Source organism: Mesorhizobium sp. Pch-S (assembly GCF_004136315.1).
Taxonomy (GTDB): Bacteria; Pseudomonadota; Alphaproteobacteria; order Rhizobiales; family Rhizobiaceae; genus Mesorhizobium.
The window spans coordinates 2547501-2657285 of record NZ_CP029562.1; the positions used below are offsets into that span (position 1 = coordinate 2547501).

110 protein-coding genes, 1 tRNA gene, 2 rRNA genes and 4 pseudogenes (2 of these 117 running past the window's edge) are annotated in these 109785 nt (G+C 62.3%); 61 read left to right on the forward strand and 56 right to left on the reverse strand.

The window, feature by feature from the left end:
* The 4 genes from C1M53_RS11685 to C1M53_RS11700 all read left to right on the forward strand — a co-directional run.
* Positions 1–1616, forward strand: a 23S ribosomal RNA gene (locus tag C1M53_RS11685) (it extends 1182 nt beyond the left edge of the window).
* Between the two features lie 180 nt (positions 1617–1796).
* A 5S ribosomal RNA gene (gene rrf, locus C1M53_RS11690) occupies positions 1797–1911 on the forward strand.
* A gap of 488 nt (positions 1912–2399) precedes the next feature.
* Positions 2400–4847, forward strand: a complete 2448-nt coding sequence (locus C1M53_RS11695; RefSeq protein ID WP_129416130.1) for a DNA translocase FtsK — start codon at positions 2400–2402, stop codon at positions 4845–4847.
* 183 nt (positions 4848–5030) lie between these two features.
* Positions 5031–6524, forward strand: a complete 1494-nt coding sequence (locus tag C1M53_RS11700; RefSeq protein ID WP_129412404.1) for a M81 family metallopeptidase — start codon at positions 5031–5033, stop codon at positions 6522–6524.
* 24 nt (positions 6525–6548) lie between these two features.
* Here C1M53_RS11700 and C1M53_RS11705 read toward each other — a convergent pair whose 3' ends face one another.
* The 3 genes and pseudogenes from C1M53_RS11705 to C1M53_RS11715 all read right to left on the reverse strand — a co-directional run bounded on the left by C1M53_RS11705 (position 6549) and on the right by C1M53_RS11715 (position 10818).
* The gene (locus tag C1M53_RS11705; protein ID WP_245488589.1) at positions 6549–7415 is read right to left on the reverse strand and encodes an endonuclease/exonuclease/phosphatase family protein; all 867 of its coding nucleotides are present in this window, start codon (positions 7413–7415) and stop codon (positions 6549–6551) included.
* A gap of 178 nt (positions 7416–7593) precedes the next feature.
* A pseudogene (locus C1M53_RS11710) lies at positions 7594–9053 on the reverse strand (phosphatidylserine/phosphatidylglycerophosphate/cardiolipin synthase family protein).
* Positions 9054–9327: 274 nt separating this feature from the next.
* Entirely contained in the window at positions 9328–10818 is a 1491-nt protein-coding gene (locus C1M53_RS11715; RefSeq protein ID WP_129412405.1) for a hypothetical protein, read from the reverse strand.
* A 301-nt stretch (positions 10819–11119) separates the two neighbouring features.
* Here C1M53_RS11715 and C1M53_RS11720 point away from each other — a divergent pair, with 301 nt between their 5' ends.
* The 3 genes from C1M53_RS11720 to C1M53_RS11730 all read left to right on the forward strand — a co-directional run bounded on the left by C1M53_RS11720 (position 11120) and on the right by C1M53_RS11730 (position 13614).
* Positions 11120–11539, forward strand: coding sequence for a hypothetical protein (locus C1M53_RS11720; protein ID WP_129412406.1), 420 nt, complete (start codon positions 11120–11122; stop codon positions 11537–11539).
* Between the two features lie 3 nt (positions 11540–11542).
* Positions 11543–12205: a response regulator transcription factor gene (locus tag C1M53_RS11725; RefSeq protein WP_129412407.1), complete on the forward strand. Its 663-nt coding sequence runs from the start codon at positions 11543–11545 to the stop codon at positions 12203–12205.
* A gap of 143 nt (positions 12206–12348) precedes the next feature.
* A complete protein-coding gene (locus C1M53_RS11730; RefSeq protein ID WP_245488527.1) occupies positions 12349–13614 on the forward strand; it encodes a HAMP domain-containing sensor histidine kinase in 1266 nt (421 codons plus the stop codon).
* A gap of 125 nt (positions 13615–13739) precedes the next feature.
* Here C1M53_RS11730 and C1M53_RS11735 read toward each other — a convergent pair.
* Positions 13740–13814 (reverse strand) — tRNA-Gly (locus C1M53_RS11735).
* Between the two features lie 209 nt (positions 13815–14023).
* On the opposite strand from C1M53_RS11735, the gene C1M53_RS11740 reads away from it, so the two are divergent.
* From C1M53_RS11740 to C1M53_RS11755, 4 genes are all read left to right on the forward strand, one after another.
* Positions 14024–14521, forward strand: coding sequence for a prolyl-tRNA synthetase associated domain-containing protein (locus tag C1M53_RS11740; protein WP_129412409.1), 498 nt, complete (start codon positions 14024–14026; stop codon positions 14519–14521).
* A 76-nt stretch (positions 14522–14597) separates the two neighbouring features.
* Positions 14598–15572, forward strand: a complete 975-nt coding sequence (gene trxA / locus C1M53_RS11745; RefSeq protein ID WP_129416132.1) for a thioredoxin — start codon at positions 14598–14600, stop codon at positions 15570–15572.
* Positions 15573–15772: 200 nt separating this feature from the next.
* Positions 15773–16444, forward strand: coding sequence for an LON peptidase substrate-binding domain-containing protein (locus tag C1M53_RS11750; RefSeq protein ID WP_129412410.1), 672 nt, complete (start codon positions 15773–15775; stop codon positions 16442–16444).
* Between the two features lie 31 nt (positions 16445–16475).
* Entirely contained in the window at positions 16476–16682 is a 207-nt protein-coding gene (locus C1M53_RS11755) for a Trm112 family protein (protein ID WP_129412411.1), read from the forward strand.
* 39 nt (positions 16683–16721) lie between these two features.
* On the opposite strand, the gene C1M53_RS11760 is transcribed toward C1M53_RS11755, so the two are convergent.
* The 3 genes from C1M53_RS11760 to C1M53_RS32090 are packed head-to-tail and all read right to left on the reverse strand — an operon-like array spanning position 16722 to position 22514.
* Complete coding sequence (locus C1M53_RS11760; protein WP_129416133.1) at positions 16722–20078, reverse strand: error-prone DNA polymerase; 3357 nt, start codon at positions 20076–20078, stop codon at positions 16722–16724.
* A 2-nt stretch (positions 20079–20080) separates the two neighbouring features.
* On the reverse strand, positions 20081–21550 hold the full coding sequence (locus C1M53_RS11765) for a DUF6504 family protein (protein WP_129412412.1): 1470 nt from the start codon (positions 21548–21550) through the stop codon (positions 20081–20083).
* Entirely contained in the window at positions 21504–22514 is a 1011-nt protein-coding gene (locus C1M53_RS32090; RefSeq protein WP_129412413.1) for a hypothetical protein, read from the reverse strand. Before C1M53_RS32090 ends, C1M53_RS11765 begins: the two co-directional genes overlap by 47 nt.
* A 247-nt stretch (positions 22515–22761) precedes the next feature.
* On the opposite strand from C1M53_RS32090, the gene C1M53_RS11775 reads away from it, so the two are divergent.
* Both C1M53_RS11775 and C1M53_RS11780 read left to right on the forward strand, forming a co-directional pair.
* Positions 22762–23184, forward strand: coding sequence for a metallopeptidase family protein (locus C1M53_RS11775; protein WP_129412414.1), 423 nt, complete (start codon positions 22762–22764; stop codon positions 23182–23184).
* Entirely contained in the window at positions 23181–23525 is a 345-nt protein-coding gene (locus tag C1M53_RS11780; protein ID WP_207213097.1) for a hypothetical protein, read from the forward strand. Before C1M53_RS11775 ends, C1M53_RS11780 begins: the two co-directional genes overlap by 4 nt.
* Before the next feature lie 256 nt (positions 23526–23781).
* On the opposite strand, the gene C1M53_RS11785 is transcribed toward C1M53_RS11780, so the two are convergent.
* Complete coding sequence (locus C1M53_RS11785) at positions 23782–23991, reverse strand: DUF1737 domain-containing protein (RefSeq protein ID WP_129412415.1); 210 nt, start codon at positions 23989–23991, stop codon at positions 23782–23784.
* Between the two features lie 116 nt (positions 23992–24107).
* Positions 24108–24998 carry a CoA ester lyase gene (locus tag C1M53_RS11790; protein WP_129412416.1) on the reverse strand — a complete coding sequence of 297 codons (891 nt, stop codon included), beginning with the start codon at positions 24996–24998 and terminating at the stop codon, positions 24108–24110.
* Between the two features lie 132 nt (positions 24999–25130).
* Here C1M53_RS11790 and C1M53_RS11795 point away from each other — a divergent pair, with 132 nt between their 5' ends.
* From C1M53_RS11795 to C1M53_RS11800, 3 genes are all read left to right on the forward strand, one after another.
* Entirely contained in the window at positions 25131–26300 is a 1170-nt protein-coding gene (locus tag C1M53_RS11795) for an FAD-binding oxidoreductase (protein WP_129412417.1), read from the forward strand.
* Positions 26301–26407: 107 nt separating this feature from the next.
* The gene (locus C1M53_RS32350; protein WP_260855432.1) at positions 26408–26542 is read left to right on the forward strand and encodes a hypothetical protein; all 135 of its coding nucleotides are present in this window, start codon (positions 26408–26410) and stop codon (positions 26540–26542) included.
* Between the two features lie 114 nt (positions 26543–26656).
* On the forward strand, positions 26657–27691 hold the full coding sequence (locus C1M53_RS11800) for an aspartate-semialdehyde dehydrogenase (protein WP_129412418.1): 1035 nt from the start codon (positions 26657–26659) through the stop codon (positions 27689–27691).
* A gap of 372 nt (positions 27692–28063) precedes the next feature.
* On the opposite strand, the gene leuC is transcribed toward C1M53_RS11800, so the two are convergent.
* Complete coding sequence (gene leuC, locus C1M53_RS11805) at positions 28064–29473, reverse strand: 3-isopropylmalate dehydratase large subunit (RefSeq protein ID WP_129412419.1); 1410 nt, start codon at positions 29471–29473, stop codon at positions 28064–28066.
* A 93-nt stretch (positions 29474–29566) separates the two neighbouring features.
* Complete coding sequence (locus C1M53_RS32355) at positions 29567–29695, reverse strand: hypothetical protein (RefSeq protein WP_275448604.1); 129 nt, start codon at positions 29693–29695, stop codon at positions 29567–29569.
* A gap of 91 nt (positions 29696–29786) precedes the next feature.
* On the opposite strand from C1M53_RS32355, the gene C1M53_RS11815 reads away from it, so the two are divergent.
* A complete protein-coding gene (locus tag C1M53_RS11815) occupies positions 29787–30407 on the forward strand; it encodes a DUF1287 domain-containing protein (RefSeq protein ID WP_129412420.1) in 621 nt (206 codons plus the stop codon).
* A gap of 35 nt (positions 30408–30442) precedes the next feature.
* Here C1M53_RS11815 and C1M53_RS11820 read toward each other — a convergent pair whose 3' ends face one another.
* Genes C1M53_RS11820 through C1M53_RS11830 form a run of 3 tightly spaced genes read right to left on the reverse strand, consistent with a single transcriptional unit; the run spans position 30443 to position 32308 of the window.
* Positions 30443–31078, reverse strand: coding sequence for a class I SAM-dependent methyltransferase (locus C1M53_RS11820; protein ID WP_129412421.1), 636 nt, complete (start codon positions 31076–31078; stop codon positions 30443–30445).
* A gap of 52 nt (positions 31079–31130) precedes the next feature.
* Complete coding sequence (locus tag C1M53_RS11825; protein ID WP_129412422.1) at positions 31131–31949, reverse strand: amino acid ABC transporter permease; 819 nt, start codon at positions 31947–31949, stop codon at positions 31131–31133.
* Entirely contained in the window at positions 31946–32308 is a 363-nt protein-coding gene (locus tag C1M53_RS11830; RefSeq protein ID WP_129412423.1) for a helix-turn-helix domain-containing protein, read from the reverse strand. The genes C1M53_RS11825 and C1M53_RS11830 overlap by 4 nt, the downstream gene beginning before the upstream one ends.
* 64 nt (positions 32309–32372) lie before the next feature.
* On the opposite strand from C1M53_RS11830, the gene C1M53_RS11835 reads away from it, so the two are divergent.
* On the forward strand, positions 32373–32759 hold the full coding sequence (locus tag C1M53_RS11835) for a nuclear transport factor 2 family protein (RefSeq protein WP_245488528.1): 387 nt from the start codon (positions 32373–32375) through the stop codon (positions 32757–32759).
* A 19-nt stretch (positions 32760–32778) separates the two neighbouring features.
* Here the strand turns inward: C1M53_RS11835 and C1M53_RS11840 are convergent, their stop codons facing one another.
* The 5 genes from C1M53_RS11840 to rplS all read right to left on the reverse strand — a co-directional run bounded on the left by C1M53_RS11840 (position 32779) and on the right by rplS (position 36170).
* Complete coding sequence (locus C1M53_RS11840) at positions 32779–33576, reverse strand: transporter substrate-binding domain-containing protein (RefSeq protein WP_129412424.1); 798 nt, start codon at positions 33574–33576, stop codon at positions 32779–32781.
* A 163-nt stretch (positions 33577–33739) separates the two neighbouring features.
* Positions 33740–34258, reverse strand: coding sequence for a MarR family transcriptional regulator (locus C1M53_RS11845; RefSeq protein ID WP_129412425.1), 519 nt, complete (start codon positions 34256–34258; stop codon positions 33740–33742).
* Positions 34255–34680, reverse strand: a complete 426-nt coding sequence (locus C1M53_RS11850; protein WP_207213098.1) for an organic hydroperoxide resistance protein — start codon at positions 34678–34680, stop codon at positions 34255–34257. The genes C1M53_RS11845 and C1M53_RS11850 overlap by 4 nt, the downstream gene beginning before the upstream one ends.
* A 111-nt stretch (positions 34681–34791) precedes the next feature.
* Positions 34792–35424, reverse strand: coding sequence for a tetratricopeptide repeat protein (locus tag C1M53_RS11855; protein ID WP_165358124.1), 633 nt, complete (start codon positions 35422–35424; stop codon positions 34792–34794).
* Between the two features lie 209 nt (positions 35425–35633).
* Positions 35634–36170: a 50S ribosomal protein L19 gene (gene rplS, locus C1M53_RS11860; protein ID WP_129412428.1), complete on the reverse strand. Its 537-nt coding sequence runs from the start codon at positions 36168–36170 to the stop codon at positions 35634–35636.
* A 276-nt stretch (positions 36171–36446) separates the two neighbouring features.
* Here rplS and C1M53_RS11865 point away from each other — a divergent pair, with 276 nt between their 5' ends.
* Positions 36447–37346: an alpha/beta hydrolase gene (locus C1M53_RS11865; protein ID WP_129412429.1), complete on the forward strand. Its 900-nt coding sequence runs from the start codon at positions 36447–36449 to the stop codon at positions 37344–37346.
* A gap of 163 nt (positions 37347–37509) precedes the next feature.
* On the forward strand, positions 37510–38262 hold the full coding sequence (locus C1M53_RS11870) for a sulfite exporter TauE/SafE family protein (protein WP_129412430.1): 753 nt from the start codon (positions 37510–37512) through the stop codon (positions 38260–38262).
* An 11-nt stretch (positions 38263–38273) separates the two neighbouring features.
* Here C1M53_RS11870 and trmD read toward each other — a convergent pair whose 3' ends face one another.
* Positions 38274–38963, reverse strand: a complete 690-nt coding sequence (trmD, locus tag C1M53_RS11875; RefSeq protein ID WP_129412431.1) for a tRNA (guanosine(37)-N1)-methyltransferase TrmD — start codon at positions 38961–38963, stop codon at positions 38274–38276.
* The gene (gene rimM / locus C1M53_RS11880; protein WP_129412432.1) at positions 38960–39580 is read right to left on the reverse strand and encodes a ribosome maturation factor RimM; all 621 of its coding nucleotides are present in this window, start codon (positions 39578–39580) and stop codon (positions 38960–38962) included. The genes trmD and rimM overlap by 4 nt, the downstream gene beginning before the upstream one ends.
* 107 nt (positions 39581–39687) lie before the next feature.
* Between rimM and C1M53_RS11885 the strand changes: the two are divergent.
* Both C1M53_RS11885 and C1M53_RS11890 read left to right on the forward strand, forming a co-directional pair.
* A pseudogene (locus C1M53_RS11885) lies at positions 39688–40625 on the forward strand (tyrosine recombinase XerC).
* 75 nt (positions 40626–40700) lie between these two features.
* On the forward strand, positions 40701–41768 hold the full coding sequence (locus C1M53_RS11890; protein ID WP_129412433.1) for a TraB/GumN family protein: 1068 nt from the start codon (positions 40701–40703) through the stop codon (positions 41766–41768).
* Positions 41769–41776: 8 nt separating this feature from the next.
* Here C1M53_RS11890 and C1M53_RS11895 read toward each other — a convergent pair whose 3' ends face one another.
* Positions 41777–42244, reverse strand: a complete 468-nt coding sequence (locus tag C1M53_RS11895) for a DUF2867 domain-containing protein (RefSeq protein WP_129412434.1) — start codon at positions 42242–42244, stop codon at positions 41777–41779.
* Between the two features lie 318 nt (positions 42245–42562).
* On the opposite strand from C1M53_RS11895, the gene C1M53_RS11900 reads away from it, so the two are divergent.
* The gene (locus C1M53_RS11900) at positions 42563–42847 is read left to right on the forward strand and encodes a hypothetical protein (RefSeq protein WP_129412435.1); all 285 of its coding nucleotides are present in this window, start codon (positions 42563–42565) and stop codon (positions 42845–42847) included.
* Positions 42848–43100: 253 nt separating this feature from the next.
* Here the strand turns inward: C1M53_RS11900 and lpdA are convergent, their stop codons facing one another.
* The 14 genes from lpdA to C1M53_RS11970 form a co-directional block, all read right to left on the reverse strand.
* Positions 43101–44507 (reverse strand): dihydrolipoyl dehydrogenase, encoded by a 1407-nt coding sequence (gene lpdA / locus C1M53_RS11905; protein ID WP_129412436.1) that lies wholly within the window; start codon positions 44505–44507, stop codon positions 43101–43103.
* Between the two features lie 24 nt (positions 44508–44531).
* Complete coding sequence (locus C1M53_RS11910) at positions 44532–45287, reverse strand: SDR family oxidoreductase (protein WP_129412437.1); 756 nt, start codon at positions 45285–45287, stop codon at positions 44532–44534.
* Complete coding sequence (locus tag C1M53_RS11915) at positions 45284–45766, reverse strand: hypothetical protein (RefSeq protein WP_129412438.1); 483 nt, start codon at positions 45764–45766, stop codon at positions 45284–45286. Before C1M53_RS11915 ends, C1M53_RS11910 begins: the two co-directional genes overlap by 4 nt.
* A 7-nt stretch (positions 45767–45773) precedes the next feature.
* The gene (locus C1M53_RS11920; RefSeq protein WP_129412439.1) at positions 45774–46415 is read right to left on the reverse strand and encodes a LysE family transporter; all 642 of its coding nucleotides are present in this window, start codon (positions 46413–46415) and stop codon (positions 45774–45776) included.
* Positions 46416–46441: 26 nt separating this feature from the next.
* Positions 46442–46858: an MAPEG family protein gene (locus C1M53_RS11925; RefSeq protein ID WP_348630044.1), complete on the reverse strand. Its 417-nt coding sequence runs from the start codon at positions 46856–46858 to the stop codon at positions 46442–46444.
* 24 nt (positions 46859–46882) lie between these two features.
* Positions 46883–47287, reverse strand: a complete 405-nt coding sequence (locus tag C1M53_RS11930) for an MAPEG family protein (RefSeq protein WP_129412440.1) — start codon at positions 47285–47287, stop codon at positions 46883–46885.
* A gap of 129 nt (positions 47288–47416) precedes the next feature.
* Positions 47417–48679, reverse strand: coding sequence for a 2-oxoglutarate dehydrogenase complex dihydrolipoyllysine-residue succinyltransferase (odhB, locus tag C1M53_RS11935; RefSeq protein WP_129412441.1), 1263 nt, complete (start codon positions 48677–48679; stop codon positions 47417–47419).
* A gap of 140 nt (positions 48680–48819) precedes the next feature.
* On the reverse strand, positions 48820–51807 hold the full coding sequence (locus C1M53_RS11940; protein ID WP_129412442.1) for a 2-oxoglutarate dehydrogenase E1 component: 2988 nt from the start codon (positions 51805–51807) through the stop codon (positions 48820–48822).
* A gap of 109 nt (positions 51808–51916) precedes the next feature.
* Positions 51917–52819, reverse strand: a complete 903-nt coding sequence (gene sucD, locus C1M53_RS11945) for a succinate--CoA ligase subunit alpha (RefSeq protein WP_129412443.1) — start codon at positions 52817–52819, stop codon at positions 51917–51919.
* 11 nt (positions 52820–52830) lie between these two features.
* Positions 52831–53328 (reverse strand): DUF1579 family protein, encoded by a 498-nt coding sequence (locus tag C1M53_RS11950; RefSeq protein ID WP_129412444.1) that lies wholly within the window; start codon positions 53326–53328, stop codon positions 52831–52833.
* Between the two features lie 28 nt (positions 53329–53356).
* Positions 53357–54550 (reverse strand): ADP-forming succinate--CoA ligase subunit beta, encoded by a 1194-nt coding sequence (gene sucC, locus C1M53_RS11955; protein WP_129412445.1) that lies wholly within the window; start codon positions 54548–54550, stop codon positions 53357–53359.
* A 16-nt stretch (positions 54551–54566) separates the two neighbouring features.
* Positions 54567–55535, reverse strand: coding sequence for a malate dehydrogenase (gene mdh / locus C1M53_RS11960; protein ID WP_129412446.1), 969 nt, complete (start codon positions 55533–55535; stop codon positions 54567–54569).
* Positions 55536–55862: 327 nt separating this feature from the next.
* Positions 55863–57047: a cell division protein ZapE gene (gene zapE, locus C1M53_RS11965; protein ID WP_129412447.1), complete on the reverse strand. Its 1185-nt coding sequence runs from the start codon at positions 57045–57047 to the stop codon at positions 55863–55865.
* Between the two features lie 48 nt (positions 57048–57095).
* The gene (locus tag C1M53_RS11970; RefSeq protein ID WP_129412448.1) at positions 57096–57638 is read right to left on the reverse strand and encodes an AprI/Inh family metalloprotease inhibitor; all 543 of its coding nucleotides are present in this window, start codon (positions 57636–57638) and stop codon (positions 57096–57098) included.
* Between the two features lie 253 nt (positions 57639–57891).
* Here C1M53_RS11970 and C1M53_RS11975 point away from each other — a divergent pair, with 253 nt between their 5' ends.
* From C1M53_RS11975 to C1M53_RS12000, 6 genes are all read left to right on the forward strand, one after another.
* Positions 57892–58053: a DUF1328 family protein gene (locus C1M53_RS11975; protein ID WP_129412449.1), complete on the forward strand. Its 162-nt coding sequence runs from the start codon at positions 57892–57894 to the stop codon at positions 58051–58053.
* A gap of 84 nt (positions 58054–58137) precedes the next feature.
* Positions 58138–59019 carry a diaminopimelate epimerase gene (gene dapF, locus C1M53_RS11980; protein WP_129412450.1) on the forward strand — a complete coding sequence of 294 codons (882 nt, stop codon included), beginning with the start codon at positions 58138–58140 and terminating at the stop codon, positions 59017–59019.
* Positions 59019–60320, forward strand: a complete 1302-nt coding sequence (gene mtaB / locus C1M53_RS11985; RefSeq protein WP_129412451.1) for a tRNA (N(6)-L-threonylcarbamoyladenosine(37)-C(2))-methylthiotransferase MtaB — start codon at positions 59019–59021, stop codon at positions 60318–60320. The genes dapF and mtaB overlap by 1 nt, the downstream gene beginning before the upstream one ends.
* 14 nt (positions 60321–60334) lie before the next feature.
* Positions 60335–62182 carry a signal recognition particle-docking protein FtsY gene (gene ftsY, locus C1M53_RS11990; protein WP_207213099.1) on the forward strand — a complete coding sequence of 616 codons (1848 nt, stop codon included), beginning with the start codon at positions 60335–60337 and terminating at the stop codon, positions 62180–62182.
* Positions 62183–62185: 3 nt separating this feature from the next.
* Positions 62186–62833, forward strand: coding sequence for a septation protein A (locus C1M53_RS11995; RefSeq protein ID WP_129416139.1), 648 nt, complete (start codon positions 62186–62188; stop codon positions 62831–62833).
* Positions 62834–62992: 159 nt separating this feature from the next.
* A complete protein-coding gene (locus tag C1M53_RS12000; protein WP_129412452.1) occupies positions 62993–63157 on the forward strand; it encodes a DUF1127 domain-containing protein in 165 nt (54 codons plus the stop codon).
* Between the two features lie 96 nt (positions 63158–63253).
* Here C1M53_RS12000 and C1M53_RS12005 read toward each other — a convergent pair whose 3' ends face one another.
* The 5 genes from C1M53_RS12005 to ccmA all read right to left on the reverse strand — a co-directional run bounded on the left by C1M53_RS12005 (position 63254) and on the right by ccmA (position 66490).
* Positions 63254–64144: a bile acid:sodium symporter family protein gene (locus C1M53_RS12005; RefSeq protein ID WP_129412453.1), complete on the reverse strand. Its 891-nt coding sequence runs from the start codon at positions 64142–64144 to the stop codon at positions 63254–63256.
* A 192-nt stretch (positions 64145–64336) separates the two neighbouring features.
* Positions 64337–64915, reverse strand: a complete 579-nt coding sequence (locus C1M53_RS12010) for a DsbE family thiol:disulfide interchange protein (RefSeq protein ID WP_129412454.1) — start codon at positions 64913–64915, stop codon at positions 64337–64339.
* Between the two features lie 14 nt (positions 64916–64929).
* Entirely contained in the window at positions 64930–65097 is a 168-nt protein-coding gene (gene ccmD / locus C1M53_RS12015) for a heme exporter protein CcmD (protein WP_129412455.1), read from the reverse strand.
* Positions 65098–65216: 119 nt separating this feature from the next.
* On the reverse strand, positions 65217–65882 hold the full coding sequence (ccmB, locus tag C1M53_RS12020) for a heme exporter protein CcmB (RefSeq protein WP_129412456.1): 666 nt from the start codon (positions 65880–65882) through the stop codon (positions 65217–65219).
* Complete coding sequence (ccmA, locus tag C1M53_RS12025; protein WP_129416140.1) at positions 65882–66490, reverse strand: heme ABC exporter ATP-binding protein CcmA; 609 nt, start codon at positions 66488–66490, stop codon at positions 65882–65884. Before ccmA ends, ccmB begins: the two co-directional genes overlap by 1 nt.
* Positions 66491–66779: 289 nt before the next feature.
* Here ccmA and acnA point away from each other — a divergent pair, with 289 nt between their 5' ends.
* On the forward strand, positions 66780–69470 hold the full coding sequence (gene acnA, locus C1M53_RS12030) for an aconitate hydratase AcnA (RefSeq protein ID WP_129412457.1): 2691 nt from the start codon (positions 66780–66782) through the stop codon (positions 69468–69470).
* Positions 69471–69648: 178 nt separating this feature from the next.
* Positions 69649–70416 (forward strand): thioredoxin family protein, encoded by a 768-nt coding sequence (locus C1M53_RS12035; protein ID WP_129412458.1) that lies wholly within the window; start codon positions 69649–69651, stop codon positions 70414–70416.
* Positions 70417–70465: 49 nt separating this feature from the next.
* On the opposite strand, the gene C1M53_RS12040 is transcribed toward C1M53_RS12035, so the two are convergent.
* Complete coding sequence (locus C1M53_RS12040; protein WP_207213100.1) at positions 70466–71332, reverse strand: PhzF family phenazine biosynthesis protein; 867 nt, start codon at positions 71330–71332, stop codon at positions 70466–70468.
* A 105-nt stretch (positions 71333–71437) separates the two neighbouring features.
* Positions 71438–71803, reverse strand: a complete 366-nt coding sequence (locus tag C1M53_RS12045; protein WP_245488529.1) for a helix-turn-helix transcriptional regulator — start codon at positions 71801–71803, stop codon at positions 71438–71440.
* Positions 71804–72261: 458 nt separating this feature from the next.
* Here C1M53_RS12045 and C1M53_RS12050 point away from each other — a divergent pair, with 458 nt between their 5' ends.
* On the forward strand, positions 72262–72648 hold the full coding sequence (locus tag C1M53_RS12050) for a DUF2794 domain-containing protein (RefSeq protein WP_129412459.1): 387 nt from the start codon (positions 72262–72264) through the stop codon (positions 72646–72648).
* A gap of 30 nt (positions 72649–72678) precedes the next feature.
* Here C1M53_RS12050 and C1M53_RS12055 read toward each other — a convergent pair.
* The 4 genes and pseudogenes from C1M53_RS12055 to C1M53_RS12070 form a co-directional block, all read right to left on the reverse strand.
* Positions 72679–73247 (reverse strand): annotated as a pseudogene (locus C1M53_RS12055) (N-acetyltransferase family protein).
* A gap of 107 nt (positions 73248–73354) precedes the next feature.
* A complete protein-coding gene (locus C1M53_RS12060) occupies positions 73355–74134 on the reverse strand; it encodes a Bax inhibitor-1/YccA family protein (protein ID WP_129412460.1) in 780 nt (259 codons plus the stop codon).
* A 230-nt stretch (positions 74135–74364) separates the two neighbouring features.
* Entirely contained in the window at positions 74365–76941 is a 2577-nt protein-coding gene (locus tag C1M53_RS12065; protein ID WP_129412461.1) for an ABC transporter permease, read from the reverse strand.
* Positions 76942–76951: 10 nt separating this feature from the next.
* Positions 76952–77650: an ABC transporter ATP-binding protein gene (locus C1M53_RS12070; protein WP_129412462.1), complete on the reverse strand. Its 699-nt coding sequence runs from the start codon at positions 77648–77650 to the stop codon at positions 76952–76954.
* A 64-nt stretch (positions 77651–77714) separates the two neighbouring features.
* Between C1M53_RS12070 and C1M53_RS12075 the strand changes: the two genes are divergently transcribed.
* Together C1M53_RS12075 and thpR are read left to right on the forward strand one after the other, a co-directional pair.
* Entirely contained in the window at positions 77715–78353 is a 639-nt protein-coding gene (locus tag C1M53_RS12075) for an arylesterase (protein ID WP_129412463.1), read from the forward strand.
* A 117-nt stretch (positions 78354–78470) separates the two neighbouring features.
* A complete protein-coding gene (gene thpR, locus C1M53_RS12080; RefSeq protein WP_129412464.1) occupies positions 78471–79067 on the forward strand; it encodes an RNA 2',3'-cyclic phosphodiesterase in 597 nt (198 codons plus the stop codon).
* On the opposite strand, the gene C1M53_RS12085 is transcribed toward thpR, so the two are convergent.
* Positions 78971–79489, reverse strand: a complete 519-nt coding sequence (locus C1M53_RS12085; protein WP_129412465.1) for a low molecular weight protein-tyrosine-phosphatase — start codon at positions 79487–79489, stop codon at positions 78971–78973. The two genes, thpR and C1M53_RS12085, sit on opposite strands and share 97 nt — an antisense overlap.
* Before the next feature lie 54 nt (positions 79490–79543).
* Here C1M53_RS12085 and C1M53_RS12090 point away from each other — a divergent pair, with 54 nt between their 5' ends.
* From C1M53_RS12090 to C1M53_RS12120, 7 genes are all read left to right on the forward strand, one after another.
* Entirely contained in the window at positions 79544–79840 is a 297-nt protein-coding gene (locus C1M53_RS12090) for a 4a-hydroxytetrahydrobiopterin dehydratase (RefSeq protein WP_129412466.1), read from the forward strand.
* A 133-nt stretch (positions 79841–79973) separates the two neighbouring features.
* Positions 79974–80336 carry a YkvA family protein gene (locus tag C1M53_RS12095; protein ID WP_129412467.1) on the forward strand — a complete coding sequence of 121 codons (363 nt, stop codon included), beginning with the start codon at positions 79974–79976 and terminating at the stop codon, positions 80334–80336.
* Between the two features lie 270 nt (positions 80337–80606).
* Positions 80607–81110, forward strand: coding sequence for an invasion associated locus B family protein (locus C1M53_RS12100; RefSeq protein ID WP_129412468.1), 504 nt, complete (start codon positions 80607–80609; stop codon positions 81108–81110).
* A gap of 79 nt (positions 81111–81189) precedes the next feature.
* Positions 81190–81693, forward strand: a complete 504-nt coding sequence (locus tag C1M53_RS12105) for a GNAT family N-acetyltransferase (RefSeq protein WP_165358126.1) — start codon at positions 81190–81192, stop codon at positions 81691–81693.
* Positions 81694–81783: 90 nt separating this feature from the next.
* Positions 81784–83019, forward strand: a complete 1236-nt coding sequence (gene rlmN / locus C1M53_RS12110) for a 23S rRNA (adenine(2503)-C(2))-methyltransferase RlmN (RefSeq protein WP_129412470.1) — start codon at positions 81784–81786, stop codon at positions 83017–83019.
* A complete protein-coding gene (locus C1M53_RS12115; protein WP_129412471.1) occupies positions 83016–83489 on the forward strand; it encodes a hypothetical protein in 474 nt (157 codons plus the stop codon). Before rlmN ends, C1M53_RS12115 begins: the two co-directional genes overlap by 4 nt.
* Complete coding sequence (locus tag C1M53_RS12120) at positions 83486–83953, forward strand: hypothetical protein (RefSeq protein ID WP_129412472.1); 468 nt, start codon at positions 83486–83488, stop codon at positions 83951–83953. The genes C1M53_RS12115 and C1M53_RS12120 overlap by 4 nt, the downstream gene beginning before the upstream one ends.
* A gap of 117 nt (positions 83954–84070) precedes the next feature.
* Here C1M53_RS12120 and C1M53_RS12125 read toward each other — a convergent pair whose 3' ends face one another.
* Together C1M53_RS12125 and C1M53_RS12130 are read right to left on the reverse strand one after the other, a co-directional pair.
* Complete coding sequence (locus C1M53_RS12125) at positions 84071–84712, reverse strand: LysE family translocator (protein WP_129412473.1); 642 nt, start codon at positions 84710–84712, stop codon at positions 84071–84073.
* Positions 84713–84788: 76 nt separating this feature from the next.
* The gene (locus tag C1M53_RS12130; RefSeq protein ID WP_129412474.1) at positions 84789–86873 is read right to left on the reverse strand and encodes a bifunctional diguanylate cyclase/phosphodiesterase; all 2085 of its coding nucleotides are present in this window, start codon (positions 86871–86873) and stop codon (positions 84789–84791) included.
* A 397-nt stretch (positions 86874–87270) separates the two neighbouring features.
* Here C1M53_RS12130 and C1M53_RS12140 point away from each other — a divergent pair, with 397 nt between their 5' ends.
* The 3 genes from C1M53_RS12140 (at position 87271) to C1M53_RS12150 (ending at position 89466) form a co-directional block, all read left to right on the forward strand.
* Complete coding sequence (locus tag C1M53_RS12140; RefSeq protein WP_129412476.1) at positions 87271–88494, forward strand: argininosuccinate synthase; 1224 nt, start codon at positions 87271–87273, stop codon at positions 88492–88494.
* Between the two features lie 2 nt (positions 88495–88496).
* The gene (locus C1M53_RS12145; protein WP_129412477.1) at positions 88497–89024 is read left to right on the forward strand and encodes a hypothetical protein; all 528 of its coding nucleotides are present in this window, start codon (positions 88497–88499) and stop codon (positions 89022–89024) included.
* 133 nt (positions 89025–89157) lie between these two features.
* Positions 89158–89466, forward strand: a complete 309-nt coding sequence (locus C1M53_RS12150) for a hypothetical protein (protein WP_129412478.1) — start codon at positions 89158–89160, stop codon at positions 89464–89466.
* A 65-nt stretch (positions 89467–89531) separates the two neighbouring features.
* Here C1M53_RS12150 and C1M53_RS12155 read toward each other — a convergent pair whose 3' ends face one another.
* Positions 89532–90323 (reverse strand): lytic murein transglycosylase, encoded by a 792-nt coding sequence (locus C1M53_RS12155; protein ID WP_129412479.1) that lies wholly within the window; start codon positions 90321–90323, stop codon positions 89532–89534.
* 292 nt (positions 90324–90615) lie between these two features.
* Between C1M53_RS12155 and C1M53_RS12160 the strand changes: the two genes are divergently transcribed.
* The 5 genes from C1M53_RS12160 to rpsP all read left to right on the forward strand — a co-directional run bounded on the left by C1M53_RS12160 (position 90616) and on the right by rpsP (position 95008).
* On the forward strand, positions 90616–91212 hold the full coding sequence (locus C1M53_RS12160) for a DUF1236 domain-containing protein (RefSeq protein WP_129412480.1): 597 nt from the start codon (positions 90616–90618) through the stop codon (positions 91210–91212).
* A 178-nt stretch (positions 91213–91390) separates the two neighbouring features.
* Complete coding sequence (locus tag C1M53_RS12165; protein ID WP_245488530.1) at positions 91391–92377, forward strand: type II CAAX endopeptidase family protein; 987 nt, start codon at positions 91391–91393, stop codon at positions 92375–92377.
* Positions 92378–92643: 266 nt separating this feature from the next.
* Positions 92644–94239 carry a signal recognition particle protein gene (gene ffh, locus C1M53_RS12170; protein ID WP_129412481.1) on the forward strand — a complete coding sequence of 532 codons (1596 nt, stop codon included), beginning with the start codon at positions 92644–92646 and terminating at the stop codon, positions 94237–94239.
* Between the two features lie 7 nt (positions 94240–94246).
* Positions 94247–94564 (forward strand): chorismate mutase, encoded by a 318-nt coding sequence (locus C1M53_RS12175; RefSeq protein ID WP_129412482.1) that lies wholly within the window; start codon positions 94247–94249, stop codon positions 94562–94564.
* Between the two features lie 57 nt (positions 94565–94621).
* Positions 94622–95008 carry a 30S ribosomal protein S16 gene (gene rpsP / locus C1M53_RS12180; protein ID WP_129412483.1) on the forward strand — a complete coding sequence of 129 codons (387 nt, stop codon included), beginning with the start codon at positions 94622–94624 and terminating at the stop codon, positions 95006–95008.
* 55 nt (positions 95009–95063) lie between these two features.
* Here rpsP and C1M53_RS12185 read toward each other — a convergent pair whose 3' ends face one another.
* Complete coding sequence (locus C1M53_RS12185; RefSeq protein WP_165358127.1) at positions 95064–95474, reverse strand: cupin domain-containing protein; 411 nt, start codon at positions 95472–95474, stop codon at positions 95064–95066.
* 98 nt (positions 95475–95572) lie between these two features.
* Here C1M53_RS12185 and C1M53_RS12190 point away from each other — a divergent pair, with 98 nt between their 5' ends.
* Together C1M53_RS12190 and C1M53_RS12195 are read left to right on the forward strand one after the other, a co-directional pair.
* The gene (locus tag C1M53_RS12190; RefSeq protein ID WP_165358128.1) at positions 95573–96466 is read left to right on the forward strand and encodes a LysR family transcriptional regulator; all 894 of its coding nucleotides are present in this window, start codon (positions 95573–95575) and stop codon (positions 96464–96466) included.
* Positions 96467–96728: 262 nt separating this feature from the next.
* Positions 96729–99254, forward strand: a complete 2526-nt coding sequence (locus C1M53_RS12195; RefSeq protein ID WP_129412486.1) for an EAL domain-containing protein — start codon at positions 96729–96731, stop codon at positions 99252–99254.
* Between the two features lie 94 nt (positions 99255–99348).
* On the opposite strand, the gene C1M53_RS12200 is transcribed toward C1M53_RS12195, so the two are convergent.
* The 3 genes from C1M53_RS12200 to C1M53_RS12210 all read right to left on the reverse strand — a co-directional run bounded on the left by C1M53_RS12200 (position 99349) and on the right by C1M53_RS12210 (position 101211).
* The gene (locus C1M53_RS12200; protein ID WP_129412487.1) at positions 99349–100254 is read right to left on the reverse strand and encodes a bestrophin family ion channel; all 906 of its coding nucleotides are present in this window, start codon (positions 100252–100254) and stop codon (positions 99349–99351) included.
* Between the two features lie 146 nt (positions 100255–100400).
* Positions 100401–100712: a YMGG-like glycine zipper-containing protein gene (locus C1M53_RS12205; RefSeq protein ID WP_129412488.1), complete on the reverse strand. Its 312-nt coding sequence runs from the start codon at positions 100710–100712 to the stop codon at positions 100401–100403.
* A gap of 79 nt (positions 100713–100791) precedes the next feature.
* Entirely contained in the window at positions 100792–101211 is a 420-nt protein-coding gene (locus C1M53_RS12210; protein ID WP_129412489.1) for a DoxX family protein, read from the reverse strand.
* A gap of 135 nt (positions 101212–101346) precedes the next feature.
* On the opposite strand from C1M53_RS12210, the gene C1M53_RS12215 reads away from it, so the two are divergent.
* From C1M53_RS12215 to C1M53_RS12225, 3 genes are all read left to right on the forward strand, one after another.
* The gene (locus tag C1M53_RS12215; RefSeq protein WP_129412490.1) at positions 101347–101754 is read left to right on the forward strand and encodes an ACT domain-containing protein; all 408 of its coding nucleotides are present in this window, start codon (positions 101347–101349) and stop codon (positions 101752–101754) included.
* Positions 101755–101820: 66 nt separating this feature from the next.
* Positions 101821–103020 carry a GGDEF domain-containing protein gene (locus C1M53_RS12220; RefSeq protein ID WP_129412491.1) on the forward strand — a complete coding sequence of 400 codons (1200 nt, stop codon included), beginning with the start codon at positions 101821–101823 and terminating at the stop codon, positions 103018–103020.
* Between the two features lie 112 nt (positions 103021–103132).
* A complete protein-coding gene (locus tag C1M53_RS12225) occupies positions 103133–104356 on the forward strand; it encodes a GGDEF domain-containing protein (RefSeq protein WP_129412492.1) in 1224 nt (407 codons plus the stop codon).
* Here the strand turns inward: C1M53_RS12225 and C1M53_RS12230 are convergent.
* On the reverse strand, positions 104340–104696 hold the full coding sequence (locus tag C1M53_RS12230) for a hypothetical protein (protein WP_129412493.1): 357 nt from the start codon (positions 104694–104696) through the stop codon (positions 104340–104342). The genes C1M53_RS12225 and C1M53_RS12230 overlap by 17 nt on opposite strands.
* A 175-nt stretch (positions 104697–104871) precedes the next feature.
* Between C1M53_RS12230 and C1M53_RS31905 the strand changes: the two genes are divergently transcribed.
* The 7 genes and pseudogenes from C1M53_RS31905 to C1M53_RS12265 form a co-directional block, all read left to right on the forward strand.
* Positions 104872–105384, forward strand: a complete 513-nt coding sequence (locus tag C1M53_RS31905) for a hypothetical protein (RefSeq protein WP_207213101.1) — start codon at positions 104872–104874, stop codon at positions 105382–105384.
* A 236-nt stretch (positions 105385–105620) separates the two neighbouring features.
* Positions 105621–106024, forward strand: a pseudogene (gene sdhC / locus C1M53_RS12240) (succinate dehydrogenase, cytochrome b556 subunit).
* 3 nt (positions 106025–106027) lie between these two features.
* Complete coding sequence (gene sdhD, locus C1M53_RS12245; RefSeq protein WP_129412494.1) at positions 106028–106423, forward strand: succinate dehydrogenase, hydrophobic membrane anchor protein; 396 nt, start codon at positions 106028–106030, stop codon at positions 106421–106423.
* Between the two features lie 4 nt (positions 106424–106427).
* Positions 106428–108266 (forward strand): succinate dehydrogenase flavoprotein subunit, encoded by a 1839-nt coding sequence (gene sdhA, locus C1M53_RS12250; RefSeq protein WP_129412495.1) that lies wholly within the window; start codon positions 106428–106430, stop codon positions 108264–108266.
* A gap of 2 nt (positions 108267–108268) precedes the next feature.
* Entirely contained in the window at positions 108269–108709 is a 441-nt protein-coding gene (locus tag C1M53_RS12255) for a DUF3052 family protein (RefSeq protein WP_129412496.1), read from the forward strand.
* Positions 108709–109488, forward strand: a complete 780-nt coding sequence (locus C1M53_RS12260; RefSeq protein ID WP_129412497.1) for a succinate dehydrogenase iron-sulfur subunit — start codon at positions 108709–108711, stop codon at positions 109486–109488. The genes C1M53_RS12255 and C1M53_RS12260 overlap by 1 nt, the downstream gene beginning before the upstream one ends.
* Positions 109489–109501: 13 nt before the next feature.
* Positions 109502–109785, forward strand: the 5' portion of a protein-coding gene (locus C1M53_RS12265; RefSeq protein WP_129412498.1) for a DUF480 domain-containing protein. Its footprint extends 358 nt past the window's final position; only the first 284 of its 642 coding nucleotides appear in the window; it begins with the start codon at positions 109502–109504; its stop codon lies off the right edge, out of view.

The following is a 109785-nucleotide window of genomic DNA, read 5'->3' on the forward strand; positions in this document are numbered from 1 at the left end:
GCTAAAGCCATACACCGAAGCTTAGGGTTCGCAGCAATGCGAGCGGTAGCGGAGCGTTCTGTAAGCCAGTGAAGCCGTACCCGTGAGGGGCGGTGGAGGTATCAGAAGTGCGAATGCTGACATGAGTAACGTAAGGGGAGTGAGAGACTCCCCCGCCGAAAGACCAAGGGTTCCTGCTTAAAGTTAATCTGAGCAGGGTTAGCCGGCCCCTAAGACGAGGCGGAAACGCGTAGTCGATGGGAACCACGTTAATATTCGTGGGCCTGTGGGTAGTGACGGATTGCACAAGTTGTCCAACCTTATCGGATTGGAAGGGCAGCGGAGCGGTTCCAGGAAATAGCTCCCACTTATAGACCGTACCCGAAACCGACACTGGTGGTCAGGTAGAGTATACCAAGGCGCTTGAGAGAACTATGCTGAAGGAACTCGGCAAATTGCACGCGTAACTTCGGAAGAAGCGTGACCCTTCATTACGCAAGTATTGGAGGGTGGCACAGACCAGGGGGTAGCGACTGTTTATCAAAAACACAGGGCTCTGCGAAGCCGCAAGGCGACGTATAGGGTCTGACGCCTGCCCGGTGCTGGAAGGTTAAGAGGAGGGGTGCAAGCTCTGAATCGAAGCCCCAGTAAACGGCGGCCGTAACTATAACGGTCCTAAGGTAGCGAAATTCCTTGTCGGGTAAGTTCCGACCTGCACGAATGGCGTAACGACTTCCCCGCTGTCTCCAGCATAGACTCAGTGAAATTGAATTCCCCGTGAAGATGCGGGGTTCCTGCGGTTAGACGGAAAGACCCCGTGCACCTTTACTATAGCTTTACATTGGCATTCGTAGTGGCATGTGTAGGATAGGTGGTAGGCTTTGAAGCCAGGGCGCCAGCCTTGGTGGAGCCACCCTTGAAATACCACCCTTATTACTATGGATGTCTAACCGCGGCCCGTTATCCGGGTCCGGGACAATGTATGGTGGGTAGTTTGACTGGGGCGGTCGCCTCCTAAAGAGTAACGGAGGCGCGCGATGGTGGGCTCAGAACGGTCGGAAATCGTTCGCTGAGTGCAATGGCATAAGCCTGCCTGACTGCGAGACTGACAAGTCGAGCAGAGACGAAAGTCGGTCATAGTGATCCGGTGGTCCCGTGTGGAAGGGCCATCGCTCAACGGATAAAAGGTACGCCGGGGATAACAGGCTGATGACCCCCAAGAGTCCATATCGACGGGGTTGTTTGGCACCTCGATGTCGACTCATCGCATCCTGGGGCTGGAGCAGGTCCCAAGGGTATGGCTGTTCGCCATTTAAAGCGGTACGTGAGTTGGGTTCAGAACGTCGTGAGACAGTTCGGTCCCTATCTGCCGTGGGTGTAGGAATATTGAAAGGATCTGTCCCTAGTACGAGAGGACCGGGATGGACGTATCTCTGGTGGACCTGTTGTGGCGCCAGCCGCATAGCAGGGTAGCTATATACGGACGGGATAACCGCTGAAGGCATCTAAGCGGGAAACCCACCTTGAAACGAGTATTCCCTGAGAACCGTGGAAGACGACCACGTTGATAGGCCGGGTGTGGAAGAGCGGCAACGCTTGAAGCTTACCGGTACTAATAGTTCGATCGGCTTGATCGTTCTCATTCCTTATGTCCATCTGACGAAGTCAGATGATCTTTTGCCCTCGCGGCAGTCGGCTTCGCCGACGCCTCCGGGCAGGGCCTCGCAAAGGCTCGGACGCGCAGTCGCGCTTGCGGACTGTCGCCCGACGCGAGGTTGGCACAAAACACAGCTTCTCGATTACGTGCGTTTTGCCGACCTGGTGGTTATGGCGGAGCGGCTGCACCCGATCCCATTCCGAACTCGGCCGTGAAACGCTCCAGCGCCAATGGTACTTCGTCTCAAGACGCGGGAGAGTAGGTCGCTGCCAGGTCTGCTAAACGCACGTAGAACTTCTCTTTTGATCAAAACAGCTGCACCATGTGTAGCCTGTTTGCTGCAGAATACCTTTTCCAAGCTGAGATCAGTTATCTTGCGGGCTGTCGCGTTGCGGCGGCCGTTAATTTGTTCCGAACGGACAGCCGTTGCGGGGCGACCTGACGCTTCTGAAATCCTGCCGTCCTCCCCGTTTCTGTCAGCCGTGCGGCTCACCTTCGAAAACCGCCGAGCCGGCACGATTTTCGACGTTCCTTCGTCACGGATCACGATCGCGGACCTGCGGCAATTCGCAAAAAATTCTTTGGCAGTTCAGAGCCGGGTGATTTGCCCGCAGAAGACGGTTTCCGCGCCGCCAAGGCCGTCGTGCGGCTGTGCCAAAACGGCGCTGTTCCGTCTGGCCAGACCGTTTTCGGAAGGGACTGTTAACCATCGGTTCCTATGTCTCAGGGGACATTCAATTGGCGAGTCTCCGGTATGGCATCCATGCGTTTTTCTCGGGCAAATCTGACTGCAATAGCGCTCGGGGAGGATGAGCAGCACCGCCACGAGCCGGCGCAGTCGCACGCCATCGATTTTGCCGGTCGGATCACCAGCCGGGACAGCAATGCGCACAGTTATGTGAAACCTCAGAACGACGGCGCAGTGTTCCCCAATTTCGGCGGAGAGGGTGAGTTTGCGCGCCCGGAATGGCAGGACTACTTCTTCCTGGCACCGAATGTCCGCTTCACGCGCACACCCGATCGCGAGATCAAGAAAATCTCCGCTGAGGAAGAGGAGCAGGAGCCGCAGGCCGAGCAGCATGCTGGCGCCGTTGCGCAGGTTGCCGCTCCGGCGCCTGCCACGATCGCGAGACCGGCTTCGCCGCAACCCCAGGCGGCAATCCCTTCCGTACCGCAGGCGTCGCCCGTACGTGTCGCAATACAGGCTCCGGTGATCGCCGCACCTGTTGTCGCTCCGACGGCCGCTGCTCCGCAGCAGCCGGCGGCCCTGGCGCCGCGGCGCAACACGCGCTGGTCCTATATTTCGGATCATGCCTTCTTCGAGTTTGCTTCCGAATTCCAGCCGCAGCACGCGGCAGCCCCTGCCCCGGTGGCACCGGCCAAGGCGCCTGCCATCACGCCGCGCCAGGCCGAGCCGCTGCCGTTGGTGTCTCCGGATGTGACTTCCCTCTACAAGGTCATTGAGGTGTCGACCTCCATGCAGCTGACGCCGGTCGAAGCAACCAAGGCGGCGGTCGTGGCGGACGTTGCCGAAGTGGCTGTGCCGGTCGTTGAAACACCGGCAGCCGTGGCCGCCTCGGCGAACAGGCCCGTTGCAGCCAACGACGCCACGCCGGCTGCCTCCTCGCGCACCGTCGAGATCACCATGCCGGCGCCGCGCCAGTCGCTGCCCATGGTCGGCAAGGTGGTGCAGGTCGAGCCGGGCGAATACGAACTGCCGTCGGAAGACCTGCTGCAACTGCCGCCGGAAGGCCAGGGTTTCTACATGTCGCAGGAGCGGCTGGAGCAGAACGCCGACCTTCTTGAAAGCGTGCTGGAGGACTTCGGCGTCAAGGGCGAGATCATCCATGTCCGCCCCGGCCCTGTCGTCACCCTTTATGAATTCGAGCCGGCGCCCGGCGTTAAGTCCTCGCGCGTCATCGGCCTTGCCGACGATATCGCCCGCTCGATGTCGGCCATTTCGGCGCGCGTCGCTGTCATCCCGGGCCGCAACGTCATAGGCATCGAACTGCCGAACGAGACCCGCGAGACCGTGTATTTCCGCGAGCTGATCGAGTCGGACGGCTTCCAGAACACGGCCTGCAAGCTGGCGCTTTGCCTGGGCAAGACCATCGGTGGCGAACCTGTCATCGCCGAGCTTGCCAAGATGCCGCATCTGCTCGTCGCTGGCACCACCGGCTCGGGCAAATCGGTGGCGATCAACACCATGATCCTGTCGCTGCTCTATCGGCTGAAGCCGGAGGAATGCCGCCTCATCATGGTCGATCCAAAGATGCTGGAACTTTCGATCTATGACGGCATCCCGCACCTTCTGACGCCGGTCGTCACCGACCCCAAGAAGGCGGTCACTGCGCTCAAGTGGGCGGTGCGCGAGATGGAGGACCGCTATCGCAAGATGGCGCGGCTCGGCGTGCGCAACATTGACGGCTACAACCAGCGCGCGGCGATTGCCCGCGACAAGGGCGAGATCGTGGTGATGCAGGTTCAGACCGGCTTCGAAAAAGGCACCGGCGCACCGCTGTTCGAGGAACAGGAAATCGACCTCGCGCCGATGCCTTACATCGTCGTCATCGTCGACGAGATGGCGGACCTGATGATGGTCGCCGGCAAGGAGATCGAAGGCGCGATCCAGCGCCTCGCCCAGATGGCCCGCGCCGCCGGTATCCACCTGATCATGGCGACGCAACGTCCTTCGGTCGACGTCATTACCGGTACCATCAAGGCCAACTTCCCGACCCGTATCTCGTTCCAGGTCACCTCGAAGATCGACTCACGCACCATCCTTGGCGAACAGGGTGCCGAACAGCTTCTCGGCCAGGGCGACATGCTGCACATGGCCGGTGGCGGCCGCATTGCCCGCGTGCACGGTCCCTTCGTCTCCGACGCCGAGGTCGAGCATGTCGTCAATCACCTCAAATCCCAAGGGCGGCCCGAATATCTCGAGACGGTCACCGCCGACGAAGAGGAAGAACTGCCCGAGGTCGACGAGAGTCCGGTGTTCGACAAGAGCGGCATGGGCGCCGAGGACGGCGACAACCTCTATGACGAGGCGGTCAAGGTGGTGCTGCGCGACAAGAAGTGCTCGACCTCCTACATCCAGCGTCGGCTCGGCATCGGCTACAACCGTGCCGCCTCGATCGTCGAGCGCATGGAGAAGGAAGGCATCGTCGGCGAGCCCAACCATGTCGGCAAGCGCGAGATCATCCGCTAGCCACGCATCGGCGTTCCCATCGCAGCAAAAAATGCCGCCCCTCGCCGGGCGGCATTTTTTTTGAAAAGTGCTATCTGGCCCGCGCAAGACTGCGGTCTGGCGCTATCGGAAATGCCCGGCCGGCCGAACATCGCCGGCGGGCGCAGACTCGCCCCTGAAAACGGCGGATCGGAGATGTGACGGATGCGGATTGTCGTCGCCCGGCTGAACCATGAAACCAACACCTTCTCGCCGGTCGTGACGACGCTGGCCTCCTTCGATCCGCAATGGGATGAAGCGGCCCGCATTTTCGGCAAGGATTCCAACACCGCGCTCGGTGCGTTCCATGCCTATGCGGAGCGGATCGGTGCCGAACTGGCGACGCCGTTGGCAGCGACGGCCAATCCCAGCGGGCCGGTCGACAACGAGGCCTTCGAGACGATGGCGAGCGCCATCCTTCGGGCGGTGGAAGCGGGTTGCGATGCGATCTTGCTCGACCTGCATGGAGCGATGGTGACCGACCGCTTCGACGATGCCGAAGGGGAGTTGCTTGTACGCATAAGACGAATTGCGCCGCGGGTTCCGCTTGGCGTCGCGCTCGACCTGCATGGCAACGTCACGCAACGCATGGTCGACAACTGCGATTGCATCGTCGGCTTCAAGACCTATCCGCATGTCGACATGTACGCGACCGGCGAGCATGTCACGCGCATCATCGACGCGCTTTTGAATGGGGCCGCCAGCCCAAGGCAGCACCGGGTCCACCCACCCATGCTTGCGGCGACATTGCGCATGAACACCAGTGTCGCCGGCGCGATGACCGACATCGTCGATCTGGCGATCGAAGCGGAAAAGCGCGACGGCGTCCATGCCGTCACTTTGTTCGGCGGTTTTCCGATTGCAGACATGCCGCAGACCGGTGTCTGCGTGGTGGTCGTCGCAGATGACGCAGACACGGCGAAGGCGATGGCCGGTGAGATCGCAGAACAGGCCTGGCGGCGACGCGCCGAATTCCTCTATGACGAGCTGCCGCTGGAGGTATCCCTGACGGCCGCGGCAGAGGCCTCGCAGAGACCGGGAAAGGGCCCGGTACTGCTGCTCGACCACGGCGACAACTGCATGTCGGGCGGTACCTGCGATACGATGGATGTGCTGGAGGCCATGCTTGGAATGGGCCTCGACGGCATCGTCGCCGGCCCGATCTGTGACCCGGCGGCGGTCGAAGCCCTGATTTCCGCCGGCGCCGGTGCGACGACTACCATCGACCTTGGCAACAAGATGAAGGCGGAAGGCTTCGTTGCGCCACGCGCACCGTTGAAGCTCCAGGGGCATGTCGCCGCAATCAGCGACGGCAACTACATCGTTTCGGGTCCGATCTATACGGGCCAGCTTTGCAGGATGGGACGCGCGGTCAAATTCGAGACCGCAAACGCGTCGATCCTGATCACCGAGCTGCCGCACGAGCCGTGGGATCTCGGTGTCTTTCACTGTGCGGGGCTCGATCCGCTGGCGGCGCGTTTCCTCCTGCTCAAGTCACGCATGTATTGCCGGCCGGTGTTCGAGCCGCGTTCCAAGGCCGTCGTCGAATGCGCCAGTTCCGGCGTCACCAGCTCAAACTACGAGCTGTTCACATTCCGCAGGCTCGCGAGACCGATCTATCCGCTGGATGCCGACGTCCGATGGGCGCCGGCTGCCTAGCGCATGGCCCAGAGGCGCGGCGCTCTAAGCGGCCTGAAGCTTGTTCCCGACCGGCGTCGACTGCGCCGGGGCAAGATTGACCCAGGCCTTGATCGGAAGATGGTCGGAAGCCAGGCGCGCCAGAGGTGTGTCGTGGGCGATGACAGGCGACAGGATTTCCTTGCGGTTTGAAATCAGCCGGTCGAGCGCCAGCAAGGGCAATCGCGACGGAAAACTCGGGACGGCAGGCGGCAATTCCCCGAACGCGGTCTCGAACATGGCGAGCGCGGAGCGGTCGTTGAGCCGCCATTCGTTGAGGTCGCCCATCAGCAGGGTCGGGGTCTCGCGCCTGTCGTTCATGATATCCAGGATCGCGCGAACCTGCCGGGTCCGCGAGCGGCGAAGAAGACCGAAATGCGCTGCGACGATCCGGATGATGCCGCCGGCTTCCAGTTCGATCTCGGCAACCACTGCACCGCGCGGCTCCAGCCCGGGCAGCTTGATCTGGTGGACGTCGCGCACGCTGCCGCGCCTGAAGAGAACGACATTTCCATGCCAACCGTGTGCCTTGAGCTGACCCGGGATCGGTACGGCGGTGAGCCCGGCCTCGCGCTCCAGCCGTACCAGATCCAGCAAACCGGTACGATCACCGAAGCGCTTGTCCGCTTCCTGGAGGGCGATGACATCGGCATCGATCTCATGGATGACGCGGCCGGTCCGTTCCGGATCGAACTTTCCGTCGGTGCCCACGCATTTGTGGACATTGTAGGAGGCGACGAGCACACCGGCCTGTTCGACGCTCGCGGTCACCGGTTCCGCCTGGTCCCGGCGCATGCGGATGCGCTCGAGGATGTTTGCTGGGAGGCCACCGCCCAGCCGGTGCATGCTGCTTCTCGTTTCCTTGCCGATCATCAGTCCCAAGCCTGTGTCGTCTTTTCCAACTAGAGCAATTCCAGGAAAAGTGTGTAGCGGTTTTCCGTCCGGAGTTGCGTAAAACAAAGAGTTGGAGCGTTCCTCGGTTCCGTGAAAAACGGAAACGCTCCAGGTAAAGCCGTGTCGCCCTGCTCCGGCAGGACGCCAAAGAACTCGGTCAAAGATAAGGCGAACCGAGCCAGAGAATCCGGTCGATCAAGCGTACAAGAAATGGACGCTGACGCAATTCCGGCAGCGTCACCTCCTTTGCCGAACCGACCGCGGTTCGATGCGTGCCTCTATTTTTTCGGCGAAAGCGGGATCCAGCACTTCCAGGTCGATCTCGAAATTCAGTCTGAGCGACCGCGGATCGAGATTCGACGAGCCGATGAAGGCCCAGGTTGAATCGACGACAAGCAGTTTGGAATGATTGAAGGGGCCCTGCGCGCGCCAGACCTTGCAATAGCTCCTGAGGACCTGGTCGAACTGGGCAGTCATGGCACGGTCGACGAGAACGAGATTGTTGACGGACGGCACGACGATGTCGATGTCGACGCCGCGTCGCGCCGCGGTGGTCAGGGCGCTGATCAATTCCCGGTCCGGCAGGAAATAGGGCGACATGATGCGGATGGATCGGCGGGCGACCGAAAAGGCCGCCATCAGCATCTTGTGATTGGCTTCCAGGCTGGCATCGGGTCCGGAAGGCAGCGCTCGCATCAGCATCGGCGAGCCCGGATCTCCGGCCGCGTCGAACGCGATATGCCAGGCGTCGCCCTGCAGCCGTTCTCCACTGGCGAAAAACCAGTCCTCGGCGGCAACCGAGAAGATGTCGGAGACCACCGGACCGTCGATGCGGAAATGGGTGTCGCGCGCCATGTCGGCGCCGGCAAATTCGGCGGTGAAGGCCTGTCTTATGTTCATTCCACCCATGAAGGCCACAGCGCCATCAGCGACCAGGATCTTGCGGTGGGTCCGCAGATTGGCATAGGGCAGACGCAGCCCCACGATGATGCTGCCGTTGAACACGTCGGTCGGGACGCCGCCCTTCTGCAGATAGCCGACAATGCTGGGAACCGAGTAGCGGGCGCCGACCGCGTCGATCAGCACACGCACGGCAACACCACGTCGCACGGCTTTTATCAGGGTATCGGCAATGCGCAGTCCGATCGGATCGCGGTCGAAGATGTAGGTCTCGAGGATGACGCTGCGTTGCGCGCCGTCGATCGCCGCGATCATGGCGGCATAGGCTTCGTCGCCGCTTTCGATCATGGTGACGGCATTCGCCGTGGTCAGGACGTGGTGGGTTATCCTGTCGCCGGCGGTCTTGAGCGCCACGAAACGCGGGCCGAAGCGGGCTTCGATGGAGCTGTCCGTCGCGTCGAATCGTGTGTGTTCCAGCACGGCACGCCCGGCCGCCGCCCGCTCCGCTGCGAGCGAGACACCCCTGATCCGGTTTATCCCGGCAATGGCATAAAGCGCTGCGCCGATGAAAGGCGACAGGATGATGATACCGACCCAGCCGATGGCTGCCCGCACTTCGTCCTTGGTCATCGCCGCATGTGCAGCAGCGACCGCGGTGATCACCATCGAGACGACAGCGAGGAATTGGGGCCAATGGGTCGTGATCGATGTCCACATGGCAGATATCTATGCAGTTATCTTCAACGCCGTCGATCGATATCCTTGAAGGCGCTGATCGGCGCGAACTCACGGCAGCTTGCCAGCGCTGACCTTGAAAAACAGGGCTCGGAAAACAAAAAGCACTCTGAATGCGCCGTTCCACACGCCTGGTTTTCCGGAGGAAAACTGCAGGGATGGCGTAACCCCGTACACCTGACCCCATCCCTGCAAAGTCAAAGATTGGCTATCCCGCCGCAGTCGCGGTGCAGCCAAACCTTTCCATCCGCCGATCTTATCGTCGGGGCAGAGCCTCATTTTGGGGTGGAACGTCTTCGTCCGTCGGCAGAGCCTCATCCTCCGAAGGTGAGGTTTCATCCGGTGGGGGTAGAACCTCATCATGCGGCCGGGTTCCACCAACATCGGCGGGCATTTCGTCGTCTGCGGACGGCTCGGCTCTGGGGGCCAGCCTCCCTCTGTCGATCGCTTCGCCATCGTCCTGTCCGGGTTGCTGGGGCTGCTCACGGTCGATGCTGGCATCGTTGATGTGGATGTCGCTGCTATCCGGCAGCGCGCCGGTCTCATTCGTCACGGCCTTTTCAACGGTGAAGTCGACATCTGCCGGCAGGGGCTCGACAGCCGCCCGCGACAGGTCCTCTTCGGGCAGCGCCACATAGATGTTGGTCGTCTCGTTGGTCACATTGTAGATCGTCTCATAGGTGACATCCTGATAGATCTCCGGCTGGCTGACCTCCAGGATGGGATCAACGACGATGATCGGGTCGTCGTACCAGCTCGAGGCCAGGCCGTCATAATATCCGTCATAGTAACCGTCCCAATAATCGTCGAAGCGCGGCGATATGTAATAGGGGTTGTCGAAGTATACGTAGTAAGCGGGATAGTAGTTTCGTGTCGTCACAACGAAAGCATCGAAATATCCTGCGAACACCACCAGCATGAACGCGGCGCGCTGATAGACCACCGGATCTTCAAAGCGCCCGTCGAGATAAGCGATCTCACGATGCATGCGCCGAACTTCGGCCCGCAGTGCGGCGTTGTCCGCGACCTGGTTCTCCAGAGTGCGAACCCTTGCGGTGAGATTGGAGACTTTCCTTTTAAGGGCGTGCACTTCTGCCCTTGAGGCCTTTGGGATCGATTTTGCCGGCCTGGAAAGCACATAACGCGACGAGTATGCAGACCAGGCCAAATTGAACCGTTGCAGCGCCTTCGTGGCGGCGGCGCTCTTCGCCGCTGACAGTGCGTATCGGGTCTGGAGATCGCCGACGGCTCTCGACACAGCCTTGGTGCCTTTGGCAATCGATGGCGCGTTGTTCGATGCCAGCGCTCCTTCGAGTTCCTGCATGGCCCTGGACGTTTGGGTCACGGCCGCAACAACGTTTGCGCCGCTCCGACGCCTGCTGTCGGCGGAGGTCTCCTTGAAGCTGAAGGCTATCGCCGCCAGGGACCCCCGCATGTCCCTGAGCAGAGCTGCGGCATTCATCTCAACCGGGGCGGAGGCATGTGCCTGGGTGGCCATTGAGAGACGGGGGCCGAAAACGGGCGCGATGAGTGGGGTTGCGGTGTTCATTGCAGCTGCGGCAAACACTATGCCGAGCGTGAAAGGCCGCTTTTTTATCGGGATCAAAGGACATGTCTCCGGGGAAAACGTTGGGGTTTGGCATCGCTGGGAAGGATCGGTGTCCAGGACATGTCCGGACCGAGGTCCAGCCGATGCGGGGAGGTCTTGCTCAACGGTTGAGGAAGCAACCCATGTGTTTCCACTCATGGCATTGCAGTACCCGATACAGGTTCGATGAAGGTCTGTGCTGCACCACGGGGATTGCCAGCGCTATCGCGCACAAGATGGTGACGAATGCGAAACCGGGGATGAGGCGAAACACCATTCTTCCCCCTTGCCGGCTGTGGCGCGCTTGCGGGTTGCTCTGTTTCATGGACGCGTTTCTAAACCGGTCAAGCTGACAGGCGCCTGAAGCGAATGTCAGCGAATTTTCAGCTACGTTCCTGTAAAGTGACGAGCGGATCCGGAGATTGCTGTGAGACGACTGGCTGACTTGAGGTGTCTCGTGATGAGCGGGGCGCTGCTGTTGCTGCTATCGGCGGGCGTGCACGCTCAGGATTCGGGCGAGGGCTCGGACGATGGTGGAAGCGGCGGCGTCAGCAGTTCGGATTCGGAGTCCGACGACACGGGCGGCGGGCATGATGGCGGCATCTGGGGAGATTATTCGGTTTCGCGGCCGTCCCCTGACCTCGACGAAGGCGATGGAGGCAAGGACGCGGCCCTGGATGCAGTGCAGAACCAGCATGCCCTTCCCCTCGACGCGATCACCGCGGCGACCCGGAAGTTGACCAACGGCCAGATCCTGGATGCGCAGCTGAAATCGGTCGGCGGATCACTTCGCTACGAAATGAAGGTTCTTGAATCGGGGGATCAGCTCCGTCGCTATTCGTTCGATGCCCGAAGCGGCCGCCTGGTTGGAGTGAAATGACGGATGCGCGTTCTGGTTGCCGAAGATGATCGCCGCATTGCCCAGGCGCTTGGTCAGGCGCTCGGCGCGGCAGGTTTTGCGATCGAGTTCACCTCGAAGGGGGAAGACGTCTGGTTCCGCGGCGATACCGAGACATTCGATGCTGTCATTCTCGACCTGGGACTTCCGGACCTGGACGGATTGACGATCCTCAAGCGCTGGCGTCGCGCTGGGCGGAACATGCCCGTGCTGATCCTGACCGCCCGTGGCCAATGGAACGAGAGGGTGGAAGGCATAGAGGCCGGTGCCGACGATTACGTGGTCAAGCCCTTCCGTATGGAAGAGGTGGTTGCCCGGATACGTGCTCTCGTGCGTCGCGCTGGCGGGTTTTCGTCCTCCCAGATCGAGGTCGGACAATACATGCTCGACACACGCATGAAACAGGTGACCCGCGACGGGCTTCCGATATCGCTGACCCCTCAGGAGTACCGTCTCTTTGCTTTCATGGTGCATCAGCGGGAAAGAGTTGTCTCGCAGATGGAGATAACAGAGCATCTCTATTCGCAGGATTTCGCAAGGGACTCCAATTCAGTCGAGGTCCTGGTTGCCCGTCTGCGCAAACGCCTGGGTGCTGACGTCATCGTAACGCGTCGAGGACACGGATACACGCTCGGCGGCAATTTCTGATGAAACTTGGCTCGCTCAAGGTTCGGATGATTGTCGGGACTGCCGTCTCGATCGCTTTTGCGCTCGTTCTGGCCGGCATCGCGCTTGGCTACCTTTTCGTTGAAAGCGTCGAGCGGGGTGCGCGGTCCGATCTTTCGGCAACCATGGCGCGCCTTGTGGCGCTGGTCGATCTGGACGTGACCGGCGATGTACCGCGTCTTTCGGGCCGATTGCCCGACCCCCGCTATGACACGCCGCACAGCGGCCTTTATTGGCAGGTCCGCGATATGGACTCGCAGCGGACCATACGTTCCCGCTCACTTTGGGACCGAATTCTGGATACGGATCCCAAGCTGGAAGGACAGCGGTTCTCGACGATGACAGGACCTGCGGGGCAGTCACTGATCGCCTTGTCGCTGAACGCGAACTTCAAGACCAACCAGCAGGACAAGCGCTACCAGATCATCGTTGCCCAGGACCGCTCGATACTCGACGACTCCATCAAGGACTTCGCCTGGTCAATGGTGATAGCCCTGCTTGTGCTGGGTGGCGCTCTCGTCGTCATTGCTGTCCTGCAGGTGCATTTCGGTCTCCTGCCATTCAAGAAACTGCGTCAGGACGTCGAGAGCATTCGCAAGGGGACAGCCAGTTCCGTCGAAAGAAGCTATCCCGCCGAGGTTGTCCCCTTGGTCGTCGAGGTCAACGAACTGTTGGCCTTGCAGCAAAAATCCATCGAGTTCGCGCGTTCGCGCGCCGCGGATCTGGCACACGGGCTCAAGACCCCGTTGTCGGTAATCGGCACCATCGCGCATGAACTGGAGGTGCGCGGCGATCATCACCATGCGGCCGCCATCGCCAACCTGGCGGACGAAATGCACGAGCGCATCGACTATCAGCTGCGCCTGTCGCGGCTGCGCCATCGCGCGCGGCTGCACATGCTGAGAGCCCCGCTTAATCCTGTCGTCACACGCGCGATGCTCGTCCTGCAGAAGACAAAAGAAGGCGAACGGCTCGAGTGGCTGGCCGATCTGAATGATGAGCTCGATGTCGATATCGACGCAAACGACCTCATCGAACTTGTTGGGATCGTTTTGGAGAACGCCGCCAAATGGGCGAAGTCCACGGTGAGCATCCAGATTCGCAAAGACGGCGATGTCGCTGAATTGAGAATAAGCGACGACGGACCGGGAATTGACCAATCGAACTTGAAGCTGGTTGGCGTAAGAGGGCGGCGCTTTGATGAGAGCGCACCTGGAAGCGGTCTGGGACTGGCAATCGCGCGAGAGATCGTAGCGCTGAACAACGGATCGATGTCGTTCCAGAACGCCTCGAGCGGTGGCGCGCTCGTCGTTTTGAGGCTGCCTCTCGCCTTGGCCCGGAATGACGCAGAGAGCGAAGGATCTAGCCGGCCGGTTGTCTCTGCATCGTGAGATGTGGCAGTCGACGGTTCCCGTCAAACCGGTCTAGCCGTGACGGGATTGCGACCAACCGCAAAAACAGAAAAGGCCGCCACGCGGCGACCTTTTTCTAACAGCTTGGTTTTCCGGAGGAAAACTGGAGCGGGTGAGGCGATTCGAACGCCCGACCCCAACCTTGGCAAGGTTGTGCTCTACCCCTGAGCTACACCCGCTCACACGGCCTTGGGCCGCAAGCCGGGCCTATATGGCCGAAGACCGCGCCGAATGCAACAGGGAAAAATGCGCTTTTTGCATCGTTGGCAAAAGTGACCAAAACGCCTTGGCTTGCAGGCTCCCTCTGCTCTATGGATCAGGAGGATACGCGTTCATATGGCGCACGGATGGCGATGTCGGATCCTTGCGCGGCAATTGGTGGAGCAGCATGGCCAAGACTGAAGACGAGCTTTTCGCTTTCCTGGCCGGCCTGGGCATCGAGGTTTCGACGCGCCGGCATGCACCGCTCTTCACCGTTGCCGATTCGCAGGCGCTGCGCGGTGAAATCGCCGGCGGGCACACCAAAAACCTGTTCCTCAAGGACAAGAAGGACAATTTCTTCCTGGTGACCGTCGACGAGGAAGCGGAGGTCGACCTCAAACAGATCCACCATCTGATCGGGGCGACCAGCCGGGTTTCGTTCGGCAAGCCCGAAAAACTGCTGGAATTGCTCGGGGTCGTTCCCGGCGCCGTCACCGTCTTCGGGCTGATCAACGACAGCGAAAAGCAGGTCAAGATCGTGCTCGACGCGCCGCTGATGGAAAATCAGGTCATCAACGCGCATCCGTTGACCAATGAAGCGACCACATCGATCACTTCGGGCGACCTGATCAGATTCATCGAGGCAACCGGCCACGAGCCTGTTATCTTGAAAGTCTCGGCGTGATCGCCACATTGGTGGCAAACCAGCCCCTGCAGAACTGGGCCGCCGTTTTTTGCCGGCGACCCGAAAGGACAAGATGATGAGTGACCAAAATCCGTTCGGCGGCATGGGCAACGCGTATACGACAACCGTCCAGTATGGCGGGCAGAACGGCGGGGCCGCACCGGCAAATGGCGCCGCCGGCAACCTGATCAAGGATACGACCACGGCGACCTTCACCGCCGACGTCATCCAGGAATCGCGAAACCAGCCGGTGCTGGTGGATTTCTGGGCACCCTGGTGCGGACCGTGCAAGCAGCTGACGCCCTTGCTGGAAAAGGCAATCAACGCTGCCGGTGGCACGGTGAAGCTCGTCAAGATGAACATCGACGAGCATCCTTCCATCGCCGGACAGCTTGGTATCCAGTCCATTCCAGCGGTCATCGCTTTCAAGAACGGACAGCCTGTCGACGGCTTCATGGGCGCTGTTCCCGAAAGCCAGATCCGTGAATTCATCGAGCGGGTCGGCGGCAAGGGTGGCGGCCAGCCGCAGCTTGCCGAGGCCCTGGCTGCCGCAACCGAGGCTCGCGGTGCCGGCGATGTGCAGACCGCTGCCGATATCTATCAGTCGATCCTGGAGCAGGCGCCGGATACGGTCGAAGCGATCGCCGGCCTTGCCGAGATTCTGTTCGATGCCGGCGACGCGGCTGGTGCGGAAGCGGTGCTGAGCCAGGTTCCCGAAGGCAAGGCCGATGCACCGGCAATCAGTGCCGTGCGGGCACGGATAGCGCTTGCCGCGCAGGCATCGGAGCTCGGCAACCCGGCTGAGCTTGAGAAGCGTCTTGCCGAGAACCCGAAGGATCACCAGGCTCGCTTCGACCTTGCCATGATCCAGAATGCGATGGGCGAACGCGAAAAGGCGGCCGACAATCTGCTGGCGATCGTCAAGGCCGATCGTACCTGGAACGACGACGGCGCGCGCGCGCAGCTGTTGCAGCTGTTCGAAGCCTGGGGCATGACCGACGAGGTGACCTTGTCGACGCGCCGCAAACTGTCCTCGCTGCTGTTCTCGTAAAAGCACAGCGCGGACGAGCCTTCGCTGGGAGCCCGGCAAGCCTCGAAAGGGGCATTGGCCGGTCTCTTCGCGAAATATGTGACTGGAGCATTTTGTAGCCAAGTGGAATCACTTGGCGTCGCCAAAATGCGGCGAAAATAAAAACTTAGAGCGTTTCCGCGTTTCCGTGAAAAACGGAAGCGCTCTGGACAGGAAAAGGGATGCGCGCGGGAAACACGCGATATCGGCTCGAAACCGATTTGCCTGCCTCGATCGCGGTTTTTCCGCTGGAGGGAGCACTGCTTCTGCCTGGCGGACGCTTGCCGCTGAACATTTTCGAGCCGCGCTACCTGCAGATGGTGGACGACATTCTGGGCGGGTCGCGCCTGATCGGCATGATCCAGCCAAGCCTCGATGGTGCACTGCGTGACGATGGCGAGCCGGAACTGAGCGGCATCGGCTGTATCGGCCGGTTGACGTCCTACATGGAAACCGGCGACGGCCGCTATGTCGTGTCGCTTCAAGGGGTCTGCCGTTTCCGGGTCACGCAGGAACTCAGCGTCCGCACGCCGTTCCGGCAATGCCGGGTGGCGCCTTTCCTGGCCGACCTCGAGGAAGATCCATCGGCATCGGCGGTCGACCGCACGGCCTTGCTCAAAGCTTTCAGGGCCTATCTGCAGGCCAACGATCTGGAAGCGGACTGGGAAAGCGTGAGCCGCGCAGACAACGCCATGCTGGTCAATGCGCTGTCGATGATGGCGCCTTATGGCGCGGCCGAAAAGCAGGCACTTCTGGAAGCGCAGGACCTGAAGAACCGGGCTGAGACGCTGATCGCCATCACCGAAATGACGCTGGCGCGCGAAGGCGAGGATTTCGGTCCGGGGTTGCAGTAGGGTTCCTGCAACAGGGCTGGAGATGCAAAGCATGGGTGAGCGGGAAGGCAAGAAGGTCGATGTAGACCCCAAGCTGCTGGAGCTCCTGGTGTGCCCGCTGACCAAGGGACCTCTGGCCTGGGATGCGGAACGCTGCGAACTGGTCTCGCGCGTTGCCAAGCTGGCTTATCCGGTTCGCGACGGGATTCCGATCATGCTGCCCTCCGAGGCGCGGTCGATAACACCGGGTAAGGGTTGAACCGGGGATTGTTGGCAGACATCTGTCAATTGATGCCGGTCAATGAAAGTTGCGGCCCTTCGGCATGACGCTCTGTGCATCATCGGCGAGGGTGCGGAAATCCTGCTCCGATGGCTTCCGTTGCAGCTCGGGCATGCTGCCGTGACTTCGATTGGCGGAACCGGTCAGAAGTTTCCTGCCGTCGGCCGATCTGGCGAGGTCCGGGTGCGTGTCTTCCAGCAAGGTCGACAGCCAGGGCGTCAGATCTTCGATCCTGTCCGCGACGATGTGAATGACATCCGACTCGCATTGCAACTTGCCGGTGACCCGGACGAAGCGTGCGCCCATGATGATCGGCCGAAAGCGCGCGAAAGTCGATTTCCAGAAGATCACATTGGCAACGGTCTTCTCATCCTCGAGGGTGAGGAAGATAGCATTGCCGTTACCCGGACGCTGGCGCACCAGCACGAGGCCGGCGACGGTGACGCGCCTGCCGTCCGGCACCGAAGACAGCAGCGCGTTCGGAGTGACGCCGCTGCGGGTTAGTCGGTCGCGCAGGAACGAGACCGGATGCGCCTTGAGCGACAGGCCGAGCGAACGATAATCGTGAATGACGTGTTCACCCGACTGCATCATCGGCAGTTTCGTCGCTGGTTCGAGATCGGGAAGCCTGATGTCGGGCTGATCGAACAAGGGAAGCCGCTCCGCAGCCTTGCGACCATCCAGAGCACGCACTGCCCACAGGGCGTCACGCCGGCTGATGCCAAGCGAGCGAAACGCATCGGCCTCGGCCAGCTTTTCGATCTCGTCGGTGTCGAGGCCGGAGCGCAGCCAGACATCGCGCACGGATTCGTAGCCGTCGCCGCGCCGGGCGATGAAAGTGGTCATCCTGTCTTTCGATAGGCCCTTGATCTGGCGAAAGCCCAATCGCACGGCATGATCCGTTACGATGACGCCGCGCATTCCGGCATGGCGGCTCACGATGCGATCGGCATCGAAGGATGCCTTTTCAAGCGTGCAATCCCAGACGGAGGTGTTGATGTCGACGTCGCGGACCTCGACGCCATGATCGCGGGCATCCCGCACCAGCTGGGCGGGTTGGTAGAAGCCCATCGGCTGCGAGTTGAGGATCGCGGCACAGAAGACGTCGGGGTAAAAGGTCTTGAACCAGCAGGACGCATAGACGAGCAGGGCGAAGGACGCGGCATGGCTTTCCGGGAAGCCGTATTCGCCAAAACCTTCGATCTGCTTGAAGCAACGCTCGGCAAATTCCCTGGGGTAGCCGCGCTCGACCATGCCATTGATCATGCGGTCGCGGTAATTGCCGATGGTTCCGGTACGCTTGAATGTCGCCATGGCGCGACGCAACTGGTCGGCCTCCCCCGGCTTGAAGCCGCCGGCCACGATGGCGATTTTCATGGCCTGTTCCTGGAACAGGGGCACGCCCATGGTCTTCCCCAAAATTTCCTTCAATTCCGGTTTGGGGTATTCGGCAGCTTCCTTGCCCTGTCTGCGCCGCAGATAAGGATGCACCATGTTGCCCTGGATGGGGCCGGGGCGGACGATCGCAACTTCGATGACGAGATCGTAGAAAGTGCGTGGCCGCAAGCGTGGCAACATCGACATCTGCGCGCGGGATTCGATCTGAAAAACCCCCAGGGTGTCGGCGCGGCAAATCATATCGTAGACGCGCTGATCGCTCTCGGGGAGTGTCGCCAGGGAATAAGGCCGGCCGAATTCGTCGCGTGCGGGATAATGATCTTCCAGCAGGGTGAAGGCGCGCTTCAGGCATGACAGCATGCCGAGCGCCAGCACGTCGACCTTGAGGATCTTCACCGCGTCGAGATCGTCCTTGTCCCATTCGACCATCTTGCGTTCATCCATCGCCGTCTTGACGATGGGAACGATCTCGTCGAGCCGGTCCTTGGTGATGACGAAGCCGCCGACATGCTGGGTGAGATGGCGCGGAAAACCCATGATCTCGTTGGCGAGATCAACCACGTGCCTGGTCAATGGATCGCTTCGATCAAGACCGCCGGCCTGGGTTTCCCGTTCACCGAGTTCGGATGAATACCAGCCCCAGATCGAGCTCGACAAAGCGCTGCGGACGTCTTCGGAAAGGCCCATGGCCTTGGCGACCTCGCGCAAGGCCGAACGGCCGCGATAGCTGGTGACGGCAGCGGCAAGCGCGGTGTGCTTCTCTTTGTACTTGTCATAGATGTAGGCGATGACTTCATCCCGCCTCTCATGTTCGAAGTCGACGTCGATATCCGGGGGTTCGTTTCGTTCCTCGGAAATGAAGCGCTCGAAAAGCGTATCGATTCGCTCAGGTCCCACCTCGGTAATGCCGACGCAGAAGCAGACGATCGAATTGGCGGCCGAGCCCCGTCCCTGACAGAGAATTCCCTTTTCGCGCGCAAAGCGCATGATGTCGTGCACCGTCAGGAAATAGCGCGCATAGTTGAGGCGCTCGATGAGCGCGAGTTCCTCAAGGATACGCTTGCGCACACCCGCCGGTACGCCGGCCGGATAACGGAGAGCCGCACCTTCCCAAGCCAGCCGGGCCAGTTCTTCCTGCGGTCCGAGACCCGACAAGGTCGGCTCGTCAGGATAGTTGTATTCGAGTTCGCTCAGCGAAAACCGCAAGGTCTCACCGAAGCGCCGTGTCTGTTCCAGCGCGTCTGGATATCGGCGAAAAAGCCGGGCCATTTCGATGGCCGGTTTCATGTGGCGTTCGGCATTTGCCGCCAGTTCGAAACCGGCCTCGGCGACGGGAACATTGAGGCGGATCGCGGTGACCACGTCCTGGAGCGGCCGGCGCGCGGGCGTGTGGTAGAGCACGTCATTGGTCGCCATCAGGGGCAGGCCGGCCGCGGCGGCCAGGGCTGCTGCCTGCTCCAGCCGGAAGCGGTCGTTGCCCCGATAGTCGGGAGCCGCCGCCAGCCACAGGTTGCCGTCGAAGCGATCTTTCAGCTGCCGTAGCAGGGCCAGTTGCGTTTCGCCCTCGTCCAGGAGATCAGGCAGAACGGCGAGCGACAGGCGGTCGCCCCATTCGAGCAAATCGGCCCGCTCGAGCAGCGTTGCGCCTTTCTCCGTCTCGGGACGCAGGTTGGCCTGGGTGAGCATGCGGCACAGATGCCCCCACCCTTCGCGATCCCGCGGATAGGCCAGGATGTCGGGGGTGCCGTCGCCGAAGACCAGCCGGCAGCCGGGATGATAGGCTATGCCTTCGACCTTCGATTGCTGCCAGGCTCGTACGACACCGGCGACCGTGTTGCGGTCGGCAATGCCGATCGCCGAAAAACCATAGAGTTTTGCGGTGACGACCAGTTCCTCGGGGCGCGAAGCGCCACGCAGGAATGAAAAATTCGACTGCACGCCGAATTCGGCATAGGCCGGTGCGTGCTGGACGATCATGTTCACGCAAACACCCCGTGCATGAACCAGCGCGGCGGCGGTTTTGAAGCATCATAGAAGCCCTGGCGATAGAGCCAATAACGGCGACCGTCGGTGTCCTCGATGCGAAAATAGTCGCGTGTCGGTTCGTCCTTGCGCCACCACTCCGCGGTGAGTCGTTCCGGCCCCTCGACCTTGGCGACACGATAGAGTGCCCGCCGCCAGCGGAATTGCCGCGGCGGACCATCCGGGATTTCCGAGGCTGGAACCTCGACGGGTTCAGGCGCCTGAAACAGCCGGATCGGACGTTCCGGCTGGTAAGGCACGGCGGAAGGCAGTTCCCTGGGGCCGGCCGGCTTTTTCGGCGGCGAAATCCGCCGCGGTGCATCCTGCCAATAGGGGATGACCGCAACGGCACGTTCCGGCAGGTGGCTTTCGACAGCGACCGGTTTCAGAATGGCCCCTTCGCCCAGGCGCGCACGGATGCGGTCGGCGAACAAAGCAAGGTCGTCCTCGCTGACTTCGGTGGCATCGGTAAGGTCGGCCTGTTGCATGTCGAAAGGAGCGGTCGCCAGGATGGCGAGGCGAACCAGGTCGAAGCCGTAGCCGGCGTCGAAGTCCTCGGCGATCGCGGTCAGCTTTTCCTGGAACAATTTCAGGATCAACCGCGGCTCGCGCATTGACCGCGATGTGCCGACGACAAGGCGCGTGACCACGCCATCGACCCTGAAGAGCAGGAGCGCTACCGAGCGGGCACCCTCCCCCCGCCGCTCGAGATCGGTCTTCAAGGCCGTTGCAAGCAGAAGGACCAGCCGTTCGATGTCGTCGATCAAGGTGACGGGTTCAGCGAGGTGCCGTTCGACGGAAAGCGGAGCGATGGGCAGGCGTGGCGAGACGGCTTCATCCTGCCGTCCGAGCGCCTGATCGATGCGCAGGAGCAAGGCAATGCCGAAGCGGCGCGCCAGCGGCGCGCGCGGTGCTGCCAGGACAGCGCCAACCGTACGCAGGCCGACGCTTTCCAGGCTGCCACGGATGGTCGGTTCAAGGCGCAGGGCTGCAAGCGGCAACGGGACGAGAAGGGCCTCTTCCTGTCCTGCTTCGATAATGCAGCGGCCGCGAAACCTGGCGGCAGCCCAGGCTGCCCCCGCTGTCGAAGCGATGCCGGCACGAACATCGAAACCCTGGTGGAAGAAGCGGGCCAGAATCTCGTCGAGCATGGCGTGCTCGCCGCCGAACAGATGTGTGCAGCCGGTGATGTCGAGGAACAGGCCGTCGGAGCCGTCCAGCGCGACCAGCGGTGTGTAGCGGTCGCACCAGTCGGCCAGGCTTTCGAGCAGGCGCAGGTCGGCTTGTGGATCGGCCTCGACGACATCGATTGCCGGATGCATGGCGCGGGCATCGGCAATGCCCATGCCGGGTTTCAGGCGCAGTGCCTCTGCCCGTTCGTCAAGCGCGGCGATGCGCTGGGCGTTGCGGTCGCGATGGCTGATCACCAGCGGGCAATGGCTGGCGGGGCGGGAACGCCAGGACCGCCCGTGCCGCTGGCGCAGGATCCGTTCTGCCGGAAGATAAGGAAACCACAGCGACAGGATCCTTTGTCCGGTTCTGGGTGTCCCATGGCCGCTGGTGGGTTGCGCCCGCGTGCGTTCGATCCAGGAATGTGCGTTCATCGGGATTCCACTCCAGTGTGAATTGTCCGGGCTGTGCGGCGCGGCTCTTGCCGATGGTGACGGTGATGCCAGGCCGGCCGATCGTGCCGTCCAGGGGGCCGGCCATGGTGTTGCGCAATGTGGCAGGCGCCGGCGCGACAACGAGGCGGACGGGGGCAGCGGTCGGCTCGGGAAAGGCGCACTGGCGCAGCAGGAAGACTGGCCGTCCCGCTGCGAGCGCGCGGCGATGCAGCCGGCGCGTGGCGGTAAGGTCGAGCCGATCGGGATTGCCGCGCAGTTCCAGCACGACGGCGGAGAGTGCGTTCAAGCCTGCCGCTTCTTCGGCAATCCACAAGGCGTCGGTGATCTTCGGCGCCTCGGCGTAAAGCAGGTTCTCCGGTGCGATGCCGAAATTCGCCTCAAGTCCGCGCGCATAGGGAAAGCCCGCCTCGCGAAAGATCTCGGCGGTGCCGACCCACAAAATGGGTGCCGGGGTTTCCGTCGGCTTCAGCAGCAAGCCGGCGAGGGCCAGCGCAAAACCGGCGACAGTGCCGGCATCGCGGGTCTCGACACCATGGAATTCGGTCAAGGCAGCCTTGGGCAGTCCGCCATTCAAGGCCGCGTCGAAATGATCAGCACCGGTAGAGAGCAGACCATGGCTTTCTGCCACGCCGCTGCGCCGCACCAGCATACGGTCCGCGTCGAAGCCGGCCGGCACCTCGAGGCGGTCCGGCAGCGTTCCTTCAATCTTCGCGATCTGGCGACGCAAGGCAAAAACAGTGTCTCGCGCCACAGCGTTCATCGCCATGTCGGTCAGCGTCCAGTCAATTTGTTCCTGTTATGTTCCTATAGATTCCAGAGGGTGGAATGAGAGTCAAGCGGACTCATGGAGAATTTATTCCTCTCCTGTCACGCGAAACCAGTACCCAGATGCGCATCGCGCTTGGTTTCCGAAATCCTGCAAACCTTTTGCGACACCGCCTGTCAGCCCGGGAGCATGCTTTATTTGCCGATTTTGCCGCAACAGCCTATATGCCGGGATCAAAGGATAAAGAATGGCCCGCATCTACAAGACCCGCACCTGGCACAACGAGCTTTCCCCCTCCCTCGAGGAGCTTGAGCTGCTGGCGCTGGAAGCCTACGCGCATCTGCCGGAGGAATTCCGCAAGCTGACCGGCGAGATCGTCATCCAGGTGGCGGAGTTCCCGACCGACGAGATCATGGACGACCTGTCGCTGGAAACGCCCTTCGACCTGCTCGGCCTGTTCGAGGGGCGCGGCATCGCCGAGCGCTGGAATCCCGCGACCGGCGAAGGACCGAACCGCATCACGCTCTACCGCCGTGCCATCCTCGACTACTGGGCAGAGAACGAGGAAACGATGGGCGATATCGTCACCCATGTGCTGATCCACGAGATCGGCCATCATTTCGGCCTCTCCGACGACGACATGGAGCGCATAGAGGCCTCGGCGGAATGACAACGGGCGGCGAGATGACACCGGTCGAGCTGTACGAGAAACTCAAACAGGCGTGGAGCCTGGAAACATCGAGTGCATGGCAGCCCGATAATCCGGCAAGAGGTCAGTGCAGCGTCACCGCCATCGCCGTCCACGATATCCTCGGCGGCGATATCATGAAGACCCGCACGCCGGGTGGCACGCATTTCTACAATCGGGTCAACGGCGTGAAATGGGATCTCACCATCAGCCAATTCGATCGGCCGATCCCATTTGAAGACCTGCCATCGGATCGTGCTGAGGCGATGGCTGACACTTCGCCCGCGCAATACGAGCTATTGAGAAAAAGGCTCGGCCTATAGAGCAATTCCAGGAAAAGTGCGTAGCGGTTTTCCGTCCGGAATTGCGTCAAGCAAAGAGTTATACCAAACGGTCCTCTTGATTGACCGTTGGAGCGCGCGACTGCGCCCGTTGGCGCGAAGCTGGAGCGTTTCCGTTTTACGGAAACGCGGAAACGCTCCAGGTTTTTGTTTTTCTCTGGCGGCCCGGATGGGCCGCGCCGGCGATTGAGGCGCCCTGGATGGGCCAACATCCAGGGCCTCTGGTATTAGCGACCGCCTACCAGTCGCTCAGCTTGGTTTCGCCCGCCACATAGTCCTGGCCCTCGACATCTTTCACCACGGCCTGGCCGCAGCGCATCACCTTTTCCTTCTTGTCATAGGCATAGGTCGGTGAGCCGTAGAGATGCCAGCCCTTATTCAGCGCGGCCGTCACCTTGTGGCAGAAGGTGGCATCGTCAATGGCGGTGAGGAAGCGGTAGAGGCGCATGGTCCTGTCCTTGAAGCGGTTGCCTGATCATGCGCCGATGCTAGAGCGTTTCCGTTTTCACGGAAACGCGGAAACGCTCTAGCTTTTTGTTTTACGCAATTCCGGACGGAAAACCGTCACACTTTTCCTGGAATTGCTCTAGCAGCTTTCGCCAGCAATTTCTGAGCCTGGACCAAGTGGAGGCGTTCCACCATCCGGCCATCCAGGGCGATCACGCCCTTGTCGGCGTTCTCAGGCCTGGCAAAAGCCGCGACGACGGCCCTGGCCTCCGACAAAGCCTGTTCGGAGGGAGAAAAAGCGGCGTTGGCCGCTTCGATCTGCGCTGGATGAATCAGCGTCTTGCCGTCGAATCCCATGCCGGCGGCATCGACGCATTCGCGCACGAAACCGTCCGAGTTGCGGAAATCGTTGAAGACACCGTCGAGCAAGGCAATGCCGCCGGCGCGCGCGGCGAGCACCATCTGCATCAGCCAAGGCATCAGATAGCGCCGGTCCGGGGTGGCCAGAACGCCGGTTTCCTTGATCAGGTCGTTGGTGCCGGCAACCAGGCAGGCGAGCCGCGACGCGGGGTCGCGGCCGAGCTCGGCGATGGCGGCGATGTTGATCAGCGCCCTGGGCGTCTCGATCATCGCCCACAGTTTCACCTCGTCGGGTGCATCGGCTTCGTCGAGGGCATCGCCGGCCTCGAGGATGTCACGCGGCGTGTTGATCTTGGGCAGCAGAATGCCGTCCGGCTGGCAGGCAAGGGCCACAGCCAGATCCTCAGGCCCGCCTTCGCCACCGAAGCGGTTGATGCGCACCACCATTTCGCAGCGCCGTTGCGGGCGGTTGGCGAAGATCGCGGCGAGCCTGTCGCGCGCCGAGGCCTTTTCGTCCGAGGCAACGGCGTCTTCCAGGTCGATGATGGCGGCGTCGCAGGCAAGGGTCGGGAGCTTGGCCAGTGCGCGCTCGTTGGCAGCGGGAATGTAGAGAACGGAGCGGCGCGGACGGTAGGGATTTTCAGCCATCTGGTCTTCTTGCCCGCCAATGCTGGCCCTTGCAAGAGTGCGTAGGGAATAGTGAGTAGGGAGTAGAGCCGGCCCCAGAAGTCGGGTAACCACTATTCTCTGCTCACTATCTCCCTCTTCACTGGTTCTTTTATGGCGCAATACGACATCGTGATCATCGGCGGGGCCATCGTCGGCGCCTCGGTTGCCTATTATCTGCGCGAGGAAGGCTTCAGCGGCTCCATCGCGCTGGTCGAGCGCGATCCGCAATTCGCCCATGCCGCAACGACGCTGTCCTGCGCTTCGATCCGCCAGCAGTTCTCGATCCCGGAAAACATCCGGCTGTCGCAGTTCACGCTGAAGCTGTTCCGGCGGCTGAAGGAAGAATTCGGCGAAGATGCCGATATCGGTTTCCGGGAAGGCGGCTATCTGATCCTGGCCGGCGAGAACGGCCTGCCGATCCTGAAGGCCAACCATGACGTGCAGGTGGCCGAAGGCGCCGATATCGTGCTGGAGGATGCCGAGGCATTGACCCGCCGTTTTGTATGGCTGTCGGCGGAAGGCATCACTGCCGGCGCCTATGGCCGCTCCGGCGAGGGCTGGTTCGACGCGCATGCCTATCTGCAGCTGTTCCGCAAGGCACTGCGCGGCAAGTCGGTCGACCTGATCACTGCTTCCGTCACCGCCATTGCCCGTGACGGCGACACGATCCAGTCGGTGACGCTGGACAATGGCGAGACGCTGCAGGCGGGCATCGTCGTCAACGCTGCCGGCCCCAATGCCGGCAAGGTCTCGGCGATGGCCGGGCTCGACCTGCCGGTCGAACCGCGCAAGCGCTCGGTGTTCGTGTTCGAGGCGCGCGAGCGCTACGAAGACCTGCCGCTGCTGGTCGATCCGAGCGGCATCTATGTGCGCCCGGAGGGTTCGGTCTACATCACCGGCGGTGCCGAGCCGGAAGACGGCGAACTTGCCGCCGATCCGACCGATTTCGAGCCCGACTGGTCCCTGTTCGAGGAAACGATCTGGCCGGTGCTGGCCACCCGCATTCCCGCCTTCGAAGCGATCAAGATGACGCGTGCCTGGGCTGGCCACTACGACTACAACACGCTCGACCAGAACGCGGTGATCGGCCCGCATCCGGAGGTGAAGAACTTCATCTTCGCTAACGGCTTCTCCGGCCATGGCCTGCAGCAGGCGCCGGCGGTCGGCAAGGCGCTGGCCGAGCTGATCATGCATGGCGGCTACCGCAGCATCGACTGCTCGGCTTTCGGTTATGCCCGCGTGGCGGAAGGCCGGCCGTTCCGCGAGCTCAACGTGATCTGACCGCAACAGCCCAGCCGAACTTCGTCGTTGGCGTTTCGCCGCGCCCATACCACGATTGACTCTTTGCGCAATCGGCGTAAAAGCCGGCACCGAACAGGAACGTCTTCATGCGCGGCCTCATCATGGCTCTTTTCGCATTCGACTTCCCCGGCCATGGCAACATGGTTGCGGGCGGCCGGCAGCGTGCGCTCCTGTCCTCGACCAAAACTATGGCCAAAAAAACTACCGTCACCACGGTTTGATCTCCCTTGGCCTTCTCGCCCTCTCCCCGGGTCTGGCCCGAGGGAGGCGAGACCCGCGGTGGCCGGCGGGTTTCTCCAAGCAGAACGAGCGGAGAGCGACAGGAGAATTTTTCTATGGGTTTCAAGGTTGCGGTAGTTGGCGCCACGGGCAATGTGGGCCGCGAAATGCTCAACATTCTGGAAGAACGCGGCTTCCCGGTCAGTGAAGTCGTCGCGCTCGCCTCGCGGCGAAGCCAGGGCACCGAAGTGTCCTTCGGCGACAAGACGCTGAAGGTGAAGGCGCTGGAAGGATACGACTTCTCCGACACCGACATCGCCGTCATGTCGGCCGGCGGCAACGTCTCCAAGGAATGGTCGCCCAAGATCGGCAAGCAGGGCTGTGTCGTCATCGATAATTCGTCGGCGTTCCGCTACGACCCGGAAGTGCCGCTGATCGTCCCCGAAGTGAACCCGGACGCGATCGAGGGCTTCTCCAGGAAGAACATCATCGCCAACCCGAATTGCTCGACCGCGCAGCTGGTGGTGGCGCTGAAGCCGCTGCATGACGCGGCGACCATCAAGCGTATCGTCGTTGCGACCTACCAGTCGGTGTCGGGTGCCGGCAAGGAAGGCATGGACGAGCTGTTCACGCAGACGCGCGCCGTCTTCGTGGCCGACCCGGTCGAGGCCAAGAAGTTCACCAAGCGCATCGCCTTTAACGTCATCCCGCACATCGACGTGTTCATGGAAGACGGCTCCACCAAGGAAGAGTGGAAGATGGTGGCCGAGACCAAGAAGATGCTCGACCCCAAGATCAAGCTGACGGCCACCTGCGTGCGCGTGCCGGTGTTCATCGGCCATTCCGAAGCGGTTAATGTCGAGTTCGAGAAGCCGATCACGGCCGACGAAGCGCGCGACATCCTGCGCGAGGCGCCGGGCTGCCTGGTCATCGACAAGCGCGAGGACGGCGGCTACATCACGCCGATCGAGTCTGCTGGTGAAGACGCCACCTACATCTCGCGCATCCGCGAGGATTCGACGCTCGATAACGCCCTCAACATGTGGATCGTCTCGGATAATTTGCGCAAGGGCGCTGCCCTCAACGCCGTGCAGATCGCCGAGCTGCTGGTCGAGCGTGGCCTGATCCAGCCGAAGAAGAAGGCGGCTTAGTTTTATCCTCACGCTGTCGCCGCTTCGCGGCTCGCTCCGGACGGGGCGCGCCACGAGGCGCGGCGCACGGTCGTGCTTGCGGTCTTTGATCGTTGGTTTCGCTCACGGGCCGTACCGCCGCCATTAGAGCGCCGCGCGTCCGTTGGACGCGCAAAGGACGCTCTAACACTTTGAGTTGGCGCATGATCCTTTCCGAAAATCGGAATCGATTTTCGGGGTCATGCGCTGGGCGGCTGGTCCTCCGCGGGGGGCGCCGGACGACCGGCGGCCCGCAGTCGCGGGCTTAGTCTGTGGTTGAAAAGTCTCAAAGAAAAAGGCCCCGGCGGTTTTGCTGCCGGGGCCTTTTTCGTTGTGAGGAAGATCGCTCTACAATCAGTTCCAGTCGCGGATGTCGACGAAGTGACCGGCGATCGCGGCGGCGGCGGCCATGGCCGGCGACACCAGGTGCGTACGGCCCTTGAAGCCCTGGCGGCCCTCGAAATTGCGGTTCGAGGTCGAGGCGCAGCGCTCATGCGGCTTGAGGCGATCGTCGTTCATAGCCAGGCACATCGAGCAGCCCGGCTCGCGCCAGTCGAAGCCGGCTTCAATGAAGATCTTGTCGAGGCCTTCGGCCTCGGCCTGTTCCTTCACCAGGCCGGAGCCGGGCACGATCATGGCGTTGACGGTCGCGGCGACCTTCTTGCCCTTGGCGACGGCAGCGACAGCGCGCAGGTCCTCGATGCGGCCATTGGTGCAGGAGCCGATGAAGACGCGGTCGAGCGTGATGTCGGTGATCCTGGTACCCGGTTCGAGACCCATATATTCGAGCGCGCGCTTCTTGGAGTTGCGCTTGTTCTCATCGGCGATCTCGTCGGGGTTTGGAACGACGCCGAGCACCGAGGTCACATCCTCCGGCGAAGAACCCCAGGTGACGATGGGCGGCAGCTTGCCGGCGTCGAGTACCACGACCTTGTCGTAGTGGGCGCCTTCATCCGACTGCAGCGTCTTCCAGTAGTTCAGCGCCATGTCCCAGGCTTCGCCCTGCGGTGCGCGCGGCTTGTCCTTCACATAGGCGAAGGTGGTCTCGTCCGGCGCAATCAGGCCGGCGCGTGCGCCGCCTTCGATCGACATGTTGCAGATGGTCATGCGGCCTTCCATCGACAGCGAGCGGATCGCTTCGCCGGCATATTCGATGACATAGCCGGTGCCGCCGGCGGTACCGATCTCGCCGATGATGGCGAGGATGATGTCCTTGGCGGTGACGCCTTCCGGCAGCTGGCCGTCGACACGCACCAGCATGTTCTTGGCCTTCTTCTGGATCAGCGTCTGGGTGGCAAGCACATGCTCGACTTCCGAGGTGCCGATGCCGTGCGCCAGAGCGCCGAAAGCACCGTGCGTGGAGGTGTGGCTGTCGCCGCAGACGATGGTCATGCCTGGCAGGGTGAAGCCCTGCTCGGGGCCGATGATGTGGACGATGCCCTGGCGGCGGTCCTTCTCGGAATAATACTCGACACCGAAGTCGGCGGCGTTCTTGGCCAGCGCCTCGACCTGGATGCGGCTTTCCTCGTTCTTGATGCCGTTCACGCGGTCCGGCGAGGTCGGCACGTTGTGGTCGACGACGGCCAGCGTCTTTTCCGGGTGACGGACCTTGCGGCCGGCCATGCGCAGGCCCTCGAAAGCCTGCGGGCTGGTCACTTCATGCACGAGGTGGCGGTCGATCCAGAGCAGGCAGGTGCCGTCGTCCTGGCGGTCGACCACGTGTTCGTCGAAAATCTTGTCGTAGAGGGTGCGCGGTGCGCTCATGTGCGTAAATCCGTCGATGTGATGCAAGGAAGATGCGGAGATGCGCCTGTCTGGAAGGGGCGCAGTCGGCCGTCAGCTAAGGCGACCTGGAGGTCACCTAAGTCGGCTGGTCAGCGCGCCGGAAATGCGGGCGAAAAAGCGCGCGGGCAGGCGTTTCTTGTCCTGCAGCACGAAGCCCTTGTAGGCCGGATCGCCGAAAAGCTCTTCCATCGCCGTTGCCATAGCAATCTTTTGGCTTTTCGGCAATTGCGCCGAGAAGCCGCAAATATGCCCGAAAGCTCGATTGCCCTGCGTGGCAAACGAGGGAACCTGCATGATCGATCGCCGCACCGTCCTCAAGTCCCTGGCGCTGGCGGCCTGTCCGGCGTTGCTGACGCGCCCGGCATCGGCCGCTCCGCAATCGCAACCATGGACCGAACGGCTGGTCGACGCGGCGTTCCAACAGGTCGGCGTGACCGTCATCTACGATCCGGCCTATGTGCGGCTCGACTATCCCGGCGGCGATGTTCCTGCCGAGCGCGGCGTATGCACCGACGTGGTGGTGCGCGCCTATCGCAAGGCGTTCGACGTCGATCTGCAACGGCTGGTCAACGAGGACATGCGTGCGGCGTTTTCCGCCTATCCGACGATCTGGGGGCGCAAGCAGCCGGACCGCAACATTGATCACCGCCGTGTTCCCAACCTGGAGACCTTTTTCAAACGAAAGGGCGCTGCGCTGGAGGTTGTCGATGATGCGGCGGCCTATCGGCCCGGCGACCTGGTCACCCAGCGGCTGCCGGGCAACCTGCCGCACATCGCCATCGTCACCAACAGAATGACGTCAGACGGCCAGCGTCCGCTGGTGGTGCACAACATCGGCGCCGGCGCCAGGGTCGAAGATACGCTGTTCGCCTTCCGCATCGCCGGCCATTTCCGTTTCGCACCTGAGGTCTGAGGCGTTCCGATTGGCCTCCTGCGCGTACTCTGGCGTTAGAGGATCTCGAACACGAAGGTCTTCACCTGCGCCTCGGGGTCGGCGACGGCATAGCAGCGGAACCAGGGGCTCTCTTCGAGCGGGCGCCATTTGCCGCCCCGTTCCAGTTCGGTGAAAACCTCACGGAAGCCGCCGGTTTCGTACACCTGGTCGCGCACCGTGAAGATGGCATGGCCACCACTTCTGGTGATGCGCACCAGCTCATGCAGGCCGGCGGCCGGCGCGTGACCGATGGTGAAGACACCGGTGGAGAAAAAAGCGCGGAAATGCCTGTCCGGCCAAGGCAGCGGGCCGCCGAGCATCGCCTTTTTCAGGTCGCCATAGGCCTGCCTGCCGGCAGCGACCCGCAGCATCTCGTCGGAAAGGTCGAGCCCGACCAGATCGGAGTAGCCGAGCGCCTTGAGCTGCGGGCCGGTGAGGCCGGTGCCGCAGCCGGCATCGAGCAGCGGACCCTCGCCCGCCGCCACATAGCGCGCTACCCAGGCAGTGATCAGGAACGGCAACAGATAGCCGAGCGAGGCAGTCTCGCTGTCATAGTTCGCTGCCCAGGCGGCATAGGCAGCATCGAGGGCTCCGGTCGAACCGGCACCATAGACGGAATCCAGCGCCGCATGCGCCTTGTCGGTGTCCATCTCCTGTCTCCCGCAGTTGTTCCCACCAGCGTGGAAGCGAACAGCGGCCGCGTCAACCCAGACGCTGGCTGCGGCGCATGCGCTGTTCCAGGGCCCTCAGCGCCAAAGACAGACTGACGGTAAGGGTGAGGTAGATGTAGGCGACGATCGAATAGGTTTCGAAGAAGCGGAACGAGCCGGAGGCGTAGATCTTGCCCATCTGGGTGATGTCGGCGACGCCGAGCACCGAGACCAGCGAGGAATCCTTGGTGATGGCGATGAAGTCGTTGCCGAGCGGCGGCAGGATGACCCTGATCGCCTGCGGCATGACGATGAACCTGAAACGCTGGCCGCGGCTCAGGCCGAGTGCCTTGGCAGCCTCGACCTGACCGATATCGACCGACTGGATGCCGGCGCGAAAAATCTCGGCGATGAACGGCGAGTAACCGAAGGCAAGCGCAATGATGGCGCGCCACAGCAGCGAGACCTCGCGCACCAGCAGTGCGTCCATGTAGCCAGCCTGCTGCAGCGGCAAGGTGATGAAGTTCCAGCCCGCGACGAAGGCAGGTACGCCAGCGAAGGCGATCCAGAACAGAAGCACGAGAACCGGAATGCCGCGCATGATCTCGACATAGAAGCGCGCAGCCTGCCGTAGCCAGATCGATCCCGACAGTCCCATCAGCGCGATGCCGAGGCCGATCGTCGCCGCCAGAAGGAATGCGACCAGCGCAACGAAGATGGTGATGCCGATACCCTGCGCGACGGTGGCGAAGACCTGCGCGTAGACGTCGCTCGTGGCGATCGCAAACGCCGCAACCGCAGCGATGGCGACAGCCACCGCCAGCCACCAGGGAAATTCCTTGGCCTGCTTGCCAGACGCGGACGGGGTCAATGTCGCGGCTCGCCAAAGGAGGAAGGCAAGGTCTCGAAGCGATCGAGGATGGTAACCACCTGGCGGCCCCCTTCGGACAGCGTATAGATGACGCCGCGCGGGAAGGTGGAGACCGCATTGCGTTCGATCAGTCCCCGTTGCATCAGGCCGTCCAGCCGCTCCGACAGCACTTTCGCGGTGATGCCGGGCAGGCAGGCCATCAGCTCACCGTGCCGCCTGGCGCCAACGGACAGGTGCCACAGCACCAGTGCATTCCAGCGATGACCGAGGAAAGCCAGCCAATCCTCGACCGGACACAGGTCCGGCCGTCGCGGTGCGGGCATTTGCAGGCAGGCTTCGGCCGTCGCCGGTTCGGTCATGCTGGGTTCCCGTTTGGATAGTTCTGAAACGACATGGTTCTGTTCTCGAAACAGGAGAAAGCCAATGTCAAGAAAAGTCTATCAGCCGGCTGAGATGAATGGAGCTTTTGCGGCCGCCCGCAATGCCGGAAATCTCGATGACCTGCTTTCGCTCTATGAAGAGGATGCTCAGTTGCTGGTGGATGCAGGTGGGGCCAGTCTGATCGGCAAGGCGGCGATTGCGACGGAACTGCGGAAGCTGATCGAATTGCCCGGCACGATGGTGTCGAACAACACGTTCTGCGTGGTACAGGGCGATCTGGCGCTGTTGCGTGCCGATTTCGCGCTGAGGGACGGAAAAGACGTCGTCATCTATTCCGGCTTCACCGCCGAAATCATCCGCAAACAAGCCGATGGCTCGTGGCGTTACGTGATCGATCATGCCGGCGCCAGTCGGTATGGCGCCGGCTGATCTCATCCGAAGCGATTGTCTATTGGCCGACCTTGTAGTCGAGGAACCACTTCTTGTTCAGGGCATCGATGGTGCCGTCGGCCTTGATGGCCGCGATAGCCTCATTGACCGGCTTCACCAGGTCGGAGCCCTTGGCGAAGATGAAACCGAAGTCTTCGGTGCCGAGCGGGCCGCCGACAAGCTTCAGCTTGCCTTCCGAGGCGTCGACATAACCCTTGCCGGCGGTGGAATCGGTCAGCACCACATCGACGTCGCCTGTTTTGAGCGCCTGAACGGTGGCGCCGAAGGTCTCGAACAGCTTGATGCGCGGGTTCTGCTCATTGCCGTCGAGCACGGAATAGACGGCGGTGTAGAAAGGCGAGGTGCCCGGCTGCGCGCCGATCAGGCCATCCTTGAAGGCACCGAAGCTCTTGGCGTCGTTGAAGCGGCTCTCATCACCGCGCACCAGCATGAACTGCTCGTTGCGCATGTAGGGGTCGGAGAAATCGACCTTGGCCTTGCGCTCGTCGTTGATGGTGATGCCAGTCATGCCGATGTCGTACTGCTTGTCAGCCACCGACTGGATCATCGCATCCCAGGAGGTGTTCTGGTATTCGACCTTGAAATTCAGCCGTTTGGCGATTTCGTTCATGAAATCGTATTCCCAGCCGATCTGCTTGCCCGACTTGGGGTCGACGAACTGCAGTGGCGGGTAGGCGTTTTCCGTCACCACCACGACCTTCTTGCCGGCAAGGTCCGGCAAGGTCTGGGCAGCGGCGGCAATCGGCGCGAGAAGGCAGGCAGCAATCGCGGCCAGCACGAGTTTCGATCTGATCATGATATATCCCTCGAGAAACGAGGACCGAGCCCACACCCCGTTGGCGGTCCAATCAATTGCGCGCCGACATTAGCTTTCTATCGGGCCCTTGCAAGGCACGATATTGCGCTACACGCCAAGAAAGTGCAATTCGATGGCGATGGCTGGGCGTGATTGCGGTGTGTTATCGCTCGGTTCCGTCAGGCGGCTCGGAAAAAACGGTTTCGATTTCCGCAGCGCGCAACTGACTGCTCAACCTGTTCAGTGTGTCGCGCAACCCGGCCAGTTCCGCCGGTTCGAGCGGCAGCTGGCAGCCGAGGGCCTCCTGGATGCCGCTGGCTGCAGCGCGCAGCGCTTCACCCTCGGCGGTCGGCTGCACCAGCACGCGCCGCTCGTCGGCGGGGTCGCGGCGGCGGCTGATCAGCCCGCCCACTTCCATGCGCTTCAGCAGCGGCGTCAGCGTGGCCGGGTCGAGGCCAAGTGTATTGCCGAGTTCGCCGACCGTGCGCGGCGCCTTTTCCCACAATGCCAGCATGGTGAGATATTGCGGATAGGTCAGCCCAAGCGGCGCCAGCAGCGGACGGTAGAGCTTCGTCATCAGCCCGCTGGCCGAATAGAGCGCGAAGCACAGTTGACGATCGAGCCGGGGCGTCTGCGCCCGGCTCGCATCCGTTTTTTGCGTGGTCGTGTCCGAAAGGGTCATCCCGCCTTCACCGAAAGAGCGACGTCTACATTGCCCTTGAGCGCATTGGAATAAGGGCAGACCTTGTGTGCGGCAGCAACCAATGCTTCCGCCGATGCCTGATCCAGGCCTTTGGTCTCGGCGATGAGCTCGGCACCGAGCCTGAAACCGCCCTCGCCATTCGGCAGAAGGTCGATCTTTGCCGTCACCGCGGCATCCGCCAGCGGCAGCTTCTGCTTGCCGGCAACGAAACGCATGGCGCTTTCGAAACAAGCGGAATAGCCGGCAGCAAAGAGCTGCTCGGGATTGGTGGCGCCGCCCTTGCCACCCAGTTCCTTCGGCATGGCCAGGTCGAGGCTGAGCAAGCCGTCAGGGGACTGTACATGGCCGGCGCGACCGCCAACAGCACGGGCTTCGGTGGAATACAAAGCAGACATCGTCATCTCCATTTAATTTGTGTGCAAACAATTAGTGTACAAATTAAATGGAGTCAACCTGAATCTCGTTGTCGGACCAGGGGGCGTCACCGTTGCATCTGCCGGCGTATCGCCGGATCAGTTCCGATCAAGCAAATCCGAAGCCGGCATCCGGAGAGCCGGATTCCGAGCGCAAAGCTCGAGAAGCTTCTCCGCGGCTTGCCTGTGATCTTGAAGCGCCGCTTGACGATACCATTTGAAGGCACCCGTCAAATCGACGTCGCAGCCAAGCCCCTCCTCGTAGATCGAGCCCAGCAGATACTGCGCTTTCGCCTCGCCCTGATTTGCTGCCTCAAGCAGCCACCTCGTGGCCTCGGCGGCGTCCTCGGCAACCCCATCCCCCAGAAGGTGCAACATGCCCAAGGTGCTTTGCGCCGCTGCATGTCCCTGCTCTGCCGCTTTCCGCATCCATTGGGCGGCCAGCGGCTTGTCGCGGCTTACCCCGGCACCCTGGGCGGTCATGAAACCAATATTGTATTGTGCCGTCGCCAGATCCTGCCGTGCGCTCAAGCCAACCCAGTCGACCGCTGCAGCCAGATTTCGCGCAACGCCCTCCCCCCGGGCGTGCATGACACCCAGGTTGTTTTGCGCGGAAGCATCGCCCTCATCGGCAAGAGAACGCCAGATCGCCAGTGCTTTCTCATGCTTTCCTTCGCTATAGAAAGCATCGGCGTCGGTGGAAGCTCCCTCGGCAATCAACAGCCAGGGCATGGACGGAGCTCGACCGTTTGGAACGCTCATTCGCAGACCAACCTCGACAAGGAGTGCGCTTCCGCCAAGGTGCAATCGCGGGTGAAGTTTCGCAACTGCATTCATAGGCCGTAGCGGCGCCTGCAAAAGTTCGCCTTTGGCCAAACAGCTGCAAGAAATGAAAAAGGCGGCCGAAGCCGCCTTTCCAGAATCAGCAGGATCCGAAGATCTTATTCGGCAGCCGCGGTTTCCGCAGCAGCAGCCTCGGCGGCAGCCTTCTTCTCGGCAGCTTCCTGGGCGGCCTTCTCGGCGGCCAGCGCCTCGGCAGCAGCGACCTTCTCGGCTTCGATCCTGGCCTTCTCGGCGGCGAGCGCTTCGCGCTCCTCGTCGTTCAGCTTGCGGGCGCGCACGCCGGTGTTCTCGGAGATACGAGCCGACTTGCCGCGACGATCGCGCAGGTAATAGAGCTTGGCGCGGCGAACCTTACCGCGACGCACGATCTCGACCGCTTCGACCATCGGCGAGTAGACCGGGAACACGCGCTCCACGCCTTCGCCATAGGAAATCTTGCGGACGGTGAAATTTTCCTGGAAGCCGGAGCCGGAACGGGCGATCACGACGCCCTCATAGGCCTGCACGCGGGTACGGCTGCCTTCGGTGACGCGCACCTGGACGCGCACGGTGTCGCCGGGCTGGAATTCGGGCAGCTTGCGCTTGGCTTCGATCTTGGCGGCCTGTTCGGCCTCGATCTGACGGAGAATATCCATCTTAAAAATCCACTTCTTGTTCTTCCGACAGCCAGAGCGCCCTGCACTTGCCTTGCAGTCATTCCGACCGCTCGGCTATGCCTTCCATCCGAGGACGTCCGGCAGGGGCGACTACACCGCCATAGTTGACGGGTCCGGACGATGCTTATCCGGTTCGGCGCGGCACATAGCGCTATTTCGCGCGTTTGTCACCTGTCCAACGGTATTTTTTACCGTGGCCGGTTGGTCAGGCCGGCTCGCAATGCCAAAAAAACGGCTCATGGGGAAGCGCTGATCATGACTGAATCCAATCCCATCCGTTTCGCACGTACCGCACTGCTCGACATCGCCTATGAGGATCATGGCGAGCCAAACGGCGATCCGATCATCCTGCTGCACGGTTTTCCTTACGATCCACGCGGTTATGACGAGGTCTGGCCGTTGCTGACGGCGCGCGGGCATCGCGTCATCGTGCCCTATCTGCGCGGTTATGGGCCGACCCGCTTCCGCTCCGAAGCTTCGATGCGTTCGGGCCAGCAGGCCGCGCTCGCGCAGGATCTCATCGACCTGATGGACACGCTGTCGATCGAGAGGGCGGCGCTCGCCGGTTACGACTGGGGCGGCCGTGCCGCCTGCATCGTTGCAGCGTTGTGGCCGGAACGGGCGCGCTGCCTGGTGACCGGTGACGGTTACAACATCCAGAACATTCCGGCTTCGGTGAAGCCGGCATCGCCCGAAGACGAGTATCGCTACTGGTACCAGTATTATTTCCATTCGGCGCGCGGCGTGCGTGGGCTGACCGAAAACCGCGAGGCGCTGACCCGACTGTTGTGGAGGCTGTGGTCCCCGACCTGGGCTTTCAGCGACGATGATTTCGCGTGCAGCGCAGCGTCCTTTAACAATCCCGATTTCGTCGACATCGTCATCCATTCCTATCGGCATCGCTACGGCTACGCACCCGGCGACCCGCTGCTTCAGGCGATCGAGAACCGGCTGGAGAAGCAGCCACTGATTTCGGTGCCGACAATCTCGCTCTGTGGCGCCGATGACGGCGTCGGTCCACCCGACGAGGAGGATGGCCATCAGTTCTCCGGCCCGTTCGAACGCCGGATCCTGCCGGGCGTCGGGCACAACATTCCGCAAGAAGCGCCGAAAGCGACGGCGCAAGCGCTGCTGGAGCTGATGGGCAAGGCCTGAGTTTGCTTGCGTGCGGGCGGTGACGCCCCTAAACCTGCTGGACACTAGAGCGTTTCCGCCTTAACGGAAACGCGGAAACGCTCTAACTCTTTGTTATTACGCAATTCCGGACGCAAAACCGCTACGCACTTTTGCTGGAATTGCTCCTGCGACAGGGCCAGCCTTGACGTTCATCGACGCCGCCATTCTGTTTGCCGCCGGCCTGTTGTCCGGCATTGTCAATGCCGTTGCCGGCGGCGGCACTTTCCTCACTTTCGGGGCGATGAGCGTGCTGGGCATTCCGCCGATCTCGGCCAATGCCACGTCCTCGATCACGCAGTTTCCAGGCTACATCACCTCGACGCTGGCCTATTGGAACGACATCCGCGCCATCTGGCGCAGTGCCCTGCTGCTTTGCATCGTCTCGGCCATCGGCGCGCTGGGCGGCGCACTGCTCCTGCTTGCCCTCGACAACCCCTCCTTCCGCGTCATGGTGCCATGGCTGCTGATCGCGGCCACCGCGCTGTTCGCCGCCGGACCATGGCTGAAGCCGAAACCGAAGCAAGGTCAGCCTGCCGCAGTCGGCACCGTGCCGGGTGCTCTCATGCAGTTCGCCACTGCCATCTATGGCGGCTTTTTCGGTGCCGGCATGGGCGTGATGATGCTGGCGACGCTGGGCCTGACCCAGAGCGGCGACTACCACCGCCTCAATGCGCTGAAGAACATGTTCTCCATCGTCATTGCCGCCGTTGCCATCCTGATCTTCGTGTCGGGTGGCGTGGTGTCCTGGCCGCAGGCGATCGTCATGATCCCGGCCGTCGCGGTCGGCGGGTATGTCGGTGTCTGGATTGCCAAGCGCGTGCCGCAGAACGCGGTACGCGGCTTCGTCATTGCGGTGGGACTGTTCCTGGCTGCCTATTATTTCCTGAAAGCCTAGCCGCGCTCGCGCTAAACTTTCGCCGACAGCAAATCCGGCCGTCGTTCCGCCGTCAGCTTCTCAGCCTGTTCGTGCCGCCACGCCGCGATCCTGGCGTGATTTCCAGAAACCAGCACGTCAGGAATGGGTCGGCCCTCGAAATCCTGCGGCCGGGTGTAATGGGGATGTTCGAGCAGGCCGTTCTCGAAACTCTCTTCCTCGCCGGAGCGCTCATTGCCCATGACGCCCGGCAGAAGCCGAACGATCGCGTCGAGCAGGACCAGCGCTGCCGGCTCACCGCCGGACAGGATGAAATCGCCGATCGAAACCTCTTCCAGCGCGCGTGCTTCGATCACGCGCTGGTCGACGCCTTCGAAGCGGCCACACAGGATGACGACGCCCGGCCCCGCCGCCAGTTCGCGCACGCGCGCCTGCGTCAGCGGCTTGCCGCGCGGACTCATCAGCAGCTTCGGGCGGGGATCGCCGTCAGGCGCGGTATGATCGATGGCACGCGCCAGCACATCGGGGCGCATCACCATGCCGGCGCCGCCGCCGGCCGGCGAATCATCGACGGTGCGGTGCCTGTCAAAAGCGAAGTCGCGTATCTGGATCGGCTGCAGGGACCAGTCGCCGCGTTCCATCGCCCGACCGGCCAGTGAGAGGCCGAGCGCGCCCGGGAACATCTCCGGATAGAGAGTAAGAACCGACGCTGAAAAACTCACCGGTTGCCTCCGGCGTCCTTCGGACCGCGTGGCCGGCGTTTCGCGTCGAAACCGTCATGGCCTGGCGTCGTCTCGCTGTCGGGCTCGCCATCTCCGTCTTCATCCTCGACGAGGCCGGCCGCGATCGGGTCGATGCGTACGAAGCCGCCGGAGACCGAAACCTCGGGAACGGCTGCCTGGGTGAACGGGATGAGCACGCCCTTGCGAGAGCCGAGCGTGATGTCGAGGATGTCGCCGCCGCCGAAATTCTGCACCGACACGATCTTTCCGATGATGGCACCGGTGTCGTCCTTCACGGCGAGACCCATCAGGTCGGTATGGTAGAATTCGTCCTCGTCGCCATCGTCGGGCAGCGCCGAGCGGTCGATGAAGAGCTCGACATTGGTCAGCGCTTCGGCGGCGGAGCGGTCGTTGACGCCTTTGAAACGCACCACCACGACATTGCCGGTAGGGCGGATGTCGTTGATCTCGAAAGCGCGACCATCCTTCGAATAAAGCGGACCATAATCGGCAAGCGCCAGCGGATCGCTGGTGAAGGTCTTCACGCGCAGCTCGCCCTTGATGCCATGGGGGGCGCCGATCACGGCCATCTGGACAGGATTTTTTGGTTTGGTCATCGGCCGGGCTTCATCGCTTGGTAACCTGAAAGGCAAATGCTGGTCTGCAGCACCGCCTTCCGATGAAAGTCTGTCAGGTGTTCTAGTCAACAGGGCCCGCTCTGCCAATGCAGGAATTCCTCATCGCTGCCAAGCCGGATCTCCAGGCCGCTCGCGAAAGCTGGCTGCAGGGGCTTGCTGGTGAGCGCCGGCTGTCGGCGCTGACGGTCGAAGCCTATGAACGCGATACGCGCCAGTTCCTGCAGTTCCTGACCGGCCATGTCGGCGGTCCTGCCGGCATAGCCGACATCGCGGCCCTGCGCCCCGCAGACCTGCGCGGCTTTCTCGCCCAGCGCCGCAATGAAGGGGCCGGCGCCCGCACATTGGGTCGCGGGCTTGCCGGTGTGCGCTCACTGCTGCGTTTCCTGGAACGACGAGGGCTGGCGAATGCCGCCGGCGCCGCTGCGCTGCGCGCGCCGAAACAGCCGAAATCACTGCCGAAGCCGTTGACCGCGGCCGATGCGCGGCGGGTCGTCTCGACCGGCGAGCAGATGGCGGAGGAGCCCTGGATCGCGGCGCGCAACGCTGCCGTCCTCACTTTGCTCTACGGCTCGGGCCTGCGTATTTCCGAGGCGCTTGGCCTGACCGGTGCCGAGCTTGCGCAAGCGTCGGAGACGGTGCTGCGCGTCGCCGGCAAGGGTGGCAAGGTCAGGCTGGTGCCCGTCCTGCCTGTGGCGTTCCAGGCGATCGCCGAATACCGCAGGCTCTGTCCTTACCATCTCGGCGCGGATGGGCCGTTGTTTCGTGGCGCTCGCGGCGGACCACTCAATGCGGCGATCATCCAGCGCGAGATGGTGAAGCTGCGCTCGGCGCTGAACCTGCCCGAGACGGCAACGCCGCACCGTTGCGCCATTCCTTCGCCACGCATCTGCTGGGACGCGGTGGCGATCTGCGCACCATCCAGGAATTGCTCGGCCATGCCAGCCTGTCCACGACCCAGATCTATACCGGTGTCGATACCGCAAGACTGCTCGACATCTACGAGGCGGCGCACCCTCGCGCCTGAGCCGCCGGCGGAGCGGTGACAATTTTCATCGCCCGGTTAACCGTTTTGCCGCCTTTGGCGCCTAGAACAATCGCCATGATACTTGCTCCGACAAAAGCCGACCGCATCGCGCACCTGTCGCTGAAGCTGCTTGCGGCGATCAACGTGCTTTTGTTCCTGTCCTTCGTGGCTGTGGCGCTGCTCGCCTCCAGCCGTGCGCATGCCGAGGCGGTGACCTGCAGTGGCGCCGATATGCTTGCCGGCCTGCAGAAGAGCGATCCGGCTGCCTATGCTGCAATCGAAAAGGAAGCGGCAACTGTACCAAACGGCAAGGGCTTGCTTTGGAAACTCGAAAAGGCCGGCGAAAAGCCGTCCTGGCTGTTCGGTACCATGCATATGACCGACCCGCGTGTGGTGACCTTGCCTCCGGCTGCGCAGAAGGCATTCGACGGCGCCGATACGGTGATCATCGAAACCACCGATGTGCTCGACCAGGGCAAGATGATGGCAGCGCTGGCTAAGGAACCCGATCTGATGATGTTCACCGACGGCAAGACGCTGAATGCGTTCCTGTCGCCGGACGACATCAAGGTTCTCGACAAGGGCCTGGATGCGCGAGGCATCCCTGCGGCTTCGGTTGCCAAGATGAAACCCTGGATGCTGTCAGCGATGGTTTCACTGCCGGCCTGCGAGATGGCACGCAAGAATGAAGGAAAGCCGGTGCTCGACGTCAATCTGGCCGAACAGGCCAAAGCGGCGGGCAAGGATCTGCAGGGGCTGGAGACAGCCGCCGACCAATTGCGTGCCATGGCTTCGTTGCCGATGGAACAGCACGTCAAGGGATTGCTCGAGACGCTGAAGCTGGGCGACAGGATCAACGACGTGTCGGAAACGATGATCGTGCTCTACCAGCGCGGCGACATCGGCATGATCTGGCCGCTGTTTCGGGTGGCACTACCCGAAGCGGCAGAAGACGAAGAGGGCTACGCGGCCTTCGAGGAAGCCATGATCACCAAACGCAACAAGACCATGACCGAACGCGCGCTTCCGATCCTGGCCAAGGGAGATACCTTCATGGCAGTTGGTGCACTGCATCTGCCTGGGGCAGACGGGCTGGTCGAGCATTTCCGCAAGGCGGGATACACCGTTACCGCGGTCGACTGACTGCGCCCTCAGGCAACCCGCGACAGCATTGCCGGCACGATGATGCGGTGGAACGGCATCACGATCGCCAGATAGGCACGGCCGAGCAGATTGTGCGTGGCAACGAAAGTCGTGGCGCTGACCGACTGCCGGCCGCTGCCGAGCTCATCCACTTCGACCAGCAGCCGGAAATCGAGATGCCGGTCATCCAGGCCGAGAACGACGGTTGAGGGGCTTTCGTCGATCAGGGGAAAGAAACCGATCTGTTCCTGACCTGCCGGGATGTCGGTAGGCCCCGCCTTCAGGCCAAATGGCCGGACCATGATGTTGCGCAATGCCATCAGCCAGCGGATCCAGGCGGGCCGGCGCAGCATGACGCGTTCCGCTGCGGTGCGCGCGTCAAGGTTCTGTCCGTCTATCTCGATCGAATACCGATCGAAGAATTGCGCCGCCGGCAGGATGTTTTGATGTCTGGAGAGATCGTGCATGTCAGCCATCTCCTGTTGCTCCGATGGTTCCTACAGGTCCGGAGCAACTTCCATTCTAGCGCTGTCGCAGCCATAGAATCAGCTGACCAAATGTCGCTGTCGTGGAACCGCGATTGGTGCCGACAGTACAATTTTCATCAGTAAAAAGCCGGCTGTAGATTTCGAGGCCTCGATTTTACCCTGCCTGAAAGCAAAAAAGCTGGGCGATTTGCTGATTTTAGCGCCACTGTCGTTGTTTTGAAGCCTTGCGGCTTCTAGATTCAGCACACAATCACGCGTTGCGCGTCGATTGGCGTTGATTGATAACTTTCTCCCAGGAGGACTTCCATGGCGGATTCATCCAACAGCTCTCCAAGCTCTGGTGGTGGCGGCAGCGGCTGGCTGATCGCACTCGTTATCGTCGTTCTGGCCGTCGTCGCGTATTTCGTCTTCGGCCGCAGCGGCGGTGAGCATCCGGCGCCTGCCGAAGCTCCGGCGGCCAGCACGCCGGCTCCGGCTCCGGCAGCACCTGCGGCCGAACCGGCCAAGCCTGCCGAACCCGCGAAGCCTGCAGAGCCTGCCCCGGCCACTCCGGCCCCGGCAAACCCGGCTCCGGCTGCTCCGGCCCAGTAACCGGCAGCGTCATGAAACAGGACGGCCCGCCTCTCGGCGGGCCGTTTTCGTTTGTCTGGCGCAATTGCTGGAAACGTGCGTAGCGGTTTTCCGTCCGGATTGCGAAAAAGCAAAGACTGAGAGCGACGCGATGGCCGGCCGGCCTCAGCGATCCAGAGCATTTTGTAGCCAGGTGGATTCACTTGGCGTTACAAGAATGCGGCGAAAACAATAACTTAGAGCATTCCCCATTTCCGCTAAAAACGGAAACGCTCTAGAGGTGGATCGGCTTGAAGAAGGTGGCGAGCGCCGCTTCCTTGACCGCCTCAGACATGGTCGGATGCGCGTGGCAGGTGCGGGCGAGATCTTCCGAGGAGCCGCCGAATTCCATAAGCACTGTCGCCTCATGGATCATCTCACCGGCGCCGAAGCCCAGGATGTGTACGCCGAGCACGCGATCGGTCGCCTTGTCGGCCAGGATTTTCACAAAGCCGTCGGTATGCAGCATGGCGCGCGCGCGGCCATTGGCCGTGAACGGGAACTTGCCGACCTTGTAGTCGACACCCGCCTTCTTCAGCTCCTCTTCGGTCTTGCCGACAGAAGCCACCTCAGGGCTGGTATAGACCACGCTCGGAATGACGTCGTAGTTCACATGGCCGGCCTGGCCGGCAATGGTCTCGGCCACGGCAACGCCCTCGTCCTCTGCCTTGTGCGCCAGCATCGGACCAGCCACCACGTCGCCGATCGCATAGATGCCCGGCACATTGGTACGCAGATGCGCGTCGGTCTTGACGCGACCGCGTTCATCCACGTCGACGCCGGCCTCCTTGAGGCCGAGCGCGTCGGTGTAGGGCCGGCGACCGGTGGCGATCAGCACAGCATCGGCTTCGATGGTCTCTGCGGCACCACCCTTGACCGGCTCGAAAGTCACGGTCGCGCCCTTCTTGGCCTTGGCGACAGCCGTCACCTTGGCGCCGAGCTTGAAGTCGAGACCCTGCTTGGCCAGCATGCGCTGGAACTGCTTGGACACTTCGCCATCCATGCCGCCGAGAATGCTGTCGAGATATTCGACGACCGTGACCTTGGCGCCAAGGCGTGCCCAGACCGAACCAAGCTCCAGGCCGATGACGCCGCCGCCAACCACGACGAGGTGACCAGGCACCTTTTCCAGCGACAGCGCGCCGGTGGAAGAAATGATCACCTTCTCGTCGATGTCGACTTTCACGCCCGGGATGCCGGCAACGTCCGAACCGGTGGCGATGACGATGTTCTTCGCCTCGATCTCCTGGACCTTGCCGTCTTCGCCTGTAACGGAGACCTTGCCGGCCGACACGACCTTGCCGGTGCCGCGGAAGGCATCGATCTTGTTCTTCTTGAACAGGAAGGCGACGCCGTTGACGTTGGAGGCTACGGTCGCGTCCTTGTGCGCCAGCATCTTCTTCAAATTGAGCTTCGGTGTGCCGACCTCGACGCCGAGCGTGTCGAAGGAATGCTGTGCTTCGGCCAGCATTTCGGAGGCATGCAGCAGCGCCTTGGAGGGGATGCAGCCGATGTTGAGGCAGGTGCCGCCATAGGTCTCGCGCTTCTCGACCACGGCCGTCTTCAGGCCAAGCTGCGCAGCCTTGATGGCGCACACATAGCCGCCGGGGCCAGATCCGATAACGACGACGTCATAAGCCATGATCTTGTCCTTCCTGCCTGGCGGTCAGCGGCCGCCGCTTACGTTCACAATGGAGCCCGTCGTATATGATGCCTCGTCCGACAAAAGCCAGAGCACGGCGTGGGCGACTTCTTCAGCCTTGCCTTCGCGTTTCATCGGCACGGTATCGCGTATCGCTGCGACCCGTCCCGGCTGACCGCCGGAGGCGTGGATTTCGGTATCGATGATGCCCGGGCGCACGGCATTGACGCGTACGCCCTCATTGGCCACTTCGCGGGCAAGCCCGATGGTGAAGGTGTCGATGGCGCCCTTGGACGCGGCGTAATCGACATATTCGCCGGGCGAGCCGAGCGTCGCCGCGGCGGAGGAGAGGTTGACGATCGAGCCACCGCTGCCGCCGCGCAGCGTCGACATGCGCCTGACCGCCTCGCGGGCGCAGAGGATCGAGCCGACGACGTTGATGCGCATCATGCGCTCCAGCCGTTCGACGCTCATCTCGTCGACGCGCGCCTTGCGGTCGACGACGCCCGCATTGTTGACGAAGGCGTCGAGCCCGCCGAAGGTCCTGTCGACGGCCGCAAACATCGCGACCACGTCGGCTTCGTTGCCGACATCGCCCTTGATGGCAAAAGCCTCGCCACCGCCGGCCTGGATTTCAGCCACCAGCGCCGCGGCTGCAGCCTCATTCGAAGCATAGTTGACCGCCACGCGATAGCCAGCCTTGGCCGCGAGGCGGCACACGGCTGCGCCGATGCCGCGGCTGCCGCCGGTGACAAGCAATGCCTTTCCGGGAGCGGTCATTCCTGGCATCCCTTCAATGCAAAGACATCCCAGGGTAGCTTGGGCAGCTTGTCCTTGATGGCGGAGCGGCTGAGTTGTCCGGCGAGATCCGGGAAGATCAATGTTCCGGGTGCGTCCTTGTGCTCGTTGGGCATAAGATCGACAGCGCCGGCGGCATCCGCCGTGTAGATCACGCCCTCCCAGACTGTGCAGGCCGCGAGCTCCTCGCCGGTGACATCGCCTTCCGGGCACTGATGCATCAGGGTACCGTGCGGGCGCGCTGCATCGCTGCTCCACAGCACCACGCCGTCCAGCACGACATCCTTGCCCAGCAGCATCTTGAAGCTGTTGGTGGTGGTGGCCGAGCCCATGGTCGGGCGGAAGTCGATCTCAGCCACCTGCTCGCGTTCGCCATAGACGCCAAGCTCGATCGGACAGGCCGCCAGGGCTGGCGAAACACCGAACAAAGCCAGGGAAGAGATCATAGCAGGCAGTCGCATGGGATGCTCAGTTTGCCTGCTGCGTTGCGAGGCGTATGCCCAACCCGATGAAGATCATGCCAGTGATGCGGTTGAACCAGCGGCCCCATGCGACGAAGCGTTCGCGCACGGAGGCGACCGTGAAGAAGGTCGAGACGCCGACGAACCACAGGATCAGGGTCGCTGCCATCAGCAGGCCGTAGACAGCCTGGATCGCGGCCGGCGTGTCGTGGCTGACCAGCGCCGTGAACAGCGACAGGAAGAACAGCACCGGCTTCGGGTTCAGTGCGTTGGTGGCGAAGCCAAGCAGGAACAGGCGCAGCGTCGAAGGCGGGGCGGCCTGTGCGATCTGCGATTGCGCCTTTTCATCCGGCATCTCGAAGGCGTCGGCACGCAGCGATTTCCAGCCGAGATAGACCAGATAGGCGGCACCGGCCCATTTCAGCAGGCCGAACAGGAACAGCGACTGCGCGACGATGATGCCGATGCCGAGGATGGTGTAGCCGATGTGGAACAGCAACGACGCGCCGATGCCGAAACTGGTGACGATGGCCGCGCGGCGGCCGTGCACCAGGCTCTGGCGCACCACGAGCAGGAAATCGGCACCCGGGGAAACCACCAGGACCGAAAAGACCGCCATCAGGCCGAGAAACTCATAGACATAGTGCATCGATCGGAGCCCTTGTTATGGCCGGTCTAGGCCATGAGCCTGACCACCATCAGCGCCAGGCCGAGGAGGGAGACAAACCAGACCAGTGTGCGCAGAACCGGCACGCCGGCCGCGTAGAGGAATACATACACGATGCGCGCAACAAACCAGAGCCATGCACCGGTCGCGCCGAGGTCGCCGGTCTTGCCGGTGATCGTCAGCGCCAGCGCCAGGCCGACAAAGGCCGGATAGGTCTCCAGAAAGTTGCCGAGCGCGCGTTTCAGCCTGCCGGGCAGAACATTTCCCGGTTCCTTCGGCTGATCGCGCGGCCCGAGCAGATATTTTAGCCCGAGATCACTCGACAGGTCGAGTGACAGGGCCTGAACCAGAATATGGACGAGCAGGAAGATGACGCTCCAGCCGAGCACCCAGATTTCGGTCGATGCTGCTGCCGCTTCCATCATTCCTCCTGCCAATCACCTTTCCTGTCAGGCTATCAGTCTGACCAGCATCATCACCAGACCGACAATGGAAGCGATCCAGACGATGGTGCGTAACACCGGCACCGCGGTGGCATACAAGACGACATAAAGCACACGCGCGGCGATCCAAAGCACTGCTCCGGTGGCTGCGATGCCGCCGGTCTTGCCGGTGAGCGCCAGCGCCAGAACCAGAGCGATGAAGGCCGGGTAGGTTTCGAGCAGATTGTGCAGGGCACGCAGCAGGCGTCCGGCCAGCACACTTTTCGAGACGCGGGCCTCGTCGCGTGCGCTGAACAGATATTTCGGGCCGAGATCTCCGATGGCCGAAGCCTGTGCGATGACCTGAGTGAGCAGGAGCGCCGCGCTCCAGCCGAGAACCTGGACTTCCGTCGATGCTGCTACAGCTTCCATATTCCTTGTCCCCTTTTGTCGAGAGGCGCCTCGCGCCCCGCTACGTTCAGTTACAAGTGAAAGTCGTTTGCCGGCCGGTCATTTCGACCGGCCACGAAGAAAATCTTCCCTGAGCAGCAAATGGAGGCCTTACAGATCCAGCACGAGACGTTCCGGATCCTCCAGGCTTTCCTTGACGCGGACCAGGAAGGTCACGGCTTCCTTGCCGTCGACGATGCGGTGATCGTAGGAGAGCGCCAGATACATCATCGGGCGGATGACGATCTGCCCGCCGACCACCATCGGCCGTTCCTGGATCTTGTGCATGCCGAGAATACCCGACTGCGGCGCATTCAGGATCGGCGTCGACATCAGCGATCCGTAGACGCCACCGTTCGAAATCGTGAACGTGCCGCCCTGCATGTCGGCGACCGAGAGCTTGCCGTCACGCGCGGCAATGCCAAGGCGGCCGATCTCCTTCTCGATCTCGGCGATCGACATGGCGTCCGCATCACGCACGACCGGCACCACGAGGCCCTTGTCGGTGCCGACGGCCACGCCGATGTGGGCGTAGTTCTTGTAGATGATGTCGGTGCCGTCGATCTCGGCGTTGACGGCCGGGATTTCCTTCAACGCATGGGTCACGGCCTTGGTGAAGAAGCCCATGAAGCCGAGCTTCACACCATGCTTCTTCTCGAAGATGTCCTTGTACCTGGCGCGCAGGTCCATCACCGCCTTCATGTCCACCTCGTTGAAGGTGGTGAGCATCGCGGCGGTCGACTGCGCATCCTTGAGGCGGCGCGCGATGGTCTGGCGCAACTTGGTCATGCGCACGCGCTCCTCGCGCACCGCATCACCTTCGGCCGATTGCGCGCGCGGAGCTGCAGGCACCTTCGGCGTCTCGACAGGCTGCGACGGTGCGCCCTTGGCAATGGCGTCGAGCACATCGCCCTTCAGCACCTGACCGCGCTTGCCGGAACCAGAAACCTGGTCGACCGCGATGTTGCTCTCGGCGAGCAGCTTGGCGGCGCTCGGCGCCGGCGGCATGGTGCGCGCCTCGATCGGGCCTTCGCCGGCAACCTGGTTGCTCTGGGCGGCTGCTTCCTTGACGGTGGAGGCAGCGGTTGGCGCCGAAGCCTGGGCAACCGCTTCCGGCTTGGTGGCCGGCGCGCCCGCGCCGGCACCGATCGTGCCGAGCAGGGCGCCGACGCCGACCGTCTCGCCTTCCTTCACGGTGATTTCCACCAGAGTGCCGGCAGCAGGTGCAGGCACTTCCACCGTCACCTTGTCGGTTTCCAGCTCGACCAGCGGTTCGTCGGCGGCAATGGCATCGCCGACCTTCTTGAACCACTTGCCGATGGTTGCTTCGGTGACCGACTCGCCGAGTGTCGGGACTTTGATTTCGGTAGCCATGTGCCTGTCCGTTGTTGTCGGTTGGGTTCGGTATGTTAGATCAGAATGCCGTCTGGACGATCTTCATTCCGATCTAACTCTTTATTTCAGCATGATCTTTCCCGAAAACCGGTTCCCACTTTTCGGGATCATGCTCCAGCTTAACCGCCGAGCGCGTCTTCGAGGAGGGCGGCCAGCTGCGCCAGGTGCTTCGACATCAGGCCGGTGGCCGGTGAAGCGGCTGCCGGACGGCCGGTGTAGCGCACGCGCTGATGCTTGGCGTCGATATGGGCCAGCACCCACTCCAGATACGGGTCGATGAACGACCAGGCGCCCATGTTCTTGGGCTCCTCCTGGCACCACACCATCTCCGCGTTGCGGAAGCGGGACAGCTCTGTAATCAGCGCCTTGGCCGGGAACGGATAGAGCTGCTCGACGCGCAGCAGGTAGATGTCGTCGATGCCGCGCTTCTCGCGTTCCTCGTAGAGGTCGTAGTAGACCTTGCCGGTGCACAGCACGACGCGGCGGATCTTCGAATCCTTGACCAGCTTGATCGCCTGGTTCGGCAGCAGCTGGGCGTCATCCCACAGCAGACGGTGGAACGAGCTTTCGCCCGACAGCTCGGCGATGGTCGACACCGCGCGCTTGTGGCGCAGCAGCGACTTCGGCGTCATCAGGATCAGCGGCTTGCGGAAATCGCGCTTCAGCTGCCGGCGCAGGATGTGGAAGTAGTTGGCCGGCGTCGTGCAGTTCGCGACCTGCATGTTGTCTTCGGCGCAGAGCTGCAGGAAGCGCTCGAGGCGTGCCGACGAGTGTTCCGGGCCCTGACCTTCATAGCCGTGCGGCAGCAGGCAGACGAGGCCCGACATGCGCAGCCACTTGCGTTCGCCCGACGAGATGAACTGGTCGAACACCACCTGCGCGCCGTTGGCGAAGTCGCCGAACTGCGCTTCCCAGAGGGTCAGCGCCTTCGGGTCGGCCAGCGAGTAGCCATATTCGAAACCGAGCACGGCCTCTTCCGAGAGCATCGAATTGATGACCTCGTAGCCGGCTTGTGCGGGCGACAGGTTATTCAGCGGAATGTAGCGGGTCTCATCGCGCTGATCGTAGAGCACGGAGTGGCGCTGCGAGAAGGTGCCGCGCTCCGAATCCTGGCCGGAAAGGCGGATCGGATTGCCGTCGAGCAGGATCGCGCCGAAGGCGAGTGCCTCGGCGGTGGACCAGTCGATGCCTTCGCCGGTTTCGATGGCCTGGCGGCGGTTTTCGAGGAAGCGCGCAATGGTCTTGTGCGCCTCGAAATCCTTCGGCACCTCGGTCAGCTTCTTGCCGATTTCCTTCAGCGTCTTGACCGGTACGGCGGTCTTGCCACGGCGCAGTTCGTCCTGCTGGTCGGCCGAGCGCAGGCCTGACCACGCGCCGTCGAGCCAGTCGGCCTTGTTCGGCTTGTAGGCCTGGCCGACTTCCCATTCGCTTTCCAGATGCGCACGCCAGTCTGCCTTCATCTTGTCGAAGTCGGCCTGGGCAAGGTGGCCTTCGGCGATGAGGCGATCGGCGTAGAGCTGCACGGCGGTCTTCTGCGTGCGGATCTTGCGGTACATGATCGGCTGGGTGAAGGCCGGCTCGTCGCCTTCATTGTGGCCGAAGCGGCGATAGCAGAACATGTCCACAACCACCGGCTTATGGAACTTCATGCGGAATTCGGTCGCTACCTTGGCGGCGAACACGACGGCTTCCGGGTCGTCGCCGTTGACGTGGAAGATCGGCGCCTCGATCATCTTGGCCACATCCGACGGATAGGGCGAGGACCGTGAGAAGCGCGGGTTGGTGGTGAAGCCGATCTGGTTGTTGATGATGAAATGCAGCGTGCCGGCGACGCGATGGCCGCGCAGGCCGGAGAGGCCGAGGATCTCTGCGATCACGCCCTGGCCGGCAAAGGCGGCGTCACCATGCAGCAGCAGCGGCATGACCTTGGCGCGTTCGGCCAGCGGCACGATCTCGCCGCGCTCGCGGCCGGCGAGCTGGTCCTGCTTGGCGCGGGCCTTGCCCATCACCACCGGGTCGACGATTTCCAGATGCGAGGGGTTGGCGGTCAGCGACAGGTGCACCTTGTTGCCGTCGAATTCGCGGTCCGAGGAGGCGCCGAGATGGTACTTCACGTCGCCGGAACCCTCGACGTCGTCGGGGGCATAGGAGCCGCCCTTGAATTCGTGGAAGATGGCGCGATGCGGCTTCGCCATCACCTGCGAAAGCACGTTGAGGCGACCGCGGTGGGCCATGCCCAGCACGACCTCCTTGAGGCCGAGCTGGCCGCCGCGCTTGAGAATCTGCTCCAGCGCCGGGATCAGCGATTCACCGCCATCGAGGCCGAAGCGCTTGGTACCCTTGTATCTGACGTCGAGGAACTGCTCGAAGCCTTCGGCCTCGATCAGCTTTTGCAGGATCGCCCTCTTGCCTTCGGCGGTGAAGGAGATTTCCTTGTCGGCGCCTTCGATGCGGGCCTGGATCCAGGCCTTTTCCTCCGGGTCGGAGATGTGCATGAACTCGACACCCAGCGTCGAGCAATAGGTGCGCGTCAGAATCTCCAGCATCTGCCGGATGGTGCCGAATTCGAGGCCGAGCACATTGTCGAGGAAGATCGGCCGGTCGTAGTCGGCTTCGGTGAAGCCATAGTTCGCCGGCGACAGCTCGTTGTAGTCCTCGAGCGGGTTGGCGATGTTGAGCGGGTCGAGCTTGGCGTGCAGGTGGCCGCGCATGCGGAAGGCGCGGATCATCATGATGGCGCGCACGGAATCGCGGGTCTGCTGATGGACATCGGCCTCGGAGATGGCGACGCCATTGGTGGCGGCCTTTTCCTTGACCTTCTTCTCGATGGTCTTTTCGACCAGGCCCCAATTGCCGTCGAGCGCCGAAACCAGTTCGCCATTGGCGACCAGCGGCCAGGAAGGACGTGCCCAGGAGGCGCCCTTGGCGTTCTTCTTCACATCGGCAGCATCATCCTTGAGCGCCGCGAAAAAATCCTGCCATTCCGGATCGACCGATGCCGGATTGTCCTCATAGGCGGCATACAGCGCGTCGATGTAGTCCGCGTTGCCGCCATAGAGGAACGAAGTGAGGGAAAACTGGTCGTTGGCCTGATCTTGTCGTGCCATCTGCCTTATCGGAGCTTTGCTCCGTCTCCTTTGTGAAAGGGAGCAGGGCAACAAGGCAGTAGGGGAATATTTCGGTCCCGATGCCTTGCTGCCCTAATCCCTTATTCCCTTAACCCTTGATCGCCTCGACCAGCGTCGTGCCGAGACGCGCTGGCGACGGCGACACGCGAATGCCTGCCGATTCCATCGCTGCGATCTTGTCTTCCGCGCCGCCCTTGCCACCCGAGATCACCGCGCCGGCGTGACCCATGGTGCGACCGGCCGGAGCCGTGCGGCCGGCAATGAAACCGGCCATCGGCTTCTTGCGGCCACGCTTGGCTTCGTCCTTGAGGAACTGCGCGGCGTCTTCTTCGGCCGAACCGCCGATCTCGCCGATCATGATGATCGATTTGGTTTCGTCGTCGGCCAGGAACATCTCAAGCACGTCGATGAACTCGGTGCCCTTGACGGGGTCGCCGCCGATGCCGACGGCAGTGGTCTGGCCGAGGCCAACATTGGAGGTCTGGAACACAGCTTCATAGGTAAGCGTTCCCGAGCGCGAAACAACGCCCACCGAACCCTTCTTGAAGATGTTGCCGGGCATGATGCCGATCTTGCACTGTTCCGGCGTCAGGACGCCGGGGCAGTTGGGGCCAAGCAGCCGCGACTTCGAGTTCTCCAGCCGGGCCTTGACCCGCACCATGTCCAGCACCGGGATGCCCTCGGTGATGCAGACGATGAAAGGAACCTCGGCGTCGATCGCCTCGATGATCGCCTCGGCGGCACCTGCCGGCGGCACATACACGACCGAGGCGGTCGCACCGGTCCTCTCCTTGCCTTCGGCCACCGACGAGAAGATCGGCAGGGTCTCGCCCTTGGCGCCGGTCCAGGTCTCGCCCCCCTTCTTCGGGTGGATGCCGCCGACCATCTGCGTGCCGTAATAGGCCAGCGCCTGTTCGGTGTGGAAGGTGCCGGTCTTGCCGGTCAGGCCCTGAACCAGGATTTTGGTGTTCTTGTCGACGAGAATGGACATGCCCAACCTTTTTACGAGAGGGTGATGGAGGAAGGTGAAACGCGCCGGTAGACGCCGCTCACCATGTCTTGCCAGACGTCGCTGCCGGCCGCCTTGAATTCGAGGCGCATGCGGTAGCTGTCGGCGGTATCGAAATTGTAGGTCACACGCGCGGCACCGCGCGGCGAGGTCTTTACCAGCGCCAGCTCGTTGCCGCTCCAGGCCCCGGAAGCCGGCGTCGCCGGCACGAAGCCCATGGTGTCGAACTGATGCATGGTGCAGGCACTGCTCGGCTGGTCGAAACCGAAGACGTTGTGCGAAGCGAAGGACGCCTCGCCATCGCGGCTCTGCTGATAACGCTGCACCACGAACAGGCCGCCGAACTCGGGTGCGGCCATGATCTCGGCGGTGGCCTTGCCGGCCGGTGCCCATTGCGTGGCCGAAATCTCCTCCTCGCCATGCCACGCACCAACCAGCGCCTGCAGGCGCTGGTGGTCGGGTGACAGAGCGGGTGAAGATGCCGTGCTCATGGTCGAAGCCGTTTCAGCCTTGTGCCGTTCAGCCCTTGACCGCCGCCACGATCTTCTTGGCAGCGTCGTCGAGATCGTCGGCCGGCGTGACATTCAAGCCGCTCTCGCGGATGATCTTCTTGCCAAGCTCGACATTGGTGCCTTCGAGGCGCACGACCAGCGGCACTTTCAGGCCGACTTCCTTGACGGCCGCGACAACGCCCTCGGCGATGACATCGCATTTCATGATGCCGCCGAAGATGTTGACGAGGATGCCTTCGACCGCCGGATCCTTGGTGATGATCTTGAAGGCAGCCGTCACTTTTTCCTTGGAAGCGCCGCCACCGACGTCGAGGAAGTTGGCAGGTTCGGCGCCATAAAGCTTGATGATGTCCATGGTCGCCATGGCAAGGCCGGCGCCATTGACCATGCAGCCGATGTTGCCGTCGAGCGCGACATAGGCGAGGTCGTATTTGGACGCCTCGATCTCTTTCTCGTCCTCTTCGGTCTCGTCGCGCAGTTCCATCATGTCGGCATGGCGGAACAGCGCGTTGTTGTCGAACGACACCTTGGCGTCGAGCACGCGCAGGCGGCCGTTCTTCATGACGATGAGCGGATTGACCTCGAGCAGGCTCATGTCCTTCTCGGTGAAGGCCTTGTACAGCAGCGGGAACAGCGTTTCGCCGTCCTTGGCCGCCTCGCCCGAAAGCTTCAGCGCTTCGTTGAGCCTGGCGACATCGCCGCCGGTGACGCCCTTGGCAGGGTCGATCGCCAGCGTGACGATCTTCTCCGGCGTGTCGTGCGCGACGGTCTCGATGTCCATGCCGCCCTCGGTCGAAACGACGAAGGCAACGCGGCCGACCGAGCGGTCGACCAGGATCGACAGATAGAGTTCGCGGTCGATGTCGGCGCCGTCCTCGATATAGAGGCGGTTGACTTGCTTGCCGGAAGGGCCGGTCTGCTTGGTCACCAGCGTGTGGCCGAGCATCTCGTTGACGTTGGTGACCACTTCGGCGATCGACTTGGCCAGCCGCACGCCGCCCTTGGCATCGGCGGACAGTTCCTTGAACTTGCCCTTGCCGCGGCCGCCGGCGTGGATCTGGCTCTTCACGACATAGAGCGGTCCGGGCAGCCGCTTGGCGGCGGCTTCCGCGTCACCGGCCTGGAACACCGGCACGCCTTCCGCGACCGGGGCGCCGAACCCCTTGAGAACCTGCTTTGCCTGATATTCGTGGATGTTCATCTGGAACGGTCCTCGTTTACTTTTGGCCGAGTTGCGGTGCGATCGCCACGCAGGCTTCGCACAGGCCCTTCACGGCCTCGACAGACTTCTCGAACATCTTTTCCTCGGTCTTGTTGAAGTCGATCTCGATGATGCGCTCGACGCCACCGGCGCCGATCACCACCGGCACGCCGACATAGGTGTCCTTGAGGCCGTACTGGCCGTTGAGGTGGGCGGCGCAAGGCAGCACGCGCTTCTTGTCCTTCAGGTAGCTCTCGGCCATGGCGACGGCCGAGGCGGCCGGAGCGTAGTAGGCCGAGCCGGTCTTGAGCAGGCCGACGATCTCGCCGCCGCCCTTGCGGGTGCGCTCGACGATGGCGTCAAGCTTCTCCTGGCTGGTCCAGCCCATCTTGACGAGGTCCGGCAACGGGATGCCGGCGACGGTGGAGTAGCGGGTCATCGGCACCATGTCGTCGCCGTGGCCGCCGAGCGTCATGGCGCTGACGTCCTCGACCGAAACCTTGAATTCCTCGGCCAGGAAGTAACGGAAGCGCGCCGAGTCCAGTACGCCGGCCATGCCGACCACGTGGCTCTTCGGCAAGCCGGAGAACTTCTGCAGCGCCCAGACCATGGCGTCGAGCGGGTTGGTGATGCAGATGACGAAAGCGTTCGGGGCGTATTTCTTGATGCCGGCGCCGACCTGTTCCATGACCTTGAGGTTGATGCCCAGCAGGTCGTCGCGGCTCATGCCGGGCTTGCGCGGCACGCCGGCGGTGACGATGCAGACGTCAGCGCCTTCGATGCCGGCATAGTCGTTGACGCCGACATAGCGGGCATCGAAGCCGTCCACCGGCGAGGATTCTGCGATATCCAGTCCCTTGCCCTGAGGAATGCCTTCCGCGATGTCGAACAGGACGACGTCGCCGAGTTCCTTCAGGCCGATCATGTGAGCGAGCGTGCCGCCAATCATGCCGGAGCCGATGAGCGCTATCTTGTTGCGTGCCATGTGAGGATCTATTCCCTTGTCTAAAGACGGCGCCATTGCGGCGTCGGAGGAGAGGCCGGTAGGAACGGGAAACCCGCGAGATTTCGCCGCACCCAATAGTCCCGTTGTGGAAAAAATTCAAACGATTATTTTGAGGCTAAATATTTCAATCGGTTAGATTACTTTGGATTTACGTAAACGTCAAAATTTTGAGCCGCTTGTCGAACAGACTCCGGCGAGATGACCATAGAGATCAGAAGATTGTTGCCGGGTGATGACGCATCGCTCAGCCGTCAGGTCGGGGAGGTGCGCAGCAAGCCTGTCTAGACCGGGGGCGGTGGTGCACGTTCAACCGGCCAGGGCCGGCTTCGCCTGTTTCTCGGACCAGCCTTCCAGCCAGTCCTTGCTCTGCATCTCGATGAGGCGGGATACGGTGCGGTCGAATTCAAACGCTTCGGTGGTACCGGCGCGACCGGCATAAAGCCTGTCGGCCGTTGCTTCGGCGCTTACGACGACACGCTTCCGGGTGTCATAGAGCGTGTCCACCAGCAGGATGAAGCGCTTGGCGGGATTGCGGCGCGTCTGGTCAAGCACCGGCACATGATCGATGAAGATCGTGTCGAAACGCTCGGCGATCGCCAGGTAGTCGCGTGCGCCGAGCGGTGCGTCGCATAGTTCCGCGAAGGAAAAGCGCGCATTGGTGCCGACGGCGCGCGGAACCGTCACATGCCGTCCCTTGAGCGGGATCTCGACCACCGTCGAGGCATGGCCGTGGGTCACGGCGTGCCAGGCTTCGTCCATCCTGTGGTCGGTCTCGTCCCCGAGCGGGGTCATGTACACCGGCAGCCGGTTGAGCTTCTCCAGCCGGTAGTCGGTGTCGGAGTCCAGCGTCACCACGTCTGCATGGCGTTCCAGGATCGCGATGAAAGGCAGGAAGAGCTGCCGGTTGAGGCCGTCACGATAGAGATCTTGCGGTGCCACATTGGAGGTGGCCACCAGCACGACACCACTGGCGAACAGCGCCGAAAACAGCCGTGACAGGATCATCGCGTCGGCGATGTCGGTGACGGTGAACTCGTCGAAGCACAAAACCCATGATTCCTCGGCCAGCGCCTTGGCGACCGGCGGGATAGGGTCGTCCTCCTTGACGGTGCCTTCCTTGCGGGCCTGCCTGTGCTTCTGGATGCGATCCTGCACGTCGGCCATGAAGTCGTTGAAATGGACGCGTCGCTTGCGCCTGACGGGCACGAGTTCGAAGAAGATGTCCATCAGCATTGTCTTGCCGCGGCCGACGCCGCCATAGACGTAAAGGCCTTTGACGACGGCGGGGGTTCGAGGCCGCCTGGCGAACAGCCAGCCCAGCGCGCTGGACTTATGCGCCAGGCGCTTGTCGGCGATCTCGTCGATGAGGCGGTCGAGCCGCCTTACGATACGCTCCTGCGCGGCGTCGCGCGTAACCGCGCCGGTCTCGACGAGATGGTCGTAGCGCTGCCTGACGGTCGCGTGGGTCTGGAGGCCGTCACGCACATGCATGATGTATGGTCACCGGATGGGGATAGGAGATACCTATCCCGACTGGTCTTATCTGGAAAGCGAGATCGGCTGGCCGTTCGAGGTCTGGCCGTCGAACTTCGTCGGGCTCGAGGAATAGAGCCTGGCCAGGGTGCCGCCGTCCTGATCGTAGAGGGTCAGCTGCTTGCCGGCGACGTTCCACGACTTGACGTTGTCGATCGGCGGTGGGCAGCGCAGCGGGCCTGCGCGGTAGCCCTGGCCGAATTTGGTCTGCGGGGTTGCGACCTTACAGCCCTGGCCGGCGACGGAAGCGCTCCACACACCGGCGATCGCCGAAGCGGTGAGGTCCGGTGCGTTGGCTGGCGGGGTAGCGCCACCGCCAGCCGGCAGCGAAGCAACCTGGGTGCCGCCTGGTGCCGTCGGGAATTTGGAGGCGTCGGTCGGAGCCGGAGCGGCTGGCGGCGGCAACTGGCTCGAAGATACGGTGCCGGAAGGCTGTGGCTCGAGCGGAGCGGGCTGCGAATCCTCCGAGCCAAAGCGCGTGCTGGTACAGCCGCTGGCAACGAGTGCGGCAAGCGATACGGCAACAAGACCGGATCTCGAAAGGATCATGGCAACCTCCGCGGCCCGAAACGGGCGCCGTCCAAAGAAAATGCGCCTTCCACCAAAAGGACGAAGGCGGCAGAATTTCAACCCGATATGGTTAAAATAGGGTTTGCGCTGGCGTCTGTTGCATTTTTATCGCAACCGGAAGCGGTGCTGCTACTGCAGTTCGGCCATCGTGATCGACCTCCCATCTTTTCGGAACCCGGACTTCGAAACGACGTTTGAGCGTCGTCAGCCTATCGAATGCGAGGGTATTTAAATGCTCAAATGGATTCTCATCCTGCTCATTGTCGCCGCTGCGGCAAGCCTGCTCGGCATGCCGGCACTGGCCGGCGCTGCAGCGACCGGCGCGCGTATTCTCATCGCCATAGTTCTGGTGCTCTTCCTGTTGCTCCTCCTCGGCGTCTTCGCCATCACCTGATTTGCCCGGCTTCTCGGCCGGACTGGTAATTTCCGGCCGTTTCCGCCATATAGCGCCAAACAGACGTGGAATTTCGGGACCATTATGGCTGGCGCGGCTCCCTTCGCCAAAATGAATGGCATCGGCAACGAGATCATCGTTGCCGATATGCGTGGTCGTGCCGACAAGGTCACCGCGGCGGCGGCGATCGCGCTCAATGCCGATCCCGCGACGCGCTTCGACCAGATCATGGCGATCTACGACGCGAAGACGCCCGGAACCGCCTATTTCGTCGAGATCCTGAATTCAGACGGGTCGTCGGCACAGGCCTGCGGCAACGGCATGCGCTGCGTAGTGCAGGCACTGGCCGCCGAAACCGGCCAGACGATGTTCACCTTCGAGACCGTCGCCGGTATCCTCAACGCCAAGCAGCACGCCGATGGGTTGATTTCGGTGGACATGGGCAAGCCGAGTTTCGGCTGGCAGGAGATTCCGCTGGCCGAGGAATTTCGCGATACCCGCATGATCGAATTGCAGATCGGGCCGATCGATGCGCCGGTACTGCATTCGCCGTCCGCCGTCTCCATGGGCAACCCGCATGCGATCTTCTGGGTCGACAACGACGTCTGGAGCTATGAGCTCGAACGTTTTGGCCCGATGCTGGAAAACCATCCGATGTTCCCGGAGCGGGCCAATATCAGCATTGCCCAGGTGACCTCGCCCGACAGCATGGTCATCCGCACCTGGGAACGCGGCGCTGGTCTTACCAAGGCCTGCGGCTCCGCCGCCTGCGCCGCTGCGGTGGCCGGCGCGCGTACCAAGCGCACGGGTCGCAGCGTCAACCTCACCGCGCCGGGCGGCCAGCTGCATGTCGAATGGCGTGGCGACGACAATGTGGTCCTGACCGGGCCGGCCGCATGGGAGTTTTCCGGTACCTTCGACCCGGCCAACGGCGCCTGGACACGCGATACCGAGAGCGCCGCCTGATGTCTCAAGCGCCTGCCAAGGGAATCGAGGTCGTCACCTTCGGTTGCCGGCTCAACACCTATGAGTCCGAAGTGATGCGCCGGGAGGCAGAGAGCGCCGGCCTCGGCGCTCTGAAGGGCGGCGCCATCATCTTCAACACCTGCGCTGTAACCGGCGAAGCGGTGCGCCAGGCCAAGCAGTCGATCCGCAAGGCGCGACGCGAGAACCCGGAAGCCCGCATCATCGTCACCGGCTGCGCCGCCCAGACCAAGCCGCAGGATTTCTCGGCCATGGGCGAGGTCGACCTCGTGCTGGGCAATGAGGAAAAGCTCAAGGCGCATAATTATCGCGCGCTACCCGACTTCGGGGTCAATGATTTCGAAAAGGCCCGCGTCAACGACATCATGTCGGTGAAGGAGACGGCATCGCACATGGTCGATGCCATCGAGGGCCGGGCGCGTGCCTTCGTGCAGGTGCAGAATGGCTGTGACCACCGCTGCACCTTCTGCATCATTCCTTATGGTCGCGGTAATTCGCGCTCGGTGCCGATGGGTGCCGTGGTCGAGCAGATCAAGCGGCTGGCGGGCAATGGTTATGCCGAGATCGTGCTTTCCGGTGTCGACATGACCAGTTATGGCGCCGATCTGCCGGGTGCGCCGCGGCTGGGCAGGCTGGTGAAGACCATCCTGCGCCAGGTGCCGGAGGTGAAGCGGCTGCGCCTGTCGTCGATCGATTCGATCGAGGCCGATGACGATCTGCTCGAAGCGATCGCCACCGAGAACCGGCTGATGCCGCATCTGCATCTGTCGCTGCAGTCGGGCGACGACATGATCCTCAAGCGCATGAAGCGGCGGCATCTGCGCGACCAGTCCATCCGATTCTGCGAGGATGTGCGGAAGCTGCGGCCCGGTATCGTCTTCGGCGCCGACATCATCGCCGGCTTCCCGACCGAAACGGACGCCATGTTCGACAACTCGGTCGCAATCGTAGAGGAATGTGGCCTCACCCATCTCCATGTGTTTCCGTTCAGCCCGCGTGAAGGCACGCCGGCTGCGCGCATGCCGCAGGTGCGGCGTGATGTGGTCAAGAGCCGCGCAGCCCGTTTGCGTGCGGCAGGCGATGCAGCCTACGCCAGGCACCTCGCATCCCTTGGCGGTACGACGCAGTCGATCCTCATCGAACGCGAGGGTCTTGGCCGCACCGAGGGCTTCACGCTGGTGGCAATTGCGGCCGGTCAGCCCGGCGAAATCATCGAGGCGGTGGTGACCGGCCATGACGGCGCCCGGCTCGAAGCCGCGCCGCTGGCCGCGCGCGCAGCCTGAAACGAGCGGAACGCATGGCATTTGGGTTCATCAAGAAAGTCTTTTCCTTCGGCAAGAAGGAAGTGGTGGAGGAAAAGGTCGACGAGACCGCCCCGCTGCCGCCGCTCAATTTCGATGCGCTGGAAGCACTCAAACCTGCCGCCGAGCAGGTCGTTCCCGATTTCCTGAAGCGCGAAGAGCAGGCCGACGTCGCCCCGATCCCGGAGCCGGTCGCGCAAGAGCCCGAAAAAGTCGAGCCGGAGGCGTCTGTCGAAGCGCCGGTTGAACAACCGATAGAGGCTATCGCCGAACTGCAAGCGCCCGTCGAGCTGGAAGAGCCGGCCGTTCGGATCGAAGAACCTGCGGTTGTCGAAACCGCTCCAGAGCCGGTCGAAAACGCAACACCGGTGGAAGCTACGCCGGAGCCCGAGCCCGAACCGGAAGTTCGCGAGCCGGTGTCGGAACAGCCTGACGAGGTTGGGGCCGAGCCAATCGAAGTCGAGCAGGCGGAGGTCGCAGAGCCTGAGCCGGTTGTTGCCGAATCGATAGAGCCTGAGCCCGTCGCCGAGGTCGGGGCAAAGCCGGAAACGGATGCAGCCGAGCCGGTCTCCGCTGCGCCGGAAGGCGAGCCAGAGGTTGCGTCAGCTGAGCTGCAGCAGCCCGAGACACAATCAGCACAGGAAGAGCCGACAGCAGAGGAAGAGTCGGCGCAGGCGATCGAACCCGAGATCGTCGTCGAGGCAGTGCCCGAGTCGCAACCCCAAGCCGCGGCCGAAACGGTTGAGGCCGAGCCGACAGCCGAGGCACCGGCGCCAACGCCCGTGGAAGCGCCCAAGACTGAAGCGGTCGAACCGCCAGCGCCTGTTGCTGAACCGGTCGCTGCCCGCTCAACTGCCGGCAAGGTTACCGTCAGCAAGAAGGTCGAGCAGAAGGCCGAGGCTGAGAAGGCTCCGGAACCGGTGGCCAAGCGCTCGTGGTTCCAGCGCATGCGCGAGGGGCTGGCCCGCTCGTCGCGCGAACTGAGCGGGAACATTGCAGGCGTCTTCACCAAGCGCAAGCTCGACGAAGAGACACTGCAGGACCTGGAAGACGTGCTGATCCGCGCCGATCTCGGCGTCGAGACGGCATTGCGCGTCACCGATTCCCTGGCTTCCAGCCGCTACGGCAAGGACGTTTCCGACACGGAAGTGCGCGCGGTTATGGCCGCCGAGGTGGAGAAGGTGCTGGGCCCGGTGGCGAAGCCGCTGGAGCTCGACCTGTCGCACAAGCCGCATGTCATTCTCGTCGTTGGCGTGAACGGCACCGGCAAGACCACAACCATCGGCAAGCTTGCCGCAAAGCTCACTGACGGCGGGCTTTCGGTTATGCTCGCCGCCGGCGATACGTTCCGTGCTGCCGCCATCGAACAGCTCAAGATCTGGGGTGAACGCACTAGGTCGCCGGTCATCGCCACCAAGCTCGGCGCCGACGCCGCCGGCCTCGCCTATGATGCCTTTGAAAAGGCCAAGGAGGCCGGCTCCGACGTTCTGATCATCGATACCGCCGGCCGCCTGCAGAACAAGGCCGAGCTGATGGCGGAACTGGAAAAGATCGTGCGCGTTCTGGGCAAGCTCGATCCCGAAGCGCCGCACACGGTGCTGCAGACGGTGGATGCTACCACAGGCCAGAATGCGCTCAACCAGGTCGAGATCTTCCGCAACATCGCGGGGGTCAACGGGCTGGTGATGACCAAGCTGGACGGCACGGCGCGCGGCGGTATTCTGGTCGCCATCGCCGCCAAACATAAGCTGCCGGTGTATTTTATCGGTGTCGGCGAACAGGTCGACGACCTCGAACCCTTTTCCGCCAGCGATTTCGCCAAGGCGATTGCCGGCGTTGGATAGATGATGAACGAACCCATTCTTGAACAAGAACCCTCCGATCCACGCAAGAAGGCGTTGAATCCCGGCCTGAAGTTCCTGCTGGAGCTCGGTCCTGGCCTCGTCTTCTTCTTCGTGACCCTGCGCGGCGAGTGGCTGGCGCAGAAGTTCCCGGTGCTTGCGGAACTTGGCGAACCGATCCTGATCGCCACGGCCTTTTTCATGGCGGCGACGGCGCTATCACTGAGCGTCTCCTGGCTTTTGACACGCAGCCTGCCGATCATGCCGCTGGTATCCGCGGTGGTGGTTTTTGTGTTCGGCGCGCTGGCGATCTGGCTGCAGGACAAGACCTTTGCCTTCATGAAACCGACCATCATCAACTCGCTGTTCGGCGCGGTTCTGCTGGGTGGGTTGCTGTTCGGCAAATCGCTGCTCGCCTATGTGTTCGACACGGCTTTCAAGCTCGATGCCGAGGGCTGGCGCAAGCTCACCTTCCGTTGGGGGCTGTTCTTCTTCTTCCTGGCCGTGGTCAACGAAGTGGTGTGGCGCAACTTTTCCGAGAACACCTGGCTGTACTTCAAGGTGTGGGGCATCATGCCGATCACGCTGGTGTTCACCTTCAGCCAGATGCCGTTGATCATGCGGCATTCGGTTGAGGAAAAAGCCGAAAAGTAGCCCTTCAATCGATTAATTCGGCATTAACCGGCCATGCACGGGGTGCATTGCTGCATTGCAGCATCTTGTTTTGCAATGCACACGAACTATGTCATGGTGGAATTGAAAAGGGAGGACTAACCGCCGCGCCAATGCGGCCTCAAGCGAAGGAATTTCGCCATGATCCTCGACCTCGTGTCCCGTGCTCGTGACAGCATGAACAAGCGCAAGCGCTACAACCAGCTCGTCAACGAGATCCAGAGCCTGACCGACCGCGACCTCGCCGACTTCAACGGCAACCGCGCCGAGATGCTCTACAACGTCCGCAAGCAGATCTACGGCTAAGCCCGGTTTGTTACAGGTCCGGTCGAGAAAGCTCGACCGACCAGCAGCGGAATGTTTGGAACCCGAAAGCCGGCCGGCTTTCGGGTTCTTTGCTTTTCAGGACAGGTGTCGTGCTGTAGCCGGGTTGGCCTGCGCCCGCTTCAGCCAATAGCCGAAGATCGCCGCGGTGATGAAGGCAATCACCCCGTAGATCGCTGCCGGCACTGCCATCGTTGCATTGTTGAGCAGAAGCGGGCTCAGCGCGATGGCGATCGCCAGCGTGCCATTGTGAATGCCGATTTCCATGCCTATGGCGGTCGCCTGCCGTTTGTCGATGCCCGCGGCACGCGGGACACAGTAGCCGACAGCCAGGCTGACGAGATTGAAGGCGAGCGCAGCAAGGCCGACCACCGGGCCCCAGGTCATGGCGGTTTCCCATTCCTGGACCAGTGCGACCACGACCACCGCGAACAGGAACAGCATCGACAGGATCTTCACGGGCTGCGCCATGCGCGCGGCGAAGGCCGGGAAGCGGCTGCGCAGCCACATGCCGATCAGCACCGGCCCAAGCACGATGACGAACACCTGCACGACCTTCGCGAACTGCAGTGGAATCGCCTGGTCGCCTGTCATGAAATGCGCGAGCGACCAGTTGACGATCAGCGGCAGCGTGGCGATCGACAGGGCCGAGTTGATCGCGGTCAGCGTGATGTTGAGCGCCACGTCGCCACCGGCGAGATGGCTGTAGAGATTGGCCGACGTGCCGCCGGGGCTGGCCGCCAGCAACATCATGCCGACAGCCAGTGCCGGCTCGAGTTCGAACAGATAGATGAGCGCAAGGCAGGCGAGCGGCAGGATCAGCGTCTGGCAGATCAGTGCCACGATCACGGCCTTCGGTTTCTGGAGAACGTCGCGGAAATCCTGGAGCGTCAACGACAGGCCGAGGCCCAGCATGATGACGCCGAGCGCAAGCGGCAGAAAGATTGTCAGCGCGGAGCTGTCCTGCATGGAAGTCCTCTCCCTTTTAGGCTGCGCGCGCCGTTGTGGCGCCCTCCCTTGCAGCCATTGCGGGAAAGGTAATCGAAAAGCAACTTGCTTGCCTATCAGCCGCGCGGCCAAGTCGGCTTACCATAGGTCAAGTCGATGGACGGTGCAGGCTCGGGCGTAAAGCATCCTTTGCGTCGAGCAGGGCGTGGCGCTTCAGTCGGCCGCCAATGCCTTTTCGATTTCGGGCAGGAGCAGCGCCTTGGCGGTCTGCGGGGTCAGTGGTCCGACATATTTGAAGGCAACCTTGCCATCCTTGTCGATCAGGAAGGTTTCTGGCACGCCATAGACACCCCAGTTGATCGCGGCGCGCCCGTTTGCGTCGACGCCGATGACGCTGAACGGATTGCCGAGTTCGCCAAAGAAGCGGCGCGCATTCTCCGGCTTGTCCTTGTAGTTCAGCGCCGCCATCACGAAACGCTTGTCCTGGGCAAGCCCCATCAACACCGGGTGCTCTTCGCGACAGGGCACGCACCACGAAGCGAACACGTTGAGCAGGGTGACCTGTCCTTCGAACTCGGAGGAATCCAGGCCCGGCAGGCTGCTTCCTTCCAGGGGTGGCAGGTTGGTCTCCGGCGCGTCCTGGCCGATCAGGGCCGAGGGGATGGCGGAGATGTCCCGTCCCGACAGCAGCTGCGACAGGAACAGGCCAGCAAGGACAAGGAAGATTGCCAGCGGCAGCAGCAGGATCGGCTTGAAACGACGCCGCCCGGGCGCCTCTGTCTGTTCGCTCACTTAGAACACCGCTTTCATGTTCTGCCGGCCTTGTCGGAGCGCCGGCGAACGCCGGCGGCTTCCAGTTCTGCGAGTTCCCGATTGCGGGCCCGCTGGTCGAGCAGGATCCAGCCGATCAGCCCGGCCAGGGCAATGGCCGTGATGCCGTAGGCGGCGGTTACATAAAGGGCGTGTGCACTCATGCGTGGCCTCGCGCGCAATCGACAGGCAGACTGTTTTCCCGGCCTTTTGCGATCATGCCTACCCTTAGTCCTCGCCTTTTCGGGACGCAATCCGGCGCCACGCCGCACCCTAAGTGCGATCAGTCACCGCTATGACGCAGCGCCAGGGCGGCGGCCAGCGGTCCGATGACTGCCAGAAACAACGTCAGCGCGGCAAGAATGAGGAAAGGCGGCAAAAAAGGATCAGGATCGTTGACGGCGCCGTAGCTGGCCGAGACGCCGAAGATCAGCACCGGGATGGTGATGGGCAGAACCAGCACCGAAATCAGCAGGCCGCCGCGCGGCAGTGCCACTGCCACCGCTGCGCCCGCCGCGCCGATGAAGGTGATGGCGGGGGTGCCGACCAGCAGGGTCAGTGCGGTGGCGCCGATGCCGGTCGGGGTCATGTTCATGAACAGGCCGAGCAAGGGCGAGGCGACGACCAGCGGCAACACGCTGACTGTCCAATGGGACAGGCATTTGACGAAGACGGTAAGGGCCAGCATGTGGCGATCCCGGTTGAGCACGAGCAGGTCGAGAGAACCATCTTCGCGCTCAGCCTGGAACAGCCGGTCGAGGCCGAGCAGGGAAGCAAGCAGCGCGCCGATCCAGAGGATCGCTGGGCCGATGCGGGCAAGCAGGTTGAGATCCGGGCCGACACCGAAAGGAATGGTGGCGATCACTGCAAGGAAGAAGATGACGCCGGTCAGCGCTCCGCCGCCAGCGCGGAAACCCAACCTGAGATCCCTGACATAGAGGGCGAGCATCAGGATTGCCCTCCCATCTCCAGCGTTCTTGCCGCTTCCAGACCCAGGGGCAGGTGGGTCGCCGCGATGACGATGCCACCAGCGGCACAGTGGGTGTTGATCAGGCCGGTGAAACGCTGTTCCGATGCCCTATCGAGGCCTGCTGTCGGTTCGTCGAGCAGCCAGGCCGGACGATGCGAGACCAGCAGCTTGGCGATGGCGGCACGGCGGCGCTGTCCGGTCGACAGGTAGCCGAAAGGCAGATGGCCGATGCCATCCAGCCCGACCGCATCGAGCGCCTCGGCGATGTCGAGCTGGCCGTCGCCACAGAAGTGCCGCCAGAAGCCGAGGTTCTCCGTCACGGTCAGCGCTGTCTTCATCGCATTCTGATGGCCGAGATAGTGACAGGCGGAAGCAACGCTCGGGAAAGCCTCGCCAGCTTCGGCGATTCGCACAGTGCCGCCAGCGACTGGCAGGAAGCCGGCGACGACGCGCAGCAGTGTCGACTTGCCGGAGCCGTTGGGGCCAGTGATCACGAGGCTTTCGCCATCTGCGACCGAAAAACCGATATCTTCGAAAACCGGCTCTCCGCCGCGCTCTCCGCTCAGATTTTCGGCAATCAGCCGCATCATTTACCCTTCGCCGAAAGTCTGAACGGCAGTGCATTGCGTCGCAGCAAAAATGCCGATTCCACGTCTAGAACTATTCCAGGATTTTCTCTATATGCACCCTTACCAACCCCAGCGGTCGGGGAAGGCAAAATGAATTTGCGCCGAACCAGCGCACGCGCCGCCTTGAACGGCTCGGGTTGCTTGGGAGCGGACAGCGGAAATGGCCGTACCCGCACCTTTGCGCGTGATGAGCATGCCCATCGGAGTCCGTTCCCTTTCAGGCTGAACAGACAAGGATGGATCGCTCGTGTCCAAATCAATCGATAGTTTCAATTGCCGCCGGACCCTGACCGCAGGTGGCGGAGAATATGTGTATTTCGACCTCACCGAGGCCGAAAAGAACGGCCTGGCCGGGGTGTCGAAGCTCCCCTATTCGATGAAGGTCCTGCTGGAGAACCTGCTTCGCAATGAAGACGGCCGCTCCGTCACCAAGGAAGCGATCCAGGCCGTCGCGGCCTGGCTGGCCGACAAGGGCAGCGCCGGCGTCGAGATCGCCTACCGTCCCGCCCGCGTGCTGATGCAGGACTTCACCGGCGTTCCGGCCGTGGTCGATCTGGCGGCCATGCGCGATGGCATTGCCGCCCTCGGTGGCGATCCTGAGAAGATCAATCCGCTCGTGCCGGTCGACCTGGTCATCGATCACTCGGTCATCGTCGATGAGTTCGGTACCCCGATGGCTTTCCATCGCAATGTCGAGCTGGAATATCAGCGCAACGAAGAGCGCTACAAGTTCCTGAAGTGGGGCCAGCAGGCATTCCGCAATTTCCGCGTCGTGCCGCCCGGCACCGGCATCTGCCATCAGGTCAATCTCGAATATCTCGGCCAGGTGGTCTGGACCAACAATGAGGATGGCGAGACCGTCGCCTATCCGGACACCTGCGTCGGCACCGACTCGCACACCACCATGATCAATGGTCTCGGTGTGCTGGGCTGGGGCGTCGGCGGCATCGAGGCCGAGGCGGCCATGCTCGGCCAGCCGGTCTCCATGCTTCTGCCCGAGGTCATCGGCTTCAAGCTCACCGGCAAGCTGAAGGAAGGCGTGACCGCCACCGATCTCGTGCTCACCGTCACCCAGATGCTGCGCAAGAAGGGCGTCGTCGGCAAGTTCGTCGAATTCTTCGGCCCCGGCCTGTCCAACATGACGCTGGCTGATCGCGCCACCATCGGCAACATGGCGCCCGAATATGGCGCGACCTGTGGTTTCTTCCCGGTTGACGGCGAGACCATCCGGTACCTGACCATGTCCGGCCGCTCTGAAGACCGCATCGCGCTGGTCGAAGCCTATTCCAAGGCGCAGGGCATGTGGCGGCACGATGGTTCAGCCGACCCGGTCTTCACCGACACGCTCGAGCTCGACCTCGGCTCCGTGGTGCCGTCGATGGCCGGCCCGAAGCGTCCGGAAGGCCGCGTCGCGCTGGAAGACATCCCTGCCGGTTTCGCCAAGGCGATGGAGACCGAGTACAAGAAGGCCGCCGAAATGCACAAGCGTTACGCGGTCGAAGGCACCGATCATGACCTCGGCCATGGCGATGTCGTCATTGCCGCCATCACGTCGTGCACCAACACGTCCAATCCTTCGGTGCTGATCGGCGCCGGCCTGCTGGCTCGCAACGCCAATCGCCTCGGCCTCAAGCAGAAGCCCTGGGTGAAGACGTCGCTGGCGCCTGGCTCGCAGGTCGTCGCCGAATATCTGGAAAAGTCCGGCCTGCAGAAGGAACTGGACCAGATCGGCTTCAACCTTGTCGGCTTCGGCTGCACCACCTGCATCGGCAACTCCGGCCCGTTGCCGGGTCCGATCTCCAAGACCATCAACGATAAAGGTTTGATTGCTGCCGCGGTCTTGTCCGGCAACCGCAACTTCGAAGGCCGCGTGTCGCCCGACGTGCAGGCGAACTATCTCGCCTCGCCGCCGCTGGTGGTTGCCCACGCGCTCGCCGGCACCGTCACCAAGGACCTCACCAAGGAGCCGATCGGCGAAGACAGCAATGGCAAGTCGGTCTATCTCAAGGACATCTGGCCGACCTCGGCCGAAATCCAGGAGTTCATCGAGAAGAACGTCACGCGCGAACTGTTCGCCCGCAAATATGCCGACGTCTTCAAGGGCGACGAAAACTGGCAGAAGGTGCAGGCACCAAGCGGCCAGACCTATGCCTGGGACGACAAGTCGACCTATGTGCAGAACCCGCCCTATTTCGCCGGTATGGGCTCCAAGCCCGGCCAAATCAGCGACATCAGGCGCGCGCGGGTGCTGGGTCTGTTCGGCGACAAGATCACCACCGACCACATCTCGCCGGCGGGTTCGATCAAGGCGGCCTCGCCGGCCGGCAAGTACCTCACCGACAATGGTGTCGGCGTTGCCGACTTCAACCAGTACGGCACGCGCCGTGGCAACCACGAAGTGATGATGCGTGGTACCTTCGCCAACATCCGCATCCGCAACCACATGCTGGGCGAGAACGGGCGCGAGGGCGGCTATACGATCCACTATCCGTCCAAGGAGGAGATGTCGATCTACGACGCCGCCATGGAATACCGCAAGGAAGGCGTGCCGCTGGTGATCTTTGCCGGCGTGGAATACGGCAACGGCTCCTCGCGCGACTGGGCGGCCAAGGGCACCAACCTGCTTGGCGTGCGTGCCGTGATCGCCCAGTCCTTCGAGCGTATCCACCGCTCGAACCTGGTCGGCATGGGCGTCATCCCGTTCACCTTCGAAGAGGGCACGTCGTGGGCTTCGCTCAACCTGAAGGGTGACGAACTGGTCGAGATCGACGGACTTGAGACCATCAAGCCGCGTCAGAAGATGGTTGCCAAGGTCACTTTCGCCGACGGCACCATCAAGAACGTCCCGATCCTGTGCCGCATCGATACGCTCGATGAGCTCGACTACTTCAAGAACGGCGGCATCCTGCAGTATGTGCTGCGCGACCTCGCAGCCTGAGCGACAAGCATATCCAACAAAAGGCCGCCGGAACGAAAGTTCCGGCGGCCTTGTTTTATGGAAACAGTTGTTTTGTGAACGAAAGAATTTCACCGCAACGTGACTTCCGGTTGAGCGTCGCTTCTGGCAGTAATTCAGAAAACACGAACATGCCGGCCATGCCGGCGGGACCAGGAATATGTCCTCTCGGAAACCATTGCTGCTGGCCGTTGCCGGGCTGGCGGTGTCGATGCTCGCAACCGCGGCCCAGGCGAAGGAACCGGTGCGGCCTCTCGGGGTCGTCGAGCTGTTCACCAGCCAGGGCAACAAATCGTGCCCGCCTGCCGATCGTTATCTGGCGGAGATCGCCGCCAAGGGCGATGTGATCGCGCTCGCCTATCATGTCGATTACTGGGACTATCTCGGTTGGCAGGATTCGCTCGCGCGCAAGGAGAACACGGAGCGTCAATATGGCTACATGCGCTCCTTCAAAGGTCGCTCCGTCTATACGCCGCAAGCCGTCATCAATGGCCGTGCCGACGTCAATGGCGCCAGCCGCGAGGCCATCAGCGGTGCACTGACACGGTTGAACAAGACCGGTGAAGGCATGCGCGTCGACATCACGGTCACCAACACCGGTGACGGGATTTCGATTGAGGCCGGCAATGCCCCGAGCGACGCCGCCGGCATTCCGGTAAAGGCCCATGTCGTCATCGTCTATTTCAATCCACCGCAGGTGGTGAATGTTGGCAACGGCGAAAACAACGGCCGCAAGATGACCTATTGGAATGCCGTTTCCAATGTCCAGACCGCCGGCATGTGGTACGGCAAGGCACAGCGATATGATCTGCCGGCGAGCGAGATCGCCAAGGCGGCCGGTTCCGCCGTGCTGCTGCAGTCGGTTGGCCGCGACGGTGAACTCGGCCCGATCATCGGCGCATCCTTCATCCGCAGGCCATCCGTCTGATCGTAGCCAGATCGGCTAGGGACTGACTTTTTGGGCAGTGGCAGTCGCGTCACGCGTGTGGCGGCGCGACGATCGCACCGTGACCGACGATTGCCACCTCACCCCCCACCTTCACCGAGTTGATGTTGTCCGGCGTTCCATGCGGTGCGACGATGAGTTCGCTCGGCCGTCCGGCAAAACGTCCCTGATTCAACGTGAAGGCCTCTCCCGATCGGGCGCCGCAATAACGAAGGCAATAGGCGCCAATGGTTCCGGCAGCACTGCCCGTGGCGATGTCCTCGAGGATGCCGTCATTGTTCCAATGGCGTATTTCGCAGGCCGCCCGGTCGAAGAGCACTGCGAATTGAGCGCCCATGGCGGCCAGGAGCCCGCTGATGTCGGCCCTGATCCTGGCTCGCGCCAGCACTTGTGGACGCACGGGCACGATCAGATAGCGCAGCCCGGTGCTGATGATGGCCAGGGGCAGTGTTGGATCGAGATCGGCAAAGTTCAGGCCAAAGGCGGCGGCGATCTCGTCGGACGCCGCCATTTCGCCGAAGACCTGGGCCGGACCTTGATCGAGCATACCGAAATAGCCCGAGCCGGTTCGCTGCGTGACGACTGTGACGCTCCTGTCGGCGAGGTTGAAAGTCCATTGCTGGTCTTCCTTACGCTCCGCTGTTTCGTGCAGGGCAGCCGCGGCGCCGATGATGGGATGGCCGGCGAAGGGCAGTTCCTCGACCAGATCGAAGACGCGCGCCCGATATGTCCCGGCGTCCGCCTCGGCTTCCAGGAAGATGGCTTCGAAATGCCGGAGTTCGCGGGTGATCGCCTGCATCTGGTCGGCGTTCAGGCCGGCACCGTCGAGAAAGACCGGCAGGCTGTTGCCGGCGTAGGCATGGGGCGCGAACACGTCGACATGCAGATAGGACAGCACGGGATGACCTCGTTTGAAACAATTCCAGCAAAAGTGGGTAGTGGTTTGCGTCCGGGCTCGCGCAGATACAAGGAACTGGAGTGTTTCCGCGCTGACGGGAACACCTTAGAGGTTGCCGGCGAGATCGTTCGTGAAGCGAGCGATCTCCTCCTCGTTGCGCCGATAGAAAGTCCAGCCTTTCTTGCGCGTGGCGGTCAGCAGGCCGCTGTCTGTCAAAAGCGTCAGATGGCGTGAGGCCGTTGCCGCGGCGATGCCGAGTTTGTCGCGCAGGAAGTCCGCGCAGACACCATCGAGCACGAGATCGCCATCCTCCTGTGGCGGGAAGTTCGCAACAGGGTCCTTGAGGTAGGCCAGCGCGGCCAGCCGCACCGGGCTTGCAAGTGCCTTCAAAACCGCCAGTCGGTGCTTAACGTACTCTGTTTCGTTATTTCGCATAAATACGAAATAGAGTAGAAAGAGGTTGCAAGTCAAGACGCAACGCTCGCTCGCTCCAGGCGATGGCCGGTGTCAGTTGGCTGATCTGGTCGAAATGGGTGCTAAAATATAAAAACCGACGTCAGTTCTGGCCCGACGCCGGTTGGAAAACATCCAGATTGTCGCCGCGGCTTTCCTGGTTGAAAGCCGAGGTTGGTTCGATCCGACTCAGACCCGTGGGCGGGGGGCTTGGGGTTTACGAGCCAGTGCCGGACCGAACCGTCTCAGGCAACACCCGCAAGTTCGTCGGACATTGGGGCGACAACGCGGATAAAAAACGGCGACAATGTGGCAAGGAATCACCAATTCCAACACATCGTTCGCAAATGTGAGTAGACGTGCGCGCCATTGGTGACGGCTGCTGACGTCACCAACAGATTCGTGTGCGCCCTTGCAATTGCGATGCGAAAGCGCGACCCTGTTGCCAGCAAACGATTCAGCCTGAGGACAAAGGCATGATGGACCGTGGTGGCGGGACGGAGGATGGGGAAGCATCCGCAATACTGATCCCGCTGCACGAGGCACGACGCGAGCGCCTCGATTTGCCGGTCGCCTTCGAGCGACGGGAGCTTGATCTCATTCTTCGCCTGTATGGACGCATGGTTGCAGCCAATGAATGGCGTGACTATGCCATCGACCACCTTGCCGACCGGGCCGTATTCTCCGTCTATCGTCGCGCATCGGAGGTGCCCTTGTTCCAGATCGTCAAGGACCCCAATCTGGCGCGGCGCCAGGGCGCCTTTGCTGTTATTGCTGCAGGCGGCCGCATCCTTAAACGTGGTCATGAACTTGCCCGTGTGCTTGGCATCTTCGACGCCAAGCTCAAGCTGGTAAAGGCTTGAAACCCCGATTTATCAAGCGGTTGACAGAGTTTAGCCTTGCCGGAATTTCCGCTCCGGTAGCGAGGCCGGGTCTGGCGGGAGTGTGGCGCCGCCGTTCAGTTCGAGCTGCATGAACACCGTATCCAGCCAGCGCTCGTGCTTGTAGCCCGAGCCGACCAGGCGTCCGGAGTGACTGAAGCCGAGCCTCTCGTGCAGCTTCACCGAAGCGCTCTCGGGGTGGCCGTCACCGATCACGGCGACAATCTGCCGGAAGCCCAGAGCCCGCGCCGCCTCGATCAGCTGTTCCATCAGGCGTCGTCCGACGCCTCGCCCTTTTGCTTCGGGCGCGACATAGACGGAATCCTCGACGATGAAGCGATAGGCCTGGCGCGGCCGGAACGCACCCGCATAGGCGTAACCGAGAATGGCTCCTTCCGAATTAGTGGCGACCAGATAGGGGAAGCCGCCCGCCCGCAATGATTCGTAACGCACGCCCATCTCTTCCCGGCTGGGAGCGGCAAGTTCGTAAGATGCCGTGCCATTGTCGACGGCATCCGCATAGATTTCGGTTATCCGGTCGAGGTCGGCTGGTTCGCATCGCGGATCGTCAAGTTGCTCATTTCTTATGCACTCGTAATATCTGCCTTCAATAACAGCAAACCCGTGCGCAAAAGAAAAGGGGCGGCCGTTGGGCCGCCCCTTCGATTTCGCTGGTCCAGGCAACGTCTTAGCGACGGTCACCCATGAACTGCAGCAGGAACATGAACATGTTGATGAAGTCGAGATAGAGCTGCAACGCGCCCATGATGGCCTTGCGGCCAGCGACGAGCGTGTCGTCGTTCTCGTAGTACATCTCCTTGATCTTCTGGGTGTCGTAGGCGGTGAGGCCAGCAAACACCAGCACGCCGATCGCCGAGACGGCGAAAGACAGCGCCGACGACTGCAGGAAGATGTTGATCACCGAGGCGATGATCAGACCGAACACGCCCATGATCAGGAACGAGCCCATCGCGGTCAGGTCACGCTTGGTGGTGTAGCCGTAGAGCGACAGCGCGCCGAAGGCGGCGGCCGTGGCAAAGAAGGTCTGCGCGATCGACGCCGTCGTGTAGACGAGGAAGATCGAAGACAGCGACAGGCCGACCAGACCGGCATAGATCCAGAACGTGGTCTGCGCGGCCGAAACGCTCATCGACTGCACGCGGAACGACAGGAAAAACACCGCGGCAAGCGGGGCGAGGATGACGACCCAGCGCAGCGGCGAAGCAAAGATGGCGTAACCGAACGAAGTCAGCATGTCACCGCTCGGCAGCGTTGCGACGGCCGAGGCAGGGTCGCTCGTGGTGGCCAGCATCACGGTGCCAACGGCGGCAAGACCGGTGATCAGCAGGCCAAGGCCCATAAGGTTGTAAACCTTGAGCATATAAGCGCGCAGGCCTTCGTCGATGCCGGCGTCGGCACGGGTTCCAGCCGGCACGCTACGCGTTTGATAGTTGCGGAAGTCAGACATGGATTCCTCTGTTGCTCTGCCCCGTCGGGTGTCGGGTTCCTCGAACGAAACCCAGGCGCCGCTGGCGGGGCTCCAGCATGCCTGCCAGAAATATGAGGGTTATTGCCGGTAAGAACAAGACCGTAACGGCCTGCAACGCTTCGTGACCGGCCGGGACGCGGCCGTTTTTGACCAAAACAGGCCATTTCTTACCGAAAATTAATCAAAACCGCCTGGCTGGCAGCCCAACCTTAAAGGCTGCGCAACACCGGAGCGGCCTTCTGTCCGAGGATTCGCCAGGTACCGACGAGGCCGATGCCGACGGTCACGACCAGCGAGAGCACGATCGTGCCGACTGCCACTTCGGGCAGGAAAGTCCAGGGCAGCGTCATGACATTCGAGATCACGAACCAGGCGGCGATGCCGCCGGCAAAAAGCGCGAAAATGGCGGTGGCGAGCCCGATCAGCATGTACTCGAGCGAAAAGGCGGCGATCAGCGTGCGTCGTGTGGCACCCAATGTCTTCAACACCACTGCATCATGCACGCGAGCCCGGTTGCCGGCAGCCAGCGCTCCGGCCAGCACCAGCACGGAGGCGATGAGCGCCACGCCGGCCGCGGCGCGGATCGCGGTACCGATCTGGCCGACCAGCTGGTTGACGACGTCGAGCGCGTCCTTGACCCGGACGGTGGTCACCGTCGGATAGGCGCGGGTAATGGCGTTGAGCAGACGGGCGTCGTCGGCAACGGTCGCCGATTTGTCCGACAGCGTGGCCAGCCAGGAATGCGGTGCGCCGGCGAAGGTGTTGGGCGAGAACACCATGACAAAATTGATGCCCATGCTTTCCCATTGCACACGGCGGAAACTGGCGATCCTGGCCGTGATGTTGCGGCCGAGCACATTGACCGTCACCGTATCGCCGAGCTTCAGCCCGAGTGCTTTTGCTTCGTCGGCTGAAAAGGAAACCAGCGGCTCGCCCTGATAATCGGCCGGCCACCAGCTGCCCTCGATCAGCGTGGCGTTTTCGGGCTTGGCGGGAGCATAGGTGACGCCGCGATCGCCCCTCAGAACCCAGGCCGCTTCAGGCGGCACCTTGACCTTGTCGACGGGGACCCCATTCAAGGCCATGAGCCGCCCTCGCAACATCGGCACCTTGGCCAGCGTACCGGAAGGAGCCTCCTTGCCGACCAGGGAGGCGAAAGCATCGACATCGGCTGCCTGGATATCGACGAAGAAGAAATTGGGCGCGCGTTCGGGCAGGCTGCCGCCGATCTGGCGCCGCAGGTTGCCGTCGATCAGCGCCAGCGTCACCAGGAGGGTCAGTCCCAGTCCCAGTGACAGAACGACCGACGGCGTCAACGCACCCGGCCGATGGATGTTGCCGACGGCGAGCCGCAGTGCCGTCGAGCGCACGCGCGGGCTCTTCCTGGCGATGAATTGGACGAGCGCGCTCACGACCCGCAGCACGAGGAACGAAAATACCGTTGCGCCGACGAAGATCGAGGCGATACGGCGATCATTGGCCATGAAGATCGCCAGCGCTGCCAAAGCGACCGCAATGGCGAGCGCTATCACGAGATAGGGCAGCCTGGGCAGGCCGCGGCTTTCGAAACCCATTTCGCGAAACAGGGCAGTGGCAGGCACGTCACGGGCACGACCGAGCGGCAGCAGTGCGAAAACAAGCGTCACCATCAGACCGAACAGCGCCGCAAGCGCGAGCGAACCGGGGTAAAAGCCGCCTTCCGCAGGCACTGGGATGACGGACTGCAGCGCCGCGCTCGCGGCAAAGGGCATCGCTGCACCGAGCAGCAGTCCCACTACAATGCCAAGCCCCGAAATCATCAGGATCTGAACCAGGTAGACGAAGAAGACGAAGCCGCCGGACGCGCCGAGGCTCTTGAAGGTGGCGATCACGGCGCGCTTGCCGTCCAGATAGGCGCGCACGGCGTTGGCGACGCCAACCCCGCCGACCACAAGCGCCGTCAGGCCAACCAGGGTCAGGAACTGCGAGAAGCGCTCGATGTTGGATGACAGGGCAGGTGCCGCATTGGTACGGCTGCGGATGGACCAGCCCGCTTCCGGGAACCTCTCGGTCGCCTGGCGGCGAACGGTTTCGATGTCGGCTTCGCTGGCATTCCCGGACAGGCGCACCTTGTAGGCGGTTTCAACCAGGCTGCCCGGCTGAACCAGACCTGAGGCCTGGAGACCCTCACGGGAGATCAGCAGGCGCGGCGCAAAACCGAAGCCATCGGAGACGGCGTCCGGTTCGCCGATCAGCCTGGCGCGCAATTCGAACGTGGCGTTGCCAAGTCTGACGTGGTCGCCGGGCTTCAGACGAAGCCGTTCGAACAACAGCTCAGGTGCCGCCGCGCCGAAAACGCCGCCGGCCTCCGCAAGCAGCGCGTCACGCGCAAGGGGCGGTTCGGTCTGCAGTGCACCATAGAGCGGATAGGCGTCATCAACCGCCTTTGCCTCGACCAGCGCCTGATCGGAGCCATCCGGCAGGCGCGCCATCGAGCGCATGCTGGAGCTTTCCGAGACGGTGCCCAGTCCATCGAGAAAAGCCCGTTCCGCAGGGCTTGCCTCGCGCTGGTTCAATTGAAAACGGATGTCACCCCCGAGCAACGTCTGGCCCTGGGTGGCGACGCCATCCGAAATGGAACGCGCCACCGAATTGACACCGCCGATAGCCGCCACACCGAGTGCGATGCAGGCGAGGAAAATGAGAAAGCCGGACAGGCCGCCACGCATCTCGCGCAGCGAAAACCGGATGGCCAAGGCCAGTGTCCTGGCTGGTGAAACTGTGCTGGTCGCTGCGTTGCCGGGCATCCGTCAGCTCTCAGGCCACGATCTTGGCTGGAACGGCATCGATCTCGATGCGCCCGGAACGCATTGCTACCTGCCGGGAGCAACGCGCTGCCAGGGACGGGTCATGAGTTACCAGGACAAGTGTCATGGCGCGCTCGGCCGCCTTGGCGAAGAGCAGGTCGGCCACCTGCTTGCCGGTTGCCTGGTCGAGATTGCCGGTGGGTTCATCGCAGATCAGGATGCGGGGCGAGGGAGCGAGCGCCCGCGCGATCGCGACGCGTTGCTGTTCGCCCCCCGAAAGCTCGCCCGGGTAATGGGTGACACGGTCGGCGAGGCCGACAGCCGCCAGTTCCCGCGCAGCAACACCGAATGGATCAGCCGCACCCGCGAGTTCGAGTGGGACGGCAACATTTTCAAGCGCGGTCATGTTGGGGATGAGATGGAAGGACTGGAAGACGATCCCGACATTGCGGCCTCGAAATGCCGCGATCTGGTCTTCACTCTTTCCATTCAGCACTTCGCCGGCAATGCGCACGACGCCTGCGTCAACACGTTCCAGCCCGGCCAGAACCATCAGCAGCGTGGATTTGCCGGAGCCGGATGGCCCGACGATGCCGGTGGTTTCGCCCGCCGCGACATCGAGGCTGATGCCCTTGAGCACGTTCACCGAGGAAGCACCCTCGCCCAGGGTCAACGAAACGTCCTTCAGCTGAATAGCGGCTTCAGTCAAAGCAAAACTGTCCTATATGGAGGAAACGTGGGCGGGATTGCCCCGGTGATATGGGTTCTGCCGCATGGCTTTCAAACATCTGGCTGCTTTTGTCGCGCTTTTCCTTGCGTTCGGGCTGACTTCACCCGTTCGCGCCGAACAAGTCCAGATCGTCGGGTTTGGCGACAGCCTCACCGCGGGCTTTGGCCTGGCTCCCGGCGAGGGCTTCACCGATCGGCTGCAGGTGGCCCTGCGCGCCAAGGGATATGACGTTGCCGTCGCCAACGCCGGCGTGTCGGGCGATACCTCGAGCGGGGGACTGGCCCGGCTCGACTGGTCGGTTCCTGATGGCACGAGCCTTGTCATCCTCGAACTCGGCGCCAACGACATGCTGCGCGGCATCGATCCGCAGATGGTCGAGGACAATCTGGACAAAATGCTGGCACGGCTGAAGGAGCGCAAAATTCCCGTTCTGCTCGCCGGCATGGTGGCCGCTCCCAATCTCGGCCACGCCTATGGCGAGGCGTTCGGCACGCTCTATCCACGGCTGGCCAAAAAATACGAGGTGCCGTTCTATCCGTTCTTCCTGGACGGGGTTGCCGGCAACCCTGCCTTGCAGCTGGAGGACAAGATGCATCCCAATGCAAAGGGCATCGACGTGATCGTCGAGCGGATTCTTCCGGATGTCGAAAAAGTGATCAAGGCGCTTCCGGTCAAGTCATGAGCCGGCTGCGCGACTGCCGGCCTGCGTCAGGGTGTCCGGAAAATAACCCCTTGCTCCCGCCGCTTTTCAGTGATTCGCTGTCATTCGAGAGTTCGATTCGAGGACAGGAGGCTTACGATGCCACGTCTTTTCACGGCCCTCGAAATTCCGCGTGATGCGGCGCTTTCGCTCTCCCTGCTCAGGGGCGGCCTGCCCGGCGCCCGATGGATCGATGTCGAAAACTACCATCTGACGTTGCGCTTCATCGGCGATGTCGAAGGTCATGTCGCCGATGAAGTCGCCAATGCGCTGGACCGCATCGACCGCCCGTCGTTCTCGCTGACCCTCTGTGGTGTCGGCGCCTTCGGCCAGAAAAAGCCGCATGCGGTGTGGGCCGGCGTCATTCCATCACCCGACCTCAACATGCTGCAGGCCGACATCGACCGTGTCTGCAAGCGCCTTGGCGTTCCGACCGATCCACGCAAGTTCACGCCACATGTGACACTGGCGAGGCTGCGCAATTCCAGCCCGCTGGAGGTCGCCGGATATCTCTCTGCACGCGGCAATTTCGCGGCCATGCCGTTCAGGGTCGGTCGCTTCGTGCTGATGTCGTCGCGCGATTCCGTCGGCGGCGGGCCCTACGTCGTCGAGGAAGCGTGGCCGCTTTCGGACGCCGCCACGCGCCCGTCCAACCGGGTGGCGATGGCCTCGGACGCGTCGCGGATCATGCGATAGACCGAGGCAAAGCCTTCCGCTCCGCCATAATAGGGGTCGGGCACTTCGCGGCCACGATCTCCGGCGAATTCAAGGAACAGATGGATGCGTTCGCGTGCCTCGTGCGGCGCGGCCGCCTTGAGATCGGCGACGTTTGACCGGTCCATGCCGAGGATCAGATCGAAGCGCGAGAAATCGTCGAGAGCGACCTTGCGTGCCTGCTGGCTGGAAATATCGATGCCATGACGTGCCGCGATTTCGACCGAACGCGGGTCGGGCGCCGAGCCGGCGTGCCAACCGCCCGTACCTGCCGAATCCAGCACAAAGCGATGCTCCAATCCGCGTGAGGCCAGGACATCCCTGAAGACGCCTTCGGCGAGCGGTGAGCGGCAAATGTTACCGAGGCAGACGAAAAGGATCGATTTTTGGGGTTCCACGCGCATCCGACGCTACGTTATCCTCTTCCAGTCCCAACCGCGATAGCACGGAAGCAAGCCATGGCGAGAGAAAAATTGGACAGACAGGCCGTTGCGGCGCTTCTGGCCGGGCTCGAGAACTGGACCCTTGCCGACGACGGGAAGTCGATCCGTCGCAGGTTCGAGTTCAGGAATTTTTCGGAAGCCTTCGCTTTCATGACCCGCTCGGCGCTGGCAGCAGAAAAACTGGATCACCATCCAGACTGGTCGAATGTCTACAAGACCGTGGATGTCACGTTGAACACCCACGATGTCGGCGGGCTGACGGCGCTCGATTTCGAACTGGCCAAGAAGATGGACCGCTTCGCGAGCAACTGAGCCGATTGGGTGGCGGAGCCAACCGGGTCAGTCGCGCCGGCTGAGCCGATTGCATCTTGCGATGGATGACGGCGGTCACCACATTTCGTGGCGGAGCCAGGCAGCGTCTGCCGCTTCACGAGGGAAACCACCAATGGTGCAAGGCAGTAACTACGAGTTCTTCGGGCCCGACGGCAAGGTCATCGGCGAGGACAACGTGCGCGCGAAGTTCTGGCGCACCGCCAAGAAAGCGGCACGACAGGTTCCATTCATGGAAGACGTCGTTGCGGCTTACTATTGCGCCCTGGACAAGGAAACGCCACTCAAGGTCAAGGCAATCCTGCTCGGCGCGCTGGCCTATTTCGTGCTGCCGGTTGACGCCGTTCCCGATATCGTCGCGGGCATCGGCTTCACTGACGACGTTGCCGTCCTGACCGCGGTGATTACCGCCGTACGCGCCCATATTACGCCCGCTCACAAACTCGCGGCGCAAAAGGCGATTGCCGAACGGGACTGACGCGGCGTCACCGCATTGCGTGGCCGACGCGGTCCCTGTCGGGCTAATCCAGTCAAATTCTTGCCGTTTTCCTGCTCTCCAAGTCGGCGCCGGGACACCGTGTAGTCGCCCGAAGGGTTGGCTGCGGCGCGGAATTGGCGGCGGTTCCCGAAGGTCATGCTCTTTTCGATGGAAAGTTCACCCTTTGGTAACCCAGATTAAATCAAACTGAAGCGAACCGGCGGGCGGGGGTCCGCCTGGCGCCGCACCGTATGGAATACAGGGAATAAGATGCGCGGATTGATCCTCACAGCCACCAGTCTGGTCTTGCTGGCCGTTGCCTCGCCGGCGCTGGCGCAGCAGGCGACCAAGATTGGCCAGCACAACGCCTGGGGCACCTACAGCTACAAGGCGCAGACCGGCAAGGTGTGCTACGTGTTGACCGTCCCGACCGACAAGCAACCGCCGACGCTGGACCATGGCGACATGTTCTTTTTCGTCAGCCAGCGCCCGGGCCAGCAGGTTTCATACGAGCCGCAGTTCATTGCGGGTTACAATTTCCAGCAGAATTCGAAAGCCACCGTCACCATCGACAACAAGTCGTTTTCGATGTTCACCCGGGGCAAGTCGGCCTGGGTCGAAAATGCCGCCGAAGAGCCGGTGCTGATCGCCGCCATGAAGACCGGCAAGGATATGAAGGTCACCGCCAAGTCCGGGCGCGGCAATCCGACTTCCTACGTTTTCTCCTTGAAGGGAATTTCGGCGGCGCTGCAGTCGATCGCCAGTTGCAAATAGGGCTTGAGATCCCAACATCTCGATGCAGGGCCGGGTAATCCCCGGCCCTTCTTGTTTCAGGAACGGGAGGGTCTTGCCAATGATGCGCGTCGTTGTCGATGAATCTGGCGAACATCTCGATGCGGCGGCGCAGATATGGGCCGAGGCGACCAGTTGGCGCGACAATGACAAGGATGTGGCGCCGCTCGAACTGTCGCGGCCCATCATCGAGCGCGTGCTCGAAATCTCGCCGCGTTCTTTCCTGCTGATGGTTTTCGAGGATGAGGATGATGGGCGACCGATCGCGTTCACAGCGGTCGCGCCCGTTCCTGGAGATGAAGATATGGCTGAATTGCACTATCTCGGCGTCGAGCCGCCGTCCTGGGGCAGGGCCTATGGCGCGGTGGCACTGGTGACTACGCAGGACGCCATGCTCGAGCGCGGTTTCTCGGCAGCGAAGCTCTCGGTCTACGTCGACAACGAGCGCGCGGTGCAATTCTATGAACGCTGGGGCTGGCGACCGCATGGCGAGGCGGTGCCGCATCCGCGCACCGGCAAGCTGGAGCAGGAATACCGGTTTGCTCTCGCCCAATCCACGCATTAAGCCGGCCATCGTGACGTCACGCCACAGCTGTGATATGTGCCGGCTGAACCCTATCTAGCCAGGATTGTCTCTGTTCAAGCCAGATCTGCCATGACCTTTTCGCTCGACATCACCGACAGCAACACCCGCGCCGCGCTTGCGTCACGCGCAGCCGCGCCGCAAAAGGCCTCGCTTGTCGGTCTCAGCCGCGCCGAGATGGCCGAGGCGCTCGTTGCTGCCGGCATCGTACCGGAAAGGCAGGCCAGGATGCGCGTGCAGCAGCTCTGGCACTGGCTCTATGTGCGCGGCGTTTCCGAATTCTCGCAGATGTTCAACATCTCGAAGGACCTGCGCACCGCACTCCACCAGCATTTTGCGATTGCCCGTCCCGAAATCGTCGAGGAACAGATCTCCGCGGACGGGACACGCAAATGGCTGTTCCGTTTCCCCGCACGTGGAGCCGGCAGGCCGGTGGAGATCGAGACGGTCTATATCCCGGAGGAGGGGCGCGGCACGCTGTGCATTTCCTCCCAGGTCGGCTGCACGCTGACCTGTTCGTTCTGCCACACCGGCACGCAGAAGCTGGTGCGGAACCTGACGGCGGAAGAAATCCTGGCGCAGTTGCTGACCGCGCGTGATCGGCTGGGCGATTTCCCCGACCGCGACACGCCAGCTGGCGCGATCGTGCCGGCCGACGGCCGCAAGGTCTCCAACATCGTCATGATGGGCATGGGTGAGCCGCTCTACAATTTCGAGGCGGTCAAGCAGGCGCTGCTGATCGCTTCCGATGGCGACGGGCTGGCCTTGTCCAAGCGTCGCATCACGCTTTCCACCTCGGGGGTCGTGCCTGAAATCTTCCGGACCGGCGAGGAGATCGGCGTGATGCTGGCGATCTCGCTGCATGCGTCGAATGACGACCTGCGTGATCTTCTGGTGCCCATCAACAAGAAGTATCCGCTGAAGGATCTGATCGACGCCTGCCGCAAATATCCCGGTCTTTCCAACGCACGCCGCATCACCTTTGAATATGTGATGCTGAAGGATGTGAACGACAGCCTGGAAGATGCCAAGGCGCTGGTGCAGTTGCTGAAAGGCATCCCGGCCAAGATCAACCTGATCCCGTTCAATCCCTGGCCAGGCACCAACTACCAGTGCTCGGACTGGGAGACGATCGAGAAGTTCGCCGACTTCATCAACAATGCCGGCTACGCCTCGCCGATCCGCACGCCGCGCGGCCGTGATATTCTCGCGGCCTGTGGCCAGCTGAAGTCGGAATCGGAGCGGTTGAAGAAATCCGAGCGCCTGGCGCTCGAAGCGATGATGATCGCGGGACACGGCGAGGCGTGAGCGGCCAGAGTTCCGCTCTGGTCCTCTGGCTCGGTCGCTTCGGCCTCGCCTTTCTCGGCTACCTGGCCGCAGTCATCGGTGCGACGGCCGTCACGGTGGCCGCGCTCTTCGTAGCCGGTTTCGCCGCGGAAGGCGCCGATATGTCCAGCCTGCTGAAGAACCTGCGCCAGCTTCCGGACACCTTGCTGATCGGCATGATCATAACCGTGCAGTCGGCATTGCCCGGCTTCCTGATTGCCCTGTCCGTCGCGGCAATCCTTCGGTGGGTCAAGCCGTTGAGCTACACGCTGGCAGGGGGGCTGAACGGCGCCTTCTCCATCCTTGTGCTCAATTTCTTCACCGGGACCCGGCTGCTCATCATGCCACCGGGCCTGTTGATCCCTTGCGTCATCGGCGGCCTCGCCGGCGGTTTCGTTTTCCATTTTGTTTGCATCCGCCGGATTGGCAATTGGGGCAGGACGACGGCATGAACCGTTTCGCGGCCTATTTCATCCGCTGCCTTGTCATCCTGTTCGGTTATGCGGTCGCCGTATTGGCGGCAAGCGCCTTCATCAATGTGCTGTTCCTGGGTGCGATCGGCTTCAGCGCCGAGGAAACCCGCTGGCTGGCGAACGGGCCACTCGTCGTTACTGTCCCGCTTCTCGCTGTCTTCGTCGGCTACTTCGCATTTGCGCCCTCGGCGCTGTTGATCCTGGCGACGGAGCTGCTGGCCCGGCGCGACTGGCTGTTCTACGCGCTGGGCGGCGGCGTGGTCGCCGGCATAGTGCTCGGTGTTGCCTGGCAGTCCGGCGATCCGGACTTCGCGGCTACCGACACGCGGATCATCCTCGGCATCGTCGGCGCTGGAATGGTCGGCGGCATCTTCTACTGGCTCAGCGCCGGCCGCTGGGCCGGAAGCTGGTGGCAGGACAGCATCGATGACGGGCAACGCTGAAATCGACATCGCGCAAACACGCCACGCGCAGGCTCTATGAAAGCCCTGGCTATTCCTACTGCGAGCCGTTCGAATCCTATTCGCCCGATCCGCTTTGTGTCTTCATGACGAAACGGATCATTTCGCCTGGGCGGTCAGGATCTTGAGCGCGAAGGCCGAGAACACGCCGGCGAACAGATAATCCACCGCTCGCGTCACGCGTGGGCTCGCCTTCATTGCCGCCGAGAATTTTTCCGCGGCGAACACCATTGGCGCGGTGACCGGAATGGACAGCACCACGAACATCGCGCCGAGGAAGAACAGCTTGCCCGGCGCATGAGGGTCGTGCGCAGAGACGAACTGCGGCAGGAAGGTCATGAAGAACAGGATGATCTTGGGATTGAGCAGGTTGACGCCCAGACCGGCCGCCCAGGCGCGGGTGAGCGAGACTTTAGGCCCGGTCTTCTTCTCGGGGGAGAAAGCCGAACCCTTGGCGATGGCCTGCCAGGCGAGAAAGACGAGATAGCCGGCGCCGAAGATCTTCAGGACGAAGAACGCCATCGGCGAGGCAACGATCAGCGCGGAAATGCCGACCACCACCAGCGACGTGTGGATCAGTGTACCGCACAGCGCCCCCGCCATCGAAGCGAAGCCGGCGCCGCGGCCCTGGCTCAGGGTACGGCTGACGAAGAGCGTCATGTCGGGCCCAGGCGTGATCGCCAGGATGAAGGTGGCGATGGCGAACTGGATCAGCGTGGTGGTGTCTGGAATAAACGACATTTTGCAGGGTCCCCGCAGCAGGCAGGCCGAGCCATAGCCGATAAGCCGACCCTGCTCCAGGGGCAGTTGAATGTCTCTATCGACCCAGGCGTCTCAGCGCCGGAGGTGTCGAGACGGTGATTTCAGCAGTCTCTTCGGGGATGTACGGACCGAATTTGGCTTCGATGATCCTGCCCAGTGGTTGCGGCCTGCCAAGCAGGTACCCCTGCGCTTCGTTGCAGCCTTCCTTCTGCAGGATGGAGAGCTGGATTTTTGTCTCGACGCCTTCGGCAAGCACCGGGATCTCAAGGCTGCGCCCCAAAGCCAGCACGGCGCGCACGATGGCCTTGGCCTGCGGGCTCTGTTCGATATCACCCATGAAGGAACGGTCGAGCTTGATCTTGTCGAAGGGGAACGAACGCAGCGTGTCGAGCGAGGAATACCCGGTGCCGAAGTCGTCGATCGCGATGGTGACCCCCAATGCCCTGATCTGACGCAGCGCGTGCAGGGTTCGTGCCTTGTCGGCAATGATCGCCGACTCGGTCAGCTCCAGCTCAAGCCGGCGCGCCGGCAGGCCGGTCTCCAGCAGGATCTCGTGGATCAGCTTCGGCAGGTTGTTGTGCGACAGCTGTTTCGGCGACAGGTTGACGGCAACCTTGTGCTCATTGTGCCAACCCGCCGCATGCCGGCATGCGGTGCGCAGAACCCACTCGCCAATCGCCTGGATCGAACCGTTTTCCTCCGCGATCGGGATGAATTCAGATGGCGGGATCATGCCACGTTCGGGGTGAAGCCAGCGCAGGAGCGCCTCATAACCGGTCACTTCGCCAGTCAGCACGGAGGCTTGCAACTGGTAGTGCAGGGCCAGTTCGCCACGCTCGATCGCGTGGCGCAGATCGTTCGCAAGCGCGCGCCGGTCGCGGGCCGCCTCATCCATGGCCGATTCGTAGAAACACACCACCTGCTGCACATCCGCCTTGGCACGGTACATGGCAAGGTCGGCATTGCTCACCAGGCGCTCGCAGTCCTCGCCGTCGAGCGGATAGACGGCAACGCCGATGCTGGCCCCGGTGACGATCTCGAAATCGTCGAAACGCAGCGGCTGAAACAGCGCCTTTTCCAGTCTTGCAACAAAATCGAGCAGGTCGCCCTGTTCCGAAAACCGTTTGATCGCTGCAAACTCGTCGCCGCCCAGACGAGCCGCGAACTCGCCATCCTTCAACAGGCGCGTCATGCGACGAGACACGGTTTTCAGCGCCTGGTCGCCGGCGGCATGCCCGCGCATGTCGTTGATCTCCTTGAAGCGATCGAGATCGATGCCGATCACGGCGACTCTCGTGCCCTCGTTCTCGCGCGCCCGCTCGATCTCGTGAGCCAGGCAGTCATTGAAGCTCGTCCGGTTCGGCAAGCCGGTCAGCGCGTCGTTGAGGGCGAGATGCTGGAGGCGCTCGTAGTTCTCGAAACGCGTCCGCTCGTCGATAAGATGGCTGACGGCACCGGTGCCGGCGATCAACAGTCCGACAATCGCCACCGAGACGGCCATGGCTTCGAGAACGCTCGGGTTGGTACCGCCTGTGACGAAGGACATCGGCGTCACCGAGACCGCGGCCATCCCGGTGAAATGCAGTCCGACGATGGCCAGCACCAGGATGGCGGTGCCGATGAGAAATGCCTTCGGGCTCTGCCCATCGACCCACTGCCTCAGCGCCAGGGACCCTGCGACAACTGCGATGAGGACGGATGCGGCGACATAGACGCCATCCCATTCAACAATGCCGGCTACGTGATAGGCCGCCATGCCAGCATAGTGCATGGCCGAAATGGAAAGGCCGACAACAGCGCCGCCGGTCACCGCCGCGAAGCGGCGGCTGCCTGTAGCCCAGGCAAAACCGAGACCTGTGCCGATGATGGCAATGACCAGCGATGCCATGGTCAGGAGAGGCTCGAAGAAAATGGGCGCGCCTGGGTCATAGGCCAGCATGGCGACGAAATGCGTGCACCAGATCGATGAGCCGGCGGCGACGGCGGTCAGAACCAGCCAGCCCTTTGCCTGCACCCCCTCGGTTTTCCTGACGCGTTGGAAAAGACCGGAGGTGACCCAGCAGCCTGTAACGCAAACGAATGCCGCGAGCAGGACGAGCCACAGATTGTGTTCCATGGCGATGCAGGAGATGACGCGCATCGGATTCAGCCGACCTTTGAAGCGAGACGATCGAGAAAGCTGAGACCGACTAGCGGTTGAATCGTGAAAGCAGGTTTAACCCAGCGGTGTTCGAGGCGAGTTCCCTGCCTGGTCGAAGAGTAGGGTCAAGGAAGTGTTTCCATCAGGAATGCCAAATGTCCTGCCGGATGCCTGGTCCAGCATCGTCGTTGCCGGACAATTTGGCGCAGTTGGCCGCTTCCCCCGGGATTGGAACTGCATTAGAGCGTTTCCGTTTTTCACGGAAACGCGGAAACGCTCTAATCTTTTGTTCTTACGCAATTCCGGACGGAAAACCGCTACACACTTTTCCCGGAATTGCTCTAATAGTGGCGCCGAAAAAGCGGTTCTGGCCAATGTAGGAAGGTTGCCCTCCAAGATGTCCAAATTCAAAGACGTGAAGAAGGTGGTGCTCGCCTATTCGGGCGGCCTCGATACATCGATCATCCTGAAGTGGCTGCAAACCGAACTCGGTGCGGAGGTCGTTACCTTCACCGCTGACCTTGGCCAGGGCGAGGAACTGGAGCCGGCGCGCCGCAAGGCCGAAATGCTCGGCATCAAGGAGATCTTCGTCGAGGACGTGCGCGAGGAATTCGTGCGAGATTTCGTCTTCCCGATGTTCCGCGCCAACGCGGTCTATGAGGGGGTCTATCTGCTCGGCACTTCGATCGCCCGTCCGCTGATCTCCAAGCATCTGATCGAGATCGCCGAAAAGACCGGCGCTGACGCCATTGCGCATGGCGCGACCGGCAAGGGCAACGATCAGGTTCGTTTCGAGCTGTCGGCCTATGCGCTGAACCCGGACATAAAGATCATCGCGCCGTGGCGCGACTGGTCGTTCAAGAGCCGCACGCACCTGCTCGAGTTCGCCGAGCAGCACCAGATCCCGGTCGCCAAGGACAAGAAGGGTGAGGCGCCGTTCTCGGTCGACGCGAACCTGCTGCACTCTTCCTCGGAAGGCAAGGTTCTGGAAGATCCGGCGATCGAGGCGCCCGAATACGTCCATATGCGGACGATTTCGCCGGAAGCCGCTCCCGACAAGGCGACGGTCATAAAGGTCGGCTTCGAAAAGGGCGATGCGGTTTCGATCAATGGCGAACGCCTTTCGCCGGCGACGCTGCTCGCCAGGCTCAACGACTACGGCCGCGACAACGGCATCGGCCGCCTCGACCTGGTGGAGAACCGCTTCGTCGGCATGAAATCGCGCGGCGTGTACGAAACGCCCGGCGGCACGATCCTGCTCGCTGCGCATCGCGCCATCGAGTCGATCACGCTCGACCGCGGCGCGGCCCACCTCAAGGACGAGCTGATGCCGCGCTATGCGGAGCTGATCTACTACGGCTTCTGGTTCTCGCCGGAGCGCCAGATGCTGCAGGCCGCGATCGACCTCAGCCAGAAGGACGTCGAGGGCGAGGTGACGCTGAAGCTCTATAAGGGCAATGTCATGGTCATCGGCCGTGAATCGCCGAAGTCGCTTTATTCCGACAAGCTGGTTACCTTCGAGGACGATCAGGGCGCCTATGACCAGAAGGACGCTGCCGGCTTCATCAAGCTCAATGCGCTGCGCCTGCGCACGCTCGCGGCTCGCAACAAGCGCGGCTGATCATGCCTGGCGCGCGTTGTTCCGTCGCCGGCCTTCTGATGCTGGCGACGGCTCTGCCCGTCGCCGCACAGGACTTCGACCCGGCTGCGCTGGATCTGCCGGCATTGCTCGAATGCCGGGCGGATGTGCCGACCTACAACGGCTTCGCTTTCTGGCTGGCTGGTGAAACCAATGCAGCCGACAGCCTTGGCTGGCGCAAGGTCGACAGCGGCAACCCTTTCCTGTCGCAATACGAGCTGGAAAAGCCTCTGGCCGCTTTCGGCACCGAGACGAAGACCCTGGTGTTTACGTCGAGTGGTCCGATGGCTGTGCTCGACGGGGTGACTGCGCCGGACCTGGCAAACAAGCTCGGCATCAAGCCGATGATCTCTGCGCCGCAGAAGTTCCTCGGCGAAAAGGTCGTCTCGGAGAAGACCGAGACATCCGAAGGCGTGACGTTTGCCACCCGCATCAGCCTGAATATTTCGACAGTCGAGACACACCCAGGCAAGGTGCTTGCCGGGTGCTCTTACAAGATCGAAGTTGAATAGCAGGCCTCCGAAGCAGCTCTCCAGCCGGCAAATCGAAAGATCAGCAACGGCAGGACCGCATCGCGCGATATCGCGTTGGCTTGATCTTTCGAATGTCTTCGATAGGTTCAGACCATACGGTTGAGGGGCCTTCATGAAGAGAAAAGTTTTCGCGTTGCTTGCAGCCACAGCCGTGCTGACAGGCAGTCAAACAGCGCAAGCTGCGACCAAAGCGGAGATCAAGGCTGCCAACGATCGGTGCGTAAAAAGTTATGCTTCGATCCCGCTCTCGACAAAGGAGGAAATCAGAGGGTTCATGGGGGTGTCGAAAGAACGCGCACCCGCGCTTTTTTGTCAGCGCCTGGTCAGAGCTTTCGTCAGCGGACGAATTACATTTTCTGACCTGAATCGGCTCCAGGAGAACCGTTCAACCGAAATCTGGAAGGTCATCAAGGGGCGGTAATCGAGGATCGCCGTGCTGGCGACCCTCGCAAGAAAAGTTCGAGCCTGGGCTCGAACCGGTTTCCATCAGTCGTTGTCGATGGCCGTGGCGATGCGGGCGATTGCCTGCTGGTAGACACTGGCCGAATTCCAGCCGGCGATCGCTCCCATATTGCCGTCGGCGCCGACCCCGGCCTGCCAGCCGTGGCCCTTGAGGAAGTTGGCGGTCGAGGCAAGTGCGGTTTCCTTGTCGCGCAGATTTGCTCCACCGACACCATATTTCAGGACATTTCCGGGCAGGAACTGGGTATGGCCGATCTCTCCGTGCATCGCGCCCACCGAAGTGGCGGTCAGCGCGCCGCGATCGACGAGCTTGAGCGCGGCGATGGCGTGCGGGTAGAAGAATTCGGGGCGGCGGCAGTCATAGGCGAGGGTCACGATGGCGGAAACGGTGTTCTGCTTGCCCATGGCAGCACCGAAACCGGTTTCCATGCCCCAGATGGCGAGCAGCACGCCCGGCGTCACGCCATAGGTGCTTTCGATCCGGTTGAAGAGCGCCGCGTTGGCTTTCTTCATGGACTTGCCGCGTGAAATGATCGTCGCGGCGCCCCTGCGCTTCATGAAATCCTCAACGGAACCGCTGAAGGCCTTCTTGACCGCCCGGTCGGCCCGGATGGTCGCCGTGGCGTATGTTGCGCCTTCCAGCGCCGCGAGGCCGCGGCTCTTGACGCCTGCAGCCTGTGCCTCCTGGGCGAAATCCATTTTCCACTGGTCGAATCCCGCGGCGGATTTGCCGCATTCGGCCGCCTGGGTGGCGCCGGTCAGCAGCAACAGCGCCGCCGCGGCTGCGAAAACCTTTCCCTTGGCACGCAATGCCATTCTCATCTCCTGGTTGCCTGAATCACCTCGCGAGGCGAATTTGCCAGCGAACATCGAGCTTGTCACCGACGTTTCCCTGGCGCCCGCCGTGTTCCGGCTAAAGGCCAGAAGCCCGTCCCGATCAAGCGTTTTTTGCTGATTTCGCCGATTCGAGCGTCGATCTGGTGGCGTCTGCGGCTCACCTGCAACGACAGGCCGGAACAAAGCGTGAGCATCGATCGGAACTTTAGCGGGAACGTCAGGATGCCGGAGGCGTTGGCGGTGCGAGGGACGATGACAGAGGAGCAAGACAATGAGGACATTGCTGTTGTCTGCGATCGCGGGAACACTCGTTGCCATGTCCGGCGCGGCATGGGCGGATACGCTCGTATCGGCTGACAGAGACCTCAACATGCGCGCCGGGCCCGGTTCGCGTTACCCCGTGGTGGGTGTTCTGGCAGCAGGCCAGACCGCGGTGCTGGACGGCTGCCTGCAAGGTTCGAAATGGTGCGCCGTCGGCAATGCCGACAACCGTGCCTGGATCAATTCGGACTACGTGACCAGCGAATTCTCCGGCAGGCGCGTGGTGCTGACAGAACGGCCGGTCGATTCAGGCGTGACCGTGATCGAGACGCCGGGCGTTGTCATGGACGATGAGCTGTCGACCGGATCGGTCGTTCAGGACGACGATACGGATCTGCCGCTGCCACCAATGGAAGTGCGCAGCTACGTCAGGACAAACGCGGTCGATCCGATCTATATCCAGGATGAGGTTCGAACCGGCGCCACATTGCCCGATACGGTCGTGCTGAGCGAGGTTCCAGGCTATGATTATCGATATGCCTATGTGAACGGCGAGCCGGTCATCGTCAGCCCGTCGTCCAGGCATATCGTCTATGTCGGCGAGTAAATCATAACGACTGTCGGCGACTCGATCCGACAAATTTAACCTAATCCTTGCGATGTGATTGCGAGGTTTCCGGGCATCGCCTAGAGCAATTCCAGGAAAAGCGTGTGACGGTTTTCCGTTCGGAATAGCATAAAAAGAAATTCTAGAGCGTTTCCGTGAAAACGGAAACGCTCTAGTCATGGCGGTGCCCGATGCACAGGCGGGTCATTCGAGAAGAGCCCGCATGATCCCCGAGCCGACAGCCTTCGAACGCTACCGTTCGAGCCCGAATGGCAAAATGACGCTCCTGCGTCTCATCTTCGGCACTATCGTCATCTTGCTGGTCTGGACACTTTCGACCTTCGCGGTGGTGAGGATCGGCTGGGGCTTCGTTGCCCTGGTGCCGGACTCGTTGCAGCCTGATGGCTATGGCATGGAGGCTTTTCTCACTTCGCCCATCGGTGTGCTGACGGCGCTGGTTACCTTCTGCGGCATATGGGCCGGCGCATGGCTGGTGATGCGATGGATTCACCGCGAGCCGCTTTCGGCACTTTTCGGCAACAGCCACAGGATTTCCCGATCCGGTTTTCTCAACGGATTTGTTGCCGTTTTCCTGACGTCGATCTTTTCGGAGGTGCTGCTGTACGCTCTCGATCCCGTCATCCAGCGTGGTTCGATTGGTCTTTCTGTCTGGTTGATGGCCCTGGTGCCCGTGGCGATGCTGGCGTTCGTGCAGACATCGGCGGAGGAACTGCTGTTTCGCGGTTATCTGCCGCGCGGGCTGGCCAGACTGTTCCGCAGCCCGCTGGTGTGGGCGCTGCTGCCGACACTGGTCTTCACTGCGCTGCACTGGAGTGGAGATTCAGCCCTTGCAATGAACGTTGCCGGGCTGATCTCCATCGGCGTATTCTCGGTGGTCCTGATGATGCTCGTCCATGCGACCGGCAATCTCGGCGCTGCCTTCGGGGCGCACTTTGGCAACAACCTGTTCGGTTTCCTGCTGATTTCTCACCAGGCCAGTCTTTCCAGCTTCGCGCTGTTCGAGGCGCGGTCGCTGGAGGGTGCGGGCTGGGCCGGCATCGATGCGGTCCTGATCGCGGGTATAGGCATCGTATCCAGCCTGCTGACGGCACTGCTTCTGTTGCATCCGCGCTCGCCGCTACGGGTGGCGCCGGATCTCGGTTGACTGGCCGAAAACACCGATTTCAGCCGTTTCCCTTGACTCCCGGCCATTTTTCCTGTCAAAAGCCGCCAACTTCCGCGACGATCGTCTTCGCGAAAGCCGACCGGGACGAGGCAAGCGCCGTAAAGTGCGCTGTCGAGTGATCCCGGAGGCCAACACCCGGCAGCGCTGTGCGCCCCCGGGTGCTTTTTGGTTTTGGGCTTTGCTTGGATGATCGGTGCGGACGTATTACCTCTCGGGTCTGAGCATCCGGGATCGAAGGAAGAAGCATGTTCGAATCGCTGCAAGAGCGACTTGGCTCAATTCTGAACGGCCTTACCGGTCGTGGCGCGCTGTCGGAGGCTGATGTCTCGGCCGCGCTGCGCGAAGTGCGCCGTGCGCTGCTCGAGGCCGACGTCGCACTGGAAGTCGTGCGCTCGTTCACCGACAAGGTACGGGAGAAGGCGGTCGGTGCAGCGGTTCTGAAGGCGATCAAGCCCGGCCAGATGGTCGTCAAGATCGTTCATGACGAACTGGTCGAGATGCTGGGCGCCGAAGGCGTCGCCATCGATCTCAATGCGCCCGCGCCGGTCGTCGTCATGATGGTCGGTCTGCAGGGCTCCGGCAAAACGACGACCAGCGCCAAGATCGCCAAGCGGCTGACCGAGCGCCAGGGCAAGAAAGTGCTCATGGCCTCGCTCGATACGCGCCGCCCGGCGGCGCAGGAGCAACTGCGGCAGCTCGGCGAGCAGACCAAGGTGGCGACGCTGCCGATCATCGCCGGACAGACCCCGGTCGACATCGCCAGGCGTGCCGTGCAGGCTGCCAAACTGGGCGGCCATGACGTCGTCATCCTCGACACCGCCGGCCGCACGCATATCGACGAGCCGCTGATGGTCGAGATGGCCGACATCAAGAAGGCTTCGACCCCGCATGAAATCCTGCTGGTGGCCGATTCGCTGACCGGTCAGGATGCCGTCAATCTCGCCAAGAATTTCGACGACCGCGTCGGCATCACCGGTCTGGTGCTGACCCGTATGGACGGCGACGGCCGCGGCGGCGCCGCGCTGTCGATGCGCGCCGTCACCGGCAAGCCGATCAAGCTCATCGGCACCGGCGAAAAGATGGACGGGCTGGAGGAATTCCACCCCAAGCGTATCGCCGACCGCATCCTCGGCATGGGCGACATCGTTTCGCTGGTCGAGAAGGCCGCCGAAACCATCGACGCGGAAAAGGCCGCGGCGATGGCCAAGAAGATGCAGTCCGGCAAGTTCGACCTGAACGACCTCGCCGATCAGCTTGGCCAGATGCAGAAAATGGGCGGCATGGGCGGTATCATGGGCCTGATGCCCGGCATGGGCAAGATGAAGGACCAGATGGCGGCAGCCGGTCTCGACGACAAGATGTTCGGCCGCCAGCTCGCCATCATCTCTTCGATGACCAAGGCCGAGCGGGCAAACCCCGATCTTCTCAAGCACAGCCGCAAGAAGCGCATCGCTGCCGGTTCCGGTACCGATGCCGCCGAAATCAACAAGCTCCTGAAGATGCATCGCGGCATGGCCGACATGATGAAGGCGATGGGCGGCAAGGGCAAAGGCGGCGGCATGATGCGCGGCCTGATGGGCGGGCTGGCCAACAAGATGGGTCTTGGCGGCATGATGCCGGGCATGGGTGGCATGCCCGATCTTTCCAAGATGGACCCCAAGCAGATCGAAGCCCTGCAGAAGCAGGCGGAAGCCGCCGGTCTCGGCAAAGGCCTGCCGGGTGGGATGCCCGGAGGTCTTCCCGGCCTGGGCGGTGGTGGTTTGCCGGGCCTGCCCGGCGGCCTGAAGCTTCCGGGCCTCGGCGGTCCGGGTGGCTTGCCGGGCCTCGGCAAGAAGAAGTGAGGCGGCGATGAGCGACGAAAAGACAATGGAAGCCGCCCGCGCCCAGCTCGCCGGCTATCGCGCTTCGATCGACAACATCGATGCCGCTCTCGTTCATATGCTGGCGGAGCGCTTCCGCTGCACCAAGGCGGTCGGCGTGCTGAAGGCCACGCATGGCTTGCCACCGGCCGATCCGAAGCGCGAGACCGAGCAGATCGAGCGGTTGCGCCGGCTTGCCAAGGAAGCGCAGCTCGATCCCGATTTCGCAGAAAAATTCCTGAACTTCGTCATCCGCGAAGTGATCCGCCATCATGAGCAGATCGCAGCGGAAACGGCGCAAGCATGACCGGCTGGATCCAGCCGTAATCCGATCAACGAGAATCAGAGCTTTAGGAGAAACAAAATGGCACTGAAGATCAGACTGGCCCGCGCGGGCTCGAAGAAGCGTCCTTACTACCACATCGTCGTCGCCGACGCGCGCTCGCCGCGCGACGGTCGTTTCATTGAATCGATCGGCGCCTGGAACCCGCTGCTGCCCAAGGATGGCGAGCGCGTCAAGATCGACGCCGACCGTGCCAAGCATTGGCTCGGCAACGGCGCGCAGCCGACCGACCGCGTGCTGCGCTTCTTCGACGAAGCCGGCATCGCCAAGCGCGAAGCCCGCAACAACCCGTCCAAGGCCGAGCCGGGCAAGAAGGCGCAGGAACGCGCCGCCCTGCTGAAGAAGGCGCAGGAAGACGCCGCTGCCGCCGTGGCTGCCGCTGCAGCCCCGGCTGAAGCCAGCGAATAAGAACTTCCGCTCCAGCGAAGAGAAACGGCGGGCCGAAAGGCCCGCCGTTTTGCGTTCAGCCGACAGGGTCGGCAAATGGCGTGTCCGGCTCGCTGGCGTAGAATATCACCATTCGCGCGGGCGTCTCGGTGCTCAGATTGCGGCCGGTCATGGCGACGTGCGCCGGCTCGACAAAGACTTCGCCCGCCCTTACGTCCACCGGTCCACGGTCCTCAAGCTCAAGCGTGAATGTCCCTTCCAGCATGTAGATCGTCACGGGGTGGCGGTGGCTGTGACGAGGCGTGCAATCGCCGGGATCGAGCCTGGCCAGCAAGATCCGTATCTCCTGCGTCTCCAGTGTCGGCATGCCGGTCGTGGCCTCTCGATACAGGACCGACAGTTTAGCGGCACCCGAAGTCTGTGCCGAGGTGGTTATGCCGACGGTCAAGCCGGCGATGGCATCCCTGGTTGCCATTGTCTCGTGCATCGCTTCCTCCATTGTTCACAATGAAGGCTAACGCGGGGCCGCTCTTAGCGGCAGCCGCAAGCTTGCAGAGCCGCCGAGCAGAAGCGCATAACATCGGGATGTTCGACTGGAACGACCTGCGCTATCTGCTTGCCGTCGCGCGTGAGGGCAGCACGCTGGCGGCTGCACGGGTCCTGGGTGTGAACCAGTCCACGGTCCATCGACGGCTGGTCGAGCTCGAGCGGCGGGTCGGTTTCGCGCTCGTCACCCGACATGCAACGGGGTACAGGCTCACCAGCCTTGCCGAGGTGCTGCTTCCGGCCGTCGAGCGCGTGGAAGCAGAAATCTCGTTTCTCCAGAACCAGATCCGGGCTCACGGGGACGAGCTTGTCGGGGTCATTCGCCTGACCTGTCCCGAGCCGCTGGTATCTCGCCTCGCAGGGTCGTCCTATCTCGACCTCTTTCACGAGAAACATCCGGGTTTGAAGATCGAATTCGTGATGAGTGACCGCTATCTCGACCTGGGCAAGGGCGAAGCGGATGTGGCGCTGCGTTCAGGCGAACCGGATGACGAAACGCTGGTCGGCCGCAAGATCGCCGATTCAATATGGGCGGTCTACGCCAGCAAAAGTTATCTTCAACATCATGGTCGCCCGGAACGGGTCGACGACCTTGGCCAACACATGCTTGTTGGTTTCGACGGAATGCTCATCAACCACCGCGCGGCGAAATGGCTGTCTGCCGTTGCTCCCGGCGCCAGGATCGCTGCACGCAACAACAGCGTGCTCGGCGTGCTGCATGCAGTGAAATCAGGTGTCGGCGTCGCACCGCTGCCAACCGCCATCGCGGACATGGACGATGACCTGGTCCAGGTTCTTCCTCCGGTGCGGGACCTAGCGCGGGGTTGGTATCTTCTGACGCGGGCCGATCTGCGCCAGACGCCGCGCATCAGCTGCTTCTTCGATTTCACCTTCCGTCATCTGGACATCATCCGGCCGATCCTGATGGGTTGAAGCCGTTGTCCCGTGGCTGAAAGACCCGCGTGGAGGCGTGTTTCGGCCCTTCGAAGTATGACGGCTATATGACGCCCGGCTTAAGCAAGAAGTAAGTAAGCCGCCGCTAACGTGCCGGCATGGCGCGCAACGCCAACATGTTGCGCGGGCATGATGCCGTGATGCCTGGCCGGAATCTCTTCGGCATGAAAATCGATGCGACTCTGCCGTGAAGCCTGGTGCATGCCGGGCCGTGGAAGCGTTGCGGCAATGGCGGGCTGGAATGATGTCGATTGCAGTGCGGGTCAAGGAACTGGATGAGCTTGCGCGGCAGCAGCAGCCGATCGAGTCAAATCCTTCGAGCCAGGCCGACCGCGTGTTCCGCATCGACACCGAATTCGAGGACGTGCGGCTGATGTTGCGTCGCTGGCAGGCGGCATGCATCGACGGTGTTCTCCCGCCTTATGAAGAGTTGGCGCTGGGCAGCGTCGGTCGTTTTGCCGACGAACTGGCAGTGGTTCGGCTTTCGGAGGGCCATGCGGGCTTCATCCTGCGCGCCGGCTCCCGCTTCTGCAGCCTGGCAGACATCGCGGAAGCCTCGGTTTCGCTTTCCGTCCTGCCGTTTGCGGTTCGACGCGCGGTGAACGATGCCATCGATCTCGCGCGTCTGGCTGCGCGACCCTATCTGACCCTGTGCCGGTCGATCATCGACGGCATGGTATCGACCATGGAGGTGCTGGCGCTGCCGCTGTCCTGTCGCTGGCCAGGCGAATATTTCCTGATCTTCGCAAGGCCGCGCAAAAGCCAGGTCGATCTCGCACGTCTGCTCATCAACTCGACCGACGAGGGCATTCTGGCGCTGAGCCCGCTGGAAGGCGTTGGTACTGCGCCGCGCGACTATCAGGTGCTCAGCATCAACAATGCCGCCGCCAGGATGCTTGGCGCACCGGCGGAAAACATGCGCCTGCGCCTGTTGTCCGAGGTAAGCGCGGCTGAATGCCTGGCGCGTCTGCTCGATCAACGGTCTCGCAACCGAAGCCAGGGCCCTGCGGTGCCGTCGCTGGAGCTCGAATACGATCTCGCCGGCGAAGCCATCTCCCTGCAGGTGGGTGTTGTCGAAACCGACGGTCTTCTTGCCGTCACGCTGACCGATGTGCGTGAGATCCGCAATCGCGAGGTGCTGTTCCGATCGCTGTTCGACGACAACCCGGTGCCGATGTATGTGCGCCATCTCGCAACCGGTGTCTTTCTCAACGTGAATGCCGCCGCACTTCACCTCTACGGGCATGATCGAGCCGCGTTCCTTGCCCTGGATATTCGCAATCTCGAGCCGAATTCCGCCGCGCGCGTTGGTTCCTCGGGCGAGCGCTTCGCGCGCCATCGCACCGCATCCGGAGCCGAGCTGGACGTCATCGAATACACACGCGCGATAACGGTTGGCGGACAACCGGCGACGCTGTCGACAATCGTCGACGTGACGGAACGCAAGCGGGCGGAAGAGCGCATTTCCTTCCTCGCTCATCACGATCCGCTGACCGGCGTCGGCAACCGCACCACTTTTTCGCAGGAAATCGAGGAAGCCGTGGCGACGGCGGTCGCCGGCCACCAGCCATTCGCGCTGGTCCTGATCGATCTCGACGATTTCAAGGCGGTCAACGATACGCTGGGTCATGCGGCAGGCGACTCCCTGCTGATCGAGACGGCGGACAGGATCCGCCGGCTGCTACGCCGTACTGATCTCGTCGCCCGTCTTGGCGGTGACGAATTCGCAGTGCTGTTGCGCGGTGCCCTGAGCCGGGACGACGTCCAGCTGCTGGCCGGGCGGATCATCCAGGCGATCGCCCAGCCGCACGGCTACGAGGGGCACAAGCTCTCCATTGGCGCCAGCCTCGGCGCCGCCATCGCGCCCGTCGACGCACGCGAGGCCGGCACGCTGCTCAAATGCGCCGACCTCGCGCTCTATCGTTCGAAGCGCGAGGGCAAGGGGACGTTCCATTTCTTCGAACCTGAGATGGATGCCGAAATGCGGGAGCGCCGCGAACTGGAACTGGAACTGCGCGCCGCGGATTTCGACCGCGAACTGGAGTTGCACTATCAGCCGATCATCTCGCTGCGCAGCGGTGGCCTGCGTGGCTTCGAAGCGCTGGTACGCTGGCGCAATCCGAGACGCGGCATGGTCTCGCCGGCAGAATTCATTCCCCTGGCTGAAGAGACAGGCATGATCGACGCCATCGGCCGCTGGGTGCTGGAGGAAGCCTGCCGGCGTGCGGCCGCCTGGCCACAGGATCTGATCATCGCTGTCAATGCTTCGGCGGTGCAGTTCCGCCAGGGCCGCTTCGCAGAGACAGTCACCCAGGCGCTTGCGGCATCCGGCCTCGATCCTTCTCGCCTGGAGATCGAGATCACCGAATCCGTTCTGCTTGCCGACACGGGGGCCAATCTTGCCCTGCTGGAGCGGTTGAAGGATGTCGGCGTGCGTGTCGCGCTCGACGATTTCGGTACCGGCTATTCCAGCATGAGCTATCTCAGACGCTTCCCGTTCAGCCGGCTGAAGATCGATCGCTCCTTTATCCGCGACATCGGTTCCAGTCGCGAATCCATGGCGATCGTGAGAGCGATCATCGGTCTGAGCGCCAATCTCGGCATCGACACCACCGCGGAAGGTGTCGAGACGGGTGCGCAGCTTGAACTGTTGCGGCAGGAACGTTGCGGCGAAATCCAGGGCTTCCTGTTCAGCCCCCCGGTAGACAGCGTCGGCGCCTTGCGCATCATCGACAGCTATCGCAGCGACGAGAGCAAGGTCGCCTAGAACAATTCAAGTAAAGTGCGTGGCGGTTTTCCGTCCGGAATTGCGCAAAGCAAAAAGTTGGAGCGTTTCCGTATGACGGGAAACGCTCCGGACGTTACGAATAGAAGTAGTTTTCAGCTTCGAGCACCGGCGGCGCCGGTTCGCCGAGTGCTTCGAATACGGAGACCTCGCAGACCCGGCAAAGCGCGTCGAGCGCAAGGTCATTGGCTTCCGTGCCGAAAGGGTCTTCCAGTTCTTCCGACAAGGCGTCGAGCCCGAAAAAGGTGTAAGCGATCAGCGCCGTGAAAAGCGGCGTTACCCAGCCGGCGGTCGCGGCAAGCCCGAAGGGCAACAGCAGGCAGACGATGTAAGCCGTCCTGTGCAGCAGCAACGTATAGGCAAAAGGCAGCGGTGTGCCGGCGATGCGTTCGCAACCAGCCTGCATGGCTGCGATCGCCGACAGGCGTTCGTCGAGGATACGATAGCCGATGCTGTCGATCATGCCGTTTTCACGCAAGGCTGCCACCCGTTTGCCCATGCGTCTCAGCATTTCGTCCGGCCGATTGGCGAAGACCGTGAGCGTGTTGGCCGCCTCACCGATGAAAGGATGCGCGTCGGCGGTGCTGTCGATCCGGCGCAATTGTCCGCGCAACACATGACAGAAGGCGAGCACGTCCATCAGCAGCGAACGTTGTTCTTGCCGCTCTGAAATGAGGCCGGTGACGGCGCGGGCGAGGTTGCGGACATCATAGACGAGCTGCCCCCAGAGCTTGCGCGCTTCCCACCAGCGGTCATAGGCAGCGTTGTTGCGGAAGCCGAGATAGATCGACAACGTCACGCCGAGCAGACCGAAGGGGGCGATGGTGAAGCCGCTCAGCTCGATGCCAAAATATCTGACCAGCGCGACCACGGCGGCCGCGTAAGCCGCAAAACCGAGGATCTGCGGGAGAATTCGCGGCACGATCGATCCGCGCATGATGAAGAAGAGCTGCCAGAGCCCCGGTTTTGGCCGCACGATCATGACAATCCCACTCTTGCCCTCACCCTTCGAAAGCGTCCGTCTCGGCGGACAGCCTGGGCATAGAATGGGAAGGGGCTGCTAGCAACATACGGCCGCGACAGGATGCGTCGCGACCGCCGCTTCAGGCACCGTGCCGCGGATGCCCGTCAGTATCCGGGGCGAGAGCGATAGTCGGGATCGTCGTTGTAGTAACGGCCGCCGCGATCTGGACAGCGATCGACGAAGACGCGTCCATAGCGGTCGCGGTAGCGGCACTTGCCACGCTCGCTGGCATTGCCGATCAAGGCGCCTGCCACAGTACCGACAGCGCCGCCGATGACGGCACCCTCGACTGGATTACCTGCGACGGCGGCACCCACTGCGGCGCCCCCCAGTCCGCCGATTGCTGCGCCCTTTTCCGTCTGCGAACAGGCGGCAAGGGGCAGCAACAAAGCTGCCAGGATCAAGACGTTCTTCATGATCGTTCCTTTCGAAGCGACATACCGCCCGCCTGTGTCCAACGCCGCAGCATTGGATTCGATCCAACAATGACATCCCTTAGCCGGAGAAGGGCAGCAGCGCGCGCAGCCGAGGATCGCGCAGCCACAGGCCGCCCCACAAGAGCAGGCCGAGATAGATGCCGAAGAAGGTGTGCGAGAACAGCGGATTGCCGATCCTGACGTGGGTAGCGATTGCGCCGCCGAAATAGGCGGTAAGCAGGATGGCACCGAGGAAGGAGGTGCGTGGCCAGGCGTAGAGCGCGGTGGCAACCAGGCCGATGATGCCGAGCAGGCGCGCGGTGCCGACATCCGCCGGCCAGCCGATCTCGGTCATCGTCTGGGTGACGATATCGAGCGGCGGCAATTTGATGACGCCGTCAAATATCATGAAAAGGACGATCAAACCGCTCATGATGCGGCCAGCCCAGAGGGCTCGGGTCGAGATGGTTTTCGTGTTCGATGCGTTGATGCTGGACATGGTTGTTCCCTCCGATGCTTCGTCGGCCTGGGGTTGTCCGCGGCCATCTGCGAAGTTACGCCTAGGACGGACAAGCCGGCGCAAATCCGACAGGGGTTTTGATTTTTTGCCGCCAAACCAGCCTGCGAGGAAACAATGAGTGGTGAGACCAACCTGAAGATGCTGCTCGGCTCGATGCGTCCGGAACTGCAACCGGAGACGTATGTCTTTGTCACGCTTCCGCGCGACCAAAGTTTACCGGAGGGCGTTCCGCCGCTGATGGTGTTCGGCGAAAAAGAAGGCTGGACCTGCATCGTCAGCGAGGAGGCAGCCGGCCGGGTCGGGTTGTCCGGCACGTTCCCCTGCCGCATGATCACGCTTTCCATCCACTCGTCGCTGGAGGCCGTGGGCTTTCTCGCTGCCATCTTGCCGCGCCTTGCTGCCGCGGGCATGGGGGTCAATCCGGTCTCGGGTTTCTACCACGACCATCTTTTCGTGCCGGCCGATCGCGCCGACGATGCAATGCGCATCCTCGAGGAACTGGCGACGGCAAACGGCAACTGAAGGCTCCGGCCCTACTTAACGCGTTGTTTGTCCCTTGGTTCTAGTGTGCAGGCGGGACATTCGGGCGTGGCGGTGAGTCAGGACCTTTTCATATCGCTTCTCAATCCGGTGCTGTCGATCGTTCTGTCGACGGCATTTTTCGTGCTGTGGTCTTTCCGGCGCGAGAACCGCTACGTGCTGCAACTGTGCGTCTGCTACTTCGCCGTGGCGATCGGCTTCGCGCTGCAATCCTTCGATCTTGGCGCCGGTCCGGCGGTATCGAAGGTGATTTCCAATCTTCTGTTCTTCGGTGCGCTTCTGCTGTTCGTAGCGGCGGTCACGAGCCGTCAGGGCGTGCGCGTTCCTTGGGCGGCGTCACTCCTGTGCATAGCGGCTGGCATGGGCGGCCTGCTCTGGTTCCTGTTCGTGCAACCTTACTTTCCCGGGCGGGTGTTTTCGGTGAACTACGGGTTGGGCGCGCTGTGCATCGTCGCCATGATGCGGCTGCGCCAATCCAGCCGCCGCTCGGTGATCGACCGCATGATCGTCCTGATGGCTGGACTGAGGGCGGCAGACTTTTTCATCCGCCCGCTGCTGGTCGCGCTGCTGAGCGGCGTCGATGCCGGCCGTCCGCCATACATGCACTCGCCCTACTGGCTGACCACCAGCCTTTCGGTGATGGTCTTCTCGCTGCTGATAGCGCTTACCTTGCTGACTGCCGTTGCGCTCGACACCATCAACGAACTGCAGGCAGAGTCCGAGACCGATGCACTGTCGAAGCTGCTCAACCGGCGCGGCTTCGAACAGAAGGCTGCGTCCGTTCTGGAGCGTAGCGCCCGCACGGGCGCGCCGGTGACACTGGTGTTGGCCGATCTGGATCATTTCAAGTCGGTCAACGACCGTTTCGGACATGCCGTCGGCGACCAGGTCATCGTCGAGTTCGCTGCGAGGCTGCAGACGGCGGGTTCGCGCGCGGTCGTCGGGCGGATCGGCGGCGAGGAGTTCGCGGTGCTGATGCCGTCGACCGATCTGGTTGCCGGACGCCTCTTTGCCGAGACGGTGCGCGAGGCCTTCTGCTCGGAAACAGTCGAAGGCGTGCCGCCGGGTGTCAAGCTGACGGCCAGTTTCGGCGTCGCCGGCCGTTTCGGAGGCGAGGAACTCGCCCCGTTGATGTTGCGTGCTGACGAGGCGCTCTACAAAGCAAAACAGAACGGGCGTGACAGCGTCCGCATATCGTTCCAGAGGCAGCCGATCGCCAGATATGTTGATCTGCCGGCCGCAAGCTGACGGCATCGCCGTCCGGTTAACCTGTTCTTCGTTTCGCAGCGATACAATCATCACTTGCTAAAATGATTAAGTTGATGCGACCGGAACCTAGGCTACGGATAGATTTGTCGCGATGAGCGGTGCGAACTTCATCCTGGCGATCAACCTTTTCGTCGCTGGCCTGCTGGCAGCGGCTTTCATGACTGTTGCTGCCTACGACACGCGCCGCGTCGCGGCGCGCTGGCTGGCGCTGGGTTACGCCGTTGGCATGGCCTATTTCGTCGTCGAATTCTCTATCCCCGCTTTCAACTATGCGACGCCACCGGTGGTGGTGGCGTTTGCCGTATTTCTTGTGGCAACCCTCATCTTCAACGTCGGGCTGGCCAACAAATACGGCATAACGCCGCCCTGGCGGTTCATGGCGGCTTTTCTTCTGGTCACGTCGATAATCGTCTATCTCGTGCAGGACCTGCCCCGGCATTCCTTCCCGCGCATGATGGCCTACCAGTTTCCCTATGCCGCGGCGCAGCTCATCGGACTCTGGATCGTCTGGTCGTCGCGGCAGCGGCGCGAGAAGCTCGACATCATCCTGATGGTGGTTCTTGCGGCGAGCGCGCTGCAGTTTGCGTCGAAGCCGCTGATCGCCCACGCGCTGGGCGGCTGGGGCGCCGACCCGCAGGCCTATCTGCAGACGAACTATGCCATGGTCTCACAGTCGCTGGGCACCGTTTTCGCGATGGCCCTCGCCCTGCTGCTTCTGGTTATCCTGGTGCGCGACGTGCTTGCCGAAGCCACCTCAAAATCGGAGACCGACACGCTGTCAGGCCTGCTCAATCGCGGCGGGTTCGAACGTCATGCCGAAACGGCACTGCGCGACGGAGCCCGTCAGGGCCTGCCGGTGTCGCTTGTGATTGCCGATCTCGACCACTTCAAACTGGTCAACGACAATTTCGGCCATGCCTGCGGCGACCGTGTCATCGAAACCTTCTCAGGTTTCCTGCGCGACGCTGCCGGGCAAAGCCATCTCGCCGCGCGTCTCGGCGGCGAAGAGTTCGCCGTGATGCTGCCGGGCACCAATCTTGCCGCGGCGCGGTTGTTCGCCGAAGGCGCGCGAAGCGCTTTCGGTGCCCTGCCGATCAAGGGGCTGCCGCTGTCCTATCGCTGCACGGCAAGCTTCGGCGTTGCCGAACTGCGCTCCGGGGAAACCCTCTCCGAACTGATGCGCAGGGCGGACGAGGCACTCTACGGCGCTAAGAAGGGTGGCCGCGACCAGGTCCGCGTGGCTTCGGGGCCGATCGCCATCGTCGGCAAACCCAACGGCAAGCCGCTGGGCAACGGCTTCAACGGCAGGGACTGATTTCCGGCATTTCGCCGTCAGCAAGGCCGTACATATAGGAGCGGCCCTTCACGAAGGCCGGCGGCCGATAGCAGTCGCGTTCGTCGGCGTAGTTGCCCGCGCGATCCATGTAGAGAACCTTGGGCTGGCCGGCGCTGGTGTAGTCGGCCATCTTCCTGGCCATGGCGCCTTCGCCAACGAGGATGCGTTTGTAGCCGGTCGCACTGTCGATCACGAGGTTGCCGAAGGAATCGGCATAGGCTCGATCATGCTGGCTCGACCAGGCAAGCGCAGGCACCGCCTGACCAAAGGTCGTCACTGCTAGTACGAGACCGGCGCAAATCCCACGGGTCAGATGCATGGCGCGCTCCTCCATCCAGAAACGAGTGTGCCTCCTCGATTCGCAGAATTAACCTTTTCTTAACCTTTGTTAAGAGGGTAGCGCCGGATGGGGTGCGACTTTGCTTAACATGGTTAATATCGCGACTTGATCGGCCGGGATGATCGCGACTAGGTTGGCGTACTGGAGGAATCGTATGGCGCTACGCCGAATTTCCCGGGCAACGCCCACTTGCGCGCGTTTCCGCTCCTGGCGGCAACGTGGCAACGCTCAAACTCCTTTCGCCATTCCGAGCGCAAGCCTGCGGCACGTTTTTGCTGGAATCGCCCTCACGGGGCTTCTGACGCTCGCAGCCTGTGTTTCGCAACCGGGCAAACCCGGCCTGCAGCCCCACACCGCGCAAGGGCAGCTGGCGGCTGCCGCTACCGCCGCTGCACCCAATTCGCAGGCCGCGGCTACCCTGGTTGAAAAGGATACGCCGCAGCCGCGCATGGCGACCTACAACTGCGCCGACGGCGGCCGCATGACGGTCGAGAACATCGGCACGGCGATCCGCGTTGTCGGCTCGGATGGTGTCAACGAGGAACTGCCCGCCGCGCCGGCCGGCCAGAACAGCCGATTCGGCATCGACCATGACGCAATCGTGATCGATGGGCGTGAGGCGCTGGTCATGAAAGCCAATGCTACCCCTGTAGCCTGCAGGCGCTGATCCTTTCGGGCAGCATCCGATAGGCCAGTCGGGTGGTGGCATTCGCAGTCGCGAGGAAGTTCAATCGTTTAAAGGCTGCGACACAACTATTCGTCAGACTAAATGACTTTTCCAAAACGATTTTCTGGCTTTGACGCGGTGCAAAAAGCGTTTTAGAACGCCGCTGTTCCATAGTCGCATTCCGAAGCGTCGATGCCGCGTTTGCATCGCCGTGACGGGTGCCGAACGGGGAAGCCATGAGCCACTCACCAGCCACCCGCGACAGACCTCTTTCGCCGCATCTCACCATCTACCGGCCGACGATCACCATGACGATGTCGATCGTGCACCGCATCACCGGTTGCGCGCTTTACGTCGGCACGCTTCTTGTTGCCTGGTGGCTGACGGCAGCGGCCGGTCCGCAATCCTATTTCGATTTCGTCAACGGCATTTTCGGCTCCTGGTTCGGCCAGCTGGTGCTGCTTGGCTACACCTGGGCACTGATGCATCACATGCTTGGCGGCATCCGCCATTTCGTGTGGGACACCGGCGCCGGGCTCGAAAAACACACCGCCTCGAAGATCGCCTGGGCGACATTGATCGGCTCGGTGATCCTACGATCCTGATCTGGGTTGTCGGCTACATGGTCAGGGGAGGCTGAGCGATGAGTGCGAACAAATCCGAGATGCGCACCGCCCTCAAGAGGGTGCGCGGCCTTGGCTCCGCCCGCGAAGGCACCATGCATTTCTGGCGGCAGCGCCTGACGGCGGTCGCCAATGTTCCGCTGCTTCTCTTCTTCGTCGGCTTCCTCATCGCCACCAACGGTGCGTCTTATGAGGAAGTCCGCGCAGCTTTGGCCAACCCGCTGGTTGCGCTGGTGATGATCCTGGTGCTGGTTTCCGGGCTCGTTCACATGCGCCTCGGCATGCAGGTGGTCATCGAGGACTACGTCACCAGCGAGGGCAGGAAGCTCGCAGTGCTCATCCTCAATACTTTCTTCACGGTAGCGGTCGGCGTGGTTTCGATCTTCGCCCTGCTCAAGCTGGCATTCGGAGGCTGACGCTTTGGCCAAGGACGCAAAAAGCGGCAGCGCAGGCTCCGCCTATACCTATGTGGATCACAAGTTCGACGTGGTGATCGTCGGCGCCGGCGGCGCCGGCCTGCGCGCTACGCTCGGCATGGCCGAACAGGGCCTGCGCACGGCCTGCATCACCAAGGTCTTTCCGACCCGCTCGCACACCGTGGCGGCACAGGGCGGCATCGCCGCCTCGCTGCAGAATATGGGGCCTGACAGCTGGCAGTGGCACCTCTACGACACCGTCAAGGGGTCCGACTGGCTCGGCGACGTCGATGCCATGGAGTACATGGTGCGTGAGGCGCCTGCCGCGGTCTACGAGCTCGAGCACTACGGCGTGCCGTTCTCGCGGACCGAGGAAGGCAAGATCTACCAGCGCCCGTTCGGCGGCCACATGATGAACTACGGCGATGGTCCGCCCGTGCAGCGCACCTGCGCAGCCGCCGACCGCACCGGCCACGCCATCCTGCATACGCTCTACGGCCAGTCGCTGAAGAACAACGCACAGTTCTTCATCGAATATTTCGCGCTCGACCTGATCATGGACGATGACGGTACCTGCACCGGTGTCGTTGCCTGGAATCTCGACGACGGCACCATCCACCGCTTCTCCGCCAAGATGGTGGTGCTGGCGACCGGCGGTTACGGCCGTGCCTATCTGTCGGCAACCTCGGCACACACCTGCACCGGCGACGGCGGCGGCATGGCCGTGCGTGCCGGCCTGCCGCTGCAGGACATGGAATTCGTGCAGTTCCATCCGACCGGCATCTACGGTGCCGGCTGCCTGATCACCGAAGGCGCACGCGGCGAAGGCGGTTATCTGGTCAATTCCGAGGGCGAGCGCTTCATGGAGCGTTACGCGCCTTCTGCCAAGGACCTTGCCTCGCGCGACGTCGTCTCGCGCTGCATGACGCTGGAGATCCGCGAGGGACGTGGCGTCGGCAAGCTGAAGGATCACATCTTCCTGCACCTCGACCATCTCGATCCGGCCGTTCTGCACGAACGCCTGCCGGGCATCTCGGAATCGGCTAAGATCTTCGCCGGCGTCGACGTGACGCGAGAGCCCATCCCGGTGCTGCCGACGGTGCACTACAACATGGGTGGCGTGCCGACCAACTACTGGGGCGAAGTGCTGAACCCGACTGCAAAGAGCCCGGACCGCGTATCGCCGGGCCTGATGGCCGTGGGTGAGGCCGGCTGCGCTTCCGTGCATGGCGCCAACCGTCTCGGCTCCAACTCGCTGATCGACCTTGTGGTGTTCGGCCGCGCGGCGGCGATCCGCGCGGGGCAGGTGGTGGACCGGACTTCCTCCGTGCCGTCGGCGAACCCAAAGTCGCTCGAAAAGATCATGGATCGCTTCGACCGGCTGCGTCACGCCAATGGCAGCACCCCGACCGCGGTGCTGCGCGACAAGATGCAGCGCGCCATGCAGGAAGATGCTGCCGTGTTCCGCACGCAGGAATCGCTCGAGCAGGGTTGCAAGCGTATCTCCGCGATCTGGGGTGAATTGAAGGATCTCAAGGTCTTCGACCGTTCGATGATCTGGAATTCGGATCTGGTCGAGACGCTGGAGCTGGAGAACCTGATGGCCAACGCCATCGCCACGGTCTATGGCGCCGAGGCGCGCAAGGAAAGCCGTGGCGCGCATGCCCGCGAGGACTTCTCGGCGCGTGACGATGCCACCTGGCGCAAGCATACGCTGGCGAAGGTCAGCGAGGACGGCAAGGTGACGCTGACTTATCGCGGCGTGCACACCGAAACCACGCTGCCGCTGGACAAGGGGGGCATCGACCCCGCAAAGATCGCGCCCAAGGCGCGGGTGTACTGACGATGGGTGCGGCGCTGGCCACGGCTGGCTATTCCGGTACGCCGCTGGCGGCGAAGCTGGGCCTGAAGGACGGCATGCATGCCGCCTTCCTGGCTTTGCCGGAGCAGTTGGTGCGGCTCGGCGAAGCAGTGCGTTTTGCCACGGTGAAGCATTTCGCCGCCTGGGCAGACATCGAGGCCGATGCAGGCTGCGATGTGGTGCATGCCTTCACCAGGCAACGCGACGAGGTCGAGAATTCACTCGCCCGGCTGCAGGCCGCGATCAAACGTGACGGCATGATCTGGGTGTCGTGGCCGAAAAAGGCATCCAAGGTGACGACCGATGTGACCGAAGGCGTGATACGCGCCGAAGCGCTCAAGCTCGATCTGGTCGACGTCAAGGTCGCGGCAATCGATGAAATCTGGTCCGGGCTGAAGCTCGTCATCCGAAAGGACCGCAGGTAATGGTCGAACTCGCACTCCCCAAGAATTCGCAGGTCAAGCCGGGCAAGACCTGGCCGAAGCCGGAAGGCGCGACGAACCTGCGTGAATACCGCATCTACCGGTGGTCGCCGGACGATGACGAGAACCCGCGCATCGACACCTATTTCGTCGACATGGACGATTGCGGACCGATGGTCCTCGACGCGCTGCTCTACATCAAGAACAGGATCGATCCGACGCTGACGCTGCGCCGCTCCTGCCGCGAAGGCATCTGCGGCTCTTGCGCCATGAACATCGACGGCTCCAACACGCTGGCCTGCACCAAGGGCTGCGACGACATCTCCGGCGCCGTGAAGGTCTATCCGCTGCCGCACATGCCAGTGGTGAAGGACCTGGTTCCCGATCTCACCAATTTCTACGCCCAGCACCGCTCGATCGAGCCCTGGCTGAAGACGGTTTCGCCGGAGCCGGCCAAGGAATGGCTGCAGAGCCATGAGGATCGCCAGAAGCTCGACGGCCTCTACGAGTGCATCCTGTGCGCCTGCTGCTCGACCTCGTGCCCAAGCTATTGGTGGAACGGTGATCGCTATCTCGGCCCGGCCACGCTGCTGCAGGCTTATCGCTGGCTGATCGATTCCAGAGACGAAGCGACGGGTGAGCGCCTCGACAATCTCGAGGATCCGTTCCGGCTCTACCGCTGCCACACCATCATGAACTGTGCGCAGACCTGTCCCAAGGGTTTGAACCCGGCCAAGGCGATCGCCGAAATCAAGAAGATGATGGTGGAGCGCCGCGTCTGAGGCGACAGCTCATATGACCGCAGAAGATCTCCCCCATCTCACTCCCGCCGAAGCGCGCGTCCTCGGTTGCCTGATCGAGAAGAAAGAGCTTACCCCCGACGTCTACCCGATGACGTCGAATGCACTGGTGGCCGCGGCCAACCAGAAGACCTCGCGCGATCCGGTGATGGCGCTGGAAATGGTCGAGATCATGCGGACGCTCGGCACGCTCCAGGCCAAGGGCCTTGTGCGTCAGCAATTCGCGTCGCGTGTCGAACGCTACGAACATCTGATGGCACAGAAGTTTTCGCTGACCCG

What these genes read in the sequence shown, in the direction of transcription:
- C1M53_RS11725 (WP_129412407.1), top strand. Translation starts at nt 11,543, where the DNA reads ATGCGCGTTCTGGTTGCCGAAGATGATCGCCGCATTGCCCAGGCGCTT.
- C1M53_RS11790 (WP_129412416.1), bottom strand. Translation starts at nt 24,998, where the DNA reads ATGGCTGAAAATCCCTACCGTCCGCGCCGCTCCGTTCTCTACATTCCC.
- C1M53_RS32350 (WP_260855432.1), top strand. Translation starts at nt 26,408, where the DNA reads ATGCGCGGCCTCATCATGGCTCTTTTCGCATTCGACTTCCCCGGCCAT.
- C1M53_RS11845 (WP_129412425.1), bottom strand. Translation starts at nt 34,258, where the DNA reads ATGACCCTTTCGGACACGACCACGCAAAAAACGGATGCGAGCCGGGCG.
- C1M53_RS12035 (WP_129412458.1), top strand. Translation starts at nt 69,649, where the DNA reads ATGTCCTCTCGGAAACCATTGCTGCTGGCCGTTGCCGGGCTGGCGGTG.
- C1M53_RS11835 (WP_245488528.1), top strand. Translation starts at nt 32,373, where the DNA reads ATGTCAAGAAAAGTCTATCAGCCGGCTGAGATGAATGGAGCTTTTGCG.
- C1M53_RS12165 (WP_245488530.1), top strand. Translation starts at nt 91,391, where the DNA reads ATGGCGGTGCCCGATGCACAGGCGGGTCATTCGAGAAGAGCCCGCATG.
- C1M53_RS11925 (WP_348630044.1), bottom strand. Translation starts at nt 46,858, where the DNA reads ATGATGGAAGCGGCAGCAGCATCGACCGAAATCTGGGTGCTCGGCTGG.
- C1M53_RS11970 (WP_129412448.1), bottom strand. Translation starts at nt 57,638, where the DNA reads ATGATCCTTTCGAGATCCGGTCTTGTTGCCGTATCGCTTGCCGCACTC.
- C1M53_RS11950 (WP_129412444.1), bottom strand. Translation starts at nt 53,328, where the DNA reads ATGAGCACGGCATCTTCACCCGCTCTGTCACCCGACCACCAGCGCCTG.
- C1M53_RS11715 (WP_129412405.1), bottom strand. Translation starts at nt 10,818, where the DNA reads ATGAGTGGAAACACATGGGTTGCTTCCTCAACCGTTGAGCAAGACCTC.
- C1M53_RS11800 (WP_129412418.1), top strand. Translation starts at nt 26,657, where the DNA reads ATGGGTTTCAAGGTTGCGGTAGTTGGCGCCACGGGCAATGTGGGCCGC.
- C1M53_RS12125 (WP_129412473.1), bottom strand. Translation starts at nt 84,712, where the DNA reads ATGTCGTTTATTCCAGACACCACCACGCTGATCCAGTTCGCCATCGCC.
- sucC (WP_129412445.1), bottom strand. Translation starts at nt 54,550, where the DNA reads ATGAACATCCACGAATATCAGGCAAAGCAGGTTCTCAAGGGGTTCGGC.
- C1M53_RS11940 (WP_129412442.1), bottom strand. Translation starts at nt 51,807, where the DNA reads ATGGCACGACAAGATCAGGCCAACGACCAGTTTTCCCTCACTTCGTTC.
- odhB (WP_129412441.1), bottom strand. Translation starts at nt 48,679, where the DNA reads ATGGCTACCGAAATCAAAGTCCCGACACTCGGCGAGTCGGTCACCGAA.
- C1M53_RS12150 (WP_129412478.1), top strand. Translation starts at nt 89,158, where the DNA reads ATGAAGAGAAAAGTTTTCGCGTTGCTTGCAGCCACAGCCGTGCTGACA.
- C1M53_RS11755 (WP_129412411.1), top strand. Translation starts at nt 16,476, where the DNA reads ATGGGTGAGCGGGAAGGCAAGAAGGTCGATGTAGACCCCAAGCTGCTG.
- C1M53_RS12195 (WP_129412486.1), top strand. Translation starts at nt 96,729, where the DNA reads ATGATGTCGATTGCAGTGCGGGTCAAGGAACTGGATGAGCTTGCGCGG.
- C1M53_RS12095 (WP_129412467.1), top strand. Translation starts at nt 79,974, where the DNA reads ATGGTGCAAGGCAGTAACTACGAGTTCTTCGGGCCCGACGGCAAGGTC.
- C1M53_RS11830 (WP_129412423.1), bottom strand. Translation starts at nt 32,308, where the DNA reads ATGACCGAACCGGCGACGGCCGAAGCCTGCCTGCAAATGCCCGCACCG.
- ccmB (WP_129412456.1), bottom strand. Translation starts at nt 65,882, where the DNA reads ATGCTCGCCCTCTATGTCAGGGATCTCAGGTTGGGTTTCCGCGCTGGC.
- C1M53_RS12255 (WP_129412496.1), top strand. Translation starts at nt 108,269, where the DNA reads ATGGGTGCGGCGCTGGCCACGGCTGGCTATTCCGGTACGCCGCTGGCG.
- C1M53_RS11785 (WP_129412415.1), bottom strand. Translation starts at nt 23,991, where the DNA reads ATGCGCCTCTACCGCTTCCTCACCGCCATTGACGATGCCACCTTCTGC.
- C1M53_RS11930 (WP_129412440.1), bottom strand. Translation starts at nt 47,287, where the DNA reads ATGGAAGCTGTAGCAGCATCGACGGAAGTCCAGGTTCTCGGCTGGAGC.
- C1M53_RS12000 (WP_129412452.1), top strand. Translation starts at nt 62,993, where the DNA reads ATGATCCTCGACCTCGTGTCCCGTGCTCGTGACAGCATGAACAAGCGC.
- C1M53_RS11915 (WP_129412438.1), bottom strand. Translation starts at nt 45,766, where the DNA reads ATGCGACTGCCTGCTATGATCTCTTCCCTGGCTTTGTTCGGTGTTTCG.
- C1M53_RS12210 (WP_129412489.1), bottom strand. Translation starts at nt 101,211, where the DNA reads ATGTCCAGCATCAACGCATCGAACACGAAAACCATCTCGACCCGAGCC.
- C1M53_RS11740 (WP_129412409.1), top strand. Translation starts at nt 14,024, where the DNA reads ATGGCCAAGACTGAAGACGAGCTTTTCGCTTTCCTGGCCGGCCTGGGC.
- C1M53_RS11730 (WP_245488527.1), top strand. Translation starts at nt 12,349, where the DNA reads ATGGCGCGCCTTGTGGCGCTGGTCGATCTGGACGTGACCGGCGATGTA.
- C1M53_RS12060 (WP_129412460.1), bottom strand. Translation starts at nt 74,134, where the DNA reads ATGTCTGACTTCCGCAACTATCAAACGCGTAGCGTGCCGGCTGGAACC.
- rpsP (WP_129412483.1), top strand. Translation starts at nt 94,622, where the DNA reads ATGGCACTGAAGATCAGACTGGCCCGCGCGGGCTCGAAGAAGCGTCCT.
- ftsY (WP_207213099.1), top strand. Translation starts at nt 60,335, where the DNA reads ATGGCATTTGGGTTCATCAAGAAAGTCTTTTCCTTCGGCAAGAAGGAA.
- C1M53_RS11695 (WP_129416130.1), top strand. Translation starts at nt 2,400, where the DNA reads ATGCGTTTTTCTCGGGCAAATCTGACTGCAATAGCGCTCGGGGAGGAT.
- ccmD (WP_129412455.1), bottom strand. Translation starts at nt 65,097, where the DNA reads ATGAGTGCACACGCCCTTTATGTAACCGCCGCCTACGGCATCACGGCC.
- C1M53_RS11775 (WP_129412414.1), top strand. Translation starts at nt 22,762, where the DNA reads ATGGCCCGCATCTACAAGACCCGCACCTGGCACAACGAGCTTTCCCCC.
- C1M53_RS12215 (WP_129412490.1), top strand. Translation starts at nt 101,347, where the DNA reads ATGAGTGGTGAGACCAACCTGAAGATGCTGCTCGGCTCGATGCGTCCG.
- sucD (WP_129412443.1), bottom strand. Translation starts at nt 52,819, where the DNA reads ATGTCCATTCTCGTCGACAAGAACACCAAAATCCTGGTTCAGGGCCTG.
- trxA (WP_129416132.1), top strand. Translation starts at nt 14,598, where the DNA reads ATGAGTGACCAAAATCCGTTCGGCGGCATGGGCAACGCGTATACGACA.
- rplS (WP_129412428.1), bottom strand. Translation starts at nt 36,170, where the DNA reads ATGGATATTCTCCGTCAGATCGAGGCCGAACAGGCCGCCAAGATCGAA.
- C1M53_RS32355 (WP_275448604.1), bottom strand. Translation starts at nt 29,695, where the DNA reads ATGGCAACGGCGATGGAAGAGCTTTTCGGCGATCCGGCCTACAAGGGC.
- C1M53_RS12160 (WP_129412480.1), top strand. Translation starts at nt 90,616, where the DNA reads ATGAGGACATTGCTGTTGTCTGCGATCGCGGGAACACTCGTTGCCATG.
- C1M53_RS11750 (WP_129412410.1), top strand. Translation starts at nt 15,773, where the DNA reads ATGCGCGCGGGAAACACGCGATATCGGCTCGAAACCGATTTGCCTGCC.
- C1M53_RS11995 (WP_129416139.1), top strand. Translation starts at nt 62,186, where the DNA reads ATGAACGAACCCATTCTTGAACAAGAACCCTCCGATCCACGCAAGAAG.
- mdh (WP_129412446.1), bottom strand. Translation starts at nt 55,535, where the DNA reads ATGGCACGCAACAAGATAGCGCTCATCGGCTCCGGCATGATTGGCGGC.
- C1M53_RS12105 (WP_165358126.1), top strand. Translation starts at nt 81,190, where the DNA reads ATGATGCGCGTCGTTGTCGATGAATCTGGCGAACATCTCGATGCGGCG.
- C1M53_RS12205 (WP_129412488.1), bottom strand. Translation starts at nt 100,712, where the DNA reads ATGAAGAACGTCTTGATCCTGGCAGCTTTGTTGCTGCCCCTTGCCGCC.
- C1M53_RS11890 (WP_129412433.1), top strand. Translation starts at nt 40,701, where the DNA reads ATGATACTTGCTCCGACAAAAGCCGACCGCATCGCGCACCTGTCGCTG.
- rlmN (WP_129412470.1), top strand. Translation starts at nt 81,784, where the DNA reads ATGACCTTTTCGCTCGACATCACCGACAGCAACACCCGCGCCGCGCTT.
- zapE (WP_129412447.1), bottom strand. Translation starts at nt 57,047, where the DNA reads ATGCATGTGCGTGACGGCCTCCAGACCCACGCGACCGTCAGGCAGCGC.
- lpdA (WP_129412436.1), bottom strand. Translation starts at nt 44,507, where the DNA reads ATGGCTTATGACGTCGTCGTTATCGGATCTGGCCCCGGCGGCTATGTG.
- C1M53_RS12190 (WP_165358128.1), top strand. Translation starts at nt 95,573, where the DNA reads ATGTTCGACTGGAACGACCTGCGCTATCTGCTTGCCGTCGCGCGTGAG.
- C1M53_RS11720 (WP_129412406.1), top strand. Translation starts at nt 11,120, where the DNA reads ATGAGCGGGGCGCTGCTGTTGCTGCTATCGGCGGGCGTGCACGCTCAG.
- C1M53_RS12120 (WP_129412472.1), top strand. Translation starts at nt 83,486, where the DNA reads ATGAACCGTTTCGCGGCCTATTTCATCCGCTGCCTTGTCATCCTGTTC.
- sdhD (WP_129412494.1), top strand. Translation starts at nt 106,028, where the DNA reads ATGAGTGCGAACAAATCCGAGATGCGCACCGCCCTCAAGAGGGTGCGC.
- C1M53_RS12090 (WP_129412466.1), top strand. Translation starts at nt 79,544, where the DNA reads ATGGCGAGAGAAAAATTGGACAGACAGGCCGTTGCGGCGCTTCTGGCC.
- C1M53_RS12130 (WP_129412474.1), bottom strand. Translation starts at nt 86,873, where the DNA reads ATGCGCGTCATCTCCTGCATCGCCATGGAACACAATCTGTGGCTCGTC.
- C1M53_RS11780 (WP_207213097.1), top strand. Translation starts at nt 23,181, where the DNA reads ATGACAACGGGCGGCGAGATGACACCGGTCGAGCTGTACGAGAAACTC.
- C1M53_RS11920 (WP_129412439.1), bottom strand. Translation starts at nt 46,415, where the DNA reads ATGCACTATGTCTATGAGTTTCTCGGCCTGATGGCGGTCTTTTCGGTC.
- C1M53_RS12140 (WP_129412476.1), top strand. Translation starts at nt 87,271, where the DNA reads ATGTCCAAATTCAAAGACGTGAAGAAGGTGGTGCTCGCCTATTCGGGC.
- ccmA (WP_129416140.1), bottom strand. Translation starts at nt 66,490, where the DNA reads ATGCGGCTGATTGCCGAAAATCTGAGCGGAGAGCGCGGCGGAGAGCCG.
- thpR (WP_129412464.1), top strand. Translation starts at nt 78,471, where the DNA reads ATGCCACGTCTTTTCACGGCCCTCGAAATTCCGCGTGATGCGGCGCTT.
- C1M53_RS12200 (WP_129412487.1), bottom strand. Translation starts at nt 100,254, where the DNA reads ATGATCGTGCGGCCAAAACCGGGGCTCTGGCAGCTCTTCTTCATCATG.
- mtaB (WP_129412451.1), top strand. Translation starts at nt 59,019, where the DNA reads ATGTCTCAAGCGCCTGCCAAGGGAATCGAGGTCGTCACCTTCGGTTGC.
- C1M53_RS11895 (WP_129412434.1), bottom strand. Translation starts at nt 42,244, where the DNA reads ATGGCTGACATGCACGATCTCTCCAGACATCAAAACATCCTGCCGGCG.
- C1M53_RS12050 (WP_129412459.1), top strand. Translation starts at nt 72,262, where the DNA reads ATGATGGACCGTGGTGGCGGGACGGAGGATGGGGAAGCATCCGCAATA.
- C1M53_RS11820 (WP_129412421.1), bottom strand. Translation starts at nt 31,078, where the DNA reads ATGGACACCGACAAGGCGCATGCGGCGCTGGATTCCGTCTATGGTGCC.
- leuC (WP_129412419.1), bottom strand. Translation starts at nt 29,473, where the DNA reads ATGAGCGCACCGCGCACCCTCTACGACAAGATTTTCGACGAACACGTG.
- C1M53_RS12100 (WP_129412468.1), top strand. Translation starts at nt 80,607, where the DNA reads ATGCGCGGATTGATCCTCACAGCCACCAGTCTGGTCTTGCTGGCCGTT.
- C1M53_RS12145 (WP_129412477.1), top strand. Translation starts at nt 88,497, where the DNA reads ATGCCTGGCGCGCGTTGTTCCGTCGCCGGCCTTCTGATGCTGGCGACG.
- C1M53_RS11815 (WP_129412420.1), top strand. Translation starts at nt 29,787, where the DNA reads ATGATCGATCGCCGCACCGTCCTCAAGTCCCTGGCGCTGGCGGCCTGT.
- C1M53_RS12075 (WP_129412463.1), top strand. Translation starts at nt 77,715, where the DNA reads ATGGCTTTCAAACATCTGGCTGCTTTTGTCGCGCTTTTCCTTGCGTTC.
- C1M53_RS31905 (WP_207213101.1), top strand. Translation starts at nt 104,872, where the DNA reads ATGGCGCTACGCCGAATTTCCCGGGCAACGCCCACTTGCGCGCGTTTC.
- C1M53_RS11700 (WP_129412404.1), top strand. Translation starts at nt 5,031, where the DNA reads ATGCGGATTGTCGTCGCCCGGCTGAACCATGAAACCAACACCTTCTCG.
- C1M53_RS11910 (WP_129412437.1), bottom strand. Translation starts at nt 45,287, where the DNA reads ATGACCGCTCCCGGAAAGGCATTGCTTGTCACCGGCGGCAGCCGCGGC.
- C1M53_RS12155 (WP_129412479.1), bottom strand. Translation starts at nt 90,323, where the DNA reads ATGGCATTGCGTGCCAAGGGAAAGGTTTTCGCAGCCGCGGCGGCGCTG.
- C1M53_RS12085 (WP_129412465.1), bottom strand. Translation starts at nt 79,489, where the DNA reads ATGCGCGTGGAACCCCAAAAATCGATCCTTTTCGTCTGCCTCGGTAAC.
- C1M53_RS12230 (WP_129412493.1), bottom strand. Translation starts at nt 104,696, where the DNA reads ATGCATCTGACCCGTGGGATTTGCGCCGGTCTCGTACTAGCAGTGACG.
- C1M53_RS11705 (WP_245488589.1), bottom strand. Translation starts at nt 7,415, where the DNA reads ATGATCGGCAAGGAAACGAGAAGCAGCATGCACCGGCTGGGCGGTGGC.
- ffh (WP_129412481.1), top strand. Translation starts at nt 92,644, where the DNA reads ATGTTCGAATCGCTGCAAGAGCGACTTGGCTCAATTCTGAACGGCCTT.
- C1M53_RS12225 (WP_129412492.1), top strand. Translation starts at nt 103,133, where the DNA reads ATGAGCGGTGCGAACTTCATCCTGGCGATCAACCTTTTCGTCGCTGGC.
- dapF (WP_129412450.1), top strand. Translation starts at nt 58,138, where the DNA reads ATGGCTGGCGCGGCTCCCTTCGCCAAAATGAATGGCATCGGCAACGAG.
- C1M53_RS11900 (WP_129412435.1), top strand. Translation starts at nt 42,563, where the DNA reads ATGGCGGATTCATCCAACAGCTCTCCAAGCTCTGGTGGTGGCGGCAGC.
- C1M53_RS11795 (WP_129412417.1), top strand. Translation starts at nt 25,131, where the DNA reads ATGGCGCAATACGACATCGTGATCATCGGCGGGGCCATCGTCGGCGCC.
- C1M53_RS11840 (WP_129412424.1), bottom strand. Translation starts at nt 33,576, where the DNA reads ATGATCAGATCGAAACTCGTGCTGGCCGCGATTGCTGCCTGCCTTCTC.
- rimM (WP_129412432.1), bottom strand. Translation starts at nt 39,580, where the DNA reads ATGACCAAACCAAAAAATCCTGTCCAGATGGCCGTGATCGGCGCCCCC.
- C1M53_RS11855 (WP_165358124.1), bottom strand. Translation starts at nt 35,424, where the DNA reads ATGCCCTGGCTGTTGATTGCCGAGGGAGCTTCCACCGACGCCGATGCT.
- C1M53_RS12260 (WP_129412497.1), top strand. Translation starts at nt 108,709, where the DNA reads ATGGTCGAACTCGCACTCCCCAAGAATTCGCAGGTCAAGCCGGGCAAG.
- C1M53_RS11865 (WP_129412429.1), top strand. Translation starts at nt 36,447, where the DNA reads ATGACTGAATCCAATCCCATCCGTTTCGCACGTACCGCACTGCTCGAC.
- C1M53_RS12185 (WP_165358127.1), bottom strand. Translation starts at nt 95,474, where the DNA reads ATGCACGAGACAATGGCAACCAGGGATGCCATCGCCGGCTTGACCGTC.
- C1M53_RS12175 (WP_129412482.1), top strand. Translation starts at nt 94,247, where the DNA reads ATGAGCGACGAAAAGACAATGGAAGCCGCCCGCGCCCAGCTCGCCGGC.
- C1M53_RS12065 (WP_129412461.1), bottom strand. Translation starts at nt 76,941, where the DNA reads ATGCCCGGCAACGCAGCGACCAGCACAGTTTCACCAGCCAGGACACTG.
- C1M53_RS12005 (WP_129412453.1), bottom strand. Translation starts at nt 64,144, where the DNA reads ATGCAGGACAGCTCCGCGCTGACAATCTTTCTGCCGCTTGCGCTCGGC.
- C1M53_RS11760 (WP_129416133.1), bottom strand. Translation starts at nt 20,078, where the DNA reads ATGATCGTCCAGCACGCACCGGCCTATGCCGAATTCGGCGTGCAGTCG.
- C1M53_RS32090 (WP_129412413.1), bottom strand. Translation starts at nt 22,514, where the DNA reads ATGGCGATGAACGCTGTGGCGCGAGACACTGTTTTTGCCTTGCGTCGC.
- C1M53_RS11850 (WP_207213098.1), bottom strand. Translation starts at nt 34,680, where the DNA reads ATGACGATGTCTGCTTTGTATTCCACCGAAGCCCGTGCTGTTGGCGGT.
- C1M53_RS11975 (WP_129412449.1), top strand. Translation starts at nt 57,892, where the DNA reads ATGCTCAAATGGATTCTCATCCTGCTCATTGTCGCCGCTGCGGCAAGC.